Source organism: Rhodospirillales bacterium (assembly GCA_016710335.1).
Lineage (GTDB): Bacteria > Pseudomonadota > Alphaproteobacteria > Rhodospirillales > Defluviicoccaceae > JADJXQ01.
Map to the genome: position 1 here is coordinate 115,343 of JADJXQ010000007.1, position 113,682 is coordinate 229,024.

A 113,682-nucleotide genomic window follows, 5' to 3' on the forward strand; every position below is an offset into this window, starting at 1 on the left:
CACTTTTGCCGAGTCGAACCGGTCCCAGGGAACGTCGCTGAGCGTCCAGTGCTTCATGCAATCCTCAGTCTAAAAGCAGTTCGGGAAGGTTTGGACAAGCTAACGCGAGCCGGCGCGCGAGGTTCCGACAGTCACCGCCGATCCTGCCGAACTCGCCTGCAAATTTCAATAAGCTGCGCGACGTGGTAACCTGGGATGCCTCCGACCGAAACAGCGGCAACATGACGGAACACGACGAACGAGCAGATCCCGACGGCGAGGCTTACGAGACCGTCCAACTCCAGATCGCGGCGCGGGGCGCAGATTTGTGGCTGGTGCTGGAGGCGGCACAGTATGCGCGAATGCTGATTCGCGAGGAGCCGGCGTCGAGCCAGCAAGCCGATGTCGTGGACGCTTTCGCGCAGGCTTTTTCCGGCTACACGGAGAATTGGGAAGACAACACCGCACAGAACAGCTCAGCGGTACTCGAAGCGCTCGGCGCCCACCTGGACGCGCTTCGGGGCCAGGGCCTGCAGGTCCACTGGGCGATCGTCCAGCATAGCTACGAAACAGAGGACGCCGACACCACGACCATTCCGCTCGCCATCATCAGCGTGACACCGGATCTCTCGCCCACCATTCATCTGGCGATGCCCGACAATTTGGACATCGGCGACGAAGACTGAGCAGCAGTATTAGCACGGCTTGGCGTCAGCGTAGCTCGCCATGGAGCCGCGATGTGGTCGGAATACGCTTACGGCTATTCCGACCCACACCTCGTCCTTCCCTCACAATAAATTATAGAGAAACACGATCAGAATGCAGATCGGGCTGACGTAGCGGACGACGGCGTGCCAGATCTTGTGGCTGTTGCCGAGCTTCAACTCTTCCTCCGTCGACCGTGCCGCCATCGCCCAGCCGACGAATAGCGCGATCAACAGCGCCGTCAGCGGCAGCATGATGTTGGCGGTCAGGAAATCGAGCGCGTCGAATATGTTCTTGCCGAAGATCGTGATTTCCGACCACAGGTTGAAGGCGAGCGCCGAGCCGACGCCGAGCAGCCAGACCACAAACCCGGCGGCGATGGCGGCGGTCCTGCGGCTGATGCCGCCGAAGCGTCCCTCGGCGTACTCCACGGTCGGTTCGAGCAGGGAGATGGATGACGTCAGCGCGGCAAACACGACAAAAATGAAGAACAGCGTGCCGACGATCGCACCGCCGGCGGGCATCGCGCCGAACGCGATCGGCAGGGTGACGAAGATCAGCCCAGGACCGGCGCCCGGCTCCAGGTTGAACGCGAAGACGATCGGAAAGATTGCCATCCCCGCCAGCAGCGCCACCGTTGTATCGAGGATGCACACGATGACCGACGCCGACGGGATGGAGATGGACTTGGGCAGATAGGAGCCGTAGGCCACCATGATCCCCATGCCGAGGCTCAACGAAAAGAACGCGTGCCCGAGCGCGACCAGAACCGCCTCCCAGGTCAGCTTCGAGAAGTCCGCCGAGAACAGGGAAAGCAAGCCCGCGGGCAAATCCATCAGTGGCGAAGGCCGCGTAGCCGACGAGGATGAGAAGAATGATGAACAACCCCGGCATCAAGATCGTCACGCCCTTCTCAAGCCCGCTTTTTACCCCTTGCGCGACGATGGCGATGGTCAGGACCATGAACACCGTGTGCCAAGCGATGAGGCTGACCGGGCTCGCCAGCAAGCCGTTGAAGATACCCTCAATGGAGGCCGCAGCGGCTTGTGGATCCGCAGCCGCGGCGCTGAACTGGCCGCTGATCGCATACCAGATGTAGACCAGCGCCCAGCCGGCGATGACGCTGTAGAACGACAGGATCAGAAAGGAACCGATGACGCCGCTCCACCCGGCGATCTGCCAGATGCTCGACTTGTTCTCCTGTCGCGACAGCACCCGCATGCTGCCGATCGGGCTCTGCCCGCCGCGCCGGCCCACCAGGATTTCGGCCATCATCACCGGTAGGCCGATCAGCGCGATGCAGAAGAGGTACACCAGGACGAACGCACCGCCGCCGTACTCGCCGGTAATGTACGGAAATTTCCAGATGTTTCCGAGCCCGACCGCGGAACCGGTGGCGGCCAGTACGAACACCCAACGCGACGACCAGTACTCGCGCTTCCAGTACGAACTGGCAGCGGCATCCAAACGTCCGGCTATGCCTTTTCGCATGACGTCCCTCCGTTTCGCGCTCATTCAGCGTTCTACGTGATTTGACGCGCCGTCGCGCCCCGGGGCTTCATGCGGGCGCCGTGGCGCTCGTGGATGTCTCCGCCGGAACCCGTGACGCAGACTTATGGAACCTTTCCTCGGCGACCTGGTCGGCGACCAGGTTGGTTGGAAGGCCGTCCTGGCTCGCCCGCTCGAAGATCTCCATCAGCGTATCGAAGATGCCCTCGATGTGCTTGACGGCGGCGTCCCTGTCGAAGGTGCCGCTGTGCTCGTAGGAGACGTCGATGATGCCGCCGGCGTTGATCACGTAATCGGGCGCATAGAGCACGCCCCGCTCCATCAATTCAGTCCCGTGGCGATCCTCCGACAACTGGTTGTTGGAGGCGCCGGCGATGATGCGCGCATGCAGTTGCGGGATGGTGAGGTCGTTGATCACCGCGCCGAGCGCGCACGGTGCGAACACGTCGACGTCGAGCCCGTAGATATCGTCCGGCGCAACCGCGATGGCCCCCAGTTCGTCGACCGCGCGCTTGACGTTCTCCTCGTAGATGTCGGTGACCCAGAGCTTGGCGCCCGCCTCATGCAGCTGCCTGGCAAGCCGGAAGCCGACGTTGCCGACCCCCTGAATGGCGACGCGGATGCCATCGAAGTCCTCGCGGCCGAGCTTGTGCTTGATGGCCGCACGCATGCCGACGAATGTTCCGTAGGCGGTCGCCGGCGACGGATCGCCGCTCCGCATGCCGCCGCTTCCCGTACGTTTCTCCAAGACACCGGCAACGTGCGGCGTCTCACGGCCGATGACCTTTATGTCCTCCACCGACGTTCCCGAATCCTCGGCGGCGATGTAGCGCCCGCCCATGCGGTCAACGGCGCGGCCCATGGCGAGCAGCAGCGCCTCGCTCTTTTCGGTGCGCGGGTTGCCGATGATGACCGACTTGCCGCCCCCAAGATCGAGGTTGGAGACCGCGCACTTGTACGTCATGCCGCGCGACAGGCGGAGCACGTCGCGGAGCGCCTCCTCGGTCGAATTGTAGGGCCACATGCGGCAGCCGCCGAGAGATGGGCCGCGATTGGTGTTGTGGATGGCGATGATCGCCTTCAGGCCCGCCTCCGCATCGCGAAAGAACGCCACCTGTTCGTGACCGTCGAAATCGCGCGCATCGAACACGGTCATCAGCTTGTCCCTCCCTTGAAGTACCGCCGCCTACTCTGCCGCCGCCGCTTGCGGCGGGTTGTGGAAGGCCGCCAGGAGCCGTTCCTCCCGGGCCCGCGCTTTCTCCAGATGCGCCTCCTTGATGTGCTCGAAGCCGCGGATGTGATCCGGGATGGAAGCGATCTGCACCGCGAATTCGTGATTCTCCTGGTTGAGGCCGGCAAGCAGCTCGTCGATCCGGTTTTCGTACTCCCAGATCAGGCGTCGCTCCAGGCGGCGGTGCGGCTGGTAGCCGAAAACGTCGAGCGGCGTGCCGCGCAGCCGCCTGAACTTCGCCAGGAACCTGAAGGCGCGCAGCATCCACGGGCCGAACGGGCGTTTCTTGAGGTGTCCGGTGGCTGGATCGCGCTTCGCGATCATCGGGGGCGCCAGATGGAACTTTATGGTGTAGTCGCCCTCGAACCGATCTTCGATCTTCTGCAGGAAGTCTGTGTCCGTATACAGGCGCGCCACCTCGTACTCGTCCTTGTAGGCCAGCAACTTGGCGTAGCAGCGGGCGACGGCTTCGGCAAGGCCGGAGCGGCCGGGCGTCTGTTCGGACTCTGCCGCCTGTACCCGCCGCACCAGCGCCTCATACCGCTTCGCGTAACCCCGGCTCTGGTAGCCGGTCAAATGCTCGAAGCGTCGGGCCACGATGTCGTCCAGCGTCGTCGACAACGCCGGCCGCGCGGTCCGCGACCGAGTGAGTTCCTGAACCCGCGCGCCGTCGTGCGCAGCGCGCCGCCCCCACAGAAACGCCTTCTTATTGAACTCGGCGGCGACGCCGTTGATCTCGATCGCCCGCAGGATCGCTTCCTCCGACAGGGGCACCAGACCCTTCTGGTAGGCGAAGCCGACGAGGAACAGATTGCTGCCGATGGAATCGCCGAGCAGCGCCGTAGCGAGGCGGGTCGAGTCGATGAAGTGGGCGCCGCCCGGCACCGTCGAATCGTCGATGTCGCGCTGCATTGAGCCTGCCGGGAAGACGAAATCTGGGTTGCGCGTGAACCCGGAGGGGAATGATTCGTATGTGTTGACCACTGACCGGGTCAGCTCCGGATCGAGCTTGCCCAGGCCGTCGTAGCTGGCCGCCACCACCAGATCGCAGCCGAGCAGCAAGTTGGCGCGCCCGGCAGAAATGCGAACGGCATGAATATCCTCAGGCTTCGCGCTGATGCGCACATGGCTGGTGACCGCCCCGAACTTCTGGGCGAGGCCGGCCTGGTCGAGGATCGAGCAGCCCTTGCCCTCCAGGTGCGCCGCCATGCCGAGCAGCGCCCCGATTGTGACGACACCGGTGCCGCCGACGCCGGTGATCAGGATATTGTACGGCCGCTCCAACCCCGGCGCCGTCGGTTGCGGCAGATCCGGGAAGTCGTCGTCGGACATCGCAAGCGCGCTCTTGCGCACCTTGGCGCCTTCCAAGGTGACGAAGCTCGGACAGAAGCCGTCGACGCACGTGTAGTCCTTGTTGCAGGATGACTGGTCGATCTCCCGCTTGCGGCCGAACTCGGTCTCCAGCGGGATGACGGAGAGGCAGTTGGAGGTGGTCGAGCAGTCGCCGCACCCTTCGCATACCCACTCGTTGATGAACACCAGAGTATCCGGGTCAGGTGCGAGTCCCTTCTTACGGCGGCGGCGCTGCTCGGCGGCGCACACTTCTTCGTAGATGATGACCGAGGTGCCCTCGACCTCCCGCATCTCCCGCTGCACCTGCTCGAGGGAATGGCGTTCGTGGAACGTGACGCCCTCTGCATAGGCTTTGCGGACCTTGTGCTTGTCGAGGTCGTCGCTCACGACGGCAATGCGGCGGATGCCCTCGCCGGAGAGTTGGTGGGTCATGCTCGCCACGCTCAGGGGGCCGTCGAACGGTTGGCCGCCGGTCATCGCCACGGCGTCGTTGAAAAGGATCTTGTAGGTAATGTTGGCGCGGGAGGCGATCGCGGCGCGGATGGCCAAGAGCCCGGAATGGAAGTATGTGCCGTCGCCGAGGTTGGCGAAGATGTGCGGCTCGTCGGTGAACGGCGCCTGGCCGATCCACGGCACGCCCTCGCCGCCCATCTGCGTGAAGGTGTCGGTGCTGCGGTCCATCCAGGTCGCCATGTAATGGCAGCCGATGCCGCCCAGCGCCCGGCTCCCCTCCGGCACCTTGGTGGACTTGTTGTGGGGACAGCCGGAACAGTAGTGCGCGAGGCGCTCGATCACCGGCCGCGGCCGCGCCAGCGCTTCCTCCTTGCGGCGGAGGAACTCGAGCCGGTTCAGAATTCGCTCACTCGTATAGAACTGGGCGATGCGGGCGGCGATGATGCGGGCGATGCGGGCCGGGGTGAGCTCGCCGCCCGACGGCAGGATCCACTCGCCGGCCTCATCGAACTTGCCAACCACCCGCGGCCGCACCGCTTCGTCCCAGTTGTAGAGTTGCTCCTTCAACTGGTTCTCGATGACGCCGCGCTTCTCCTCGACCACCAGGATTTCTTCGAGGCCGCGGGCGAAATCGCGCATGCCGTGCCGCTCCAGCGGCCACACCATGCTGACCTTGTAGACGCGGAGCCCGATCTTGGACGCCAGCCCTTGATCGATGCCGAGGTCTTCGAGCGCCTGCATCACGTCCAGATACGACTTGCCGGTGCAGACGATGCCGAAGCGGGGGTTGGGGCTGTCGAGCACGGTGCGGTCGAGCTTGTTGGCGCGGGCGAAGGCGAGCGCGGCGTAGAGCTTGTAGCGCTGGAGGCGCATTTCCTGCTCGAGCGGCTTGTCGGGCCAGCGGATGTTGAGGGCGCCCTCCGGCATCACGAAGTCTTCGGGAATGACGATGTTCGGTCCGCCTGTATCCACCGACACGGACGCGGACGTATCGACATTCTCGGCGATGGTCTTGAAGCCGATCCAGCATCCGGAGAAGCGCGACAGTTCCCAGCCGTAGATGCCGAGATCGAGGATCTCCTGAACGTTCGCCGGGTGGAGGACCGGCATCATCGCGTCCATGAAGCTGTATTCGCACTGGGACGGCAGGGTCGACGACTTGCAGGCATGGTCGTCGCCGGCGATGGCGAGGACGCCGCCGAAGCGGGACGTGCCTGCGTTGTTGGCGTGCTTGAAGACGTCGCCGGTTCGGTCCACCCCAGGTCCCTTGCCGTACCACATGGCGAAGACGCCGTCGTACCTGGCGCGCGGGAACAGGTTGAGTTGTTGCGAGCCCCAGACTGCGGTGGCCGCCAGATCCTCGTTGACGCCCGGCTGAAAGCGGATGTGGTGCGGCTCCAGAAAGCGCTTCGCTGACCAGATCGCCTGATCCAGCCCGCCCAAAGGCGAGCCGCGGTAGCCCGAGATGAAGCCGGCGGTGTTGAGCCCTGCGGCCTCGTCTCTCTTGCGTTGCAGGATCGGCAGGCGCACCAGCGCCTGGATTCCGGTCAGGAAAATTTGCCCGGACTCGAGCGTGTATTTGTCGTCCAGCGTGGCGTAGGGATTGTGGAGAAGCGTTTGCTCGATATCGGGATTGGGCAGGTCCGCTTCTGGTTCTGCCCGTGCTTCCGCCGGCTGATCCATCCTCGTACTCCTCCCATGAGGGAACCGTCGCAGCTACGCCTTGTTGCCGACGCCTTGCCGTCCTGAGCGGTGATCGTCAGCACACCACCCCGAACCGTACGGAACCCATCAAGAGGATGCGCTCGTGGCAGCGCTGCTTGCAAGTCGGAATCGCGATGCACTCGATCAATCTTTTCCGCAAGACGATGAGGCTCTTCGGCGTGCGACCGGGCACACGCTGCTGTTGGCGAAGCGAGGCGCTTCCTCAACATGCGATGGTGCGAATGCGCTCGTTGCAACCCCAAACGCGCCGGTTGGCGCGCCCGTTCGAACGAAGTTCGACCTCTTGTTCAAATAAGGGGGCGACCATTCCTGAAGGAATGGCGCGCCCGACAGGATTCGAACCTGTGACCTTCGGCTCCGGAGGCCGACGCTCTATCCACTGAGCTACGGGCGCGCATCCGCGGCGGCTGGCGGCGCCGGATGTTCGTGGACCTTACCGCATTGGCGCCACGAGCGGCAAGCATCGGCGAATGTGGCGCGGGTATCGGCGCCGGAGGGCAGCGGCGCCGAGGGGTCGGTGATCCAGGCGGCGATGTCGGTCCACACCGTTTCCGCCTGCAGGTCGCGGAGCAGCATGTGGTAGCCGTCCTGGTAGAGGGCGACCCGGAGACAACCGCCGGGCTCCGCCGGCAGCCGCTCGAACATGGTCTGCACCGCCTCCCGGGGAATGAGTTCGTCGCGCTCGCCGTAGAGGATCAGCGCCGGTTCACCGATACGCGCCGCCGCGGCGAGGGCGGCGTCCATCAGACCGACGAGGCCGTAGATCGCGTCGACGCGCGTATCCTTGATCACCTTGGGATCGCGTCCCAGCGCCCGCAGCATCGCAACGTTGTCCGAGGGCCGAATGCCCAGGCCGCGGCCGGTCAACGTCAGTCCGGGGACGGTGTGGGCGGCGACCCACAGGACCGCCGCCTGGCCCCACCACATGGTGTCGCGGCCCCATACCGCCGGCGCCGCCAGAATGACGCCGTCCACCTCGGGCGGCGGTTGCTCGGCCATAGCCGCGATGACCACCGCCCCACCCATGCTCTCGCCGAGGAGGTAGAGCGGGAGGCCGGGGTGACGGCTTCGGATGCTCGCGACCGCGGTGCGGAGATCCCGTGTCAAGCTCTCCATGCCGGGCCAATAGCCGCGGCCGGGTGCTGCGCCGAATCCCCTTTGATCGTAGGCGTATGAGGCAATGCCGCGCGCCGCCAGCCAGGCGCCGGCAGCGGCGAAAAAGTTGCCGTAGTCGTTGAAGCCGTGGAGGGCGAGGATCACCGCCCGCGGCTTTCGCGGGTTGGGAAGCCAGGCGTGCACGGGGAGCAGAACGCCATCGTCGGCGCGGATCGCTTCGGCAAGGAGTTGCGGTTCGGACGCGGGCGGTCCTGCGGGCCGCACCACCGGGGTGCACGCGGTCGCCAACACAACAATGGCGAACACGAGGTTGCGGCAAAGCCTCAAGACGCGGCCGTGCTCCGTAGGTCGTCGCCGGTGCCCTCGTCGTCCGGTAGGCTGGTAAGGCGCAGGAACACGTCCTCCAGGTCGGCCTCGCGGGTCTGCAGGTCGACGATGGTGAGGCCGGCCCTTTGCACCGCCGTAAGCAACTCACCGCCCTGGATGCGGCTCGGCGGATAGTGGAACAATAACCGGTCGGGCCGCGGCAGTTCGACATTGTAGGGCGCGAGCGACTCCGGAATCGCCTTCATGGTTTCCGCCACCGTCACCGTCATTTCCTTCGAGTCGAGCCGGCGCAGCAGCGCCTCCGTCGTCTCGTTGGCGATCAGGCGGCCGTGGTTGATGATCGCGATGCGATCACACAGTGCTTCCGCTTCTTCCAGGTAGTGGGTGGTGAGCAGCACCGTCGTGCCCTGCTCCTGCAGGCGGCGCACAGCCACCCACAACTGACGGCGGAGGTCGACATCCACCCCCGCGGTCGGCTCGTCCAGCACCAGCACCGGCGGCGAATGGACCATCGCCTTGGCCACCAGCAACCGGCGCCGCATGCCTCCGGAAAGGGTGCGCGCATACGCCTCGGCTTGACGGGTGAGGCCGACGATTTCCAGAATTTCCGAGGTCCGTCGCTCTTTCTTCGGCACGCCATACAGCCCGGCCTGAACCTCGAGCAACTCCCGCGGCGTGAAGAACGGATCGAAGTTCAGCTCCTGCGGAACAATGCCGATGGCGCGGCGCGCCGCACGCATGTTGCGGTCGATGTCGTAGCCCCAGATGCGCGCCTCTCCGGACGTGCGGATGACGAGGCCGGCGAGGATGTTGATCAAGGTCGACTTGCCGGCGCCGTTCGGCCCGAGCAGGCCAAAGAACGACCCCTTGGGGATACAGAGGCTGACATCGCGCAATGCCCGCACCTCCGCCGAATTCTTGCGGGCGCGGTAAGTCTTGCTGAGCCCGACCGTCTCCACGGCAAACGCCGGCCCGGTGTCTGCGGACTGCGCGCTGGTCATGACGGTTCGGAGCCGTGGTGATTGATCATTTCGCGGCAATCGCTATCATCCGCGCGTTCGGTGCGTCAACGACATCCCGGAGACCGCGGTCTCCCGTCCTTGCTTGCAGATCATGAAAGTCTCGGCCGCCATGGACCCGGATCAAACCATCATCGTCGAGAGCCGTGTCGTCAGTTGCGACGGCGGCGGCGGGACGCTCGGACACCCCAACGTGTATCTGCGTATGGGCGACGAGGACGAAATCGTCTGTCCGTACTGCTCACGCCACTTCGTGCTGGCCAAAGGGGCCGACGCGGCGGCCGCGCACTGACCTCCGCACGTGGCGCCGACACCTCAGCCTCGGCACGTCTTCCTCGTCGACGGCTCCGCCTTCATCTTTCGCGCCTACCACGCGCTGCCGCCGTTGACCCGGCCGGACGGTACGCCGGTCGGCGCCGTGTACGGCTTCGTCAATATGCTGCTGAAGCTGATCCAGGACATGGATGCCGACCATGTCGCCGTCATCTTCGACACTGCCCGCCGCTCGTTCCGTAACGACATCTTCGCAGCCTACAAGGCACAGCGGCCGCCGCCGCCGGACGACTTGGTCCCCCAGTTCGCCCTGGTGCGCGAAGCGACGCGGGCCCTAAACGTCGCTCTGGTGGAGAGCGGCAACTACGAGGCCGATGACATCATCGCCACTTACGCCCGCCTCGCCCGCGAGGCCGGCGCGGCGGTCACCATTGTCTCCTCCGACAAGGACTTGATGCAGTTGCTCGGCAACGGCGTGGTGATGTTCGACGCCATGAAGAACCGGCGCATCGGCCCGGACGAGGTGCAGGAGAAATTTGGGGTCGGCCCCGAGAAAATGGTCGAGTTGCAGGCGTTGATCGGCGACCCGATCGACAACGTGCCCGGCGTCCCCGGCGTCGGCCCCAAGACGGCGGCGCAGCTTCTGTCAGAGTTTGGCAGCCTCGACGCGCTGCTGGATCGGGCGGCGGAGATCAGGCAGCCGAAACGCCGTCAGGCGCTGTTGGAACACGCGGAGGACGTGCGCGTGTCTCGCGAGTTGGTGCGTCTCCACGACGATGTCGCCGTGCCGCAGCCGCTTGAGTCGTTTGCCCTCGCCGAACCCGACCGGGAGACGCTGTGCGACTTCCTGGAAGCGCAAGGATTCAAGACGCTGCTTGCCCGCGTCCAGTCGGGTGTCGCCATCGGCAAGAGCCGCGCCGCCGTCTCAGTACCCCCACCACCAGCGTCCGCCGCGGTATATGAACTGGTGCAGGACGTGGCGGCGCTGCAGCGCTGGATCGAAGCGGCGACGAGCCTGGGCGCCGTCGCGGTCGACACCGAGACAACTTCGCTGGCGCCGTTCCGCGCCGACATCGTCGGCGTATCGCTCGCCCTCGCTCCCGACCACGCCTGCTACATCCCGCTCGCCCATACGACGCCCGGCGGCGCCGGCAAGCTGGCGCTCGATGCCGCCGAGGCCGTGCCGTCGCAGATCCCGTTGGGAACCGCACTCGCCCTACTGCGGCCGCTCTTGGAAGATCCTTCCGTCCTAAAGATCGGCCAGAACGTCAAGTACGACATGGAGGTTCTCGGGCGCTACGGCATCGCGATGGCGCCCATCGACGACACCATGATTCTGTCGTACGTGCTGGAGGGCGGCCTGCACGGCCACGGCATGGACGAACTGGCGAAGCTGCACCTCAACCGCGACACCATCACCTACAAGGACGTGACCGGCTCCGGCGCGGCGCAGATCCCCTTCGCGCACGTGCCGCTGGACCGTGCGATGGCCTACGCCGCTGAGGACGCCGACGTGACACTGGCGCTTCACCGCCACCTCAAGCCGCGGCTGCTGCCGGAACGCATGGTGAGCGTCTACGAGACCATCGAGCGGCCGCTGATACCGGTGCTGGCGGCGATGGAACAGGCCGGGATCAAGGTAGATGCCGCGTCGCTGCGCACGCTCAGCGCCGATTTCACCGACCGCATGGCCGATCTCGAGATCGAGGTGTACGCTCTCGTCGGACACCCGTTCAACCTCGGCTCGCCAAAGCAGTTGGGCCAGGTGCTGTTCGACGAAATGGGCCTGCCGGGCGGCAAGCGCAGCGGCAAGACCGGCGCCTACCAGACGGGCGCCGACGTTCTCGAGGAGTTGGCCGCGACCGGTCTCGAGTTGCCGTCGCGCATCCTCGACTGGCGCCAGCTGGCCAAGCTCAAGAGCACCTACGCCGACGCCCTGATCGAGCAGATCCACCCGGACACCGGCCGCGTCCACACCTGCTACGCCCAGGCGGTGGCGTCGACCGGGCGGCTTTCGTCCTCCGACCCCAACCTCCAGAACATCCCGATCCGTACGGAGGAAGGGCGCAAGATCCGTCGCGCCTTCGTCGCCCCCGACGGCTGCTTGCTGCTGAGCGCTGATTACTCGCAGATCGAGCTCCGGCTGCTCGCCCACGTCGCCGACATCGCCAGCCTCAAGGAGGCGTTCCGCGACGGCATCGACATTCACGCGCTGACTGCATCGCAGGTGTTCGGCGTCCCCGTCGCGGGCATGGACCCCATGATCCGCCGCAAGGCCAAGGCCATCAATTTCGGCATTATCTATGGCATCTCCGCGTTCGGTCTTGCGCGGCAACTGGGGATCCCGCGCGCCGAGGCCGGCCTCTACATCGACGCCTACTTCGAGCGGTACCCCGGCATCCGCGACTACATGACCCGCACGCGCGCCCAAGCACACGAGCAGGGCTGCGTGACGACGCTGTTCGGGCGGAAATGCCACATTCGCGGCTTGAAGGACCGCAACACCTCAGTCCGCAACTTCGCGGAGCGGGCCGCCATCAACGCCCCGATCCAGGGGGGAGCGGCGGACATCATCAAGCGCGCCATGGTCCGCATCCCGCGGGCGCTCGATCGGGTCGGGCTGGCGGCGCGGATGCTGCTGCAGGTTCACGACGAACTGGTGTTCGAGGTGCCCGCAACCGAGATCGACGCAACCCGCGCCGTCGTCACCGAGGTCATGGAAGCGGCGGCGCATCTGGACGTACCGCTCACCGTCGACACCGGTGTCGGTCCGAACTGGGACGATGCCCATTAGCGACGGAATGCCGTTCGACACCCTTGAGTCTCGGTGGTTCTTCGAAGCGTCTTCTATGCGAAGCGCGCCGGAGGTAGAGGCCTGGTTCCTCTCGCGAAAATCAACGGATCCGGCGACAAGCGCCCGAGAGACGGATCCGCCGCAGTGGCGAACGGACCGGTACCTCGTCGTCCCCGGAACCGCGGACATCGCGATCAAGCTCCGGGAAGGGCGGTTCGAGGTCAAAGGCAAGGTCGCCGACTTGGGCATGCAGACGTTCGAACCCGGCGCCAGCGGACGGATCGAGCGGTGGATGAAGTGGTCTTGCGACATGGAGGCGGACGGCGAGCAGACGAGGCCCCGCGGCGGTTGGCTTGGTTGCGCCGATGTCGACGATGCTGCTCTGCCGGTGGCGAAGCAGCGTCTCATGAGAACGTTCCACATCGGCGAGTCCCCCGCGGCCATGGCCGCCGCAGCTACCGAACCGGAAAAGGACCGGCTCATGGATTTCGAACTCACCCGCATCCGCCTCGGCGATGCGGCAGCCGATACGCACTGGTCGCTGGCATTCGAAGCTTCACCGTACGGCCCCGGCCTAGCCGAGGTCTTCCGTCGCATAGCGGCGGAGTTGCTGCGCGACTGGCCGGGGCCACCGCTCGGCGCCGAAGCGTCCATGTCCTATGCAAGCTGGCTATCAGGCATCGCCGAGCGACAAGCTGGGCAGTGACCTGACAACGATCAAGCACTATTTACATTTAGGACAAGTCACGACGCGGCATGGGGCCGCAAATCGACCAGTGGAGCAGACCGCAGCATGCCGAAATCAATCACCACCTGGATCCTCGTCGCTGATGGCGCGCGGGCCCGGTTGTTCGTAAACGACGGGGTCGGGAAAGGCATCAAGCCGGCGCTGGAGCAGGAGTTCATCGGCACCAATCTGCCAAGCCGGGAGATTGCCAGCGATCGGCCGGGACGTTCGTTCGACAGCGGCGGCGAAGGCCGCCACGCCATGGAGCCGCCGACCGATCCGCAACGCTATGGAAAACAGTTGTTTGCGCGCACGATCGCTGGTGTTCTCGAAGATGCGCGCAAGAAGAACGCGTTCGAGCGCCTTGTCATCGTCGCGCCGCCGCGGGCGCTCGGTGATCTCCGCTCCGAGTTCGGGACGGAGCTGACGGGTATGGTGACCGCGGAGCTGAACAAGGACCTGACCAAGGTCCCGACCCGCGACCTGCCGGACCACCTCGGCCAAGTCATGGCAGTCTGACACAACTGCCGCCCCGCTTGGCGGGAGGATACATGGTACCGTCAGGCTCTCAGCTAACGAGTGGAGGAGCAGGCGTGCAGATCAAGACCAAGGATGCCTATCGGGACGCTCTCGATCGTATCAACCAATTGCGGGGCGCCGGCCGCAGTCCGGAACGCACCACTGAGATCGCCGAGCTGGAAGCCGCGGTTGCCGCTTATGAGGCGGCGCCCGATCAGCCCGACACGACTCCCGGCAAACCGACCCCCAGTCCCTACGAGAAACCATCCTGACAGCACAAGGTTGGGTCATGCCGTCACAGCAACCCGTTGCGCAAGCCGATACCCGCATCGAACGCGACAGCCTGGGTGAACTGGCGGTTCCCGCCGATCGCTACTGGGGCGCGCAGACCCAGCGGTGCCTCAAGTTCTTCGACATCGGCGACGAGCGTATGCCGATCGAGGTGGTGCGGGCGCTGGCGGTGATCAAGAAAGGGGCGGCGCAGGCGAACTGCGAACTGGGCAAACTTCCTGACGATATCGCGCAATTGATCATCGCGGCGGCCGATGACGTGATCGCCGGCAAGCTCGACGACCACTTCCCGCTGAACGTGTGGATGACCGGCAGCGGCACCCAGTCGAACATGAACGTCAATGAGGTGGTCTCCAACCGTGCCATCGAGATGGCCGGCGGCGCGATGGGCAGTCGCGCCCCCGTCCACCCAAACGACCACGTCAACATGTCGCAATCGTCGAACGACGTGTTTCCGACTGCGATGTACGTGGCCACGGGGGTCATGCTCCACGACCGGCTGATCCCCAACGTGCGCGCTCTCCGCGACGGCCTCGACATGCATGCCAGGGCGTGGGCGGACATCGTCAAGATCGGCCGCACCCACTTGCAGGACGCGGTGCCGCTGACGGTAGGGCAGGAGTTCTCGGGCTATGTGGGGATGCTGGACGACAACGTGGCGCGCATCGAAGGCGCCCTGCCCAACCTCTACCAGCTGGCGATCGGCGGAACAGCGGTCGGCACCGGGCTTAACGCGCCGCCAGGCTTCGGCGACCGCGTCGCGCGCCACATCGCCGGGCACACCGGTCTGCCCTTCGTATCGGCGGCCAACAAATTCAATGTGCAGGGCGCCCACGACGCCCTCGTGATGGCGAGCGGCGTGCTCAAGACCCTGGCCGGCTCCCTCTACAAGATCGCCAACGACATTCGCCTGCTCGGCGCGGGGCCACGGTGCGGGCTCGGCGAGATGTTGCTGCCGGCCAACGAGCCGGGCTCCTCGATCATGCCGGGTAAGGTCAACCCTACCCAGTGCGAGGCACTGGCCATGGTCGCGGTCCAGGTCATGGGCAACGATGTCGCCGTAGCATTATCCGGCGCCGGCGGGTTCCTGGAAATGAACGTATACAAGCCGGTGATGATCTACAACGTCCTGCAGTCCGCCAGGATCGTCGCCGACGGTTGCCGGAGCTTCAACAATCACCTCGTCGCTGGGCTCCAACTCAACAGGGCCCAGATCGACGCCTACGTCGAGCGGTCGCTGATGCTGGTCACCGCCCTGGCGCCGCTCATCGGCTACGACAAGGCGTCGGAGGTTGCGCACAAGGCGCACCATGACGGCACGACCTTGAAGGAGGCTTGTCTGGCGCTTGGCTTCCTCACGGCGGAAGACTTCGACGCCGCGGTGGTCCCGGCACGCATGGTGGGATGAGCGTAGGCTAAGCGAGGCTCCCGGGCGGCCGCGGGAAATAAACGCTACACCGTCATAATCAGGGCGACCGCACCGAGCGCGAATGCCGCGATCAGGGCGCCGAAGAAGACCACTCGCTGCCAAGTATGGCCGAGTACAACCTGACCCTGCCGCGCCTTATCCGCATCCGGTGCATCTCCCGTCCGCGCTGCTGGTCGGTTGTCCCCCGCTGCTCGCTGCTTCGATGCCGACACCGTCACCTCCCTGAACCGTTCCACGATGTGCTGCAAGCCGCATTGACGTTCGCCACTGCCGTTGGCCGCCGCGCCCGCCGCTCAACAGCCCGGCCGGGGGGCGCCCCCCCGGCCCGGACACGCAGTGTTTTTGATCTTCGGAAAAGGCTACTGCTTGTTCCGCCCCGATCCGTCTTCGACCTTGAACTGAGGGTTCTGGCCGTGGCCCTCGACGTCGACGTTGCCGGGCAGCGGATCCATTTTTTTGGACGCCTCGGAGCCCGATGTCGTTGACGGGGTGCCCTCAGTCTTGAACTGAGGGTTCTGCCCGTGGCCCTCGACATCGACATTACCGGGCAGCGGAGCCGTGCGCGTCTCGACGCCCGACTGACCCTGGTTCATCATCGACTCTGGCGTGGCCTTCTTATCATCCTGCAAATTGAACTGGGGGTTCTGCCCGTGGCCCTCGACGTCCACGTTGCCGGGCAGCGGATCCATCTTCTTCTCCACGTCGCTCGCCGCGTTGGCTACCGCCCCAAACCCGCCGAGCGCGAATGCCACGGCAATGGCCGATGCTGTAAGCTGCTTCATTTCACTCTCTCCTGATCCGATTCAAGCCTGTCCTCGCAGTTCGTATGCGAAGATTGTGCGGCGCTCGCCGCTTTCACTATGCGGCCCAGCTTCGGCTGCACTCGGTTGGATTGCCGCACGTCTACGGGATAAGGCCAAACCCGGCGACAAAGTTCCCTTACCCATATCGAAGCGGTTCATACGAGCGCTCTCCGAATGCGACGGGGCCTGCTATTGCAGTCGGACCCGCAGCATTCGAGCAATTGCATGCTGTTCTGCGCCAACCCTCACGCAGAATTGAAGTCCAGCGAACATACTGCCTCGGGATCGTCGAGGCGAAGCGCGATGCTTTCAGACAGATAGAACTCGTAGTGAATGCCGTCCTGGCCGACATACCCGGCCATCAGGTCCTGGCCGATGATCAGGACGCCGGCGCGCGGATCGATGACGGCGCCACCGGTGATCGGGGCCTTGTGGATGCCATCCGTGCACAGCCGGCGCAGATGTTCCAACTGCATGAGGTCGGTTCCCGGATAGCGGCGGAACAGACCGTTGTACAGCGCAGGCTCCAGGATCATCGCGTAGGGGCCGCGGAAGCCGGCGTCGTCCAGCTTGGTCACGGCAGAAAGAACATCGTCGAGGGCCCGGTCGACATCAGACCAGTTCCCAGCAGCCTGCCGGGCGCGGCCTGGCGCTGTCAACAATCCACTGAGGCCGAATTCCGCCTGACCCTGGAAGATCAGTTCGTCTTCACGAGCCGAAACCGCCTCGGCGGCATCCTCCGCCGGCGCCATGTCGAGCGGCAGGCCGTTCTCCAGGTAGGCCGCGACCCGGCGCAGGCTCAACAGGAACCGCTTGCGCAACATCGGCAGCGCGATGGCGCGGCTGACCACGGCACCGGCTTCGCCGCTGTCCGGTTGCCGACAGTAGGCGTCATTGCCCACCTCGATCGAGGTGAGGCCAGGGCCATAGGGCCCCTCCACATCCAGAACCCGCCGCGCCGTCAGGCGCTCGCGGGCTGCGCCGATGGCCGCATCGTCGATCTCGTCCCACACGCGCGCAGCGAACGGCGCCGCGGAGCGGTTAAGATAATCCATGTCTACGCTCCGTTTTTCTTGAGAGATCCGACGGTAAATCGGTATGCCGGTCGCGCCGCCCGGTCCTCGTCAGGCACGCCCGACGTGGCGTTGACCGGCGCCGCCTCGGAACTGCCGCTCTCCGCCTCTTCTATTTCCGTGATCGGCGCGTCGGTGTAGAGATATGTGTCCATCTCCTCCGCCCACTCCGGCATATTCCGTCGCAACCACTCCAGCACCATGCATGCATGTTCGATCTCTTCCTGCATGTTGTGGAGGAGTATGTCGCGGAGCGCCGGGTCGCTGCAGTCGTCGGCGCGCTGGCGATACCAATCGACCGCTTCGATTTCTTCTCCCAGCGAAACGATCGCCTGGTGCTGGTTGAGCGTCTGTTTCGTCAGATTTTCTCGCGGTGCATGCAGGTTTTCGCTCGACATCTTCGTTCGCGCTCCCCGGTATATTGAAAACAGAAGAAATCGATTGGCCGCACCCACTTCTGAGCACGCCGCAGCGATCATTTCGATTCAGGCTTTTAGTCACTCAGTCTCGTCTTTCTGCTCTACGCTTTTTTCCGCCTTCCGGACGATGTCCTTCACCTTGGCCGTCACCTTTTCCAATGGCCCGGCGCCGCGAAGTTCGGTGCCGCAGTGACCACACACGAGGTGGTCCTCAGCAAGTCCGGCTGCCGGGGCAACTGCAACGACCGCGCCGCAGTTCGGGCAGATGATTTTCAATCCCTCCGCCATCACCCCGATCCTCGCCGCTGTCGCCTGTCCGATCGGGACACAATGGGGTCGGCGGCGCCGGAGGTCAATTCATTGAGATGCCGCCCAGCCGTCGGTCGGGCGGCGAAGCGGGAACACCGTAGGAATCAGCGATGAAGGAGAGAGCATCGAAGTCATGAATGGTCGCCCGCCCAAACCCGAGGGTGACCAACCCATCTTCACGAAGCACCTTCAACGTGCGGTTGACGTGGACAACACTGAGACCGAGAGCGTCCCCGATCATCTCCTGCGTCAGCGGCAGTTCGAAGGTGTCGTCGCCAGCCAGCCCGACCCTATTCAGCCGTTCGAACACTTCGATCAAGAAGTGCGCGACGCGCTCCTTTGCGTTGCGCCGGCCCAGGCTCACTGTACGCTCGGCGAGCATCTCGTACTCGGCGGCGATCAGCGTTTCGACAGCGGCGGTGAAACCGACACACGTCCGACTTTCGTCGCCGAGGTTGCGGCGCGCGACCGAGTAGATGGACGTCTCGGTCAGCGCGGCAACGAACTGCTTCGCCGTCGGCGTGAAGGGACCGACAATATCCCCCGGCACCAGAACGTTGACGACATGGCGGCGGCCATTCCCGAGCAGCCGGTAGCGGTAGGCCCAGCCCCTTGCAAGGAACAAGAGTTCGCCAATGAAATCGCCTTCCGCAAAGATATCCATGCCTTGCGGGATATTGCGGACGCTGCAGCCGCCGAGGACGCCGCCGACACCGTTATCGAGGCATCCCGCGGCGGCGAGCTTGCGAAAGAGGGGGCCGCGTTCATGAAGGGCGGCGAGGATGCTCGTTGCGCGTGCGTCTTGCCTCGCGTCCAATTTCATGCTGGTCCCGCCCTTCCGCCTCTGCCGGGTTCCTCTAAAACGTTCGATGCAAGGGAATTGTTCCACACGGCGGGCGTGGAGACGGCCTCGGCAGGCTCCGCCCGCGAGGCCGCTGTTGTCTCAGGCTTATGCCGCCTCGGTCACGCCTGGCGGGCGTCGATGACGCCGCGGCGGATGTCGCGGGTGCGGCTGAACGTCTCGAACAACTTGTCGCCCTCTCCCCAGCGCATCGCCCGCTGCAACGCCGTCAGATCTTCCGAAAAACGCTGCAGCATCTCGAGGACCGCATCCCGGTTGTTCAGGAACACGTCGCGCCACATGGTTGGATCCGAGGCGGCAATTCGCGTGAAGTCGCGGAAGCCGCCGGCCGAATAGCGGATCACCTCCGTCTTCAAGTGGTCCTCGAGGTCGGTCGCGGTGTTGACAATGGTGTAGGCGATCAGGTGCGGCAGGTGCGACGTGATGGCGAGCACTTGATCGTGATGGCCGGCATCGAGCACCTCGACCAGCATGCCGGCGCGCCGCCACAATTCCGCGACCCGCTGCACTGCGCCCTCGTCCGCGCCGGGCGGCGGCGTCAGCACGCAGAACCGGCCAGCGAACAGTTCCGCAAAGCCTGCCGCCGGTCCGGAATGCTCGGTCCCCGCGATCGGATGGCCCGGCACCAGATGAACGCCCTCCGGCAGGTGCGGGCCGACGTCGCGGATGACGCTCTGCTTCACAGATCCCACGTCGGAAACGATGCAGCCGGGACGCAAGCCGGGCGCCATCGCCTCGGCGATCCCGGCATAGGCGCCGAGCGGCGTGCTCAACATCACCAGGTCGGCGTTCTCGACTGCGCGGCGCGGGTCCGTGGTGGTGCTGTCGGCAAGGCCCAGGTTCCGCGCCGCATCCAGAGTGGTTTGGGTTCGCGAGCACACGGCGATGTGCCCGGCCAAGCCATCGCGGCGGACGAGGCGCGCCAAAGACGAGCCGATCAGGCCGATGCCGATCAGGGCGATGCGTTCAAACAAGGGCTCTGCGGCAGGCTCGGTCATCATCTAACCCATGAAGGCTGCAAGAGCCGCAGCGACCGCCCGCATTTCGTCTTCCAGGCCGATGGTGATGCGGAGACAGTCCGGCAGTTTGTAAGCCTCCATTCGCCGGGTGATGATTCCATGCTCCTTGAGGAAAGCATCGGCCGCTCGTGCATCGCGGTTGGAGACGGCGGGGAAGCGGACCAGAACGAAATTGCAGACGCTATCGTCGACACCCAAGCCGAGGCTTCGAAGTTCCCGGGTCAGCCACACCCGCCAGCGGTCGTTGTGCGCCTTGGCCTGCCCGAAAAACGCGACGTCGTCGATGGCGGCATATCCGGCGACCTGGGCAAGGGACGAAACGTTGAACGGGTTCCGCACCCGGTTGAGGATGTCGGCGATCGCCGGTGGGCAATAGGCCCAGCCGAGGCGGAGGCCGCCCAGCCCGAAGATCTTGGAGAAGGTCCGCGTCATGACGACGTTGCCGCCGCCGTCCTCCACAAGCCGCTCGCCGGCGGCATAGTCATCGGCATCCATGTACTCGGCATAGGCCGCGTCGATGACCAACAACACTTGATCCGGCAGACCCGCGCGGAGCCGCCGCATCTCCCGGTCCGGAATGTAGGTGCCGGTGGGATTGTTGGGATTGGCGATGAACACGATGCGGGTGCGCTCCGACACGGTCGCCAGCAGCGCATCCACGTCCGTCGTCAGCCGGGTTTCGGGTGCGGCGACCGGTGTCGCACCGGCCGCTCGCGCGGCGATCGGATACATGAGAAAGCCGTGCTCGGAATAGAGAACCTCGTCGCCGGCGCCGGCATACGCGCGACACAGCAGGCCGATTAGTTCGTCCGATCCCGCGCCGCACACCACCCGGTCGGCGTCCACGTAAAAGCGCTGCGCAATGGCTGCCCGCAAGGCATGGCAGCCGCCATCGGGATAGCGGTAAGCATGCGCGGCGGAGTCCTGCAATGCGGCGATGGCTTGAGGACTGGCTCCAAGCGCACTTTCATTGGAGGCGAGCTTGATCACGCGCCGTGCGCCCGCAATGAGCGACTCGCCGCCGACGTAGGGCGCGATGCCGCTGATTCCAGGACGTGGAACCGGCGCGTTCACGGAGCCTCCGGCGTTGGGGACCCGAAATGGTGCTCCGCGACCGCGCCGCTGCGAGCAACCTCCGGCCGAGGCGCCGGCGGCGCCGATAGCGCGGCCGGGCGGGGCTGCGGGCCGAGTTCCGCCAACGTCAGCGGGGTCGCGTAGCCCCCGATCACCGTCATGTGCGACATGCGATTGCTGAACGCCTCCTTGGCCGCAGCCAGTCGTGGGTCCTCCGGTGCAAGGCAGCCCTCCACCTCCACCAGATACAGCCACGATTGCGGCCGGTGGTCCTGTTCCCAGATTGCCGCGGACCTCGGCTCCAGCCCGGACGCCGCCAGTTCACGCCCGCACTGGTCCAGACTGAGCCGGTCGGTGAGGTCGAAGGCGAGATACGTGCGGTCGCGCCCCGTCGGCGTAATCGAGATCGGGCAGATCGTCAGCGCCTCGAGCCCACCGCCGATTCCATTGGCGGGTCCCGCGAACGGCAGTCGCCCAATGATGCGCGGCACTTCCGGCTGGTCGCTGGCCAGCAACCGCCACCACGGGTCGGGGTCATCGGAGCGGGGCAACGGCAGCACCCCGACCACGGCATCCTGCCGTTGCACGGCCTCGATGACCGAGCGCAGCGACCCATGCCGGCTCATCGGCGTGAACATGCCGAAATGATCGCGCGCCAGATCCCAGTATCCGGCCTCCGACGGGGGCATGAACACGGCAACCGAAAACGGCCCCTCGAAGCTGAGAGTGGCCATGATCAGATGCCGCCAGATCGCCGTTAGCTCGCGCCGGGGAAACGCTCCCTTGTGCCGCGCCAACAATCGGTAGACGATCTCGGCCTCGCGGGACGGGCGGATCTTGATGGGCATGTCCCGCTTGAGATCGGAGACCGTGTCGATCAATTCGGTCCGCTGCATGATCAGGTCATGAATGGCGTCGTCGATGGCGTCGATCTTCCGCCGTACGGCATCGAGGGATTGCGCGGCATCCATGTTCCGGTTCCGAAAATTCCCAATGAAGGAACGGACGCAGGGCGGCCCGCTTTTGATGATGGCGACCGCAAGGGAAGACAGTGATAGAGAGACGGCCGTTGAAAAGCAAAGAAAACGTTGGCACATTCCGACGCCAATGCTCGCGGTCGCCGACCGCCGTTAGAGGCTTGCACTCGCCCATGGTCAGATCGGAAACAACCGCACGCGCCTTCGGCGGCAGCGACAACTTTCCTTTGCCGGGGCATCGCGTGCTGATCGGCACCGAAGCGCCGCTCAGGCTGGACTGCGGGATCGAGCTCGGCGACTTCCCAGTTGCCTACCAGACCTACGGCCGCATGAACCGGGATCGCTCCAACGTGATCCTGGTGTGTCACGCCCTCACCGGCGACCAGTTCGCTGCGGAGGTGCATCCCGTCACCGGCAAAGCCGGCTGGTGGCAGACGATGATCGGTCCCGGCAAGCCGCTCGACACGCGCCGCTACTGCATTCTCTGCGCCAACGTGCTGGGCGGCTGCATGGGGTCAACCGGCCCGAGCGAGATCAACCCCGAGACGGGCGAACCTTGGGGGCTTTCGTTCCCGGTCATCACCATTGCCGACATGGTCCGCGCCCAGGCGATGCTGCTCGACCATCTCGGCATCACCCGGTTGTTCGCGGTCATCGGCGGGTCGATGGGCGGCATGCAGGTGCTCGAATGGGCCTCCCTTTATCCGGAGCGCGTGTTCGCCGCCGTTCCCATCGCCACCGCCGCACACCACAGCGCCCAGAACATCGCGTTTCACGAGGTCGGACGACAGGCGATCCTCGCCGACCCCGACTGGTGCGGCGGGGACTACTTGCGCCACGGCAAGACCCCGCACCGCGGCTTGGCGGTGGCGCGCATGGCGGCGCACATCACGTATCTGTCGGAGCACAAGCTCACCGAGAAGTTCGGGCGGCAGCTGCAGGACCGGGAGGCGGTGACGTACGGCTTCGACGCGGATTTCCAAATCGAAAGCTACCTGCGCCACCAGGGGATCAGCTTCGTCGAGCGTTTTGACGCCAACTCCTATCTGTACATCACCCGGGCGATGGATTATTTTGACATCGCCGCGAAGCATGGCGGCATCCTCGCCAATGCGTTCCGGGAGACCCCGGTCCGCTTCTGCGTCATCTCCTTCACCAGCGACTGGCTCTATCCTACATCCGAGAACCGGACCATCGTGCGCGCCTTGAACGCCGTCGCCGCCAACGTGAGTTTTGCGGAAATCGTCTCCAACAGCGGCCACGATGCCTTCCTGCTCGACGAACCGGAATTCATTCGCGTGCTCGGAGGCTTCCTGAACGGGGCCGCCGCGCACTGCGGCCTGGCGGGCGCGCCCGGCTCGGGGCGGTGATGGAAGCGCCGGCGCGAAGCATTCGTCCCGACCTCAGGTTGATCGCGGATATGATCGAGCCACGCTCCCGCGTGCTCGATGTCGGCTGCGGCGCCGGCGAGCTACTCCATTATCTGGTGTACGATAAGAACGTGGACGGCCGCGGCATCGAGTTGTCGAGCGAAGGCGTCAACGCCTGCGTCAGCGCCGGCCTTTCAGTGATCCAGGGCGATGCGGAAACGGACCTGTTCGATTATCCCGAAGCGGCGTTCGATTACGTGGTGCTCGGCCAGACCCTGCAGGCGATGCTGGCGCCGAAGACGATCCTGGAACAGATGCTGAGGATCGGCCGGCGCGCCGTCGTGTCGCTGCCCAATTTCGCGCACTGGCGTCACCGCCTCTATCTGCTGTCCGCCGGCCGCATGCCGGTCAGCGCGACCTTGCCCTACGAATGGTACGAGACTCCCAACCTGCACCTGTGCACGATCAAGGATTTCGTCGTCATGTGCGAAACCATGAACATCGCAATCGAGCGCCGCATCTGTCTCGATCCGCGCGGCGTCCCGCACCGCTTCGGCCGCGGTCTCCTGTTCGCGAACCTGCTCGGCGCAGAGGCAGTTTTTCTCCTGCGGCGCTAAAACGCGGCCCGCGGCGGAGAGACGAGGAGAACATGGGGCAAAATTCGGCGTCCCCGCCGGCCGATGGGTTGTGGGAGAGGGTCGTTCGGCGAGCCGAACGCGCGCTCATCTCAGGAGCGCTGTCGCCGATCCGGACCGAAGAGCATGTGGTGGATGCGGACCGGGTCCGGTTTGTGGTCCGCGTCGTTTCCAGCATCCGGGCCAAAGCGCGGGAGGGTTTGAAGGATCCAAAAGGAGGGGATCCTCAAGAGGAAACGACAGACCCGAGGGACGATCCGTTTCTCCCGTATGACCCGGAGCTGTTCGTCGCCGACCTCAGCGACACCCATGTTCTGCTGTTGAACAAGTTCAACGTTCTTGATCACCACGTGCTGGCCGTCACTCGCCTATACGAGGACCAGGAAGCACCGCTGACCAAAGCGGATTTCGCTGCGTTGGCCCGCTGTCTACAGGCGGTCGACGGGCTCGGCTTCTACAATTGCGGGGCCGCAGCGGGAGCAAGCCAGCGTCATAAACATCTGCAAGCGGTAGCCCTGCCGTTGACGAGGGTCGGTCCGGCCATCCCCGTCGAGTCCCTGCTCGCCGAGGCCCGATTCGACGGGCGGATCGGCGCCGTCCGGGAGTTTGGCTTCCGCCACGCCATCATCCGGCTCGAAGCGCCAGCGTCCTCTGCATCGGCGCTGGCGCTGGAATTTCACGGCGCTTACAGGCAGCTCCTGTCAGCGACCGGAATCGGCGTCGAAGCCCTGGACCGGGCGGACCGGCGGCTCCCGCCTTACAATCTTCTGGCGACCAGCTCGTGGATGCTTCTGGTTCCCCGCTCCCGAGAGCACTTCGGTTCCGTCTCCATCAACGCACTCGCTTTCGCCGGCTCGATGTTCGTAAGCGACGCGGCGCAACTGCAGGAAATCGCTGCGGCCGGACCGATGGCGGTGCTCGGCCATGTCGCGGTACGCGAGGACTGAGCACGGCTCGACGGAACTCCGGAACGAGAAAGGGCGCCCGAAGGCGCCCTCATCGGCTGCGATTGCAGCGACCTCTTGTTACGCCGCCTTCTTCTTGGCGGAGATGTCGAGCTGGAACTTGACCGGTCCGCGGCTCTGTTTGCCGAGGGCGTCGGTGAACTCGCCGTTTACCGGCGATTTCTTCGCGTACGGGCTGGTCAGAATGGCGACATGGCCCCCGAAGTAAGCAACGGATTCGACGATGTCGGTGCCTTCCAGGAACTTGTTCGCGGCCGTCGCGCAGGGCGGCGTAACCAGATCGTCCTTTATGGCGTAGTTCTGGTACCACGGCACGTTCAGTTTCGCCAAATCCTTGACGTTGAGCGGCTTGCCGTAAAGCTGCACCGGCAAAGTGCCGTCCTCCCCGATCGGCCGCTGGAAGGTGGCGGAGCTCATGTTGGCGATGGCGAGCGGCAAGTGCACCCGCTCCTTCAGCAGCCAACGGAAAAGCGCCGCCGGGGTCTTGCCCGGGTTCTTGTCGGTGGCACGATGCATCGATGCCTGGTCCAGCACTTTGACCAGCGGCTGCTCGCGGTCGATGGCGACGAACCGCATCCCGAGCGACAGCAGATAGCCGTTCGCCACCTTGTTGCCGCTCGGCAACGTGGTGGTGACGAAATCGTTATGCATGCGCGGCATGCCGGAGATGGCGTTGGAGTAAGTGCCGTCGATGGGCGCGACATTGGTGATGAGCGCGTCGACGACGTCGGTGAGGGTTCCCGACAGAATGTTCATCAGGCAGATGTAGCCGCCCTGGCACGTGCCGTTCAGGGTCACCTTCTGCCCGTGCTTGTCCTTCAGCTTCTGGCAGATCTCGCGGGTCTGGTCGCAGTCGGTGTCGGGCGTCGTCGTCTGCACCTTCTCGTGCTTCATGATGTCCTTGACGACGCGCACGTAGGTCGGGATGCCCTCGTTGGCGAAGGCGTGGCTGATGCTCTTGTCCTCGAACGGCAGGAACGCGAGGATGTGCACGCCGAGCATGTAGGGCGGCACCATCAGAACCGGCTTCAACGAATCGTCGACCTTGACACCCTTTTTGATCGGCAGGACCTGATACACCATGTAGGTGTCCGTCTCGCAGAACAACTTGTAGTCGGACGTTTTGAAGTGGAAGCCGAACTCGTCCGCGATCTTCTCGATCTGCTCGCTGAAGTTCGCGACCGATTCCATGACTTCCGCTTCACGCTTCATGAATTCGGCAAGCGTCTCTCCACCGTTTGTCTTGCCGAAGAGCGTGTTCATGTAGGCGCTTGACGCCTGTTCGACCTGATCGAAAATGAAGCTGGTCAGTTTTTCCTGGGCGCTCATGATGCCGACCGACAGGAGCGATTGGTTGTGTTGCAGGACTTCGATGGACTCTTTCATCCCGAGAGGGTTGTCCCGCGACGCCTGGGCGGCAATCTGAGCGGCGATCAGGCAGCTATCGGAGAACTCTACGAATTCGCGGTTGCTTGCCCTGAGGAACGCGGTCCAGTAGCGAAACCAGTCCGCCTTGACATCGGGCATTTCTTTCATGAGATCGGTCATATCAAGTCCCTCAATGGTTGGTTGCGCAGCTCCCATGCTGCTCTCGATCCCCCAGAAATCACTCCTTGCAGTAGTCCCAGGTAGTTTCCGGGAACCTTACAAAGTCTGCGGACAATGCCATGCTCTGGAGAACACGCCGGCGCGGATTGGCCCTGTGGAACTGGCACAACATTACGCTGTCTCGATGAACCGATACTGTATATTGAATTTTGCTGCATTGCAATAAGGCGCGCTGCCGCGCAATAGCGCAAACCACCTATGCGCCCGCTGCATAGGAAATTTTATTTCAGCCTCCGCGCCGCGGCGCATGGATCCTCCTGACACACGATCTGCGGGCGCGCGAACCAAGCCCGGGAGTCGCAGCGGCCGGACGTTGCAAGAGTCGCGGGAAGCGCCACATTTGTATCGCGCTACCGCAATCTATAATTGCAGTTGCCGGTTCCGTGCTACTGTGGTAGACATGTACAAGCATGATGGGGTTGTCGTCATGCGGTGGCTTATTGCGATGCAGCGCGCGCATCTTCTTGTGTCGAAGCATCGCTTCATGTGTTGCCGTACATGCAACCGGCGACGGCCTCGTGGGACAAGAGGAAAACCAGGGGACACGCGAACACCTTCGTAGTGCTGTCACTCGAGTCCGGCGGGCACGGACAACGCGAGCAGTTGGCTGTGAGCGGTGATGCGAGCCGGGGCCGCGTTGTTGCGCGGTTGCACGATGATGTAGGTGGCAAGTTCGGCGAGAAAAACAGTGTAGTCAAAATGAGAAAAAGCCTCAGAATGTATCGCTTATCTCCGGCTCATGTACTGCTTGTCATGGAAGCAGTATTTCTCTATTTGTTGGTGAGCTATATCTCGGCGGATAACCTCTCTGGTTCGTTTTACCCCGATGGCTTTCTGTCGACCCAGCTTCCGGTGTCTATCGCATTCGTCGGGATAATAATCGCGATGAATTTCGCGCTCGGGCTTTATGACTATCGGCACTTCTCTCATTTCCGAGATTTACTTCTGCGGGCGAGCGTCGTTCTGGTTGTTGCGGCCCTTGCGGCCACGGTAATGCTCAGTTTGTCCCCCGATATCGAGACTTGGCGCGCAGAGATTCTCATCGGATTTCCTGCCGTGTTCGTGGCGATGATCACGACCCGGTGGGCGTTCCTGCAAATTTCCAGGGCGAGCTACCTAAAGCGTCGCATTCTGGTTGTCGGGGTCGGTGACCGGGCAAAACGGATCGAGAGCTTGGAGCGGGCAGCCCGAGGCAACCGCTTCGTATGTTCCGGCTTTATCGACGTTGGCGACCAGGACGCGAAGGTCTCCCAGGAGCTTATCGTCGGGCACCTGAACTCCATGGTCGATTGGGTGCGCTCGAACGAAATCGATGAAATTGTCGTCGCTCCCGATGATCGTCGGGGCCGGCTGCCGTTGCCGTCATTGATCGACTGCCGGCTCAGCGGCACGCCGGTCATCGACCATCAGCGGTTCTGGGAACGTGAGACCAAACGCGTCGATCTCGCGGCGCTCAAGCCGGACTGGTTCGTCTACTCGGAAGGGTTCGCCAACGGGAACCTGCAGCGATGGGCCAAACGAGCCTTCGACCTGGCGCTCAGTGCGTTCATGCTGGTGCTCCTCAGCCCCGTGCTGATCGTGACGGCTGCCGCCATCTATCTGGAGGACGGGGGAGCGGCGCTGTATCGGCAGGAGCGGGTCGGCTTTCGCGGGCGCCGCTTCACGCTTCTGAAGATGCGCAGCATGCGCATCGACGCGGAGCGCGACGGCGTGCCGAAATGGGCGGACCAGAACGACAATCGCGTCACCCTGGTGGGCGCATTGATCCGCAAGACCCGCATCGACGAACTGCCGCAGCTCTTCAATGTGCTCAGGGGCGACATGAGCCTGGTCGGACCGCGCCCCGAACGGCCGTATTTCGTCGATTCGCTCAAGCAGCTCATTCCGTATTACGAGCTTAGGCATTGCGTGAAGCCGGGCGTGGCAGGATGGGCTCAACTCAACTATCCCTATGGTGCGTCGATCGAGGACGCGTGGCAAAAGCTTGAGTACGATCTGTATTACATTAAAAACAACAACGTGTTCTGGGACTTCCTCATTCTCCTGCAAACCGTGCGGGTGGTCGTCTGGCCCAAGGGCGTGCGGTAGCGCATCCAGCGTCAGCCTGGCCCCAACGGGAGGTCGCAGTTCCTCGTCTGGAGCGGCTAAGTCTTCATGCAAAAAAAAGAAAGCGCCCGGTCAGGGGGGTGAACCGGGCGCTAGCTTCCCTCGCGGAAGCGCGGATGGCAGGGGAACCATCCGGGAGCGGACTGCACCTGAAGCGCGAACCACTCTCACCCTCAGATGAGAGGCGCTGGGACGGGCCACCAATGTCCATCGCGCAACGCTGCTCTGCGCAAACTGCATACATTCGGCTATGGCCTCGCGAAGCTGAGCCACACTGCCGCCGTAGATGTTGACGATCGCGACGTTTCGACTATTGTCGAAGCATGGTTAGCCGACACGCAATCGACGCCGAGGCTGCAATGGCGCAGGAGCATCGGCGGGCAGTGTTCCCCTTGCTGGTGCAGCAAGGCCCTGAGGGCTTTACTGCCGGTGAAATCGCCGAGCGGGTGGAAGGTCCGGCATCGGGCCTGTCCCTCCATCTCGCCCATCTCGAACGGGTCCACATGCTGCGGTCATGGCGCGTCCGGCGCAACGGCCTGTTCGCCGTGAGTGCCGAGGGTTGGCGGCGGCTGCTCGGCTTTCTGATCGACGAGTACTGCCAAGAACATCGGGAGATCTGCTGAATGGAAGCGGAGAACTCGCCGTGACGGTCACGATCTATCACAACCCCGACTGCGGGACCTCCCGCAACGTGCTGGCAATGATCCGCAACTCCGGGGAGGAGCCGGAGGTAATCGAGTACCTGAAGACGCCGCCGAGCCGGAATGCGCTCGTCGCGTTGCTCCGCCGGATGGGGATCCCGCCGCGCGACCTGTTGCGCCGCAAGGGCACGCCCTACGACGCATTGGGCCTGGATGACGCCAAGTGGAGCAACGAGCAGTTGATCGATTTCATGGTTAAGCATCCGATCCTGATCAATCGCCCGATCGTCGTGACGCCGCTCGGAGTCAAGCTGTGCCGGCCGTCGGAGGCGTCCTCGACATCCTGCCGAGCCCGCAGCAGAAACTATTCACCAAGGAAGACGGCACACCCGTTGCAGTTTAGAGCATGGTGAGATTCTCATGACCGCCGAAGACATCGCCGTTTCCGCCGAAGCCGCCATTGGCAACAGGGCCGATCGCGCCGCCCTCGGAGTTTTCGAACGCTATCTGACTCTCTGGGTGGCGCTCTGCATTGTCGCGGGAATCGCGCTCGGGCACTGGTTTCCCGCTCTTTTCCAGACCATCGGCCGGATCGAGACTGCGCAAGTCAACCTGCCGGTGGCCGTACTGATCTGGCTGATGATCATTCCGATGCTGCTGAAGATCGACGTCGGGGCGCTGCACCGGGTCAAGGAGCATTGGCGCGGCATGGGCGTCACCCTGTTCATCAACTGGGCGGTCAAGCCCTTCTCGATGGCGTTGCTCGGCTGGCTCTTTGTCGGCTGGCTGTTCCGGCCATGGCTGCCGGCGGACCAGATCGAGAGCTACATTGCCGGGCTGATCATCCTCGCCGCCGCGCCTTGCACGGCGATGGTGTTCGTCTGGTCCAACCTCTGCGACGGCGAACCGCACTTCACCTTGAGCCAGGTTGCCCTCAACGACACCATCATGGTGTTCGCCTTCGCCCCCATCGTCGGCCTGCTGCTCGGCCTCTCCGCCATCGTCGTCCCGTGGGATACGCTGGTGATCTCGGTGGTGCTGTTCATCGTAATCCCGGTGATCGTCGCGCAGCTCTGGCGGAGGGCGTTGCTCGCGCGCAGCGAGGCGGCGCTGCAGACGACGATGGCGCGGTTGCACCCGGTCTCGCTGGTCGCATTACTCGCGACCCTTGTGCTGCTGTTCGGCTTCCAGGGCGAGCAGATCCTGGCGCAGCCGCTCATCATTGTGCTGTTGGCGATCCCGATCCTGATCCAGGTCTATTTCAACTCAGGCCTCGCCTATGTGCTCAACCGGAGCCTGGGCGTCGCCCACTGTGTCGCCGCGCCATCGGCGCTGATCGGCGCGTCGAATTTCTTCGAGCTTGCCGTCGCCACCGCCATCGTCCTGTTCGGCTTCAACTCCGGCGCGGCGCTGGCGACCGTCGTCGGGGTCCTGGTGGAGGTGCCGGTGATGCTCTCCGTGGTCCGCATCACCATGGCGACGAAGGCGTGGTATGAACGCCGGCCGCAATCCGCCTAATCCCGCTCCACGGCCTCCAGGATCCCGTCGGGGCCGTCGGCCGGATGGACGGTGTCGCGGCTGGATACCACCCGGTAGAGCTTCTCGTCCTTGAACCCGCTGCCGAGGTGCGGGTGCTCATGGCCCTGCTCGAGAGCCCGCTCCGGCGTGTCGAGCGTCCCGGCTAAAACCCGGGCGAAGGCTGCGGAAGGTGCCCGCACGACGACCCGCTGCCATTGTCTGCGGGCTTGCCAACGCGGATCGTCCGGGTCCGCGACCGGTTCAATAATCCATGACGGCATGACACACCTCGCACGCGGCCGGCACGGTCACTTCGCCTTCTTGCCGCTCTGGTAGCCTTGGTTGTAGGCGTCCTTCTCGGCGTCCTTGTGCTTACCGTAAAGGTAGCCGCCGCCGGCCCCGACCGCGCCCCCGATCGCCGCGCCCATCGCCGCATTCCCGGCGATGGCGCCGATCAATGCACCGCCGGCAGCCCCGCCAGCGCCGCCCGAGACGGTTCGCTGCTGCGTCTCGCTCATCCCGGCGCACCCTCCGGCCAACACGGCCGCGCCCATAACACCGGCCAACAACAACGTCCGCATCGTCGCAATTCCTCCACGTTCAGAGCCGCCGCCGGTGGCCCACGCGCCTCGCCCGGACCACTCTGCTTCTTCACTCAGCATACACCATTCGGCCGCCATTGCGAACGGTCGCGCAGCAGGCGCGCGGCAACCGAGCCTGTCGCGGGCGCTTACTTCGTCGGCGCCGCCTCCTGGCAATGATGGGGTGGGTGGCGCGGCTAATACCGATAGAGTTCCGACTTGAACGGTCCCTCGGGGGGAACGCCGATGTACTCGGCCTGCTTGGGAGTGAGGCGGGAGAGGGTCATGCCGAGCTTGTCGAGATGCAGGCGGGCGACCTTCTCATCCAGGTGCTTCGGCAGGATATACACGTCGTTCTTGTAAGCGTCGCCCTTGCTCCACAGCTCGATCTGCGCCAGCACCTGGTTGGTGAAGCTGGCGGACATCACGAAGCTCGGATGGCCGGTGGCGTTGCCGAGGTTGACGAGCCGCCCCTCGGAGAGCAGGATCATGCGCTTGCCGTCGGGGAACTCGATCAGATCCACCTGCGGCTTGACGTTGGTCCAGCGGAAGTTGCGGAGCGACGCGATCTGGATCTCATTGTCGAAGTGGCCGATGTTGCCGACGATCGCCATGTCCTTGAACATGCGCATGTGCTCGAGGGTCACCACGTCGCAGTTGCCGGTGGCGGTGATGACGATGTCGGCCCGCGGCGCTGCGTCTTCCAGGGTCACCACCTCGAAGCCGTCCATCGCCGCCTGCAGGGCACAGATCGGGTCGACCTCGGTCACCTGCACCATGGCGCCGGCGCCCCGCAGCGACTGGGCCGAGCCCTTGCCGACGTCACCGTAGCCGCAGACGATTGCGCGCTTGCCGGCCAGCATCACGTCGGTCGCCCGGCGGATGCCGTCGACCAGGCTCTCGCGGCAGCCGTACTTGTTGTCGAACTTGGACTTGGTGACCGAGTCGTTGACGTTGATTGCCGGGAACGGCAGCTCGCCCCGGTCCCGCAACTGATAAAGGCGATGAACGCCGGTGGTGGTTTCCTCGGTGACGCCGCGGATCGAGTCCCGCATCTTCGTGAACCAGCCTGGCGAAGCCGCCATGCGCCGGCGGATCTGCGCGTAGAGCGCCTCCTCTTCCTCGGACGCCGGAGACGCCAGCACCGATCCGTCCGCTTCGGCGCGGGCGCCGAGCAGGATGTAGAGGGTCGCGTCGCCACCGTCGTCGAGGATCATGTTGGCGGTGTTGCTGTCGGGCCAGTGGAAAATGCGGTCGGCGTAGTCCCAGTACTCCTCCAGGGTTTCGCCCTTGACTGCAAACACCGGCGTGCCTCTTGCGGCAATGGCAGCAGCGGCGTGGTCCTGTGTCGAAAAAATGTTGCAGGACGCCCACCGGACCTCGGCGCCGAGGGCCTGCAGGGTCTCGATCAACACCGCAGTCTGAATGGTCATGTGCAAGGAGCCGGCAATGCGGGCGCCGACGAGCGGTTTCCCCCCGCCGAACTCCTCGCGGCAGGCCATCAGGCCGGGCATCTCGGTTTCGGCTATGTCGATCTCCTTCCGCCCCCAATCGGCGAGGGAGAGGTCCTTGACCACGAAGTCGGTGAAGGGCGCGCCGTTGGGTTCCGCGTGTCGGTTCATTCTGTCCATCCTCGGTTGACTCGCAGCACGCCTTAACGGCGGACGGTGCGCGGATCAAGGGCGTCGCGCAAACCGTCGCCGAGAAAGTTGAGCGCGATGACGGTGACGAAGATCATCAGCCCCGGATAGACCGCGAGCGCAGGCTCGGACCAGATCAATTCCTGGGCGTTGGTGAGCAGGTTGCCCCAGCTCGGAACCGGCGGCTGGATGCCGAGGCCGAGGAAGCTCAAGACCGACTCGAGGAGGATCATGTTGCCGGCCGCCAGGGTAGCGGCGACGATGACGGTGGAGATCAGGTTGGGAAGGATGTGCACCATCATGATCCGCAGCTTGCCGGCGCCCAGCGCGCGAGCCGACAGGACGAACAGGCGTTCCCGCAGAGCGAGGGCGGAACCACGCACCAGGCGGGCGACGGTGGTCCAGCCGACCAGCGACACGATGGCGACGATGCGGTAGAGGCTTATGTCCTCGGATGCCGCGGCGCCGGGCGGCAACCCCACTTTCTCCAGGTCCACCGCCGCCAGGACGATGAGCAGCGGCAGCACCGGCAGGGCGATCACGCCATCGGTGATGCGCATCAGGATGCTGTCGAGACGCCCGCCGTAGAAGCCGGCGACGAGGCCGATGGCGGTCCCTACCGCCGCCGACAACAGCGCCGCCGCGACGCCGACGATGAGCGACACGCGCCCGCCGTAGAGCAGCCGCACCAGCACGTCGCGGCCGAGTTCGTCGGTTCCGAGCGGGTGGTGAAGCGACGGCAGGGCGAAGCGGTTGAACAGGTCGACGCTCTTGGCATCGACCGCCAGCGCCGCCTCCACCAACGGCGCGGACGCGGCTCCGACCGCCAGCAACGCCAGAACGACTGCACTGGCGACGCCCAGCCGGTGCCGGGTGAAGCGGCGCAGCCCCAAGGCGACCGGCCCGGCCGCGCTCACGCCTCGACCTCGCGGAGCGAGAGACGCGGGTCGAGCCAGACGTAGGCGAAATCGGCGAGCAGGTTGCCGAAGAGGGTGACTACGGTCGCGAACAGCAGGGCGACCAACGCCAGGTTGAAGTCGTTGCCCATGATCGCGTCGAAGATCAGCTTGCCCATGCCCGGATAGGCGAAGATGGTCTCTGTCACCAGCGCCCCCGAGAACAGCGTGCCAAAGTCCAGCGCGAGAATGGTCGCCACCGGGATCATGGCATTGCGGAGCGCGTGGGCGACGACGACCCGCCCCTCCGCTAGGCCCTTGGCGCGGGCCGTCCGGATGTGGTCTTGGCGCAAGGTGTCGATCATTGCCGCGCGGGCGTACCGGATGTGCGACCCGACGCTGGCCAGGGTCAGGCTCAACACCGGCAAGGCGAGAAACCGGAGTTGGTCGGCGAGGCCGCCGGCGCCGACCGTGCCCATGCCGCCGGCCGGCAGCCATCCGAGGATGACGGCGAACACCATGATGAGCAGCAACGCCAGCCAGAACGATGGCACCGAAATGCCGGCGAAGGCGACGATGTTGACCACATAGTCGAAGCGCGAATAGGGGCGAGCGGCGGCGGCGAAGCCAGCCGGCAGCGCCAGCGCCACCGACAGCGCCAGGCTCGCCCCCATCAGCACGGCGGTGTTGCCGATCGCCGGCATGAGCACATCCAAGACCGGCGCGGCGTGGAGGCGCGAATAGCCGAAATCGCCGCCCACGGCATCGGCAAGCCAGTGGGCATACCTCTCGAAGATCGGCCGATCGAGCCCGTAGAGGGCGCGCAGGCTCGCCGCATCCTCCGAGGTCACGCGCGGATCGGCGCTGATCATCAGGTCGACCGGATCGCCCGGCATCAGCCCGATGAGGGCGTAGACCGCGAACGACATGACGATCAGGATCAATCCGGACTGCAGCAGGCGCAGGACGAGGTAGCGGACCATGCAGGAAGAGGTTTAGCAGGCACGGATGGTTCGCGACAACGGCCTACAGGCTCTCCACGTACTGGACCATGCGCCGGCGGGCGGCGGCGTCGGGGAGGCGGCCGTAGGCGGCGCCCATGTTCTCCAGCATGTGGTCCACGCGCGACGTGGCGGGGATGGCGCAGGTGACGGCAGGGTGCGAGACGATGAATTTGAGAAAGAACTGCGCCCAGTTCCGGCAATCGAAGTCCGCCGCCCACGGCGGCAGCGGATGGCGCTCGAACCGCTCGAATAGGGCGCCGCGGCGGAACGGCCGGTTGATGATCACGCCCAGCCCACGCTCGGCCGCAAACGGCAGGAGCCGCTCCTCCGCCTCGCGGTCGAGGATGTTGTAAGTGAACTGCACGCAATCGACGGGCTGGGTGGCCATGATCGACAGCATCTCGTCGTGGCGGCGGCCGTGGGAGGTGGTGATCCCGATATGTCGGATGCGACCCTCGGCCTTCCAGCGCACGAGCGTCTCCAGATGGGCCTCCCAGTCGAGGAGGTTGTGGATCTGCATGAGATCGAAACGCGGCACGCCCCACAGGTCCTGGGACGCTTCCATCTGGCGGACGCCCAACCATTGGGAGACCGTCCACACCTTGGTCGCGGCGAACAGCGATTCGGTGTTCTCAATGCGCTTCAGGCAGTAGCCGATCACCGCCTCGGAGGTGCCGTACATGGGCGACGAGTCGATCACCCCGCCTCCGCGGTCGAAGAATGCCTGCAATACCGCGATGCGGTCGTCTCGAAGCCGCGGATCGTAACCGACGTTGAAGGTGATCCAGGAGCCCATGCCGATCACCGGCACCCGCACGCCGCTCACGGGGATGACGCGCGTCAGGGCCGTCGGCCCGGTCGCGACTGCGCCCGCCGGCCGCAGCCCCCCGGCCGCCGCAGCAGCCGCCGCCGAGGCCAGGAAAGTGCGGCGGCTGAGGCCAACTTCGTATGCGACCATCGCCCGATCTCCCGGTGCGCGAATACCCTATGGTCGGAGTGCGTCGCCGACAAGATAAGTGATGTAGGCGGCGTATGAGGCGACCAGAACCACTCCTTCAAGGCGAGCGAGACTGCGACCGCTCAGTGAAAAGATCAGCAGCAGTACCGTCGCTGCGACCATCACCCAGATGTCCACCCCGGCAAGCTCGGGCGGCACTGCAATCGGCTGCACGATGGCGGTGACCCCGAGAATGGCGAAGACGTTGTAGATATTGCTGCCAACCACGTTGCCGAAGGCGACGTCCGGCTGCCGGCGAATGGCAGCCATCACCGACGTCACCAGTTCGGGCAGAGAGGTGCCGACAGCGACGATGGTCAACCCGACGAGGGTCTCCGAAACGCCGGCGGCGGACGCGAGCGCGATGCCGGCATCGACCAGAAAATCGGCGCCGATCAGGATGCCGAACAAACCGCCGACCAGCAACGCGAAAGCCACCCAAAGACGCTTCGGCGACGGTTCCGCCGCACTCGCTTCGGCCTCATGCATGGCTGCCGATGCATCGTGCGACGTCCGCTCCCTGAGATACGTAAACAACACGTAGGCGGACAAGAGCACCACCAGGGCGGCGCCGGTCATCCGGTCGAGAGCGCCGATGAGAACGATGACGACGCACACCCCGGCCGCCAGCAGCATGACGGTTCCGTCGCGAAACAGCGCCTCCCGCGATGCTCGCATCGGGTGGATCAGCGCAGCGGTCCCGAGAATGAGCAGGATGTTGGCGATGTTGCTGCCGACCACGTTGCCGAGCGCGATGCCGGGCGATCCGGCAAGCGCCGCCTGCACGCTGGTCAGCATCTCCGGCGTTGACGTGCCAAAGCCGACGAGCGTCAGCCCGATGAGCAGCGGTGATACCCCCATCCGGCGGGCGACGGCGACGGCTCCGCGCACCAGCGAGTCGCCGCCAACGACGAGCAGGATCAGACCGGCAAGAAGCTCAACGTAGATCATGGACGCTGCCCCGCGTGTAGGTGACGAAGGCTCTTCATGCGACGTGCGCCCACAGGAACCATAGGCCGGGCCGGACCGTTACGGGGGCGTCGTTTAAGGCGGAACGGTAGGCGCCGTCGCAGTAGCATCTACACGGCCGGCTGCATAGAAGGCCCTGGAACCGGCGGGAGAGATGCACGTCATTCCGGAAGATCATCGGTCCCCGTGTTAGAACGCCATCACCGTCGTTCGGCGGCGACCAAAGCATTCACGGCCTCCATGTAGCGATCCATGTCGAACTTGCGTTTGAGGCCGCCCGCGTTCATGTAGCGGACCTTGCCGAACACGGGCCGCTCCGTCCAGGCCCGGTCATGCAGACCGAAACACCATGCGATGTTGGCGTAGGAGTTCGCGTCGCGGCCGTCGAGGAAGTATTTGTTGTTGAGCGCCAAAGCGGTCGAGAACGCAGCTTCGGGAGTAGGCGACCACTCCAGGATCTTCTTTGCCCAGTACATGCGCATGTAGTTGTGCATAAATCCGGTGTGGACCATTTCCCGCATCGCCGCGTTCCAGTAGGGATCGTGGGTGGCGGCCGCTTCCAGGTCCGGAGTTGCGTAAACATGGTCGCGGCGGTCGGCTGCGTGCCGTCGCAGCGTTTCGCGCGCCCAGGGCGGCAGCGACTCATATCGGTCGTAGTGAGGCTGGAAGCGCACATAATTGCAGGACAATTCGCGGCGTACGATCAACTCCTCCAGATACGCCGCCCTGTCCTCCATCCGCCCTGCCGCCTCGCGGCCCGCGAGCGCCACCTCCGCCGGCGCGACGTGTCCGAAGTGCAGGTACGGGCTCATGAATGAGCACTGCCAATCGGCGGGCTCGTTGCGGCCTTCCGCATAACCGGCGAGCCGGTCGTTCAGGAATGACCTGAGGCGCGCTCGGGCTTCGCCGGTGCCGCCGGTGAACCGTCGGACAGGCCGCACGCTGTCATCGACCCCGAGAGACGCCACCGCACGCGGGACGTCTGCAAGGTCGATGTCGCTGGCGAGGCCGATGTCGACGGACGGCCGATCCGGCGCCCGATCTGCGTGCTCTGGCGCTGCAATGAAATGGTCCCGGTGCCTCAGGATCTTCGGGCGGATGGTGCGGGCGGCGTGCTCGCTCTTGCTCGACACCAGTTCAACCGGCACCACCACGTCGTGCTCCACCTGGACCACCGCGCAGCGCGCCTGTTCGGCAACCCGCTGCCGCCACGCCCGCTGGTGACGCAGGTAGCCGCAGTCACAGACCACGAGCGCTGCGTCTCCGGCCAGAGCCAGCGCCACCGCGTCGGGGCTGCCTGTCCTGACCACGAAGCCGATGCCGCGCTCCCGCAACCGTGCCGTCACGTCCTGGAGGCCCTGCAGCATGAAGGTGTAGTGGCGGGCGTTGGCGTCCGGGTAGTCGGCGGTGAGGCCGAACCCGACGACGATCGGAAGCCGCCGCTCGTTCGCTTCGCGGACGGCGAGATCGAGGGCGAGGTTGCCGGAGGCGCGCTGCGATTGCTGCATCCAGTAGAGAACGTATGCGCCGTCCCGCACGCCGCGTTCGTTGAGGCGCATCACGCGTTGCGGATCAATCATGAACAGCCCCGAAGTTTGAACCGATCACGAGTACGAGGACCCCGGTGCCTCGGATCGATCCAGGCTCAGGCGGCTTTGCGGCGCCTTCGCAATTACGGTCAGTCAAGCGAAGATCCGGTGCCGGCGTCGGGCCGTATCCCCCTCACTACCAACCAACACCCTGGAGACAAAACATGCGCTTTACCCGTACCCCCAAGATCGTGCTGATGGCGGCCGTCGTAGCCGTCGGCAGTTGGTTCGCGACCGAGGCGCCGAGGGCGATGAGCCACGGCAAGGACATCGTCGAGACGGCCGCCGGAGCCGAACAGTTCAGCACGCTGGTGACGGCCGTCAAGGAAGCCGGGTTGGTGGACACGCTGAAGGGCGAAGGCCCGTTCACGGTGTTCGCACCGACTAACGAAGCATTCGCGGCGCTGCCGGCCGGCACCGTCGACCAACTCCTCAAGCCGGAAAACAGGGACAAGCTGGTTTCGCTCCTGACGTATCACGTCGTGCCCGGGAAGATTACGTCCAGCGACATCAAGGGCAAGACCGCAATGGTGGAGTCCGTCGAAGGCTCGACGCTGAGCGTCGATGCGACGGATGGCGTGCACGTCGACGACGCCAAGGTGGTCAAGGCCGACATCGAAGCCTCGAACGGCGTCATCCATGCCATCGACACGGTCTTGATGCCGAAAAACTAAAGCCCCCCGAAGTCAGCATCCGGGCCCGGCGCTCGAAGGCGCCGGGCCTTCTGCATCCGGACTCATGGAAGCTGGCGCGGCGAAGCGACGCTTCCGTCGCAAATGTGAAACCACGGCCCGGCTCCGGCACGAAACCTGCCGAGCGCCCACGACACGCTGGGGAACGCCAGCTTATCCCATGGCACGTCTTCCCACGCGAACAGGCGCGCATCGAGGCTTTCTTCGCCGGCGGCATGGTCGGGTGCGGTCATCGGCGCCCGGTAGAACATATGCACCTGGCTGATGTGTGGAATCTCGTAGACGCCGAGAAGGTCCTCCACCACGACGCGCGCCCGAGCCTCTTCCCACACCTCGCGCGCCGCACCCTCGGCGGTGCTCTCGCCTAGCTCCATGAATCCGGCCGGTATGGTCCACGTGCCGTAGCGCGGTTCGATCGCTCGCCGGCAGAGAAGCACCGCATCGCGCCACATACAGATCGCGCCCACCACGATCTTGGGGTTCGCGTACTCGATGTAGCCGCAGTCGGGACAGATCAGACGGGTCCGGTTGTCGCCTTCCGGTACAGCCTTGACGGAGGGGCCTACGCTCTGCAAGGCGTTCTTGGGGTTCTCGGTCATCCGGCGAGTGTGCCGCCCCTCCGGACATCAGGCAACCCCAAGCTTCGGCTCAGCCACGATCGGCTTACGCCACAAGATGCCGGTTTCGCAGAGACATTGCCAACAACCCGCCCGACCCGGCGGGCGCTCCTTCGGAACTTTCCTGCTATAATCGAATTGACCCCGACGTCAGCTTCGAGGCTCCCGACCCGGAACAGCACGGTGTTGCCATGGGAGAGTTCTTAAACATCCATCAGCGCGTCCCCAGCCCCAGCGAGCGCGTATGCACCGAGGTTTGCGCCGCGGCGCGCGCCCTCGATCTCAAGGAATTCGACTACTTCCGCCTGGCCTACCGTCGCTGGTTCGGTCAACAACCCCATGAACACGCGTTGGAAGCGACGTTCGTCGACTACATGCTGCGCCAGGTGGTGCCGCCGTGGGTGCGTCACTTGAACCGCATCGTGCTGGAACAGCATGGGGACGGCTCGCTCGATCCGGAAGCCCTCGGCGCCGGACGATATCGCGACCGCATGCGGTGCCACCCCCGCGGCCGACTCTACGTGTCGCTGATGATGGCGGCATGGCTGGTGCTGTTTTCAACGCTGCTGCTGGACGTGTCCCGCCCGTCGGCGCCCGTAGCGATGCAGCCCGGTTGCTCCGAGACCAGCGGCTCGCCGTTCTTCGACTCTTGGGTTCGAATGATCGCCGGCAAGGACGCCGCTCCCTGCACCCGGCCGCCCATCGATCGTCGCCGCCCGATGTAAGGGAGCGGCGTCATCGACCGCGGCGGGCCAATCCAATGTGCCGGTCAGGAGCGCTTCCGCATGGTAATGGTGAACACGCCATTCTCCTCGCGGCTGTCGACAAGGACATGGCCGGCGCTGTCGCAGAAGCTCGCAAAATCCTTCGGCGCCGCTGTGTCGGTGGCCAGCACCGCCAGGGTCTCGCCGACCTCCAGCGACCGCATCGCCTTCTTGGCGCGCAGCACCGGCAGCGGGCACTGCAGCCCCCGAACATCAAGAACGGTGTGATCCGCCACGTCTGTCTCTCCTTTCCGCACTCTTCCGCCGACTCCACCTTTGGCACGGCGCTGAAGCCGATGTTCGTTCGCGTTATCCGGCCTAGCCGCACCCTCCGCAAACGCTGCGCAAGCCCCCCTCGACGACTGACCGGCACAACGGGAGGGTGAGGTTTTGCGCGGCTGCCGGCGATAGTCCATCCGTCGGACGTAATAGCGGTTGATTATACGCACCCATCTGAAGAAAGTAGGCTGGCTTGCTTCGCTTGATTAGCCTATCCTAAACTTAAGCGATGGGCGGGGAACGGGAAACCGGCAATGAAATCTGCAGATCTCCACGCCAGCGCGCTGCGCGCGAGCGCGCTTCTAAAGGCCATGGGCAACGCTCACCGGCTGATGATCCTGTGCCAGCTTGCCGAGGGTGAGCGCTCTGTCGGCGAACTGGAGCGGATCGTCGGCCTCAGCCAGTCGGCTTTGTCCCAGCACCTCGCCCGCCTGCGGCGGGACGCCCTCGTGACGACCCGTCGCTCGGCGCAAACCATCTATTACTCGTTGGCCGGCCCCGAGGCGCGCGTCATCATCGAGAGCCTCTATGATCTGTACTGCCGCGCAGCGGTCAATCCGCCGATGCCGGAGCACCGGCTTGAAGACGTTGATCGCGAAGAAAGCGTGGCCGCTGGTTCGTGAGCCGCATCGCCATGGCGCCATCGCTCCAGTCCCAGGATGCCGCCACGTCGGCAGCAGCGCGGGACACCGCCTACAGCATCCATCCCTACACCCACCTGCGCCGCCATCAGGAAGCCGGGCCGCTGGTCATCGTCCGCGGCGAGGGCGTGCGGGTCTTCGACGAGGCCGGCAACGCGTACATCGAGGGCTTGGCCGGCCTCTGGTGCACCGCGCTCGGGTGGTCCGAACAGCGGCTGGTGGAGGCGGCGGCGGCGGCGATGGGCAACCTTGCATTCTACCACGGCTTCGGCGGCAAGGCGGCGGCGCCGACCATCGCTTTGGCCGAAAAGCTGATCGGCATGGCGCCGGTGCCGATGTCCAAGGTGTTCTTCGCCAACTCGGGTTCGGAAGCCAATGATACCGCCCTCAAGCTCATCTGGTATTACAACAACGCTCTCGGCCGCCCGCACAAGAAGCGCGTCATCTCGCGCCGTCGCGCCTACCACGGCGTAACCGTGGCGTCGGCGAGCCTGACCGGGCTGCCGGCCAACCACCGTGACTTCGACCTGCCGCTGCCGATGGTGTTGCACACCGACTGCCCCCATGCCTACCGGGAGTCGCCGCCGGGGGAGAGCGAGGAGGAGTTCGCCGAGCGGCTGGCGGAAGGCCTCGAGGACCTGATTCTGGCGGAGGAACCCGACACCATTGCGGCGATGTTCGTCGAGCCGGTGATGGGCGCCGGCGGGGTGATCGTGCCGCCCGCGACGTACTTCGAGCGTATTCAGCCGATCCTCCAGCGCTACGACATTCTACTGGTGGCCGACGAGGTGATCTGCGGGTTCGGACGCACCGGCAACATGTGGGGATGCCAGACCTACGACATCCGCCCGGACATCATCACCTGCGCAAAGGGATTGTCGTCCGGTTATATCCCGATCTCGGCGGTGATGGTGAGCGAGCCGATCTGGCAGGCGATGGTCGCGGAGAGCGACAAGATCGGCTTGTTCGGCCACGGGTTCACCTATTCCGGCCATCCGGTGGCGGCGGCGGTGGCCCTGGAGGCGCTCACCATTTACGAGGAGCGCGACATCGTCGCCCACGTCCGGGCGATGGCGCCGATCCTCCAGGATGGGCTCCGGCGCTTCGCCGATCATCCGCTGGTCGGCGAAGTGCGCGGCATCGGTCTCGTCGCAGGCGTCGAGTTGGTCGAGGACAAGGCCAGCCGGGAGCCGTTCGAGCCGGCGCGCGACGTCGCCGCCCACGTCGCAAGGCGCTCCGAGGCGCATGGGCTGATCGTCCGGGCGCTGCCGGGCGACGTCATCGCCTTTTCGCCGCCACTGATCATCGAGGCGGAGGATATCGAGCGGATGCTGGCCAGCTTCGGAGAAGCTCTCGACGACACGTGGACCTGGGTGCGGGACTCCGGCACCGCCTCTTCGTGACGACGGCCGCCGTCTTTGCCTTTGGCGGCACGGGTTGATAGGCTGGCGCCGGGGCGCTTACGAGACGGGATTGCGTGCAGCGACCGCGCAGTCTCAAAGGCGCTGCTGCACTGGCTGCTACACTGGGAGAGACCATGAACTATCAAAGCTTCTTTGAAGGCAGGATCTCGGCGCTAAAGAACGAAGGTCGCTATCGGGTGTTCGCCGATCTGGAGCGGCGGGCCGGGGCGTTTCCGCGCGCCACTTGCCATACGCCCGACGGCGAGCGCGAGATCACCGTGTGGTGCTCCAACGACTATCTCGGCATGGGCCAGCATCCGGACGTGCTGGCGGCGATGACCGAGGCGCTGCAGCGTTGCGGCGCGGGCGCCGGCGGCACCCGCAACATCTCCGGCACCAACCATTATCATGTGCTGTTGGAGCGGGAGTTGGCGGGCTGGCACGGGCGCGAAGCGGCGCTGCTGTTCGGCTCCGGCTGGGTCGCCAACATGACGGCGCTGTCGACCCTCTGCCGCCTGTTGCCGGACTGCGTGGTGCTGTCGGACGCCAAGAACCACAACTCCATGATCGCCGGCATCGTCCACTCAAAGGCCGAGAGGCGGGTGTTCCGGCACAACGACGTGGCGCACCTGGAGGCGCTGCTGAAAGAGTTGGATCCGGCGCGACCCAAGCTGGTGGCGTTCGAGTCGGTCTACTCGATGGATGGAGACATCTCACCGATCGCCGACATCTGCGACCTCGCCGACCGCTACGGCGCGATGACGTTCCTGGACGAGGTGCATGCGGTCGGGCTCTACGGCCGGCACGGCGCCGGCGTCGCCGAGCGGGATCGGGTGATGGACCGCCTGACGGTGATCCAGGGGACGCTGGCCAAGGCGGTCGGCGTGGTCGGCGGATACATCGCCGGCTCGGCGGCGCTGATAGACGTGGTGCGCTCCTACGGCGCCGGGTTCATTTTTTCGACCGCCATGCCGCCGGCGGTCGCCGCCGGCGCGCTGGCCAGCGTGCGCTACCTGATTGACCATGACGAGTTGCGCCAACGCCATCAGGAGCGGGCGGCTACGTTGAAGCGCCGGCTCTACGGCGCCGGGTTGCCGGTGATGCCGTCCGCGACCCACATCGTGCCGGTGCTGGTCGGCGATCCGGTGCTTTGCAAGCGCGCCACGGACGAGTTGCTGACCCGGCACGGGATCTACGTGCAGCCGATCAATTACCCCACCGTCGAACGCGGCACCGAGCGCCTGCGCCTGACCCCGTCGCCGCTGCACGCAGACCGCGACATGGACCACCTGATCGCGTCGCTTGTCGACGTCTGGGCGCGCCTCGGGCTCAGGGCCGCCGCTTAGAGCCGAAGAGGTAACACCGCAGGGGGCCCACAGCCGTGTACGCCGACCACACTTTGACACCTAAGGAGGCGATCCGCCTCGCCGCGCTCGGCACCCTGGCGCTCGAGCCGATGGCATACAGCGCGCTCGCCGTCGCCATCCGCCACTTCGTCAGCCGCGTCATCGGCCCGTCGTCGGATATCATGGGCCATTCGATCGAACTGCTGAAGTACGAAGGGCTGGTGGAGGAAGGCAATCCTGCCGAGGAGGACGAGGCGCCGTTGCGGCTGACCGCAGCCGGCCGGCGGGAGCTGCAGACCCTGCTCACCGCCAATCTGCGCGCCGCCGATACGGCCCTCAACAAGCTGGTGATCGCCCTCAAGTTCCGGTTCCTGCACCTGCTCGAACGTGCACAGCAACAGGCACAGGCGGAGTTGTTCATCGACTGCTGCGAGCAGGAGCTGGCCCGCCTCGAAGACCTGCGCGCCTACCATGCCGCCGACCCGGGTTTTCTCGCGGCGTGGCTCGACCAGGACATCGCCGACCTGCAGTCCCGCCTCGCTTGGCTCCGGCACTTCAGCACAGGGTTGTCGGACAGCAATTAATTCCGTAACGGTCCCGCTGCGATGGATGTGGTCGGCCTGTTTGCCGCCGTGGTGTTTGCGTTGTCGTGGCTGGCGTTCAGCCGGACGCCGGAGCACGAGCGCGTCGTCCGCCTGTTCCTCGGCGCCATGATGGGGATGGCGGCGCTGATCGGCCTGTTCGGGCTGTTGCTGCGCCTGACGTCTTGAGCAGCGACCGGCCCTACACCGGCCGGCGGCGGCCGAACGGGGTGCGGCCCAGCCACCGGAACGGCGACGGGATCATGGACCGGAGACGCGCCTGGCGCTGCGGGAGGCGCATGATGTCGTCGATGCGGCGCTCGACGAACGCCCAGGTGCCGGCGAAATCCTCCGATTCGTCATCGAGCCAGTACAGAACCGCCGCGCCGTAGACGGGGACCAGCGTCGCGCGTTTGGTGTAGAAGCTGAAATCGGCGGAGGCGTCGCCGGCGGCGTACCAGATGGCGTCGACCGTCCTCCAAGTCATGCGAGCCGCGCGGACCGTGTTGGGCGGCATCGCCAGAAAAGCCAGGGAGCGGCGCGCCGCCTCGCGGTAGGGCGAATTGCAGTCGATGCGGGCGCGAATGGCGCCGGATATGCGCTCCCTGAGACGCACCGCGGTCGTGTTGCCGGCGTCCATGGTCTCCAGCATGCGGCGGTCGCTCACGTCGGACCAATGCTCGATCATCTCCAGCGCGCCGCCGGGGAACACACGGAACCGAGCCTCCGGCGGGAAGCCGGCATCCTCGGCGCCTCGTTTCAAGGTCCTGTCGACCCAGCCGTCGAACGCCACGTGCGGCAAGGTCGCGAACAGGATGGCATCGCGCGGGTCGGTGGAGTCCATGGCTCGATTGTCCTTCTTCAGCGGGCCGCGGCGGCGGCGACAGCGGGCAGACTGCGCGTGATCTCGCGGGCGAAACCGAACAGGGCGAGGTCGGTTATCAGTTGCGGATACAGAACGCCGTCGAGGTGATCGCACTCATGCTGCACCACGCGGGCGTGGAAGCCGGTGGCGGTGCGCTCGATGACCCCGCCGTCCAGGGTCCGTCCGCGGTAGCGGATGCTCCGGTAGCGCGGGACCATGCCCATCAGGTCGGGGACCGAAAGACAGGCCTCCCATCCGGACGTCTTTTCGTCGCCGAGCGGTTCGATCTCCGGATTGATCAGCACCGTCAGCGGCACCGCCCCGGCAGGCGACCCGTCCGGCGCATCTCCGTCGTCGGCGCGCCGCTTGGGAATGTGGAAGATGACGACGCGCTTGCCGACATGGACCTGCGGCGCTGCGAGGCCGGCGCCCTCTGCGTCGGCGAGCGTATCCACCATGTCGGCCACCAGCCGGGCGATCTCTGGCGCCGTGGGGTCGGAGACCGCCTCGGCCGGTCGGCGGAGGATCGGATCTCCCATGCGTGCGATCTTCAAAATGGCCATGCCGCAGTCCATGTCAATTGCCACGGGTTCGAAGGCGCGGCGTGATGCTTTTGCACGCCGCGCTGCCTATTTGCATATGGGCCGCTTTGAAGGCAGCCGCCATCTTCACAGGCCGATACACTTCGTGCTACAAGGCCCGACTTCGTCAAGAGTGGTGCATCGTTCGTGCTGCCCTGCGTAGATTCATTTAAATCACCAGACACAAGGAGAGCAACGCCTCGTGCAAGTCATCGTTCGCGACAACAATGTCGACCAGGCCCTCAAGGCGCTTAAGAAGAAAATGCAGCGCGAGGGCATCTTCCGGGAAATGAAGCGCCGCCGCGCTTACGAAAAGCCCTCCGAGAAACGCGCCCGCGAGAAGGCGGAGGCCGTCCGCCGTTTCCGCAAGCTGGAGCGAAAGCGTATCGACCGCGAGGGGTTCTAAGGCGCGCCGACCCCACTCTCGAATCAAATTTGTTCCGATCGGGATTGCTGCTTCGCATGCCCTGCGGAGCAGGAACGCGGCGCGGCGTACCGCCGGGCAGCTTAGCCCGTCTTATTCATGACGCCCCTTTTCAGGGGCTGGCGGATGTAGCGTAAGCGGTTGATGTGGCGTAGGATTTGGTTGCTGACACCAGTCCTTCGACGACATTTGGGCCGGCCACATCCGCCATGACCGACGATACGACCCTGCCGTTCGCGTTTCCAGCCGCCCAGAGCAAGAAAGTCATCGCCGCGTTCGACGGCGGGCGGATCACGTCTGACGGCGGGGTGATGCTGCTGGCCGAAGCCGAGCGACGGCTTGGCATTGCCGCGAAGCTCGCCGCCGCGATCCCGGACGGCCGCGACGCCAGCCGGGTCATTCATCCGCTCGCCGACATCCTGCGGGCGCGCATCTTCGCCATCGCCTGCGGCTACGAGGACGCCGACGACCTGGACAGCCTGCGCTCCGATCCGGCATTCAAGCTCGCCTGCGGCCGGCTGCCGGACAGCGGCCGGGACCTGTGCTCGCAGCCGACGATGTCCCGCTGGGAGAACGCGCCCGACCTGCGCAGCGTCATCCGGCTCGGTCGGGTCTTGCTCGATCTGTGGCTCGCCAGCTACCCGGCGCCGCCCGCCGCGGTGACGCTCGACATCGACGACACCTGCGACGTCGTCCACGGCCATCAGCAGCTGTCGCTGTTCAACGCCCACTACGACGAGCGCTGCTTTCTGCCGATCCACGTTTACGATACGGCGACCGGCCGTCCGGTGGCGATGATCCTCCGCCCCGGCAGGACGCCATCCGGCAAGGAGATCCGCGGCCATCTGCGCCGGCTCGTCCGCCACATCCGCCGCCGCTGGCCCATCACCCGCATCACCATCCGCGGCGACAGCCACTATGGCCGGTCCGAGGTGATGGACTGGTGCGAGGCGAACGGTGTCGACTACCTCTTCGGCCTGCCGGGCAACAGGGTGCTCGACCGTCTTGTCGACGAAGCCGCCGACGACATCCGCACCCGACGCGCGCTGGAGAAAAAACCCTGTCTGCGCGGCTTCGCCGAAACCCGTTACCGGGCCAGGTCGTGGAAACGCGAACGCCGGGCCTGCGCCCGCATCGAAGCCACCAAGCTCGGCCTCGATGTCCGCTTCGTCGTCACCAGCCTCGCCGCAGGCACGGCCGAGCACGTCTACGAGGTCCTCTACTGCGCCCGCGGCCAAGCCGAAACCTGATCAAGCTGCACCAGACCCAACTCGCGTCCGACCGTACCAGCTGCCGCGCGCCGCTGGCCAACCAGGTCCGCCTCGTTCTCCATACCGCCGCCTACTGGCTGATGCTCAGGCTGCGCGACGCCATCCCGAAGGCGCATGCGCTGGCCGTCGCCGAGTTCGCCACCCTGCGCCTGAAGCTCCTCAAAACCGGCGCCCGCGTCATCGAGACCACGTCGCGCGTCCGCCTCGCCTTCGCCGCAGCCTGTCCCGAGGCGCCGCTGTTCCGACACCTCGCTACCTCGCTCGCCGGACCCTGAGCATCGGGGCCGCAACCGCCCCGCCAAAACCCCTCCCGGAAACCGCCAGACCAACATCAAATCCAGTCGAACGACAACGGGAAAAAAACCCGAAGGCCCAAGCTCGTTCCATCAGCCAACTCGGCTCAAAAACCCCGCGCCCGGCCGGCGTCATGAATAAGACGGGCTAATAACGTTTCCCCATGTTGCTGGAACCACCTCAGCGTCATGAAACGGCACATAGAGCCATATGAATAAAGTCTCATCCGGTTCAAATGAGTTTTGTGGGTCCCATGTAAACCCGGAAGCTTTAATCGCATCTTCGATCGACATATCCCATACGTCCTGTAGACTGACACAAAACACTCTGAACGATTCTGGCCGACCCATCGTGCCTTGGTACTTGCTAGAAGAGAATTGCTGGAAACGTATTACTGGTGGCTGCGACACAATATCGATTCTCTTAGCTTCCAGCTGAACTAGGAAATTTCCGAGAGAATGACTGTCTGATTCTTCCTCAGGAGGCCGGTGGGTAATAAACTGCCTCACTGTTTGGTGCTTGAGATCCTCCTCTTCACGTCGCAGCGTCCAAGTCCAGACGAATTTATGTGTTTCTGGCAAATTTGGAGCTAGGTACTCCCTGGCGTCCGCGTTCTTGTACTGAGGGGTGTGGGTCCACGGGACTGTTGATCCCGAACCGATAAAAGTATTCGAATTGATCCCAAAGTATTTATTGAAAACCCGCTCCACTTCCGGAATATTGATCAACGTTGATCCGGTTCTTATATCGTGGTAGAACTCGTTAGCGATGGTTTTGTGGAAGGCTATTGGAGGAATATTATTTTTGTGTTTTTTAATTGCTTCTTTTACACATTGCGCCTCTTTATTTTCCTGCCCCATCGTACAATTATCTATTTGGACTTTAATATTTTCGGACCAGACTGACCACGCGTCCTTAGGCTCCCAATAGGAGTTGAAAATGAATACGCCTACGGCAAGGGCTGTAATTACTACCAGGGAAATGCAAACTCTGATAACGAAGTTGGCTTTAGCGCTGCCCCCAGTTGCAACAAAAGGCGTGGCCACCGTAAAAATGCCGCTGATCACAGCGGCCAGTAGGGGCCCATAAGTGATAATGAGCTTTTCCATCGTTTACCTTTGCAGAAGCCTAGCGCACGATTCCAACATAATCCCTCCGCATGTAAATCCAATACGGATCCGGCTGCGTTTGGCCTAGTCGTTTCCGAGCGATGCCGCCAACGCAGCAACCGAACGCCGCATGTGCGATTTTCAGCCAGCGTAGCCCGCGTAGCAACCATTAAACTTTAGCACATTTATCGCTCCAAGGCGTTCCGCGCTGGAAGGCGGTGTTGGCGTAGATGAGGAGTTTTCTAGCGCTGGAGTTGCCCGCGTTTTCGGGGACGGTTACCGACTTTCGCGAGCGGGGCACGCTCCTTTCGTAGTCGACGGGCGACAGGTAGCCGATGGCCGAGTGTCGCCGGCGGGGATTTACCATCCTTCGATGAATTGGAAGACGGCCATTCGTGCCTCGGCGTGAGATCGGAACCGATGGCTGAAGTGGACCCCGAAAATCGGGTAGTTGGTTAAGGTGGTGATGGACATCGCTGGCGCGATGACCACATACCCACAGGCCCAACAACAACAAGAGGTGAAATTCTCAGTTTGATGAATGGGGAGCGTCCACCCTAGCGCGGCGTCCAAACTGTCCAGCCGATGGGGTCCACTTCAGGGGTCCACTTCAGTGCGCCGGCCGCAAGCCGCACACGCACCCAAATGGAGTCTCTACACCCCCGGCAATAGTAAAAAAATACGCTTCACGTCCACATCAGAAATTGGAACCCTCCTGAATATCCGGACGATGCGGCCGACGCGACCGCTCCTCAACACCCGACGGACCCTCCACGCGGTACCGGCCAAGCAACTTGTAACCCGTCTTCCGGCTGATCCCATACCGCTCGCACAACGACGTCATCGTGTCCTCACCACACAAACACGCCGCAACAAACTCCATCCGCTCGTCCATGGCACAGGTCTCTCTCCAAGGCATCGGCAGGCCCTCCCCGCCAATACAAAACCTGTCACCCATGTCTCCGGTCTAGACCGTTACCTATGTCTCCGGTTCATACCATGGAGACCCTACAATGCAGCCAGACGTGCCGCGTCCGCCCTGAGGCGGTTCGCGGCGAAGTCGACAAAGGTCCGGATCTTGGCGGCTGCGCGATTGCCTTCGGCGTGCAGGAGATGAATCGGCATCTGCCGGTCCTCGTAATCGCGCAGCACTTCGACGAGTGCGCCAGACGTAATTTCGTCGGCGACCTGGTACGACAGGACGCGCGTTACGCCCCAGCCCGAGAGCGCCGCATCGATCGCTGCGGCCATCGTGTTGACGAACAATCTGGGCTGGAGCTTGACCTGCTGTCGCCGGCGCGCCGAAACAAACTCCCAAACCGGCAAGTCGGACATGGCGGTCGCAAGGATGATCCGGTGGTTGTGAAGAGCCTCGGGCGTCTCCAGTTCCGGCATTCGCGCAAGATAATCCGGCGCCGCCACCGTCACGCGACGGATGGTGCCCACCGTCGTTGCAAACAGGGACGAGTCCGGGAGCTCGCCGATCCGGAGCGCGACATCGAGCCCCTCCTCGATCATGTTGACGATGCGATCGACGAAAAGCGTGTGCGCCGTCACCGCCGGATACCGGTCCAGATAGTGCCGCAGGATTGGCGCGATCACCCGTTGACCGAACATCAGCGGGGCGGTGATCCGGAGCGCACCGACCGGAACCTGATGAGATCCCGCTGCCGACGCCTCCGCCCCCGAGAGGTCGCTGAGGATGCGAACAGCGTCGCTGTACAGCCGCGCCCCGGCGTCGGTCAAAGCCACGTGACGGGTGGTGCGGGTGACAAGCTGCACGTTGAGCCGCGCCTCGAGGGCCGAAACGAACCGGGTCACTGCCGGGGGAGACATATGAAGCCGCCGCGCGGCGGCGTTGAACGCGCCCTCCTCGGCCACAGCGACAAACGTGGAGAGCTCCCGGAAGCGGTCCATTGATTCCGTTTTGTGGAACAAACTGTTCCTGTAATCGCACATTCTCGGATCTGGAGAAAGCGCCCATTGTCTCTGTGACAGGGGAAACCCACCGATCTCGCAAACAGAGGACACCATGGCCCGTGCATTCGCCGAAATAACCTTTACCCCGGAGGTCCGCGCGATCCAGGAACAACACGGATCGGCCAAAAGCTATGGGAAGTTCCTGGAGCCCGCGAGCGAGCGGGGAGATTGTCTGAGCGAAACCGAGGCGACGTTCATCGCCGATCGGGACGGCTTCTATCAGGCCACGGTTTCGGCGACTGGCTGGCCCTATGTTCAGTTCCGGGGCGGGCCGAAGGGCGTTCTCAAGGTTCTTGACGCCCGGACCCTTGCCTACGCGGATTTCAAGGGAAACCGGCAATATCTGAGCGTGGGCAATCTTGCGACGGATAATCGCATTTCGCTCATCCTAATGGACTACCCGAACCGGCGCCGATTGAAGCTATGGGGGCACGCCTGGATCGCGGAGCTTGCCGACGATCCGGCCCTTGTCTCGCGCCTCCATGATATTGCGTATGCCGCCCGGCCGGAGCGAGCCGTCGTGATCACCGTGGCCGCCTTCGACTGGAACTGTCCCCAGCACATCCCGCAGCGACTGACCTTGGAGGAATTCCAGGAGCACTTGGCTCCACTGCTCAGCGAACTCTCCCAGCTGCGGGAGGAAAACGCCGCGCTCCGTTCCGCGCTCCAAACGCGTCGCTAATCCCAAGACGCCGCTAGAACCCATTGAAGGAGGATTCCATGTTGCCAAAACTGACAACCCACGTCGCCGCCAGCGTCCTTGCTCTCAGCCTCGCGACGTCCATCACCAGCCCTGCCCCCGCCGTCGCGGAGACGGCGGCAATCAAGGCGGAAACGGCAAAAGTCCGCTACCGCACCGAGCAGATCGAGGGCCTTGACATCGCCTACCGGGAGGCCGGCGATCCGTCACGCCCGACGGTGCTCCTGCTCCACGGCTTTCCCACCTCGTCGCATATGTTCCGCAGCCTGATCCCGGCGCTCGCCGAGCGCTTCCATGTGCTCGCCCCCGACTGTCCAGGCTTCGGCGCGTCGTCGATGCCCTCTGCCGCGGAGTTCGACTACTCGTTCGCCAACCTGGCGCGGTTGATGACCGTGTTTCTCGACCGCAAGGGCGTCGATCGCTACGCCGTCTACCTCATGGACTACGGCGCGCCTGTCGGCTACCGGATGTTCGCGGCCGATCCCGACCGCATCACCGCCTTCATCATTCAGAACGGCAACGCCTACGAAGAAGCGTTGCGGGAATTCTGGGACCCGATCAAGGCCTACTGGGCCGAGCCGACAGCCGAGAATGGCGACACGCTGCGGGGCTTTCTGAGCCTGGAGGCCACGAAGTGGCAGTTCACGCACGGCACCAATGATCCCGAGTTGATCAGCCCCGACAATTTCTGGCACGTCCAGTACCTGCTCGATCGTCCGGGCAATCAGGCGGTGCAGCTCGAGCTGTTTCTCGACTACGGCACCAACGTGCCTGAGTATCCCAAATGGCAGGCGCTGTTCCGCGAACATCAGCCGCCGACGCTGCTGGTGTGGGGCAAGAACGACCACATCTTTCCGGAGGAAGGAGCGCACCCCTACAAGCGCGACCTGAAGAACCTGGAGTTCCACCTGCTCGATACCGGCCATTTCGCCCTCGAAGAGTACGGATCGGAAATCGCTTCCCGCATGCTCGTTTTTCTCGATGGTGCCGGATCGTAACAAACACCGCCCACATCGAGCGTCCAAAAGCCGCGCCGCCGCACAGGCGGCGCGGTCATGACAACAGCGCCTTCGTTGAGGACTCGATGAATTGCGGTCGCCGCCTTTGCCGTCCAGTCGAGCGATAAGAAGCGCGGAGCTTTTATCTCTTCCGACGACGTCGGCGGCCTGCAGCGCAGTGGAGAAGGCGACCAAGGAGGGGAAGCCGATTCCGGAGGTGGCGGAGATCGACTTCGTCGCCGCAGCCCGGCGCTCCCTGGGGCAGATCAGCTGGGAGCCGATCCCGCAGGACGGGTACGCACATGCCGGAGATGTTCGAGGCGCCTCCGGAGCAGGTCCTGAGTATCACAAGGACATCTCGGGGGCGTTCCTGGACCCGGACGGGAGCGACATCGTCGCGAAGCGCCTGGGCCTGCCGCGCCCGGGGGACTTCGAGGCGCCGGGCTACTTCGAAGGCAAGGTCTCACCCGGCACGCAGACCGAGGTGGCCGCGCCACCGATGTTCAGGCGGAGGGCGAGAAGAAGTTCGACGAGAGCGGCGCGGTCCTGATCGAGGCGTACGCAGCGGTGCGCGGCATCCTCATGAAGCAGGACGGCGTGGGGTGGCACAGGCCGTTCTTCCAGACGTCGAAGAAGGCCGCGAACGGGGTGGAGATCCGGATCGAACGGGCGTTTTCCCCTGGCGAGACGAAGCGCAGGCATTGCTGTTCACGTGGAGCGAGCAGCTATGGTTCTGGCGGTCACGCCGATCAGTCGAGATAGCTCTGACCATGGTCGATCCCTCCTTTACTCCGCAAGAAGACGCACCTTGCCGTACCAGGCTTCGGCAGTGGCATTGCGGTTGTCGCAGTCGGTCATGATCGCCACGGCGTCGATTCGCTCGACCTCAAGCCCGTGATAGCGGCGAAAGTCCTCAACGATGTTGCGCCGTTCGGTGACCCATTGCTCCGGAGCGGGCGGCGCGCCGGAGCGCAGCGCGACCATGTGGGCCTGCGAGGCGAACGGATTGGGCCAGTTCGATCCCTGCGGCATCGCGCTCGCCCAGACATAGTTGATCGCCCGCGTTCGCCAGACCAGGACGGCGCTCTCCCGCACCACGTAGAGGCGCGCGGGAAAGTCATCGCCGGCCTTGCTCGTCTCGTCGGCAGCGCCGTCGAAGACGGCGTCCACCCGCCACGACCACTCGATGACGGGAGTGACGCGAAGGTCGATCGTCTGTCTCAGGAACAACCCCGAGGCGCTGTCTCGACAGCGGGCCCGCAGCGCCTCCCCGTCGAGCGCGTAAGTGGTCTCGCCCTGGAAACTCTCGCGGTGCCACGTCGCCAGGATCTCTCTCGGGGTGAACACGAGCGGCTCCGCGCCGGCCGGCATCGCCAGCGCCAGTGCCAGCATCGTTGCAATCATCCCCGCGCGCACCGTCCAGCCCGTTGTCATCTCCTTCAGTCTCCCTGTTGTCCGCTGTGAGGACTGCAGGACGCGCCGCCAAGGACGCAGAAGCGCGCGCAGTGGCGGTGGTTGAGCGCGACCGGGCGGGCTGCATCGGCGAGACTGGCGCCCATCGTGAAGCCCTCGTCGTAGGGCAAAAGGGTACACGAGACGACCGCCGGCCGCGCCGCACCTTTGCGTTTCACCACCATCCGCGAGGTGGCGCACATGACCGACTGCGGCGTTTTGCCGAGAATCCCCCAGCAGCGCTCGGTGATCTCGGGCACGTCCGCATCCGCCTCCATCTCCGGGAACAGGACCAGGCGGGCGGGATCGTCGGCGTCAATGGGAATACCCAGCTTGGCGAACAGTGACCCGAAACCGGCGCGCAACTTGCCGTCGCTCTCGCCCCAGAGGGTTCGGCCGGCGACTGAAACGTCGAAGCCGCCCGCGATGAGCCACTTGAGGCCGTCGATGGTCGGCTGCCAGGTTCCCGCGCCGCGCAGGTCCTCGTGGCCCTCCGGGGTATAATGGTCGACCGAGACCCGCAGCGTTAGGCGTGCCCCGTAACGCCGGTCGAGATCAAGCAGCGGCGCTTTCAGCCGTTGCATCGGCTTCATCGCGTTGGTCAGCACCAGGACCCGGAAGCCGCCCGCCAGTGCATCCTCGATCATGGCGAGAATGTCCGGGTTCATGAACGGCTCGCCGCCGGTGAAGCCGATTTCATTCGGCGGCGGGTGCAGGCCGGCGGCCTCGTCGAGGAAGCCCCGCACCTCGGCGCGGCTGAGGTAGACCAGCCGGTCGTTACGCGGGCTCGACTCGATGTAGCAGTTGTGGCAAGCGAGATTGCACAACGTGCCGGTGTTGAACCATAGCGTCTCCAGGTGAACAAGCGGTACGCTGGCGCGTCGCTCGCCTCTGGCGGTGACGTCGGGATCGCTGAACTTCGCCCGGACAGGCGGCGGCGCGCTGTCGCAGCCTTGCGCCTCGGCGCGAGGCGGCTGTGCGGCCCGCAGTAGAGGCCAAAGCGTGTTCTTGCTCGCAATCGGCGTGCCGCGGCGCGCGAGCTCGGCCGCTGGCAGGACATCGCAGCTTGGCCACAGTCCGGTTTCCAGCGCCGCGGCGTAGCCCTCGGGAAGGCCGGCCGCGCGCATCTTGCGGGCCGCCGGGGCGGCCTCGTATTCCAGCGGCAGGCGGTGGATCCGCACGCCGGTGCCGCAGGGCTCGATCAGGCTGAACCAAGTCCGCGGCGTGCCGTCGTTGGCTGGCATCCCGATCGCTCCCGGGTTGTGCCACAGCCGGTCGTCCACGATCCGGGTGAAGGGCAGGCCACAATGGCCGGCGATGACGCCGTCGCACGCCGCCAGCGAGATCTGCCGGCGGATCTCCGCATCCGGGGCAGAGGCAAAGATGAAGGTGTTGATGCGGGCGATGGCGCCGTGAATGACGGCAAGGCGCTGGCCGCCGACGAGAACATCGATCCGGCGGGGCAGGTCCCGCATCCACTGACGATCGAGGGCGTCGAGCTGGCTGTCGGCGTGGCGATACCACGCGGCCGCCGCGCGATCGCAGGCGCTCCCGTCGGCAAAACCGCAGCCGCAGTCTTGAAGGCGCCAGCCGAGAGATTCCTCGCAGTTTCCCATCACCACATGCACGCCCGCGTTGCGGATCAGCGTGACGGTGTCGTGCGCGTCGGCGCAATACGCGACGACATCGCCGGTGCAGACGATCCGCTCCGCCGGCACGCCCAGCCGGGCTGCCGCCGCGAGAAGCGCCTCCGTTGCTTCGAGATTGCTGTAGCATCCGCCGAAAACTACGATCGGCCCGTCGGCCACCACCACGGCGGCGGTTTCTCCGGCGCCGTTAAGAAGCTGATCGCATATCGCATCCATTTCGACCCCACTGTCGCTGCGTCCCAACCTGTTCGTTCGTCGAGCGAAAAAGGTTTCCTGCCGGTCGGCATCTTGCGGAAGTAACCAAATCGGCTGCCGCGGCGAACCTGTAAATGGCACAGCTCAGAACGGGGCATTTTCCGACATGACCGCCATCCTCGTCGTCGCGACCGGTGCGCTTGCGGTGCTGAGCATTCTCGTCTCGCCCCGGGTTCGCAGCAGCGAGAGCTTCTTTCTCGGCATGTCGGAGACGGGGCAAGCGCCGGGCCTGTGGCCGCTGGTGTTCTCGCAGGTGACCACCTGGATCTTTGCCCGCTCGCTTCTCAACGCGGCGATCCTCGGCTACCTGTTCGGCATTGCCGGCACGATCGCCTATGCCGTCTACTACGGCTCGTTCCTGGTCGGCGCGTTCATCGTCGATGCGATCCGCTTCCGCCACGGCCATGCCAGCGTGCAATCCTATTTGCGGGCGCATTTCGGCACGCTTGGGGAATGGACATTCAATGTACTGGTAACCGTGCGGCTGGTTAGCGAAGTTTTCGCCAATCTGCTCGTCGTTGGCATCATCTTCGGGGTGGCGGGAACCGTGCCCTATGCGGCAGCGATCCTCGCGGTCACGCTGTTCACCCTCGCCTATTCGATGATGGGCGGCCTGCGCGCATCGCTGCGCACCGATGTTCTTCGGATGACGATTCTGCTGGTCCTTCTTGCCGTGCTGATTGTGATCATCGTCCGCCAGCCAGGCTTCGATCCTTTGGCGATCCTGGCCAGCAGCCCGGATCTGACGGCGCCCGGCTGGGTGCTGCTGGCGGTGGCGCTGGTCCAGGTGTGGAGCTACCCGCTGCACGATCCGGTGATGATGGACCGCGGCTTCCTCGCCGACCGCGCAACGACGCGCCGGAGCTTCCATTACGCCTTTTGGCTCAGCACCGCCTGCATCCTCGCCTTCGGCCTGATCGGCGTTTTCGCCGGCTTGCACCGCGGCGAGGGCGAGGCGCTGATGGAAACACTGGGGCGGATGCTGGCGGGACCGGCGCTGTTGATGGTTAATCTGGCGCTCGTCGTCTCGGCCGTCTCGACGCTGGACTCCGCCCTCTCGAGCGCCTCGAAGCTGGCGGTGGTGGACATGCGCATAGCTGCGCCCACCCCCGGCAATGGCCGGATCGCCATGGCCGCGTTCATGGGCGGCGGGCTCGCCCTGTTGTTCTTTGGACCGAGCGATCTGTTCACCGCCGTGGCGATCAGCGGCACCGCGGCACTGTTCCTCGCCCCGGTCATCTTCTTTTGCATCTGGGGCGGCATGCGCGTGCCGTTGTGGAGCTATGGCGCCGCCTTCGCTCTCGCCATGACCGGCTCGGGCGTCTATTTTCTCGACAGCTCCGGGCATTTGCCGGTGATGGCGCATCTGTTCGGGCCGCTGCATGACTATACCCGGCTTCTAATCGTCAAGGTCGCGGTGCTGGCCGGAGGATGCGCCGCCTTCGCCCTCGGCATCTTGAGCTCCGGGCCGCAGCCGCGGCGCTCAGCGGCTTAAAGCCGGCATGGCCGCCGGTTGCACCGCCTCAGGGGATGGGGCATGGTCGCCGCCACGGCACAACATTGCCAGGCGAAACATGACCGATACAGAGGTCCGGGACGACCATCCGGAGTGGAGCCGGCTGATGGCGGCGGCTCAGGATGGTGACGCGGACGCCTACCGGAAGCTGCTTCACGACATCGCGCCGCTGCTGCGCCGGGTGGCCGCTCGCCGTCTCGACCGCGCGCCCGCCGCCGATGTCGAGGACGTCGTCCAGGATGTCCTGCTGTCGGTGCACGCCGTCCGCCAAACCTATGATCCCGCACGCCCGTTCCTGCCGTGGCTGATGGCGATCCAGCGCCATCGCATCGGCGATGCGATGCGAAGGCGGGTGCGGCGGGGGAGGAACGAGGTGGCGGTCGAGTCTCTGGAGGAAACCTTTGCCGACCGTGCGGCGAATACAGAGGATCAGTTTGATGGCAAGGAGATCCACGCCGCGGTCGCCGGACTGCCCCCGGCGCAGCGGCGGGCGATCGAACTCCTCAAGCTGAAGGAGATGTCGCTGAAGGAAGCGGCGAAGGAAACCGGAATGAGCGAAACGGCTCTCAAGGTCGCCACCCATCGCGGGATCAAGGCTCTCCGCGCCCTCTTGGGAAAGGACCGCGCGCCATGACGGCCGATAGCACCGACGCCCTGATCCGGGCTCTCGCCCGGGATGCGCGGCCGGTACGCCGGCTGCCGCCGCCGGGCCGGCGCGTGGTGCGGTGGCTGGCGGTGGCGCTGCCGGTGGTGGCGCTGTTCGGCGCCCTGATGGGGCCACGCCCGGACCTTGCGGAGATGCTCACCGAGCGGGCGTTCCTGGTGCCTTTGCTCGCCGCATTGGTGACGGCGGTGTGCGCCGCCCATGCCGCCTTCGCCTCCTCGGTTCCCGGATCGCCGAAATGGAACCTGTGGCTGCCGGCGGCGCCGCTGACGATATGGATTGCGAGCCTCGGCCGCCAGTGCTGGCAGGCGTGGCTGGCGTTCGGGCCCGAAGGAGTGACGTTCCGCTTCGATCCGGTCTGCCTGCCGGTCATCGCCATGGTCGGCGCCGTGCCCGCCATCGCGATCGTCGCGATGGTTCGCCGCGGCGCGCCCTTGACGCCGCGCCTGACCGCCTTTCTAGGCGCCCTGGCGGCGGCGGCGCTGGCCTACGTCGGCCTGCGTCTGGTCCATCCCCAGGATGCGGCGTTCATGGTGCTGGTCTGGCAGTTCGGATCGGTGGCGGTGTTCGCCGCCGTCGCCGGCGCGCTCGGCCGCTGGCTGTTGCCCTGGCGCGGCATGGGCGCCTGAAACGGAGTCCGCAGTCAACCTCAACAACGGAGGCTACCAATGCTGAAACCAACGCAGCCCGTGCCGCCACTCGCCGTGCCGCTGGTCGGCGGCGGCCGATTCGACATCGCCGAGGCCCGCCCGGAAACGTTCACGCTGATCGCCGTCTATCGCGGCTATCACTGCCCGATCTGCCGCCCCTGGCTCAAATCTCTGGTCGGCCAGTCGGACTCGTTCGCCGCATTGGGCGTGGCGCCGATCGCCATCAGCACGGATCCCGAGGATCGGGCAACCAGAACCAGGGATGAATGGAAGCTTGACGGCCTGCCCGTCGGCTATGGGCTTCCGATCGACACGGCGCGGGCCTGGGGACTCTCGATTTCCTCGGCGATCACCGAGAAAGAAACGCCTCTGTTTGCCGAGCCGGGGGTATTCCTGGTTCGCCCCTATGGAACGCTCTTCGGGGCGTCTGTGCAGACAATGCCCTTCACCCGGCCAAGCTTCGCCGACATCGAGACGGCGGTGCGGTTCGTGATCGACAACAACTATCCGCCGCGCGGCGCGGCCTGATGCATCCGAGGAGGCCTTTCCAATGATCCGCTTCGTCCGCTCGACACTTTCAGCGCTGTTCGTTTCCCTGCCAATCCTGTTCGCCGCGCCGACGATATCCGCTGCCGCAGAGGATCCACTCATTACCAAGCCCAGTCCGCATGACGTGCCCACGACCGTTCAACGCCTCGAAGCGGCGGTGAACAGCCGGGGCGCCGCTGTGGTGGCGAAGATCGATCACGCCGCCGCTGCGGAGGCGAGCGGACTCTCGTTACGGCCTACGGTGCTGGTCCTGTTCGGTAATCCGAAGCTGGGAACGCCGTTGATGCAGAGCGAGCAGACGGCGGGTCTCGATCTGCCGCTTCGCGTGCTGGTCTGGCAGGATGCCGACGGCACGACCCACGTGGGCTACACGCCCCCGAACCTCATTGCCACCCGCCACGGCATCACTGATCGCCCGGAGGTCGTCGAGAAGATCGCCGGCGCGCTCGCGGCTATTGCCGACGAAACCACTGCGCCCTGAAGAACGAACTCCCGCCGCTTAACCTGAGCGGCCCTCACCGTGCACCGCCCCGTTCGGCGTATGCAGCACGCCCTCAGGGTGGAACGCGAAGAACGCGAAGGCGAAGGTGATCATGTGGGCGGCATCTTCGAGGCCGCTCGCAGTATGACGCTGAACGAGGATGTTGCCGACGTCGCGCCCGTCCGCAACCTGCCGCGTATCGAGCGCCGAGGCCTGTCCCGCGTCCCACGAGATGATCAGATCGTCGGTCTCGATCCGCCGGCGCTGGCGGAGCAGTTCCAGCGACCAGGCTTCGTTGCCGATGGCAACCACCCGCGCCATCGGCGGGCTGCCCCCCGGGACGTCGCCGCGGTAGAGGAAGGGGTGGCCCGCCGAGTCGTAGCCGGCGTAAGGATTGACGCCGTAAGGGCGTGCCGTGGGATCGGCGGGGACGAGAACCCGGCCCGTTGGCGCGCGCTCGCGGAACCGGGCGAAAGATTCGAGCCGGCTCGGGATCTCCTTCAGCCTCTCGCCGGCAAGGGTGCCGATGATCGCCGTCCCGGTGGCCTGCTGCCACCAGCTCTCCGTCGCGCGATCGTACATGACCAGATCGGAATGGCGGAGCTTGCCGGTGGTGCCGAAGTCGAGGACGCACCCTTCCAGACGACGGTCCCAGACCAACGGCAGGTTGCACAAGGGGCAGTAGATGACCGCCACCGGCCGGCCGCCGACGACGTCGTTGACGATCTCGTGCCAGTGGAGGATGCGCAGCGGATAGGCGCGGGCATCGCCGTCGATGATCAGGCCGATCACCGGCTCCTGGGGCGACAGGTCCGTCGACGCGGCCACCGGTACGAACCTTGGATCGTCGATGGACGGAATGCCGTCCTTCGGCGGCCCGCCGGAGATGATGTCCTCGAGCGGCACCGTATGGCGTGCGAAGTCGGTCCTCGGCCACTCCGCGCGCCACGGATCCGCCGGCGATGCCAATCCCGCGACCGGTAGACCAAACGCGGCGAGAACAACGACCGCGACGAATCGATGTGCTTGCATGGAAACCTGTCCTCCATTCATCGTCTCGGGCCTCCGGCCATGGCGTCATCGAGAACGGACCGCCGCGAGGGAAAGATTCTTCCCGCTGTAGCCGAGCACCCCCAGGGCATAGAGGGTGAACGCCGAGTCGCGCAACCAGCAATAGCGGTAATCCCAGTTGCGGGCGCCGCCGAGCGCCTCGGGAAGCGAGGTCGTCGGCGCCGCGACGATGGCGCCCGTCGGCGCGTAGGTGAGCAGCTTCAGGGCAAGCGCGCTGCGAGTGACCGCCTCCGCATAGGGCCCCTGGTAGCGGCAATAGGCAATCCACTCGCGCCAGAAGGCCTCGGTCACGGCGCGCATTCTCTCGGCCTGGCCCAGGGGGCTGAAGTTCGTCGGTCTGGGAGTCAGAACCAGCACCCGGTGTTCGCCAGCCTGGACCTGCAGACTCGCGCGTGCCGCGTCGCCTGATTGCCGCAGCTCGGGGACATCGTGGTAAAGGCACGGCCCTTCGTGTGTCTGCGCGGCCTCGGTCCTTCCGTTATCGAGCCTGACAACGCCCGGCGCATCGATGAGCCGCGGCGGCCGGCGAGCGAAATCGACGGACGGGCGGTAGCCGACATTACACGCGACCGAGCCCTTTCTGCCCTCAATGACCCGGATCAGCCAGCCGGGGGCGTTGAGGCTGACGTAATCATGGGTGCCCGCTTCCGGGCGCCGCCCCACCGGCATGAAGTCGGTCAGCGTCACCACTCCACTTGCGGTGGTGAACGTCGTTTGCAGGATATTGGTCCCGTGGACATACGCGCGGCTGGCGGTGAACGCCCCGACCGGCCGGACCGCAAGGAACCCTCCCTTCTCGGCATCAAGGATGCGGCAGCAGACCGGGTCGGCGTCGAATCGCTCAAGGCAGCACCAGTCGACACTTCCGTCGCGCGAGACGAGCGCCGATCCGTGACAGTCGCCGATGACGGCATAGTCGGCAATTGGTTTATAGGAATGCGCCATGGCGCTTTCTTTTCACACATGGGCTCATCTGGGGCCGCCGATCCGGCGCCCGATCAGGTGGTCGAGGGACCACGTTCCCGGGCCACGGGCGGCGATCACCAGAAGCACGGCGACCCACAGGGCGTGCAGCGACCAGGCTTCCGGATAGACGAACACCTGGATCACCAGGGTCATCCCCAACAACCCGAGCGCCGCGAATCGCGTCGCGAGACCGATCACGAGAAGGACCGGCAAGAAATGTTCGGCGGCCGTCGCCATGTAGGCGGCGAGGTCCGGCGGCAGCACCGGCACTTGGTATTCATAGCGGAACAGATAGAACGTGGTGTCCTTGATGCTCCAGCCGTCGACTTTGGTCTGCCCGGAGAGCCAGAATACCGGCGCGATGGAAAGGCGCGCGAACAGCTGGACCAGAGCGTCGGGAATGCGGGTGAGCAAGCTCGTGATCCAGCTGAAAAGTGGGGCGATTCCGGTGACGGCGCCAGTTTCGTGCGACGGCCTGTTCGTTCCGGTCGTGGCCGGTGTCGTCGTGTTCATGGCAAGGATCTCCTTCTTCACAATCGGGTTTCGATGGCGGTGAACAGGCCGGCGGCAATCATCGCCTGCAGCTCGGCAAGATACCCGGCCCCATCCAGGTGCAGGGTGGCCTCTGCGAACGCGGCGCCGTCGCGGAAGGCGGCAAGAGCTGCGAAAACCGGCGGCGAAACCGCAAAGACCAGCACCATGGCCTCTGGCCGGAGGACCACGAGGCAGCGCGCCCCCTCTGCTTCCTTAACCCCGCCATCGCCGGCAACGGTCAGGTCGGGATCGCCGCGCCAGAGCCGGTCCACCGCCCAACGGGACCGCAGCAGGCGCGCCGAGGGATGGAGGGTCAAGCGCGCCGCCACCACTTGCTCCGGGGTCAGCGCCGCCACTTGCGCGGCCGCCAGCGGCTCCGCCTCCGCCGCGTGATAGGCTTCGAGCCAGGCCCATTCGAGGCGCGCGAGGTCGGCCAGGTGAGGAGCAATCATGCCCTCAAGGCTCTCCAGGAAAGCGGGGAAAGACGCGCCGTACCAGAGCAGCAGCGCGTTCCGCGCCGGCGGGTGCCTTCGGGCAAACCCGATCGCCACCGAAGCGAACGCCTTCTCGCCGAGACTCCGCTGCACCGCCGGGAAGGTGGCGCCGAGCGCCGAGACGAGGGCGTGCATCCGGTTGTTGGCGTAAACCCTGAACCCCCGCTGTCGGCGCAGCGACGATCCCTGAAAAAGGCGCAGCGCGCGGCTCGCATCGCCGGCGGCGATGGCGGCGGCAAAAGCGCTCTGATAGTCACGCAGCGCTGTCATGGCGGACATCCCGCTCCACGGTAGTGGGGCGAACAGGCGAGGACGGGGCGAGCCGCGCAGGCGCGGCGAGCAACGCATTCGCCCGCGCCGCTTCGCCGGCGAGCGTGGCGAAGTCCGGCACCCGGGTATCCCATTCGATCAGCGTCGGCCGCGGGCCGGCGGCGGCAAGGAACGTCGCGAACAGGTCCCAGACCGGCTCCGGCACCTGCGAGCCGTGATCGTCGATCAGGAAATCGCCGTCGGCATGCGCCTCCCGCGCATGGCCGGCGAGATGGATTTCCTGGACCAGACGGGGATCGACGGCCTGCAGATAATCCGCCGGATCGAAGCCGAGGTTGGTGGCCGACACCAAGATGTTGTTGATGTCGAGCAGCCAGCCGCAGCCGGTGCGCCGGCACAGCGCGGCGATGAACTCGGGCTCCGGGATCTCGGCGCCAACCGGCAGCAGGTAAAGGGATGGGTTCTCGATCAGGATCGTCCGGCCGAGCGCCTCCTGCAGGCGATCGATGTTCCGGGTGAACCGCCGCAGGCTCTCGGAGGTGAGCGGGATCGGCAGCAGATCGTGAACGAAGCCGTCGCCGATGCCGCTCCAGGACAGATGATCGGAGACGAGCGCCGGCTGGTAGCGATCGACGAGTTCTTTCAGGCGCTCCAGGTGCGGTGCGCGCAGCCCGTCGGCCGAGCCGGGCGAGCCGCCGACGCTGTGGAGCGACAGCGCGTGGTCGCGGCGGATCGCCTCGAGGTAGCGGTGCGGCGGACCGCCGCTTCCCATGTAGTTCTCGGGATGGACCTCGAACCACAGTCCGTGGCCAGCCCCTTCGAGCACGTCGCGATAGTGCTGGGGCTTGAGCCCCACCCCGGCGGACGCCGGGATGGGGTCTTCCAAGCAGACCCGGTGAGGAGGCGTGCGGGTCATCGCCTTGGCTTCAGGAGTTCCGCGGGACGGGGGCCTCGTTGCCCTCGCGCGGGGTCAGGCTGCCGCCGATCTCAAGGCAGTTGCCGGCGTCGACCAGCTTCCAGGCGTTGCCCTGGTAATCGACGGTAGAGGTGCCGGCGCAGCTGGTGCCGGGGCCGGCGGCGCAGTCATTCTGGCCGGCCAGCGCGACGCCGTAACATTTCTCCTTGCCGGCCTCGTCGGCATGCGCCGCTCCTGCGGAGAGCGCGGTGGCGGCAATCAAGGCGCCGGCGAACGCCAGCGCGGTGGTGCGGGTGGTGACGGTCATAAGGTTCGGTTCCCTCTCGTTTCAAGACGTTCGATCCTTCGAAGACCGGGCTACTTGGCGCCAGCCTCACCAGCCCAGTTCGCCTGCGCCGGCGTGAAAAGTTACGTCGGATCCTGAACCTCGGCCCCTTCTCGCGCTTTCGTGAACGAACGCGAGCGGCGTAACCTGATGCCCGCGCCCGGCGAAGTTAAGGGTAAGGAAATGAATGCCGCACTTTAGCTGTAGAGGAATAATGGCGGATGTTCGCCCGGCCCGGAGACTGGCTCGAAAGGCTCTGGCGGCTCAACCGGGGCGAGGCGCAGATCGCTGCGCCGGCGTCATCGACGTTGTTTCACGGGCTCGATGGAGCCGAAATCGATCTCATCTGTCGCCGTATGCGGCGGCGGAAGTATGACGCCGAGCATGTTCTCTGCCGGCAGGGAGACGCTGGTGACCGCCTCTTCGTTGTTGAAAAGGGGCTCATCGAGGCATCAATCGACTCGACTATGCGGACGGCCCGCGCGTCATAAGCCGCATCCGTCAGGGCGATATCGCTGGCGAAATGGCGCTGCTGACAGGAGAGCCTCGGGCGGCCAATCTGGTCACCGTTGTTCCGAGCGTGATCCTCGAGGCCGACCTGAACGAGTTTTCGCAGGTCATCGCCCGTCATCCCCTGCTACTTCTCAACATCACGCGCATGCTGATCACCCGTCGCAAGCAGGACGCCGCTCGCCACATTGCCCCGCGCGATGCCGCGGACGTCGCAGCGCTGATCATCTCGCGGCAGAGCGAACGGCTGGCCGAGCGGGTTGTTGCTGCTGCGCGCGCGGCAACCCCTCGCAATGTCAAAGTGATCAATCTTGTCGATGCTTGTTTCGGCGCTGATGTCATCACAGTCGAGACGGTGAGCTCCGTGCTTACTGCCATCGATGATCTTGCCGCTTCAGGCGTCACCGTCGTAACCGTCGTCTATCCAGACCAAGCCGATCTTCGAGCAGTCGTCCGCTACGTGGACCGGATCGTTTTTCTTGGCGACGACTGTGACGGCCACGCACTGCTGGAGGGCTTCAAGGCGACTCGCTGTCCCGTTGACCTGTTCCCAATCAACGACCACGGCGACGGTCGCCCGGCGGCGTCCTCCAATATTCGCATATTCCGCGCCGCCATGCCCGGCGACACGGGCGGCGACATCGAGTGGATCGGCAGGCACTTGGCGCGGACCAAGATCGGCTTGGCGCTCGGCGCTGGCGGTGCCAAGGGTTTCGCTCATGTTGGCGCTCTTGAGGTCCTGCAGGAAGCCGGTTACAGCGTCGATTACGTGGCCGGGAGCAGTATCGGTGCGATCGTCGGAACCCTCCTGGCGTCCGGGCTCGCGGCTGACGAAATCGACCGCGAGCTGAGGCAGATCTGGTCGCTTGAGCATGTGGAGAAATTGGCTGCGCTCTCGCCGGAAGGCTTTTCTGCAGGGCTGCAGGGCGTGCTCCACACCCTGGAACAGCGTGTCGATAACCGCTCGATCTCCAAGCTTTCCGTTCCCCTGACCATTATGGCCGCTGATCTTGAGAGCCGGCAGGCGGTCCCGCTTCGCGACTGGCCAGTCCATGAGGCATTGCGCGCGGCGCTGTCGGTGCCCGGATTGGCGCCGCCCTACCGCTGCGGGTCGCAGCGCCTGGTCGATGGAATCTGCCTCGTGCCGGTGCCCACTCTCGCCGTTCGCGAAATGGGCGCCGACATTGTTGTCTCGGTTGATCTCTTGGCCAAGGAGACCCTCGCGACATGGCCCGCCTCAATCACCGAACGCGCGGTGCCGTTCAGAAAAAATGGCGGCAATGTGAGCCCGGTCGTCGAAACATTGATGATGCTGCAAGGCGACACAAGTGCGCGCAACGCCGCTCTCGGCGACATCATGCTCGCACCCCGGTTCGCCCCCTCCAGCTGGCGCGATTTTCACCTCGCGGACTTGTTCCGCGATGCCGGCCGCGAAGCGATGAAAGCTGGTCTTCCTGCGCTCGGCAGGCTCGCGAAGCCGAACGAGGTAACCATTCCCGTGGGTGCCACGAAAGATTGAGGAGGCGGGTTCGTACGGTTGTCATCGCACTTCGCGCAAGGCCCGCCCCTTGATGCGGCGATGAACGAAGCAGAAAGAGGGACGAAGTATGGACGTCAAGACAGTGCCCCCGCTCCGCACAACTTGGTGAAAGACTAGCCAATTGGCTCCGATCGTCATCTAAACGCCATCAGCAACGCGCGGGAGAAGATCCGATGAATGACAAGCCTTTGGAGCCGCATCCACCCGTCGTCATGCCGTCACTTGAGCAGCAGGTTGTTCTGAAAGGCCAGAAGGCCCTCGTCACGGGGGCCAGCTCGGGGATCGGCGAACAGGTGGCGGTCGCGTTGGGTCACGCGGGCGCCGATATCATCGTGAACTATGTCACCAATCGGGAAAAGGCCGAAGAGGCGGTCCAGGAGATCAAGCGCCGCTGTGGCACCGAAGCGATGGCGATTCAAGCCGATGTCTCCAAAGAGGAGCAGGTTCAGGCCATGTTCCGGACCATGTGCCGGGAATTCGGCACCATAGACATCCTGGTCAACAACGCCGGCCTGCAGAAAGACGCGCCCTTCGACGAGATGACTCTGGCGCAGTGGAACGCAGTCATGTCCGTGAACCTGACCGGTCAGTTCTTGTGTGCGCGCGAAGCGGTCCGTGAGTTCAAGCGCCGGGGCGTGGTTAAAGAGGTTTCGTGCGCCGCCGGAAAGATCATCTGCATGAGCTCGGTCCACGACGTCATTCCATGGGCGGGACATGTGAACTACGCGGCGTCGAAGGGCGGAGTCATGCTGATGATGAAGTCCGTCGCCCAGGAAGTGGCGGCGTGGCGAATCCGGGTCAACGCCATATCGCCGGGCGCCATCCGCACGCCGATCAACACCGAGGCATGGAGCACGCCGGAGGCGTACGCCGAGTTGATGAAGCTGGTGCCGTACAAGCGCATCGGCGGGCCCGAAGACATCGGTCGGGCGGCGGTATGGCTGGCCTCCGACTACTCCGACTACGTCAACGGCCACGCCCTGTACGTGGACGGCGGCATGACCCTCTATCCGGGGTTCGAAACCGGGGGCTGAGCTGACAACTCCGGCACGACCGGTGGCGAGACGATCGACAGAGAAGAGCGAAGCAATGACACGAAAGTCGGTACAGCGGGGACAAACGGGGGCGCAGGTCAATGACAACCAGGCCGCGACGCATCTCCCTGTCACCTAACGCAGATTTAAGTGCCGGCCTCGCCGGAGGATGTTGCGAAATACATTTGGGACAACGGCGACGCTGACCTTAAGCCCTCTGGCGGGCTTCTAAACAGTTGGCAGTACGAAGTCCGGTGGGCTGCTTCAACGCCTTACCGTACGGGGTATGCGTCGTAGGCGATCTACCATGGGAGTTAGCAACAGTTTTTGGTGGTTACGCTTTCCTGCAAAGGACTGATGCTCCCGCCCACCATAGGCGTGCGCCAGTGAGTAGCTGCAGCGCCTCGCAGCGTTCTGGCGAAAGAACCGGATAAGGCGCGCTCCTGGCTAACCTCCGCCATGGGCAGCCACTCAGGCTCCATCGGATGGTGCCCCCGGGGCGGACATCGGGTCGTCGCCTCCCTCAATGACCGCGCGCCTTAGTCGACGAGCGTCGTGACGCGCTGGTAGGCCGGGAGGGTCAGGAAGTCGATGAACTCGGGCGCGGTGGCCACTTCCAGGAACACCTCGGTGGCCGCGTCGAACTGCCCGCCGTCGAAGCGTGATGGCCCGAGCGTGTCGCGGAGAGCGGCCATTTCCTCGTCGACGATGGCGTGCACCAGTGCCTCGTCGACGGGGCGGCCGTCGGCGAGCCTGGCGCCGTGCTTCAGCCACTGCCAGATCTGCGCGCGGCAGATCTCCGCCGTGGCGGCGTCCTCCATCATGTTGTAGAGCGGCACGCAGCCGTTGCCGCCGAGCCACGCCTCGATGTACTGGATGCCGACGCGGACGTTGACGCGGAGCCCGTCTTCCGTCACGGCGCCCGTCGCCGGCTCGATCAGGTCGCGGGCGGTAACCGAAACATCGTCCCGCATCCGGCCGAGCTGGTTGGCCTCCGGCATGTGCTCGTCGAAGATCGACTTGGCGAGGTCCACCAGGCCGGGGTGGGCAACCCAGGTGCCGTCGTGGCCGTCCGTCGCTTCGCGCACCTTGTCGGCCCGCACCTTTTCCATCGCCGCGGCGTTGGCCTCCGGGTCGGACTTGATGGGGATGAACGCCGCCATGCCGCCCATGGCGTGGGCGCCGCGTTTGTGGCAGGCCTTGATCAGCGCGAGCGAGTAGGCGCGCAGGAACGGCGCGGTCATGGTCACCGCATTGCGGTCGGGCAGCACGAAGTCCCCCCGGTTGCGGAACTTTTTGATGTAGCTGAAGATATAGTCCCAGCGGCCGCAGTTGAGACCGGCGGCGTAGTCCTGCAGCTCGTAGAGGATCTCCTCCATCTCGAACGCGGCGAGGATGGTCTCGATCAGCACCGTCGCCTTGATGGTGCCGTGCTCGATGCCGAGCGCCTCCTCGGCGGCCGCGAACACCTCCGCCCACAGCCGCGCTTCCAGATGGCTTTCCAGCTTCGGCAGGTAGAAGTACGGGCCGGTGCCGCGGGCGAGTAAAGCCTTGGCGTTGTGGAAAAAGTACAGGCCGAAGTCGAACAGCGAACCCGAGACCGGCTCGCCGTCCACCAGCACATGCTCCTCCACGAGGTGCCAGCCGCGCGGGCGCACCACCAGGGTCGCCGTGGTCTCCGCCAGCCGATAGTCCTTGCCGCTGTCGGGGTCGGTGAAGGCGATGGTGCCGCACGCCGCCTCCATCATGTTGACCTGCCCGGAGACGACGTTGGCCCAGGTCGGCGCCAGCGAGTCCTCGAAGTCGGCCATGAACACGTTGGCGCCGCTGTTCAATGCGTTGATCACCATCTTGCGGTCGACGGGGCCGGTAATTTCGACCCGTCGGTCCTGCAGGTCCGCCGGCACCGGCGCCACCTTCCAGTTGCCGCGGCGGATGTTCTCCGTCTCCGGCAGGAAGTCCGGCAGCTCGCCCGCATCCAGGCGCGCCTGACGCCCGACGCGCGCCTGCAGCAGTCGCGCCCGCGTCGGGCCGAACCGGCGCTGCAGCGCCGCCACGAACGCGAGTGCGTCCGGGGTCAGAACCTGCTCGTAGCCTTCCGCCATCGGACCGCGTATCGTCACCCCCTGCGCCGGTTGCGTGCTCTCGATCGTCGAAGACTGGGTCACGGTTTTCCTCCCGAGCTTTATCGTTGCGCGTCCTCGATATCCCGTTCCCCCGCCCTTGTCACGCGCCGTGCGGACGGGCGCCGGGGGCCGCCTCTAAATGACGGTGGAGACGCTCGAGGCGAAGCAGGCCGAAACCATCCATCCTTATGCGGCGATCCTTAAGTGGCGATGCGGGCGATGGTGGCGGTGGTGCTGTAGCCCGGCTCGATGGTGGCCAGCGCGACGCGGCCGCCGTAGCCCTGCACCAGATCGGCCCCGACCACCTGCTCCAGGCGGTAGTCGGCGCCCTTCACCAGGACGTCGGGGCGGAGCGCCTCGAGAAGCCGCAACGGCGTGTCCTCGTCGAAAATCACCACGAGGTCGACGCTGGCGAGGGACGCGAGGACAGCGGCGCGCGCCGCCTCGGACTGGATCGGGCGCTCCGGGCCTTTCAGGCGGGCGACGGAGGCGTCCGAGTTGAGACCGACGACCAGGCGGTCGCACGCCCGGCGCGCCTGGGCCAGCAACGACACGTGGCCGGGGTGCAGAAGATCGAAGCAGCCGTTGGTGAAGCCGATGCGAGCGCCCTGCCGCCGCCAGACCGCGATCCGGTCGACCGCCGGCCCCAGCCCCGCCACCTTTGCCTCGGCGCGCGACAGGTCCCTCTGACGCAGCGCGTCCTCGATCTCGGAGGCGTAGGCGACTGCCGTGCCCACCTTGCCGACGACGATGCCGGCCGCCACGTTAGCCAGTTCGGCCGCGGCATCGAGGCTGGCGCCCGTCGCCAGCGCCGCAGCGATGGTGGCGACCACGGTGTCGCCGGCGCCGGACACGTCGAACACCTCGCGCCGTTCGGCCTTAAAGTGCCGGGCGGCGCCGCCGGCGCCAGGCCCGCCGGATTCAACCACGTCTGATCCAACGATGACCATGCCGTCCTGGCCGAGAGTGGCGACAACGGCTCCGAAGCCATGCCTGGCCCGGAGGTCGCGGGCCGCCGTCTCCACCTCTGCAAGGGTCGCGACCGGCCGCCCGCTTGCCTCGGCCAGCTCGGCCCGGTTCGGCGTGATCACCGCCGCGCCGCGGTACTTGCGGTAGTCCTTGCCCTTGGGATCGACAACGGCCGGGATCCCGGCGCGCTCGGCGAGGGAGAGAACGGCAGGGACGATGTCGTCGCCGGCGACGCCCTTGCCGTAGTCCGAGAGGATGAGGGCGTTGCTGTCCTTGATCAGCGTCTCGGCGGCTTCCAGAAGGCTGGACCGCATGCCATCCGCCAAGGGCGCCGTGGTTTCCTCGTCGGCTCGCATCAGTTGTTGATTGGCGGCCAGGTAGCGGGTCTTGATCGAGGTCCGGCGCAGCCGGTCGAGAACGAGCCCATGGCAGAGACCTTCCTGCCCATCCAGCAGCGCGCGCACCTGATGCGCCGCATCGTCGTCGCCGACTACCGCGGCCAGCCGCGCCCTCGCTCCCAGCGCGACCAGGTTGCGGACGACGTTGCCGGCGCCGCCGAGCATGGACGTCTCCCGGTCGACGCGTAGGACCGGGATCGGCGCCTCCGGCGAGATGCGCTCCACGGCGCCGTAGACGAAGCGGTCGAGCATGATGTCGCCCAGGCACATCACACGAACGCCGCCGAGCGCGGCGACCAGCGGCAACAGCCCCGACCGCCCGGCGCCGCCGGTCATACCAGCGGTCATACCAGGCCCAGCTCGACCTCGAGCGCCGCGCACAGCATCTGCCCGAGCGTAATGTGCATCTCCTGGATGCGCGACGTCGTCGCCGACGGCACGATCAACAGCGGATCGGCGAGGTCGACCATGCGCCCGCCGCCCCGGCCGCTGAACCCGGCCGCGACGCAGCCCATCTCCCGCGCCGCCTTGAGGCCTTGGATGACGTTCTCGCTTTCGCCGGAGGTGGAGATGCCAAGACAGACATCGCCCTTCCGGCACAGCGCCCGCACCTGCCGGGCGAACAGGTCGTCGAAACCGAAATCGTTGCCGATGGCGGTCAACGCCGAGGTGTCGGTAGTCAGCGCCAGCGCCGCGATCGGCGGGCGCTTCCTGGAGTACTGCACCGTCAGTTCGGTCGCCAGATGCTGGGCGTCGGCGGCGCTGCCGCCGTTGCCGAACAGCGCGAGCTTGCCGCCCGCCCGCAGCGAGCCGACGCAAACGCCGACCAGACGCTCGAAACCCCCGAAGAGGTCCGCCCGCGTCGCCGCGAGAACGGCGGCGTGCTCATCCAACTCGCGCGCGAAGAACGCCTGCAGATCCATCGATGGACGGCTCTTCGTCACGTCCCGAGGCTGCGCTGCGCCAGATAACCGCCTTCCGCGTTCGGCGCGTAGGCCCGCGCCTGCTTCAGGAACGGCGCGAACGAGGCGTGGATCTTGCGGGTCAGCGCGTCCGTCTTGCCAAGCTCTTCGAGCACCTCGCCCGCGTGACCGGCCATCGACGTGATGATCTCGTCGCTGAAGCGGCGCAGTTCGACGCCATGCTCTGTCAACAGGGGCTCCAGCGACTGGATGTTGTGATAAGTGAAGTCCGCAAGCGTCTCGTTCGCGGTCGCCGCCGCCGCCACGCGGATGGCGGCCTTCATGTCGGCGCCGAGTCCGTCATAGACCGACTTGTTGACGATGACCTCGAGCCCCGGCCCCGGCTCGAGCGGGCCCGGCATGTAGTAGTACTTGGCGGCGCGGTAGAGACCGAACGCCAGGTCGTTCCACGGACCGATCCAGTCGGCGCCGTCGACGGCGCCGCTCATCAGCGCCGGCGCGATTTCGCCTGGCGGCACCATCACCGGCGTCGCCCCCATGCGGCGCAGAACTTCGCCGCCGAGACCCGCGATACGGAACTTGAGGCCGGCGAAATCCTCCGGCGAGTTGATTTCCTTGCGAAACCAGCCGCCCGCCTGCGTTCCGCTGGAGCCGGCGTAGAAGGGCTGAACATTAAACGCCGCGTAGGTCTCCTCGAATAGTTCCTGGCCGCCGCCGAATGCCATCCAGGCGGCCATCTCCTGTCCCGTCAAGCCGAAAGGAACGCCGGTGAAATAGTTGAACGCCTTGCTCTTGCCGACCCAATAGTACGGCGTAGAATGGCAGAGGTCGGCTGTGCCGGAGGACACCGCATCGAGGATTCGAAGGGTGGCACGAGATCGCCTGCGCCGTAGAGCTTGATGGAGAGCCGGCCGTCGGTGAGCGCCATGACGTTGTCGGCGAACCGCGCCGCGTTGACGCCGACGCCGGGGGTGTTCTTCGGCCACGTCATGACCATTGTCAGTTCCCGCCGGCCTTGCGCAATGGCCGGCGCCGCCACGACGGCCGAAGCCGCACAGCCGGCCGCGGCAATGCCCGCGCCGGTCACGAATGCTCTGCGTTGCATGGAAGCCGTCTCTCCTCCCGGATGTCACTCTATTGTCGCGCTTACCGCTGCCCATAATGCCGCGAGATGAAGCGCGACGCCATCATGTATGCAGGAACCGCGTCGTGCTGCCTTCCAGCACCAGGCAGGTCAAGCGCCCGGAGCAGAACGCGCCCGTGTCGATGCCGATGCGGTTGTGGCGAACTTCCGGCTCCGTGGTGATGGTGTGGCCGTGCACCACGCGTTTGCCGAAGTCGGCCTTCGACCGCAGGAACAGATCGCGGATCCACACCATTTCCCGCGGGCTCTGCTTGTCGATGGGCACCCCTGGCCGCAGCCCGGCATGCACGAACGCGTAGTCCCCCTCTTCGTGGTAGAGGCGCAGATCTTCCAGAAACGCCACGTGCTCCGGCGGGACAGCGTCGTTCAGGCGAACACGCAGGCGTTCCAATTCCGGCGGCTGGAAATCCTTCCAGCACACCGCCACGCCGTAGCTGGCGACCGTTGCGTCGCCACCGTTGAACAGCCAGTTAGGATCGGCGGGCCCGTCCAGGAAACGAAGCATCATCTCTTCGTGGTTGCCGCGGAGAAACACCGACGCGAAGCCACGCAACGGCTTGCGGAGCAGCATCTCCAGAACCTGGAACGAGCCGGGACCCCGGTCCACGTAGTCGCCGAGATAAACCACGACCCGGTCGCGCGCGGGGTGGGCGTTTGCGTCCTCGACGATCATCCCATGGAGCGCGCGGAGCAGATCGTCGCGCCCGTGAATGTCGCCGACGACATACACCCGCCGACCCTCGGGGACCGCCGCCTCGACCGGCGCCGCCCCGGCGTCGGTGCTTTTGTTGAACAGCCGCCAAAGCATCCGTTCGGAGATGAACCTCCCAGCATCCTGAGGGCGCGGGAACCGCCCCCTTCATCGGGATTTAAGCGAGATTTAATGCTTTGCAGTCAAACATGCGACCCATTGCTTACGCCGGCTATACCGTCGGCATCGAGCCACGGGTTAAGCTTCAGGGACCGCACGTGTCGCAGCAACCTCACGTCTTCGCTTCACAGCGCTGCGCTGCACACGACGCGACCGGCGCAGCGTCCGTTCCCTGCGGCGGAACCGACGCAGGTCGACGGATCCTGGATCTGTTGCGGCGGGTCGCCGCCAACCGCGCCGGGCTGTTCGCGGTGCACCTACACATTTCGGGCCTCGGCGCGGCACTCGCGCAGCCCCGCCGCCGGGTCGCCCGGCCGCTCGAAGCGTTGACAGAGCGCCACGAGGCGAGCCTGTTTCCCTTGAGCGACCACGACGTCGTCTTGATCTGTCGCGACGTGCCCGTGGACGAGGTCGACGCCGCGATCTACGAGATCGGCGCTTATGCGTCAAGGGCATCGGCGCAGGGGCGGTCCGCTCCCCTCATCGGCGACGACGCCCGGACTCGCTGGTATGACCTGTCGCCGAGCGCCGAGTTCCAACGATTCTGCGCCCATGTCCAGGCGCTCGCCGCCAGCGTCGCGACGCCTTCGTCAACGGCGGCGGCGCGCTCAGGCGCGGAGGCGGACCAGCCGCTCGATTCGGCGACTCTCGCCACCCTCGGCCGCAAACTGCGGGACATCCGCATCTCCGACCTCATACGCCAACAGACGGCGCTCGAAATCCACGGTTCCGGATCCGCGACGCCATTGTTTCGCGAGACCTACGTGGCGATCGGTGCACTGCTCGCCCGGTTGGCGCCGCACATCGGCCCGTTACCGAACTCGTGTCTGTTCCGTCATCTGACCGAGAGCCTCGACAGGCGGATGATGGAAAGCGTCGCGGCGGGCGGTCTCGCCGCCGGCGCCGTTCCGCTCAGTATCAACCTCAACGTCAGCACCATCGCATCGGAGGCGTTCCAGCGGTTCCACCACAGCCACGCTCGAAGCGACTGCAACATGCTCGTCGAAATCCAGCTGGTCGACGTGCTGGCCGACACCGAAGCCTACCGCGACGCTCGGGACCGGCTGCGCGCCCAGGGCTACAAGGTGCTGATCGACGGGCTCAACCCGTTGACGCCCCGATTCTTGAACATCCGCGCCATCGATGCCGACTACTTCAAGATCTGGTGGAGCCCCGACAGTCTCGGCCAGCTCGAACGGGAGCGGACGCGGGCGGTTGCCCGCTTGGTCGAAGCGGCAGGCCGCGATAAGGTTCTGCTCGCGCGGACCGACTCCGAGCAGGCGGTGCGGTGGGCGCTCGGCCTCGGCATTCATCGCTTTCAAGGCTACCTCATCGATCGCATCGCCAAAGCGATGCGCCTTGAACCGGCCGCGCGCGCCCGATGCGCATGACGAACTCGGCTCTTCATAGACTGGAGCACGGCCCGTCGCGGAGCCGCGAGGCTCTGCTGCCCGACTACCTCATCCATCTGGAGAGCCGCCGGCGGGGCCGCCGGGCGATGCATCTTCGCCTTTCCGCCCTCATGCCCCGGCACCGTCGTCCCCATCACGTTCGGACCGCCGTGGCCGGTTTCGACCAGCACCTGCCGCCCGCCGACGCCCAGGTGTTCGTGCTCACCAACTGCGACGTTTTCGTCATCTATATGCGGCCTTGCGAGGAAGCGGTGCGGCGCGAGATCGCCCGCATCCGCTACCTGTTCAGCGACGACCCGCTGCTCGCCGACAGCGCCGAACACGGCGGCCTCGCCGTCGCCTATGACCTCGAAACCGAGTTCGCCGCCTTCGTGGCTGCCGTCCGCACCGCCTTGCAGAGCGGCCGCGAAATGCTCCCCGCGGCCGAGGAGGGAACCTACGCCCGCTCGCGCATTCGCGACCGCCAGCAGCGCGCACAGACGCTGACTCCGGACGCCCTCGCCCGCATCGAGGCGGCGCTGGCGCAGACGGACCTCTCCGGCTTGGCGCGCCGGCAAACGGTATGCGCCATCAAGGGGCGCAACAGACCCGAGCCCCGCTTCCGCGAGCTGTACATCTCGATCGCCGACCTCCGCGATACGGTGCTACCGGGCGCGGACTTTGCCGCCGAACCCTGGTTGTTCCGCCATCTGACCAAGACCCTCGATCGCCGGGTGTTGACGCTTCTGGCCGCCCCCGAAGAAGCCGAGAGCCGTTGCGACATCAGCATCAACATGAATATTTCGACGCTGGTTTCGGAGACCTTCACCGCGTTCGAAAACAACCTCAGCGCCGCGCGCCGGACTGCCTTCATCTTCGAAGTCCAGCCGGCAGATGTGTTCTCGGATATCGAAGCGTTCCTTTTGGCGCGCGATTCCATACAGGAGAAAGGCTGCCGGATCTGCCTGGACGGCCTCACCCATGCGGACATGGATCTTTATGATCTGAACGAACTCGGTGTCGATCTGATCAAGCTCATCTGGGACGAGCGCATGTTGGCGATGGGCGACGCGTTCCGCACCCGTACCCGCAGCTTCGTGGAGCAAGCCGGGCCGGCGCGGTTGGTCCTGTGCCGGGTCGACAGTCGCCGCGCCATCGAATTCGGTCAGGCGGCGGGCATGTCGCTGTTCCAAGGCCGCTATGTCGAGCAGCTCGTGTCGATGGACCCGCCGCCGCCAGTTGCTGTCCAGCGCCGGCGGACGCGCGGCGATCGCCGCGTGACCCGCCAGGTGCCGGTCGAGCACACGATGCTTACGCAACCGTTGGTGCAAAAGTTCTGAAGTCGTTACGCCTCGGCGCGGCGTAAACGATAGCACTCGCGCTCCGTTCGCCGCGGCGCGTCGTGCATTAAGAGTAATTCTCAAGCGTAGCCCATACGGAAAGCATTCTTCGTTTACCCTGTGGCGCACTGTTGCATCCTGTGTTCGCCGATGTTATGAGAACGTCAAGAAACAGCTTTGAAACACAGAGCATGTTGAGAATAAGAATTAACGAAAAACCCTACGTTGGGAGGGAAGAGGATGGTTCCGGGTACGACATGCGCTCCCGCGCGTGATCTCGGCGATCTCGATGGCTATCGTGGTGCGCTCGGCGGCGTGAACCGCCGCGACTTTCTGAAATTCTGCACCGGCGTCGCGGCGGCGCTCGGATTGTCTCCGGGGCTCGGGGTGCGCATCGCCAACGCGGCGACGGCGGCGGCGCGGCCGCCGGTTTTCTGGCTTTCCGGCCAAGCCTGCACCGGGTGCACCGAGACGCTTTTGCGGGCGTATCATCCCACGCTCGAAACCCTCATCCTCGACATGATCTCGCTCGACTACCACGAGACGCTGTGCGCCGGCGCCGGGCATCAGGCCGAAGAGTTCAAAGATCAGTCCATGAAGAAGAACTGGGGCAAGTATGTCCTGATCGTCGACGGCGCCATCCCCACCAAGGACGACGGCATCTACTGCAAGGTCGCCGGGCAGACCTTTCTCGACAGCGTCAAGTACGCCGCCGACGGCGCAGCGTGGATCATCTCCATGGGATCGTGCTCGTCGTGGGGCGGCATTCCGGCGAGCGACCCCAACCCGACCATGGCCAAGGCCGCGCATGAGGTGCTGCCCGACAAGACCGTTGTCAGCATACCGGGCTGCCCTCCCAACCCCTACAACCTGCTTTCCACGATCCTTTATATCCTCACCTTCGGCAAGGCGCCCGAACTCGACGCCAAGAACCGCCCGACCTTCGCCTACGGCCGTCTGATCCACGACAACTGCGAGCGTCGCGGGCACTTCGACGCCGGCCGCTTCGCGCTGGAATTCGGCGACGCGGGCCACCGTCAGGGCTGGTGCCTCTACAAGCTTGGCTGCAAGGGTCCGGAGACCTGGGCCAACTGCCCGCAGATCGGCTTCAACGACACCGGAGAGTCGTCGTGGCCGGTCGGCTGCGGCCATCCGTGCTTCGGCTGTACCGAGCAGGGCGTCGGCTTCACGAAGCCGATCCATGCGTTGGCCAACGTGGTGTCGCTGACGCCGCCGACGCTGTTTCCGCGGGTTGCCGAAGAGAAGGGGCAAGGCATTTCGGCGGGGGCCGCGGCCGTGACCGCCGGCGTCGTCGGTGCGGCGGTCGGCGCCGGCGCGGTTCTGGCGACGCGCCTCGGCAAGCGCGCCCCGGGCGAGGACTTCGTGCCAGCGACCTACGAGGACAAGCGGGACAACCCCAACTAGGAGACCGCCATGTCTTTGAACCGTCGCGAGTTCCTGAGGCACGCAGCGGTTGGCAGCGCCACGGCCAGTCGCCGCCGCGGGCGTTTCCGGTTCCGCCGAAGCTTTGACCCTGATGCGGGAGCCGAAAGATCGGCCGGAAGGCGCCCTCGGCCTTCTCTACGACTCGACCGTCTGTATCGGATGCAAGGCCTGCGTCAGCCGCTGCAAGGAGGTCAACGGCATGCCGCCGGAGATCCTCCCCGACCAGCGGGAGTGGAACCCGGGCACCTGGGACAGCCCGAAGGATCTGTCGGGGCGGACCCTCAACATCATCAAAGCCTACATGCACGGCACCATCGAGGAGAAGGACCGGGAGGAAAACGGCTACGCCTTCATCAAGCGTCAGTGCCTGCACTGCGTCGATCCCTCGTGCGTTTCCGCCTGCCCCGTCTCGGCGATGATCAAGGATCCGGAAACGGGCATCGTCCGGCATGATCCGGACCGCTGTATCGGCTGCCGGTACTGCGTGTACGCGTGTCCGTTCGGGGTCCCGAAATACCAGTTCGAGGGCGCGTTCGGCAAAATCGCGAAATGCCAGTTGTGCAACCACCGCCTGCCGGAAGGCGACATTCCCGGCTGCGTCGAGGCGTGCCCGACCGGCGCCACCCTGTTCGGCCGTGTCAAGGACCTCCACGAAGAGGCGCAGCGCCGCCTCGCCCTCAAGCCCGGCGACACGTACCACTATCCCCGCGGCGACATCTCTGACGTCATCCAGAAGCCGGGATCGACCCATGAGAAGGTGGTCGCCGCCGTCTACCGGCCGGAGGTCTATGGCTATGACGGACCTCTCGGCGGCACCCAGGCGCTCTATCTGTCGGCGGTCGGCTTCGACAAGCTCGGACTGCCGTTCGGCAAGGACCACTACGGGCGCGACATCCCCAACCACGCCTACGCGCGCGAGACGGAAGGCGTGCAGCACTTCCTCTATACCGGCATGATCGCTCCGGCGGCGGTGCTTTCCGCCCTCGTCCTTTTGGCCTTCTTCAACACCGAGAAGCACACCAGTGAAGTGGATGCCGAAGCCGAAAGCGCTGAAGTGGACCAAGAAGAGACCAAGCCATGAGCACCGCGAACCAACGCACGGGCACCGCACACGAACATGCGCCCCTCGGCGGCCGACTGGTGACGCCGGCGTTCATCATTCTCCTCATCGTGTTCTTCGTGGCCGCGATCGTGCTCTCGCAGCGCTTCCTGTTCGGCCTCGGCGAAACCACCAACCTCAACGACGGCTATCCGTGGGGCATCTGGATCGCCATCGACCTGATCATCGGAACCGCCCTCGGGTGCGGCGGCTTCGTCATGGCGCTGCTGGTCTACATCCTCAACCGGGGCGAATACCACCCGTTGGCCCGCGCCGGCCTGATGACCAGCCTGTTCGGCTACTCGCTCGGCGCGTTCGCGGTCATGATCGACCTCGGGCGCTGGTGGCAGGGCTACAACATCCTGCTCCCGTGGCTGTGGAACGTGAACTCGGTGCTGCTGGAGACGGCGCTCTGCATCTTCGCTTACATCATCGTTTTGTCGATCGAGTTCCTGCCGGCGGTGTTCGAGCGCTTCGGCATGAAGGAAGCGCGTCGACGCATCCATCGCGTCATGTTCGTGTTCACCGGGCTAGGGGTCTTGTTGCCGATGATGCACCAGTCCTCGATGGGGACGGTGGTGATCATCCTCGGCTATCAGCTGTCGCCGCTGTGGCAGTCGCAACTCCTCACCCTGCACTTCCTTCTGACCGCGCTGACCATGGGCTACGCGGTGGTCGCGTTCGAGTCGGTGCTGGCGTCGGTGGCGTTCAGGCGCCCTTACGAGATGTCGCTGCTCGGCAAGCTGTCGGTCATCATGGGCTGGGTGATGCTGGTTTTCTTCATCGTCCGCTACCTGGACGTGATCCGCGTCGGCGGCCTGCCGTGGGCGTTCACCGGCAACGTGCAGGCGCTGTCGTTCTGGGTCGAGTTCCTGTTCGCCGCCGCCGCGATCCTGTTGCTGCTGCCCAAGGGACTGCGGGGGCACCCACGGTATGTGTTTCTCGGCTCCACGTTCATGCTGCTCAACGGCTTTCTGTACCGGCTCAACTGCTACCTGATCGGCTATGACCCCGGCACCGGCTACCAGTACTTCCCGTCGGTGGGCGAGATCCTGGTGACCTTGGGCATCTTTGCGCTGCACATCATTCTCTACCTCGTCTTCGTCAAGCAACTGCCGGTCCTGCACGCCACCAGACCGTCGAAGCCGGCGCCGGCCTGAAGGTAGCGACTTCGGAGACACACGATCCGCCGCGCCGCGGCAAGACCAACAAGAGAGACTCTGGGAGTACATGCATGCGCATCACCGTCGACCCCATCACCCGCATCGAGGGCCATCTCCGCATCGACTGCGAGGTCGACGGCGGCCAGGTCGCCGATGCCTGGTCGTCCGGCCAGATGTGGCGCGGCATCGAGTTGATCCTCAAGGACCGCGACCCGCGCGACGCCTGGATCTACACCCAGCGCATCTGCGGGGTGTGCACCACCGTGCATGCCATCGTCTCGGTGCGGGCCGTGGAGAACGCCCTCGGGATGGAGGTGCCGCTCAACGCGCAGTACATCCGCAACATGATCATTACGGCGCACGGCGTGCACGACCATCTCGTGCACTTCTACCACCTGTCGGCGCTCGACTGGGTCGATCTGGTGTCCGCGCTGCAGGCCGATCCCAAGAAAGCGGCGGAGTTGGCGCAAAGCCTCTCCGAGTGGCCAGGCAACAGCGTCGAGAATTTCATCAAGGTCCAGAACAAACTCAAGGCGTTCGTGGAGTCGGGGCAACTGGGCGTGTTCGGCAGCGGCTACTGGGGCCATCCGGCGATGAAGCTGCCGCCGGAGGTCAACCTCCTCGCCGCCGTGCACTACATGCAGGCGCTCGACTACCAGCGCCGCGCCAACACCATCGTCGGCATCCTGGGCTCGAAGACGCCGCACATCCAGAATCTGGCGGTCGGCGGCGTCGCCAACCCGATCAACTTCGAAAGCCAGTCGACGCTGACCCTGGAGCGGCTCTACGCCATCAAGAGGGTCATCGACGACATCGCCGGGTTCGTGCACAACGCCTACCTGGTCGACGTCGCTGCGATCGGCGCGCTCTACGCCGACTGGACCCAGTACGGCGCCGGCGTCACCAACTACCTCTCCGTCCCCGACCTGCCGCTCGACACCCGCGGCACCCAATTCGCCATGCCGGGCGGCTACATCAAGAACGGCGACATCGCCGGCTACAAGCCCATCAACGACTACCAGGACAAGTACTTCGAGGACGGCGTCAAGGAGAGCGTCAAGCACGCCTGGTACAAGGGCGACAAGGGCGCCCTGCATCCCTATGACGGCGAAACGGAGCCCCAGTACGGCGACTTCCAGGACGACGGCAAGTATTCATGGGTGAAGGCGCCGACCTTCTACGACGACCGCGCCCAGGTCGGTCCCCTCGCCCACGTGCTGGCGATGGTCGCCGCCGGGCACGAGCCGACCAAGCAGCATCTCACCCGATTCCTCGACATCGCCGGCAAGGTCGCCGGCAGCCCGATTCCGCTGGCGGCGCTCCACTCCACGATCGGCCGTCATGCGGCGCGCGCGGTGCGCTGCGCGGTGCTGATGGACGCCCTCGACGAGCAGTGGAACCTGCTCATGGCGAACTGCGCCAAGGGCGATTTCGCCACCTACAACAAGCCCCTGTTCCCCAAGGGGGAGATCCGCGGCTTCGGCTACCACGAAGCGCCGCGCGGCGTGCTGTCGCACTGGTGCGTCATCGACAACGGCAAGATCAAGAACTACCAGGCGGTGGTGCCGAGCACCTGGAACGCCGGCCCGCGGGACGAGAACGACGTCATGGGGCCCTACGAGGCGTCGCTGGTTGGCAACCCGATCGCCGATCCGGAGAAGCCGCTGGAGGTGATCCGCACCATCCACTCCTTCGACCCCTGCTTGGCCTGCGCCGTCCATGTGCTGGATCCCGCCGGCGGCGAACTGGTTCGCGTCAAGGCTCTGTGAGCGCGGAGGGGGAGAGGCGGGTGGCGCCGGCGAGATGATCGCTCGTGCTGCCGCCCGCCGGGCCTCCGGCCGTCGCTGACCGACAACCGGCAGGCGCACCATGTCGATCCTGATCCTCGGCGTCGGCAATATCCTGCTGTCGGATGAAGGAATCGGCGTGCGGGTGGTGGAGGCGTTCGAGAAGCGCTACGCCGTGCCGGAGGACGTCGAAATCGTCGATGGCGGCACCGCCGGGATGGACCTGCTCGACGTCATCGAGTACCGCGACCACGTCATCGTCGTCGACGCGGTCAAGACCGGCAGGCCGCCCGGGACCGTCGTGCGGCTGACAGGCGACGACGTGCAGGGGTTCTTCCGCACCAAGATATCGCCGCACCAGCTAGGCCTCTCGGAGGTGCTGGCGGCGCTGTCGCTCCTCGACGCCAGTCCCGGCGGCGTCACCATCATCGGCGTCGAGCCGCTCGACTTTTCCACCAGCCTCGACCTGTCTCCGACGATCGCCGCCAAGCTGGACGCGATGGTGGAGATGGTGGCCGAAGACCTGACGGCATTGGGACGGCCGGCGGAGCGCCGCTCCCGGGCATTGTCGTCTACAACAACCCGTTGGCCTTGAACGAGCACGCCTCGCGCCGACCGACGACGATATGGTCGAACAGCGCGATATCGAGCTTGTCCGCGGCTTCACGGATCTCGCGGGTCATGTCGATGTCGCCGCGGGATGGGGTCGGATCGCCCGACGGATGGTTGTGCACCAGGATCAAGCCTGAAGCGCCCAGCTCGAGCGCCCGTTTCAACACCTCGCGCGGATAGACCGGGGTATGGTCGACGGTGCCCTTCTGCTGCACCTCGTCGGCGATGATGCGGTTCTTGCGGTCGAGAAACAGGATGCGGAAGCGCTCCACCGGCTCATCGGCCATGGCGGCGCGGCAATAGTCGAGGAGCTGCGGCCATGAGCTCACCAGCGGCCGCTCGCTGACCTCGCCGTAGAGCATCCGACGCGCCGACTCCCGCACCGCCTTGAAGTGGGCGATGGTGCGCTCGCTGATGCGCGGATAGCCGGCCAAGCGCTCCGGCGGCGCCGCCAGCACCGCGCCATAGCTCTTGAAGTCGGCGAGTAGCTGCTTGGCCAGCGGCTTCACGTCGACGCGATCGACGGAATAGAACAACAAGAGCTCCAGAAGCTCGTAGTCCTGGAACCGCTCCGGATCGCCGTCGAGGAAGCGCCGCCGCACGCGATCGCGATGGTTACGGTAATGGGCGTCCGGCTGTTCGACCGGACCGCGTTTCTCGCCCTCCGGATCAGGGGACTGCTGCCGCTTCATGCGTCCGCGAAGTTCGGCCGATCCAGGCCGGCGGGGCTCAGCGTAAACACCTCGTAGCCGTCGGCCGTCACCCCGATGGAGTGCTCGAACTGGGCCGACAGGGAGCGGTCCTTGGTCACCGCCGTCCATCCGTCACCGAGCACCTTCACCTCCCAGGTGCCGGCATTGATCATCGGCTCGATGGTGAAGAACATGCCTTGCTCGATGATCGGCGACTCCGACCTGACGCTGCTATCGTGGAAATGCAGAATATTCGGCGCATCGTGAAAAACCCGCCCGAGCCCATGGCCGCAGAAGTCGCGAACGACCGAGTAGCCGTAGCCATCGACATGTTCCTGGATCGCACGGCCGATCTCCGAAATCGGCGCGCCCGGTGAGACCCTCTCGATGCCCCGCCACATCGCCTCGAAGGTCGCGTCGATCAGCCGCCGCGCCTTTACAGAGGGTCGGCCGACCGCGAACATCCGACTGGTGTCGCCGTGCCAGCCGTCCAGAATGACGGTGACGTCGATGTTCAGCACGTCGCCCCGTTCCAGCTTCTTTCGCTCCGACGGGATGCCGTGGCAGACGACATGGTTGACCGAGGTGCATATGGACTTGGGGAAGCCGCGGTAGTTCAGCGGCGCCGGGATGGCGCCGTGGTCGCGGATGAACGTGTCGCACAGCCGGTCGAGCTCTCCCGTCGTCACGCCGGGCTGAACATGGGGCGTTATGAAGTCGAGGGTCTCAGCCGCAAGCCGTCCAGCGCGGCGCATGCCCTCGAAATCGTCAGGCCCGTGGATCTTCACCGTCCGGCGATCGACCAGTGCTGAACCTTCTCGCATGTTGTTCATCAATCCTCTACGCCCCCCGGTTCGCCACGCCGCAAGCCCCGGTTGCGGCTTCCGTCACACATGTCGATGACGCGGTCCAAATAGATGCCCTCGATGGACACCGAACAACCATAGCACAACATCTCCACGCCGTGCTCCCTGGCAGTCAGAAAAGCACGGCCGTAGGCGGGATCGATGTCCCGAGCCAACTCGAATCGATCGGCGTCCGGCCGCTGGATCAGATACAGCATGACGGCGCGGCCGCCGGCGGCGGCCACTGCCGTCAGTTCCGCGAGATGCTTGGCGCCACGCGCCGTCACCGCATCTGGAAACTCGGCCGGGCTCGCGCCGCCGCCGCGGCGCAAGGTCACGTTCTTGATCTCCACATAACACGGCGGGCGGTCGTCGGATTCCAGCAGCAGATCGATGCGCGAGTTGCGGCCGTATCGCACCTCCCGGCGGAGGCTGGCGTACCCCGACAATTCCGGAATGCTCCCAGCCGCGATCCCCTCCGCGACCAGGCTGTTGGGGCGGCCGGTGTTGATGCCGACCAGTGCCCCGCCGACCCGCACCAGTTCCCACGTCAACGGCAGTTTCCGTTTTGCATTCGGCGACCGCGACAGCCATACCTCGGAGCCGGGTCGGTCAACGCTCAGCATCGAGCCGGAATTGGGGCAGTGGGCGATGACCGCTTCCCCGCTATCGAGGATGACGTCGGCGAGGAAGCGCTTGTAACGGCGGACCAGCGTCCCCGGGATCAGCGGCGTTTCGAACCGCACCGCTCAGGAACCCGCGGCCGGGTTGGCGCCGCAGCTATCGCTAAGCGGATGCTCGCGCACATCCAGGGCATCGGCGAGACGCGCCGTGGCGCTTCCGGGGCGAAGCGGCTTTTGCTGCGCTTCGTGCGGCGCCCACCCGGTCAGGTAGACGATCTGAAAAGTCGCCGGCACGCGTCCGTCGCCGTCGCGGCAGGAGTCCCGATAACGCGTCATGGCCTCCATCAGGGTTGACCGCCGGAAGAGCGTCCGCCGGCGCTCGATCACGGCGTTGCTCTCGCCCATGCCGCGCAGGTCTGACATCAGCCGCAACGGCTCCGCGTAGGACACCACGATCATGTCGGTATCGGCCACCGGCAACGCGAAGCCGGCCCGCTGCAGGAGCGCGCCGGCGTCCCGCACATCGGCAAACGGCGACACCCGCGGGCTGATCCCGCCTTCCACGGCCAGTTCCGCCGCCGCCAGCGCGGCGCGCAATTCCTTCAACGTCTCGCCGCCCAGCATGGCGGCCAGGAACAGCCCATCGGGCTTCAGCGCCCTACGGATCTGCGCGAGCGTTCCCGGCAGATCGTTCACCCAGTGCAGGCTGAGGACGCTGATGATCAGATCGAACGTCGCGTCCGGGAACGGCAAGGCCTCCTCGTCCGCGACCAGCCCCGGCATGGGCGCGCGCGCGACCATGTTCAGCGCCAGGTCGCTCTGCACCAGCGTCGCGATCCCGCCGCGCGCGCCGATCACGGCGGCGACCTGGCCCGTATGGCAGCCGAGGTCGAGGGCGAGCGGAAAGGCGCGGCGGATGTCGCTGAGACGGTCGGCCACCCGGTCCGCAACCTCCCGCATCAGGAAATCGAATTCATGGAGCCGGGCCGCCGCCCGCTCCCGATGGCGGCGCACAGCCTGACGGTCGAACACGAGCATCCCGTCAGTCATGGACGCCGATCTGCAATCTTTTGTTGTTCCGCCTCACCATGTTTCGCTATATGGCATCAAAGGCCGCGACGATCAAAGGATCAGGTCTTGAACCCATTGCCGTTTCCGGCGGCCGAGGCAGGCTCGGCAGACGCGCTCGCGGTTCTGCGCGCATGGTGCACGCAGGTCATCGACGTGATCGTGCCGCCGCAGTGCCTGATGTGCGGCGAACTGGTGGACGTTCCGGGAACCTTGTGCGGAGACTGCTGGCCGCAGCTGCGGTTCATCGCCGGGCCATTGTGCGAAGCCTGCGGCACGCCGTTCGGAATCGATCCGGGCGAAGGGGCGCTGTGCGGCGACTGCGCGCGCCGGCGGCCGGACTACGGGCAGGCGCGCGCCGCCTTCATCTACGACGAGGCCAGCCGCGGGCTGATCCTCGGCTTCAAGCACGGCGACCGCACCGACGCAGCGCCGGCGTTCGGCCGCTGGATGGCGCGGGCCGGCGCAGCGTTGCTCGCCGGCGCCGATGTCCTGGTCCCCGTGCCGATCCACTGGACCCGCCTGTTCGCGCGCCGCTACAATCAGGCGGCCCTTCTGGCGCACGCGGTGGGAACGGCGGCCGGCGTGCCGACCCTTCCCGATGCGCTGGTGCGCCGCAAGCGTACGCCGAAGCTGGGCGCCCTCGGCCCCGGCGCCCGGCGGCGCGTCGTGCAGGGCGCCATCGCCTTCAGCCGCGGGCGCCGCGGCAATCGCCGGCCGGCGGGTGGTGCTGATCGACGATGTCCACACCACCGGCGCCACCCTGGCCGTCTGCACCCGCGCGCTGCTCCAGGCCGGCGCCGCCCGCGTCGACGTCGTGACTTTGGCGCGCACCGTGCGCGCCGATGCCGGCTGAGCAGCGTTGCAGGGGAGCACCCGCCGGCGGTATCACACGCCACGAGCCCATCGCGGGAGATGACGTTTGGCCACAGTCGAGATCTACACCACGCCGTTCTGTCCCTACTGCTACCGCGCCAAGTCGGTCCTGAAGCACAAGGGCGTCGCCTTTGACGAGATCGACGTGATGATGGCGCCACGCAAACGCGCCGAGATGCGCGAGCGCGCCGGCGGCCGCAACACCGTCCCGCAGATCTTCATCGACGGCCGCCACGTCGGCGGCTCCGACGAGTTGGCGGAACTCGACCGGGACGGCCGCCTCGACGCGATGCTGCAGTCCGGAACGTGAGATGTCCGATGCCCGCTGAACCCTTCGTCGCCGCCTGCGTACAAACCAGTTCAGCCCGCGACATCGAGTCCAACATCCCGGCTGTCGCGGTGCTGGTCCGCGAGGCTCGCGACGCGGGCGCCCGGCTCATTCTGCTGCCGGAAAACGTCAGCATGATCGAGCCGGAGCCCCAGCGCCTGCGCGCCAAGGCGCGGCCGGAAGCGGAGCATCCGGCCCTGGCCGCCTTCCAGGATCTGGCGCGAGAGACGGAGGCGTGGCTGCTGATCGGCTCGCTGGCGATCACGGCGGACGACGGCAAGGTCGCCAACCGGTCGCTGCTGCTGGATGCGGCGGGACACGTCGTCGCCCGCTACGACAAGATCCACCTGTTCGACGTGGATCTCGGCGATGGCGAGCAGTACCGGGAATCCGCGACCATCGCGCCGGGCGATCGCGCCGTGACGGCGGCGCTGCCGTGGGGACGGTTGGGGATGAGCGTCTGCTACGACCTTCGCTTTCCGCACCTGTACCGGACTTTGGCCAAGGCCGGCGCCGACTTTCTCGCCGTGCCCGCCGCCTTCACCCGCACCACCGGCCGCGCCCACTGGCACGTTCTGCTGCGGGCGCGCGCCATCGAGACCGGCTGCTACGTGTTCGCGCCGGCCCAGTGCGGCGTCCACGCGGAGGGGCGCGAGACTTTCGGCCACTCGCTGATCATCGACCCGTGGGGCGGGATCCTCGCCGACGGCGGCGATGTCGTCGGGGCGATCACGGCGACGATAGACCCGCAGCAGGTGCAGGACGCCCGCCGCAGAATCCCGTCCCTGACCCACGACCGCTCGTACGCGGGCCCGGACTGAAGCAGCGGCGCGCCGTCAGCGGGAGTAATACTCGATCACCAAGTGCGGCTCCATTTGCACCGGGTAGGGAATGTCGGCGAGCTTGGGGGCGCGGAGGAAAGTCCCGCTCATCTTGTTGTAGTCGACGCTGAGGTAATCCGGCACGTCGCGCTCCGAAGACTCGATCGCGTCCAGGACCATCAGCGTTTCGCGCGAGCCTTCCTTCACCTCGACGACGTCGCCGTCCTGGACGAGGTATGACGGTATGTTGACCCGGCGGCCGTTGACCTTGATGTGCTTGTGGTTCACGAACTGGCGGGCCGCGAACACCGTCGGCACGAACTTCATGCGGTAGACCACCGCATCGAGGCGGCGCTCGAGGAGGCCGAGCAGGTTCTCCGAGGTGTCGCCCTTGCGGCGAACCGCCTCCGCGTAGTAGCGCCGGAACTGGCGCTCGCTGATGTTGCCGTAATAGCCCTTGAGCTTCTGCTTGGCCATCAACTGCTCGCCGTAGGCGGTCGGCTTGCGGCGGCGTTGCCCGTGCTGGCCCGGCGGATAGTCCCGCTTGTTGATCGGGCTCTTCGGCCGGCCCCACAGGTTGACACCGAGGCGGCGATTGATCTTGTACTTCGACTCGACGCGTTTGGTCATGTTCTGCCCTGTTTCGGGTTGTTGTCCCGGTAGGCCCGTCATCGAAGCGCGACGAAGGGCGTGGCACCGCAACCCGTGCCAGCGTTCCCGGAAATGGAAAGGGCGGAGTATACCCGCCGCGCCGCCGATGTCAAAAGCCGCGCGCGGCGGGACGCTCAGGAGGCCTCGAGCTCGGTATCCCAGTAGAGGAAATCGCGCCAGCTCTCGTGGAGGAAGTTGGGCGGGAACGAGCGGCCGTTCTCCTGCAACTCGAAGGCCGAGGGCTCGTAGGCGGGGCGCAGCGGATGCAGGCCGCTTTCCTTCGGCACCCGATGGCCCTTGCGGAGATTGCACGGCCCGCACGCGGTGACCACGTTGGTCCACCGGGTGCGGCCGCCGCGCGACCGCGGGATGACGTGGTCGAAGGTGAGGTTCTCCGCCGGCAGGGAGTCGCCGCAGTACTGGCAGCTGAAGCGGTCGCGCAGGAACACGTTGAACCGGGTGAAGGCCGGGCGGCGCGTCATCGGCACGTAGGTCTTCAGCGAGACGACGCTCGGCAGGCGCATACGGCGGGTCGGCGAGTGAACGGCGCGCTCGTATTCGGAGACGACGTTGACGCGCTCCAGGAACACCGCCTTGATCGTGTCCTGCCACGGCCACACGGACAGCGGAAAGTAGCTCAGCGGCCGAAAGTCGGCGTTCAAAACAAGAGCTGGCAAGTGTTCCATGCCGCGCACATCCCGCACACTCTTTGCCGGCTAACCTAACCCATGCGATGCGCCCCTGCCAAACCCTGCGTTTGTTAAGTTTCGGAGATCATCGGCCGCCAGGCTCGCGGCGGCGGGCGGCGGGCGGCGGAGAGGCGGCGGCGGGGCGGCGACGGCGGCGGCGGCGGGCGGCGGGGCTCCAGCAGCGCCGGCGGCGCGGCGCATTGCGCGGCGGGGCGGCGGCGGGCCGCGGCGGGCGGCGGGATGCGGCGCATTGCGCGGCGCCCATGGTGTCCGTTTCCGGTCGATTTCGCGCGATTTGTCTCAAATTTGCACAGGCAGATCGCGCTTAAGCTATTGATACTGCTTATTTTGTGTCCGTTTGGCGCCTAGGAATGTATTCATTTGTATGCAAATGTACTCCTAACGACCTTAACTCCTTGATTTTGCTAGACCCGGCCGCAGGCGTTTTCGCAGCGCGTCATGACGATCCCCGCTTCACCCGGCTGCGGCGTCTCGGGGTGTGGAAAGGCGCCACGTCGGCCCCGCACACTACGCCACCCCTTGGCCCGATGCCGAGTATCAACGACGAAAAAGAACATGACAAGAACTTAGCCTCCGCCGACATCAACGTCAAGGTGCGTCTCGCACCCGGCCGCCCGACCCGTTAGACCGGGAGCAGAACGCAGCGATCGTTCTCCGGTGTCAAAATGGTCGTGTACCGCTTTCCTCGCGTCACGCTCACACGAAGATTCTGTCGCGCTTGGTCATCGATCTCGTCTCGGGAATTGAAGCGCACGATACGGTCGGCGTTGTAGGCTGGCTGGCCTTTTCGCTTAACCGGCCAACCCTCGAAGATGATCACTTCGTCGAACTGTTTACCCTTGGCCTTGTGCATATTCATCACAACGACACCGGTCTCGGGTTTGGCGTTAGTCGAAAAGTGCTCCTGGACAAACGCCTGCCGAATAATCGCCAGCGCGTTGCGATAGGCACCGTTATCCCGCCAGTCTTGAGAGAGCGCCTGACGGAGTTGGGTGCCCCGCTCCAGCACGCGGATGTTCCGCACCTCCTGTGCGATCTCTATCAGTCGTGGGCAGGCGCCATCCTCCAGAAGACGCCGCATGGCTCGCCAGTCCTTTTCCGGATCACCGGTGAGCGCGAGTTCTCGCGCCTGACCATAGTCGGCGAGCATGGCGACCAGGATGCTGTTCTTTCGGAGCGCTTTGCCGGTGGCGAGGCAGGCAATGTGTTCGCCGTAGGCTTTCTGGATATTGGCAGCCTTGTTCAGAGCGCCTTTGGTCGGTTTGTCGCCGCCCCTGCCATGGAAATAGTTGCGTATCAGGGCGATGAACCGCTCGAAGTGAGTGCCGTCGGTATCCGGCTGCATGAGCAAAGCGATAACCTCGGCGCCGAGGATCGCGGCTTCCAATTCGATAACCGCCGAATGCGGAATCTCGGTCATCCCGCCCGGCGGCGACCGTAAGGCGTCTGATACCAAGCGGGTCATCTTCTTCGTCGGTACGAGGATGGCCAGCGACCATTCCTTCATCCCGGCATCAACAAGCCGCTTCCGCGCCTTGTACGTCGTGGTTACAAGCCCGCAGAACGCCTGATCGGTATTGGGCGGATAAACGTAGATCTGCACGCCCACATACGGCTCCTGGCGGAACTGGCCCTTGAGGATGTCATTGCCGAAGACCCCGATGTCAGTGCCCGCGCTGCGATGGTTGTCGGTGCTCAGGTCCACTTCGGCTGGCGTAAACGCGGCCCTGAAGTGATCGAGGCGCTCCGGATCGGCGCCAATCCAGTCGTAGATGCGCTGCTCAGGGTCGGCGAGCGCAATAAGCGTGGTGAACTCTCCGAGCGCCTGGACGACACGCCATTGCTCCGCGTTGGTATCCTGAAACTCGTCGAGGATGATGACGGGGTACCTGGTGGCCAGCAGCCTGCGGATGCGCTCACTGCCATGAAGGATGTCCCCGACATACGGCGCAAAAAGGTCGAAGCAGATACCGCCATCCTCGCAGGCCAGTCGTAAGCGTTCTGCCGCCTCCGCCGCCGCTTTCTCGGCCTTCTCTGCGTCGCTCAGCTTCGATACGGCGGCATATACGCTGCGGATGGCCGATAGGGCAACCGCCTCGCTCGGCGGCGTCAGAATATCGATCCGCCGTGGCAGGCCAACCAGATAGCCGTGCGTCCGCAGGATGCGCCAGAAAAAGGAGTGGTAGGTCTCGACGTCGATACGCCGCTTCTGCTCGCGGGGGATTTGCTGCTCGTACTCGATGGTCTCGACAACACGGGAGATGGTCGCCCGGGCGAAGCTGAGAAACAACACCTTCTGCCCCGGCCGCAAATGCTGCTCGGCAATCTGCGCGGCCTTGAGAATGGAGACCGTGGTCTTGCCGGAGCCCGGTCCTCCCGTGACGAGGAGGTGGCCTTCGGCCGCCATGATCTCAAGCTGCTTCTCAGTTAGCTGCATCCGCACCGGCTCCCGGCTCAACCGGCGCTCCGCCGACCGCGGCGGCGGGAGCGGGCGCACAATTGTCCTTGACGGCGATACATGCCTCACGAAGCCAGGCAGGTATCTCGGCCTCGCTACATTGGGCGAGGAAGTCGGCGATGCCCCAGTTGGCCTTCCTCCAGCCGAAGTAGTCCCTGAGTGCGTCAGAGGCCGACGCCTCCACGTCGGGGTACTTTGCCGCGAGGTGCGGCGGCCAGTCGACGAGCTTGGCGAACCGCTTGAGGGCTTCCTCGGTCGTGTTCTTCAGGACGAGGTCCTCGAAGCCCTTCTCGTCATGCATCAACAGCAGTTCGACCTGGGCCTCGATGAGCGCCTTGTTCGCCGCGTCCTGCTTGTCGCATATGGCGAAGACGCGCTTCCCCAGCTCACCGTAGAGCTTGGCCATATCCGGAATGCTGTTCTGGCTGCCGGCATCGATCGTGCAGATGCCGAGTGCCTCCAGCGAGGAATAGGTGTCGGGCTTCAGTTCCGACAACCGACGGCACACTACCGGAAATGCCGCCGCCTCGGTTGCCCCTTGGGCGACCAGGATGCGACGCGCGAGTAATCCTTCGCAGAAGCGGGTGCGGAACTCCTGACGATAGCGTTTCGGCTTGACGCTATCGGGCAAGGCAATGGCGCGCTTGGCGAGCACGCCCTTGTCGTCCCGCCCCAACACGACGGTCTCGTCGAGCGCGAACTCCTCCAGGACATAGGGCGAATGCGAGGTAAAAATGGTTTGGGACGCCAGCTTGCGGATCTCATGGACGATCCGCTTCTGGGCGTAGGGCGGGATGGCGGTCTCCGGCTCTTCCATCGCGAAGATGACGTTCTGCTTGTCCTCAGCGATCTGGGACAGCATGGCCAGCACGAGCATGTTGATGGTGCCGGTGCCCTGCCGATAGAACGGCGCCGCGTGGCTGCCTTCGCCCGTGGCAATAAACGCGGTGATGACCTTCCGCAGGTGTTCTCGGGTGAGATTGGATACCTTGAGGTGAGGCTCGATCCCCCACTCTTTCGGGACGTACTTCTTCAATGCCGTGTTGATGCTCTCCAGCACGCCTGAGATGCCAAGGTCAGGGTCGCTGGCAACCGAGTAATCGGCAAGCGTGGTGATGGTGTCCTCCCACATCTGCGGCCTGACCACTTTCAGGCGCAGGATGATGTCCAGCAAGCTGCCCCTTTCCAGGCTCAGGGCGCGGGAGCCGGTACGCAGAGAGCGCAGGTACAGGAATCCGCAGACCTGCTTGTCCTTCTTGGAGAACGGAACCGGGGTGTCGCTCTCGGTGAGGCTTCGGGTGAAGCAGGTCCTGCCCTCGAAGTCGTCCTCCTCCGAGTTGTACCAGCCCTGAAAGGTGACGCGGAGCGCCTCGGTGATTTGCGCCGCATCGACGCCTGCCGGGTTGGCCTCTTCGTAGAAGGTGTCCGTCGCAGCATTCCAAAACTCGATGTAGTCCCCGAACTTGGCCTTCTGCTCCTCGGTCAGGTCGGCGATGGCCACTTCGATCTCAATTCGCGGCGCGTGTACGCCAGCCGCGGCCGCCGCCGCCTCGCCCGCGCCACCTTCACCGGCTGCCTCCGGCTGGGCAGCGTCCGGCTGCGCGTCAGCGCCCTCGTCCTCTGCCGCTTCACCACCTGCATCAGCGGCCAAGGCAAGGTACTGCCCTGGAAGAAGTCGTGCTCATCAATAGGGGGTTGGCGGTTCAGACGGTCAGGCCCCAGCACGAGGTCGAGAGCTTCAAAAAGTGCCGTCTTTCCAGTATTATTGTCGCCAATGAGCACTGCGTGCTTTGGGAGCAGTATGATCGCAGACTTCACCCCGCGAAAATTTGCGATACGCAAGCGGCACACTTTCATATTGCTTCCCCCCTTCTTGCATTTTCACTTCGACTCCAATGGTATCGCCATTCGGGCGCTGATGAAACGAAGATTACGAGAACCGTGCGGTCGGCAGCATCGCGCCGGTACGACGCCGGTCCAGTCAGGCGCGCGCCGGCCGTGATGGTCGCTCGTTGTGAAGGCCAGGCCGTAACCGGGCGGATTCATGCGTCGGAATACGCCTTTGGCTATTCCGACCTACGACTACGACCGCACGACGCGGGTGATGAAGGTGCGGGCCAGGGTGAGGGTGGCTTCGTCGATGCCGTGGCCTAGGCCGGGTATCACGTGGCTTTCGACGGGGACGCCGGCGGCTTTCAGCGCGGCTTCGGCGGCGGGGAGGGCCTGGACCGGAAGGACGTCGTCGAGGGCGCCGTGGGTGAGAAGGACGGGCGGCTTCGAGCGGAGTTCCGCCGCCAGCAATGCCTCGCCCACAAGGATGCCGGAGTGGGAGATGATGCCGGCGCAGGCGGCCGGGCGGCGGAGGCCCACGTGCAGCGCCATCATGGCGCCCTGGGAGAAGCCGACCAGAAGCAGGCGGTCGTCGCCGAGGCCGTAGGCGGCGAGGCGCTCGTCGATGAAGGCGTCGAGGATGGGCGCCGCCGCCTGCGCGCCGCGGAGGCGGGTCTCCGGCTGCATGTCGGCGATGCTGAACCACTGGTAGCCGAAGGGGGCCATGTCGTACGGCTCCGGGGCGTTCGGCGCTATGAACTGGGCGTCGGGCAGCAGGTCCCGGAGATAGGGCGCAAGGCCGATCAGGTCGTTGCCGTCGGCGCCGACGCCGTGCAGCAGAATCACCAGGCGCTGCGGCCGCGCGCCGTTCGCGGTGGCCAGCATGGGGCCGGAGAGCGTCGGAAGCTGTGACAATTCAGGGTGTCCCTTAGGTGCCGACCGAGCGGAGGCCGGTGCAGAGGCTGAGGTAGTCCGGGTGGTCGGGTCCGATGTATCCGTGGCGGATGAGAAAGTCGATGACCACCAGCGAGCAGTTGAACTTGAAGTCGTCGGTGTCGCGCACGCGGGCGGCGACCGCCTCCAGCGGCCACAGCTCGAAGCCGACCAGTTCGCCGTCGCCGTTCACCGGCACGAACGAGGCCGGCAGTTCCAGATCGTAGAGGTAGAGGACGTCGTTGCGGAGGCCCTCGGCGCGCTCGGTGCGGTAGGTGATGATGCCGACCGGGATCGCCGCTGCCGCCAGTGCCGCCGGCATCGAGGCCTCCTCCTCCGCTTCCTTCAGGAGGTTCTCGCGGACGCCGAGGCCCGCCGGCTGGCCGCCCGCGACGATCTGGTCGAGCTTGCCGGGCGCAATGCGTTTGTCGAGGCTGCGCCGGCCGATCCACATGTGGATCTCGCCGCCCTTCCGCACGAAGCCGTTGAGGTGGACGCCGCACGCGCGGATCCCCAGGAGCGGCGCCGCCGAGCGGTCGATGGTGAGCAGGATCGGCGCGCCGCACGCCGGCGTCACGGAATACGCCTCCTCCTTCCAACCCTCGATCACGCCCTGCCCTGCCAGACGGCGCAGCACGGTGTCGACTGCATGGGTTCGCGCGTCCGCGGAGGCGAGGGCCGGCCGCAGATTCACCTGCCCACCGCCGACCTCGAAGACATCGGGAAACCCGGCGAGGCGTTCGGCGAACGCCGGGCGCACATGGCCGACTGAGTGGCCTGCCACGATGAACGGCAGATGCGCCGCGGAATCGAACACCTGGCAAGCGCGGATGCGGTCGAGGAAGCTCACGATGGGCCAGCGCTCAGATGCCGCCCATGCAGAGGTATTTGACTTCGAGGAATTCGTCGATGCCGTATTTGGAGCCTTCGCGGCCGATGCCGGATTCCTTCATGCCGCCGAAGGGGGCGACTTCCGTCGAGATCAGGCCGGTGTTGATGCCGACGATGCCGTATTCGAGCCCCTCGGCCACCCGCCAGACGCGGCCGATGTCGCGGCCGTAGAAATAGGCGGCGAGGCCGAACTCGGTGTCGTTGGCGAGGCGGATCGCCTCCTCTTCGGTGCGGAAGCGGTAGAGGGGCGCCATCGGGCCGAAGGTCTCCTCGCGGCTCACCTGCATCTCCGGCGTCACATCGGCGAGCACCGTCGGCTCGAAGAAGGTGCCGCCGAGGGCGTGGCGGTGGCCGCCGACGACCACGCGGGCGCCCTTCTCCAGCGCGTCGGCGATGTGCGCCTCGACCTTCTCGACCGCGTCCATGTTGATCAGCGGCCCCTGCTCGGCGCCGTCTTCGAACCCGCCGGCGACCTTCAGGCCGGACGCCGCTGCGGCAAGCCTGTCCGCAAACGCGTCATAGACGCTGTCCTGCACCAGGAAGCGGTTGGCGCAGACGCAGGTCTGGCCGGTGTTGCGGTACTTGGAGGCGATGGCGCCGGCGACCGCGGCGTCGAGGTCGGCGTCGTCGAATACGATGAACGGCGCGTTTCCGCCGAGTTCGAACGAGACCTTCTTCATGGTTCCGGCGCACTGCTGCATCAGCGCCTTGCCGATCTCGGTCGAGCCGGTGAAGGTCAGCTTGCGGACGAGAGGGTTCGACGTCAGCTCGCCGCCGATCTTTGAGGCCGAGCCGGTGACGACGTTGAGGACGCCGGCGGGGATGCCGGCGCGTTCCGCCAGCACCGCCAGGGCCAGCGCCGAGAACGGCGTCATGGTGGCCGGCTTGGCGACGACGGTGCAGCCGACCGCCAAAGCCGGCGCGCACTTGCGGGTGATCATCGCGATGGGGAAGTTCCAGGGGGTGATGGAGGCGACGACGCCGATCGGCTCCTTGACGACGACGATGCGCTTGTCGGCCTGGTGCTGCGGAATGGTGTCGCCGTAGACCCGCTTCGCCTCCTCCGCGAACCACTCCACGAACGCCGCACCATAGGCGACCTCGCCGCGGGCCTCGGCGAGCGGCTTGCCCTGTTCGGCGGTCATCAGCCGCGCCAGATCCTCCTGATTCTCCATGATCAGCTCGTACCAGCGGCGGAGCGCGGCGCTTCGCTCCTTGGCGGTCCTCGCCCGCCAGCCGGGGTACGCGCGGTGGGCGGCGACGATGGCGCGGCGGGTCTCCGCGGCGCCCATGTCGGGGACCGACCCGATGACCTGGCCGTCAGCCGGGTTGTCGACGTCGATGGCGCCGCCGCTGTCGGCGTCTATCCACGCCCCGTCCACGTAGCATTGTTGGCGCATCAAGTCGGTGTCACTGACGACCATCGCGATCTCCCTCGTCCGTTCGGCGTTCGACTACCTCTAACGTAAGGCATCCGCAGCCTGGAACAACGGCCGCGGATGCCGGTCTGATGCAGCGGCGCAAACCCGCACTCGCTCAGAAGGCAAGACGTCGCTATAGTGCGGCGCCCGCCCCCCATTCGAGTCCCCGCTTCATGCCCAAACGCACCGACATCAAGTCCATCATGATCATTGGCGCCGGCCCGATCATCATCGGCCAGGCCTGCGAGTTCGATTATTCCGGCGCCCAGGCGTGCAAGGCGCTGAAGGAGGAAGGGTATCGCGTCATCCTCGTCAACTCCAACCCGGCGACGATCATGACCGATCCGGGGCTGGCCGACGCCACCTACATCGAGCCGATCCTGCCGGACCATGTGGAGCAGATCATCGCCCGCGAGCGGCCGGACGCGCTGCTGCCGACCATGGGCGGGCAGACCGGACTGAACACGGCCATGGAGTTGAGCCGCACCGGCGTGCTGGAGCGCTACGGCGTCGAGATGATCGGCGCCGACGAACACGTCATCGCCAAGGCCGAGGACCGGCTCCTGTTCCGGGACGCCATGGCCAACATCGGGCTGGAATGCCCCGTCAGCCGGGTCGTCGAAACCCTGGAAGATGCGCGAGCGGCGCTCGATGAGATGGGGCTGCCGCTGATCATCCGCCCGTCCTTCACCCTCGGCGGCACCGGCGGCGGCATCGCCTACAACAGCGACGAGTACGAGCGCATCGTGCTCGGCGGCTTGGCCGCTTCGCCAGTCCGCCAGGTGCTGATCGAGGAATCGGTGCTGGGCTGGAAGGAGTTCGAGATGGAGGTCGTGCGCGACAGCGCCGACAACTGCATCATCGTCTGCTCCATCGAGAACGTCGATCCGATGGGCATCCACACCGGAGATTCGATCACCGTCGCGCCGGCGCTGACGCTGACCGACAAGGAATACCAGATCATGCGCAACGCCTCGATCGCGGTTCTGCGCGAAATCGGGGTGGAAACCGGCGGCTCCAACGTCCAGTTCGCGGTGTCGCCGGAGACCGGGCGGCTGGTGGTGATCGAGATGAACCCGCGCGTCTCGCGCTCGTCGGCGCTGGCCTCCAAAGCGACCGGCTTCCCCATCGCCAAGATCGCGGCGAAGCTCGCCGTCGGCTATCACCTGGACGAACTGGACAACGACATCACCGGCGTCACCCCGGCGTCGTTCGAGCCGACCATCGACTACGTGGTGACCAAGATCCCGCGGTTCACTTTCGAGAAGTTTCCCGGTACCGAGCCGCTGCTGACAACGTCGATGAAGTCGGTCGGCGAGGCGATGGCGATGGGGCGTTGCTTTGCCGAAAGCCTGCAAAAGGGCCTGCGGTCCATGGAAACCGGGCTTACCGGCCTCAACGAGGTGCTTATCAACGGCGCCGCCGAGCAGGTCCTTGCGGAGGTGGCGTTGCCGCGACCCGATCGGGTGCTGGTGATCGCCGAGGCGTTCCGCCGCGGCATTCCGTACGAACAGATCCGCCGCGCCTGCCACTACGACCGCTGGTTCCTCGACCAGATCAAGGCGCTGGTCGATACCGAGGACGAAGTGCGGGTGCGCGGCCTGCCGACCGACGCGCCCGGCCTGCTGCGCCTCAAGTCGCTCGGCTTCTCGGACGATCGGCTGGCGGAGCTGTCGGGGAAGAGCGTGGCGGAGGTGGCGCTCCGTCGCCGGGTCCTCGGCATCGCGCCGGTCTTCAAGCGGGTCGACACCTGCGCCGCCGAGTTCCGATCGCAGACCTCCTACATGTACTCCACCTACGAGGGGGACGGGGTGATCCCGCCGGAGTGCGAGGCCGAGCCGTCCGACCGCACCAAGGTGGTCATCCTCGGCGGCGGCCCCAACCGCATCGGCCAGGGCATCGAGTTCGACTACTGCTGCGTGCACGCGGCGTATGCCCTCAAGGAGGCCGGCTTCGAGGCGATCATGGTCAACTGCAATCCGGAGACGGTATCGACCGACTACGACACCTCGGACCGCCTCTACTTCGAGCCGCTGACCGATGAGGACGTGATCGAGCTGATCCGCGTCGAGCAATCCCGCGGCCGCCTCGCCGGGGTTATCGTCCAGTTCGGCGGACAGACGCCGCTGAAGCTGGCGCAAGCGCTGTCGGACGCCGGCATCCCCATCCTCGGCACGTCCCCCGACGCTATCGACCTTGCCGAGGACCGCGAGCGCTTCCAGGACCTGCTCCGGCGGCTCGGCCTCCGCCAGCCGGCCAACGGCATCGCGCGGTCGCCGGAAGCAGCGGCGCGTGTGGCGGAATCGATCGGGTACCCTCTGGTGATCCGCCCGTCCTACGTTCTCGGCGGCCGCGCCATGGAGATTATCCACGACCGTCAGAGCCTCGAGCGCTACATCGCCGAGGCGGTGGTATTGTCCGGAAAGAGCCCGGTGCTGCTGGATTCCTACCTGCAGGACGCCATTGAAATCGACGTGGACGCGGTCGCCGACGGTGACGACGTCTTCGTGGCCGGGATCATGCAGCACATCGAGGAGGCCGGCGTTCATTCGGGCGATTCGGCCTGTTCGCTGCCGCCGCACAGCCTGACGGAAGCGACGCTGGTGGAGCTTGAGAAGCAGACCGCGGCGCTCGCCCACGGCCTCGGCGTGGTCGGGCTGATGAACGTGCAGTTCGCGATCAAGGATCAGGAAATCTACATCCTGGAGGTGAATCCGCGCGCCAGCCGCACCGTGCCGTTCGTCGCCAAGTCGATCGGCGTGCCGATCGCCAAGATCGCCGCCCGCGTCATGGCCGGCGAAAAGCTGGCGACCTTCAATCTCGGCAAGCGCGTCCGCCTCGACCATGTTTCGGTCAAGGAAGCAGTGTTCCCGTTTCGGCGGTTTCCCGGGGTCGACATCATTCTGGGGCCGGAGATGAAATCGACCGGCGAGGTGATGGGCATCGACGCCGATTTCGGCCGCGCCTTCGCCAAATCGCAGTTGGCGGCAGGCATCCGCTTGCCGACGGAAGGAGCGGTGCTGATTTCGGTCAAGGATCGCGACAAGGCGGCGGTGGCCGGTTTGGCGACGCGGCTGCGGGATCTCGGCTTCCGGTTGCTCGCCACCGATGGCACCGCGGACTACCTGGAGACGCAGGGCCTTCAAGCGCGGCGCATCAAGAAGGTGCTGGAGGGCCGGCCACACTGCGAGGACGCCATCATTTCCGGCGAGGTGCAGCTTATCATCAACACCACCGAAGGCGCCCAGGCCATCAAGGACAGTTTCTCGATCCGCCGTTCGGCGCTGATCAAGGACGTGCCGCACTGTACCACCATCGCCGGCGCCGCAGCGACGGTGGAGGCGATCGCCGTGCTGTGTGAGGGCGGCAGCCTTGATGTAGCGCCGCTGCAATCGTATTTTACCAGTTCTTTCTGATCACATGCGGCTGCGGGCAGGTCCGATGCGGGCTCGTAGGCGCCCGGAGTGACCTCGCGGAAATCAAAGGATCGTTGCCATGGAACGCATCCCCATGACCCCCGACGGCTTTCGTCATCTGGAAAGCGAATTGAAGCGCCTCCGGACCGAAGAACGGCCCGCCATCATCCAGGCGATCGCCGACGCCAGGGAGCATGGAGACCTGTCTGAAAACGCCGAATATCACGCGGCCCGTGACCGCCAGAGCTTCATCGAGGGGCGGTTGGCGGAACTGGAAGACATCATCAGCCGCGCCGACGTGATCGAGTCGGTGATCCAGAACCCGGATGTCGTGCGCTTCGGCGCCACCGTTGCATTGGCCGACGAGGACACCGAAGAGGAATCGACGTACACGCTGGTCGGCACCTACGAGGCGGACGCGTCGGCAGGACGGCTCTCGGTCACCTCGCCGCTTGGACGGGCGCTGATCGGCAAGGCGCTCGGCGATGTGGTTGAAGTTTCGACGCCGCGTGGCGAAAAGACCTACGAGATCATCAAGATCGCCTACGCGTGAGCCTGCCGGCATCGCGGCTTCAACCGGGAGCACACCCCGCATCATGCCTTCCGCCGACATTCACGACCTGATCGCGGCGCAGATCGACAACGTCCTCGTCGATGCGACGTTCCCTGAACTTCCGGGCCACAGCCGCGGCAAGGTGCGCGACAACTATGACCTGCCGGACGGGCGGCGGATTCTCATCGCCACGGATCGCCAGAGCGCATTCGACAAGGTGCTGGCCGCGGCGCCGTTCAAGGGCCAGGTGCTGACCCAGACGGCGCGCTTCTGGTTCGACGCGACCGAGGACATCGTCGCCAACCACGTGGTCGAGCATCCGGACCCCAACGTCATGGTGGTGCGGGGCCTCCGCATGCTGCCGGTGGAGATGGTCGTCCGCGACTACCTCACCGGCTCCACTTCCACGTCGATCTGGCCGATGTACGAGGCGGGGCGGCGCGAGATGTACGGCGTAACGCTGCCAGACGGCCTCAGAAAGAACCAGAAACTGCCTGCGACGATCCTGACCCCGACCACCAAGGCATCCCACGGCGACCACGACGCGCCGATCACGCCGGCGGAAATCGTCGATCAGGGCCTGTTGACGAAAGAACAATGGGACACGGTGGCCGAAGCGTCGCTCGCCCTGTTCGCCCGCGGCCGCGACATTGCCCGGCAGAACGGCCTGATCCTGGTCGACACCAAGTACGAGTTCGGGCTCGACGCCGACGGCCGCATCGTGCTGGCCGACGAAATCCACACGCCGGACTCCAGCCGCTACTGGCGCCTCGACAGCTACCGGCAGCGGTTCGAGACCGGCGACAACCCGGAGAGCCTGGACAAGGATTTCCTGCGGCTGTGGATTGGCGCCCGCTGCGACCCGTACCGCGACCCGATCCCGGAGATCCCAAGGCAGACGCTGATCGACTTCAGCGCCCGCTATGTCGCCCTCTACGAGACGGTCACCGGCGAGGCATTCATTCCGCCCGATGTCCTCCTGCCCGTCCGCGACCGCATTCGCGACGCTCTGCGCCCGTACGTCCCCTACGCGTGACCTCCTGCTCCGGCACCTGTTCGAGCCATCACCCCTCCCTTATCGCGAGAAGCGTCAAGCGACGTGTCGATTGGGAAACCGGCGCCAACCGGTCGTCCGTCAGGAGCCGGTCTCCGGGGTGCGTCGTGCGCTGATCTTCGCGTTGACGGCGGAGGGGACGGCGCGGCCTCACGCGTCGCCGTCGGCGTGTGGCTCGAGCTCGGGAACGCCATCGGCGTCAAACGGCACTCCCGGGGCGTGTTTGGAGACACGGATGGAGAGCGCCGACTTGACGTGGTTGACATTGGGGGCGGCGGTCAGAGAGTCGGTGACAAAGCGCTGGTAGGCCTCCCAGTTCTCAGCCACCACCTTCAGCAGGAAGTCGGTTTCGCCGGCGAGCATGTGGCACTCCCGCACCTCGGGCCAGCCAACGACCAGGTCCTCAAACGCCTCGAGGTCCTTCTCCGCTTGGCTCGCCAGCCCGATGTGCGCGAACACGGTGACCTGGAAGCCGAGGGCGCGGGCATTCAGATCAGCATGATAGCCGTGGATATAGCCCGCCTCCTCCAGGGCGCGGACCCGGCGCAGGCACGGCGGCGCCGAGATGCCGGCGCGCCGCGCCAACTCTACATTGGTGATGCGCCCATCCTCCTGAAGGTCGCGAAGGATCTGCAGATCGATTCTGTCCAGTTTGACCCGTGGCACGTCCTGTTCCCGCGACATCTTTTGTCGTGCGGAAATTATATTACACGAACACGGGCCCTGCCAAGCAGGCGTTGCCGCTAGCGGCGAACTTGGCGATCGGCCGTCGGTCTTGCCTGAACACGGTCATATATCTATGGTCCGGACGGGACTTGACGAGGCCTCGGAGAGCTTCGAGCGGTGACGGCGATAAGACACAGCAAAGTCGCGATCCTCGGTTCCGGCCCCGCCGGATGCACGGCGGCGATCTATGCCGCGCGCGCCAACCTCGAGCCGATGCTGATCCGCGGCCTGCAACCGGGCGGCCAACTCACCATCACCACCGACGTGGAAAACTACCCGGGGTTCGTGGACCCGGTGCAGGGCCCGTGGCTGATGGAGCAGATGGAGGGTCAGGCGGCGCGGGTCGGCACGGAGATGATCGACGACACCATCACCAGTGTTGATCTCGCCTCGCGACCGTTCCGGCTGGTTGGCGATTCCGGTCAAACATATGGGTGTGACAGCCTGATCATCTGCACCGGAGCTTCGGCACGCTGGCTGGGACTGCCGAGCGAACAGCGGTTCCAGGGGTTCGGCGTCTCGGCGTGCGCGACGTGCGACGGCTTTTTCTATCGCGGCCGGGAAGTCGCGGTGGTTGGCGGCGGCAACACCGCGGTGGAGGAAGCCTTGTTCCTCACCAACTTCGCGACCAGGGTGTGGGTGATCCACCGCCGCGACCAGTTCCGCGCCGAAAAGATTCTCCAGGATCGGCTGTTCCGCAACCCGAAGATCGAAGTGGTCTGGGACTCGGTTGTCCTCGACATCCTCGGCGACGAAGATCCTCCGGGCGTCACTGCGGTGCGCGTTCGGAACACCCGTTCGGATGCGGTGCGCGACGTTCCGGTGCATGGAGTGTTCGTCGCCATCGGTCATGATCCGAACACCCAGATGTTCCGCGGGCGCATCAACATGGACGACGAAGGCTACATCGTCACCGCCGCCGACAGCACCAGGACCAGCGTCGCCGGCGTCTTCGCGGCGGGCGACGTGCAGGACAAGGTGTTCCGACAGGCGGTGACAGCCGCCGGCACCGGATGCATGGCGGCCCTCGAAAGCGAGAAGTTTCTGATGGTCCAGTCCCCCGACATGATCGCCGCAGAATGATTCTCATCGCGCACGGAACGGTTCCGTCATGGACCTAGACAAGCTGCGCGTCTTCCATGCGGTGGCCGACGCCGGCAGCTTCACGCGCGCCGGCGAGGCCCTCAATCTGAGCCAGTCGGCGGTCAGCCGTCAGGTCGGCGCGCTCGAGGAGACGCTGGAAGTGCCGCTGTTTCACCGGCACGCGCGCGGTCTGATGCTGACCGAGCAGGGCGAGATCCTCTACAAGACGGCGCGCGAGGTGCTCGCCAAGCTGACCATGACCCGGGCGCGCATCACCGAGAGCCGCGAGCGGCCGCTCGGCCCTCTCAGGATCACCACCACCATCGCCTTTGGTTCCGTTTGGCTGACGCCGCGGCTCAAGGAATTCCTCGATGAGTTCCCGCACATCGAGCTGTCGCTGGTGCTGACCGACGAGGAGCTGGATCTGTCCATGCGCGAGGCCGACGTCGGCATCCGCATGATGCCGCCGACGCAGGGCGACTTGATCCGGCGGCGGCTGATGTCGATGCAGTATCACGTGTTCGCCGCCCCCTCCTACCTGGCCAAGCACGGCACGCCGCGCTCGGCGTCCGACCTCATCGCCCATCGCCTCGTGGTGTTCGGGGACGATGCGCGCATCCCGGTGCCCAACGTCAACTGGCTGCTCAACGTCGGGCCCGAAGGCGCGCCGCCGTTGAAGCCGTTCCTCAAGGTCAACAGCACGTACGCCATCTTTCGCGGGGTGCAGAGCGGCATCGGCATCGGCGCCCTTCCCCATTACCTCAACCAGGAAACCGCCAACCTCGTCGAGATCCTGCCGGAAATGGTCGGGCCCACCGTCGACGTCTATTTCGTCTATCCGGAGGAGCTGCGGCATTCGAACCGTATCGCCGTGTTCCGCGACTTCCTGTTGCGCAAGGTCGAAGAGCTGACGGCGTCGACGGCGTAGGGCGGCCGCCGCCCACCGGCGTCGCGGGCTATCCCGACGCCGCGAGAAGGCGTCGATAAAGGGACACGTGGCGCTCCGCCCATTGGGCAATCCCATACCGGGAGAGGACCCGCTGCCGGGCGCAGTCGCTCAGGCGCCGGCGCAAGGCGGGCGCCGCGATCAGCGCCAGCAACTGGTCGCTGCATCGCGCGACGTCGCCGGCCGGGAACAACAGGCCGGTCGTTCCGTCCTCGACCATGTCCGGAACGCCGCCGACCGCCGAAGCGACCACCGGCACGCCATAAGCCATGGCCTCCAGCACCGCCATCGGCGTGCCTTCGCTCACAGACGTGAGGGCGAGGATGTCGAGCGCCGCGTACACGTCCGCGATGGCGTCCACATGGCCGGCGAAGATCACGGTGTCGCGCAAGCCCAGGTCAGCGACGTGCCGCACGAGGCCATCCCGCTCCGGGCCTTCGCCGACGATCAGCAGTTGCACCCGTCGCTCGGCAACGCGGCTGCGCAGATCGGCGATGGCGCGCAACAGCGAAGGCAAGTCCTTCTCCCGGGCCAACCGGCCGACGGCGCCGATCCAGATCGCATCCGGGTCCAGATCGTACCGCTGCGCCAGTACCGAGCGCGCGCCGGCCGGCGGCAGCAGGGCGGCGTCGACATCGATGCCGTTCGGGATGGTCTCCATCCTCCCGGCGAGCGTCGGGATCCTGGAATAGGCCGTCGTGATGGGCCGGGCGCAGCCGATGACGGCGTCCGACAGCAGCGCGCCGGCGCCAACGAGAGACTTGACGTGAACGGTTTTCAACCGCGACCGACGTCCCATGCCGTGCAGGGTAAAGACGCTTCGACGGACCGCCCCCGCCGCCTTCAAGATGGGAGAGATGAAGCACGCAGCCTTGTAGGAATGGCTGTGGACGATGTCGATGCTGTCGCGACGGCACGCCGCGACAATGGTGCGCATGAGCGCCAGCGACATCGGCTGATGGATTGGATGGACGTCATAATCCAGGCCGAATGCGTCGATTCTCGCGGTCAGGCTGCGGCAGGCGGCTTCGCCGCTCCGCGCCTCAAGGATCAGGTAGAGTTTCGACAGTTCGACCACCGGCGCCAGGGCGCGGGTCAGTTCGCAGGCGACCCGCTCGGCGCCGGCATAATGTCCACTGCAGAGGATCTGGGCGACACGCACATCAGGCCTCTTTGCTGCCATGACTCGCAGCTATCATATCGCGATTGCATTAATGAGCGATATCCAACCGCCGGACGCGCCGCCCGGCCACCCGGAGACGCGTCGATTGCGCTGGCTCATCATGTCGCATACACTACTTTGAGTTGACGAACTGCATTCCGGAAGGGCCCTGCTGTTGATGAGCCGAGAATTTTGCCGACTGCTCCTGCGCTTGAGTGTGATCGCCGTCGCGGTTTCGGCACCGATCGCGGCATCGCAGGCGCTTGGCAGTGCAGGCGTCGATCCGGGCGCCAAACCAAGGTGCGCCGAAGGTTATGTGCGGGCTTATGGGTCGCGCGCGCCCTGGAACATTCCGGTCAAGGGGTTGCCGCTGGAGGACCCGGAGACGGAAGCGGACCTTGTGCGGGCGTTGCTCGCAGCGAGCGGCAATGGCGCATTGGCGATCGGCACCATCCAGAGCAACCTGGCCGTGTACCGGGCGACCGCCGACACTCCGCGCGTAGAGATCATCGCCGACAATCATCCCGAATGGGGCAACCTGCGGAGCGGACAGCGGGTGCCGTGGGATCCGCGTTGGCCGGTTTGGCTGGGGCCGGCCAGGACGGACCGCGGCGCCGTGGTGCTGGAGATGGATACCGGCCGGGAATGGAACCTGAACGGCGTGCGCGGACTGCAGGCGGACGGGCGACTGCTGGTGAGACGCGGCAACCTGGTGGTCACCTCCGGGCGCGCGCACCACCCGATCACTGCGCCGCCCGCTGACTGGCGCACCTACGAGGGGTCGATGCGAGGCCTGCGGGCGTGCGGAATCCAGACGTTCGCGATGCTGACGACCGCGGAAGAATGGCGGCAGGGCTACATCCCGCACGCCGTGCCCCTGCTCGTGCATGGCGGCCACCCGCGCGCGTACCGGGCCCCCGCGACGTCGCCCCACGGGAACAACCGCTGGAGCAACGCCGCCTTTCCGCCTCTCGGCACGCGCTACTTTCTCGACATCAGCGACGCCGAAATCGAGGCGGCCGTGCACAGCAGCCGCAAGAATGAACAAGAGTACCTGGTCGGGCTACGGGCATTCCTGGTTGCCCTTCGCGATTACGGCGGCTTTGTCTGCGACGGCAACGCGTCGAAGCACATCGGCACGTGGATAGAGACGGTCACGACTGCCGGATGGTCGTTCTCCAACCCCGGCTACGACATCTCGCCGTGGTTCAAACGCCACAATGACAGATGGCGCGCGATCGTTGCGAGCGACCGCTACCCGGCGAAGGCGCGGTCTTCTGAAGTTTGCGGTCGCTAGCGCACCGGCGCATTCAAAGACGAATGCGCGGTCGCTGCACGTAACCGTCTGATCCCGTGGCGCGGCGCCGGACGCAAGGCAGCGGATCAGGCAGTGCGCGCCTTGAGTCGGAATGACTTCTCGACGGTGGCGAGGATCTTGTCGACGCGCGCCTCCCAACTCATGTTCATCACCGCCTCCCTGCGCTGCTTGCTGCGGGCGGGCGTATCTTCCGTCAAGGCAATCTCGATCTTGGCAACGAAGTCGTCCGCACCGTGCGCGACGCCGATGCAGTGGGCGAACCGATCGATCTCGGGGTTCGAGACCGACACGATTGGCTTGCCGGTCGCCAGGTACTCCCGCAGCTTGAGGGGATTGGCGTTCATCACCTGTTGATTGCGGAGGTACGGAATGATGGCGACGTCGAACGCCTTCGCCCAGCGCGGAAGCTCGGCGTATGGCTGAGGCCCGGCAAACACGACATTGGGCAGCGCCTTGAGGGAGGACACATCGGTCGCCACCGGACCGACGATCAGGAGCGTCCACTCCGGATGACTGCGCGCGATCCGCTCCATCAGGGCCACGTCGATCCAGGCGCCGAGCATGCCGAAGAATCCGATCACCGGATGCTTGAGGCCAGCGGCGGCATCGGGCACCGGCGTTGCCGGGTCGGACGCTCGAGCGAACAGATCGACGTCGACGCCGTGGGGCGCATACACCGCAGTGGCGTTCAGCCGCTGCTTTTCCCGTAGCAGGCTCGGCGGCGCCACGAACACCTGATCGGCGACTTCGGTCAACGACGCATCCATGCGGGTCAGCGCCTCGCGATCGGCGTCGGGGAACGCAGCATAGTCGTCGATGCAGTGGTAGACGGTGAACCGTTCGCCGAGGTGGCCCGCAAGAAACCCTGGATGCGGCTGGTCGAACCAGAGGATGAAATCCTTGAACCCGACATCCCGGATCGCCTTCCGCACGGCGGCCGTGCCGAAGCATCGATTAAGCCATGGCACCACCGGCAGGGAGCGGAATGGAAGCTGGGGCACCGTAGACAGCCACATTTCGTGGCGCTTGTTGCTTTGCAGTCGTCGCGGCGGCTGCAACGACTGGCAAACCGTCCGCCCGATCTTCGCGAAGTCCTTGCCGTTGACGGATGGCCGGCGCCGTCCCGGCACTTCTACATAGAGGAGGGGAAAGCGGTCGACGAGGCGGTCCACGATGTGGTGGCCGGACGTGGAGTTACCGACAAACCAGCCGCCGCCGAAGTAGACGATGCCGCAGTCGCTGAGCTTTGACGCGCGCCGATTGCAGTGTTCCACAAGAGTCCGACGGTTGCTCCGGCTTGCGTTCAATGCATCAACACTGCCCATGATCATCGCCATAGCCTTTCATTGTTCGGTCCAGCAGTTAGAGGGCGACATCCCGGCACGGCGCCCATTCATGCATGACGGTTCCGACCGCGCTTGCCGCGCCGGTCGATGCACCTTGACGCTGCTCGAACTCTCGCGTCCGCTCGAAAACCGCCGAATGGCTCCAAACCCAACATCGCCTCCCCTGCTCCGATCTCGAATAAGTTTATCACTCAAGAATACAACTTGTATACGGTACAAAAAAACAGATCCGGGTGGTCGGAGCGGGCGCCTTGGTATTGCTCATCCGCGGTACCCATCGGCATCTAGGGTAGAACCCTTATGGGGTGGATGATTTTGGGCCTCCAGGATGCGAAAATGCCACATGTGCGAGCGTTCTCCGCCAAAATCGGGGTCACTGTACCAAAACAACTTCAGGTTGTCTATAATTAGTACATCTAATGGGCGGCGCCAACGGCCCTGATTCGCGCGCTCGCAGCAGCAACATCGTCGCCCGCCGGCAGGCCGCGAGCACGGCCGCCCGGTCTTTCCCCTTGATTCCCCGCCGTGGGTCGGTAGGTTTCTCGATCCGTGCTCCGACCCGGAGCCACGGGTTACGTCAGGCGTTGCGGCGCGCATCGCGTTCCATAACAGTTTCAATCCGGGAGGACGTTTGTGACCCAGAAACAGCCTGCCGCCCCCCGTTGCGCCGCCCTCGTCGGCCCGTACGTCAGCGGCAAGACGACCCTGTTGGAGAGCATTTTGTTCCGCACCGGCGCCATCACGCGCAAGGGCAGCGTGAAGGAAGGCAACATGGTCGGCGATGCGTCGCAGGAAGCCCGCGACCGCCAGATGAGTACGGAAGTCAACGTCGCCACCACCACGTATCTGGACGAGACCTGGACCTTCCTCGATTGCCCCGGTTCGATCGAATTGATGCAGGAGGCTTTCAGTGCGTTGATGGTGGTTGATTCGGCGGTCATCGTCTGCGAGCCGGAGCCCGAAAAAGCCCTGACCCTGGCGCCGCTGTTCCGCTTCCTCGACCAGCACGCCATCCCGCACATGGTGTTCATCAACAAGGCGGACAGCCCGTCGATCGAAATCCGCGCGTCGCTGGAAGCATTGCAGGCCGTTTCCAATCGACCGTTGGTGCTTCGTGAGATTCCCATTCGGGAGGGCGAGCAGATCACCGGCTTCGTCGATCTTGTCTCCGAGCGGGCCTTCCGGTGGCGACCCGGCGACGCATCGGAGCTGATCCAGCTTCCCGAAGCCGTCGCAGAGCGCGAGCAGGAGGCACGAGTAGGGATGCTCGAGGCGCTCGCCGACTTCGACGACATGCTCCTCGAGCAGCTCCTGGAAGACGTCATCCCGTCCAGCAACGAGATCTATGCCAGCCTCACCCGCGACCTGCAGCAGGACCAGATCGTGCCGGTGTTCTTCGGCTCGGCCGAGGGCATGCACGGCATCACGCGGCTGTTGAAGGCGCTCCGCCATGAGGCCCCCGAACCGGCGATCACCGCAGCCCGCCTGCAGATCGACGCCGGCGGCGAGCCGTGTGCGCGGGTGTTCAAGACCTTGCACGCCGCCCACACCGGCAAGCTGTCCCTGGCCCGGGTGTTCCATGGCGAGATCACGGACGGCATGACGCTCGGCGGCGAGCGGTTGAGCGGCATCAGTCGCATGGTCGGCCAGAAGACGGAAAAGGTCCCGAGCGCCGGTTCCGGCGAGGTCGTCGCTTTCGGCCGCATGGACAGCGTCGCCACCGGCGCCCTCCTCTCTCCCTCCGGCAAGGCCACCGGGGGGGCGTGGCCGGAGCCGCTGAAGCCGTTGTTCTCCGTGGCCATCCGCGCCAGGCAACGCTCGGACGAGGTCAAGCTGACCGGGGCGCTGGCGCGCCTTACCGACGAGGATTTGTCGTTGAGCTTCGGCCACGACCCGGACACCGGCGAGTTCCTGCTCTGGGGCCAAGGCGAGATGCACCTGCTCATCGCCGTCGACCGGCTGCGCAACCGGTACAACATGGAAGTGGAATCGAGCCGCCCGCAGGTGCCGTACAAGGAAACCATCCGCGGCTCGGTCAGCGAGCACGCCCGGCACAAGAAGCAGTCGGGCGGCCACGGCGAGTTCGGCGACGTCCATATCGACATTCGCCCGCTGCCGCGCGGCAGCGGCTTCGCGTTCTCGGAAACCGTCACCGGCGGCGCCGTGCCCAAGAACTATTTCGGCGCGGTCGAGACCGGCATCCGAGATACGCTCAACCGCGGGCCGCTGGGTTTCCCCGTCGTCGATGTGGCGGCGACGCTGACCGACGGCCAGTATCACTCGGTCGACAGCTCCGACATGGCGTTCCGCAAGGCCGGCGCGATGGCCATGCGCGAGGGTATGCGCAAATGCAGCCCGGTGTTGCTGGAGCCCATCTTCAACGTGCGCATTGCGGTGCCGACGGAGTTCACGTCGCGGGTGCAGCGCATCGTCTCCAGCCGCCGCGGTCAGATCCTCGGCTTCGAGCCCAAGGATGGCTGGGCCGGCTGGGACGAAGTGTCTGTCCAGCTACCGCAGGCGGAGATGCACGGACTGATCGTCGAACTGCGCTCCTCGACCCTCGGCGTCGGCACTTTCGAATGGGAATTCGACCACCTGCAAGAGCTGGTCGGCAAGCTCGCCGACGACATCGTCGCCCAGCGCGCCCAGGACCAGAGCTGACCGTCGCGGCGCGGCGCGCCTAGGCGCGGCGAGGCGAGGCGGCGCGGCGCGGCGCGCGAGGCGTCAGCCGACGTGGCCGCTCGATAAAAAGGGAATTGCCGGGGAAAAAGAAAATGCCGGGCTAAAAAGCCCGGCAAGTCTAGCAGGGAGGCTTCACGTCTAGGGAGACGTAGGACCCGTTGGGAACGAGCCCTGTATTCGAGCCTTGCGCTCGAAACCGGAAAACTCGTGATGCTGCGATGCAACATCTAACTTTGATGTATAGCAGCCATTTCGCAGAAGCAACATAGATTTTGATGCATCGCACCCATGCGCGCCGCGCATAAAGGTAGAAAGCCCAGACGCCTTTCCCGCGGCAGGCGCTCAAAATGCCAACCGCCGCGCCTGCACCCCCAAACGCGCACGATAAGTGCCGGTTTTGGGTGACGTATATGCTTTCACCGTTACTGCCGCGCGGAACATGTGATAAAAATGGCATAATCGTTCCGCTCGGAGGTTACTGAAATCTTGTCGGCCGAGCCGCAACTACCGCTCGTTCGCACGCGATTGATTTTCCGGTGCAAAGAACAACTCCGTCTGCCGGCTCATGCCGGCTTCGCTTGGCGCGGCGCCTTTGGCTCTGCCCTCAAGCGCACCGTTTGCGCAATGCGCATGAGGCCGTGCCAGGGCTGCATGCTCAGCGCCAGTTGCATTTATCCATACGTTTTTGAAACCCCTCCGCCGGCGACGGCAGAGAGGATGACCCGCTACGAACGCGTCCCCAATCCATTCTCTCTCTACGCCGGACCTATCGCGACGCGAGTTTGCGAGGAGGGGGACGCTCTTCCGCTTGAACTCACCATCTTCGGCCATGCCTCGCGCCACCTCGGCTATTTCGTGCGAGCGTTCGAGATCGCTGGTGAGCACGGCCTGACCGCGCGCCGGGTGCCGGTCGCGCTCATGCGGGCCGAACGGCTTCCGCTCAACGAGGATGGAGAGCCGGAAACGATATACGAAGCAAACAGCTTCATCAGGTTGCCGCAGCCCGCGGAAGTGTTCCCGCCGCAGTGTCCGGGGCGGGTCGTGGTAAGGGTTGTCACTCCGCTTCGGCTCAAGGAGGCGGGCAACCTCGTCGCCCCTGAACGTTTTGCCGCGCGGCACTTGTTGTCGAGCCTCGTCCGCCGCGTCTCGATGCTCATGTACTTCCATGGCGAAAGCGCGCTGGCGGCCGATTTCCAGCAACTCAAGCGTCTCGCGCAGGGCGTCGATATCTTCGCTCAGAGCCTGCGCTGGGCCGATCTTGTTCGCAGCTCCTCGCGTCAACGCACGCTGATGCAGATGGGCGGAATTGTCGGCAGCGTTGGCCTGGACCTCTGCCGCGCAGAGGCGCTTTGGCCCTACCTGTGGCTCGGTCAGTACATCCAGGCGGGCAAGGGCACGACCATGGGCCTCGGTCACTACCGGCTCGCCACTACCGGCGAGCCCGACCTGTGATCCTGTCCCGATCCTCCGCCAGAGGCACTGCAAGGACAAGGTATCGGCCGATTGTATCGACCAACCAGCCGGAAGGTAACGTCTGCGATGGCAAGATCAGAAGTTGCAAGCATCGACGAGGTGGCGCTTGGCGCTTTCTTCGAGGATATCGGCAAGTTCATGCAACCCGCCTTTGGCAGCAGCCGGACCATGGCCGCCGCAGTGAAATCCCGGGAAAGCGACGTGCTGCCCCCCGACGGACACGGCGGCTACAGCCACAAGCACGCCCTTTTGACCGATGCGTTCTTCGAATGGATGGAACGGCGGAACCTTGCATTTCCGCACGGCATCGACAGCAACCACGTTCGCGAGTGCGCCGTCTACCATCACAGTCCCCGCACGCCGCTCCACTGGCTGTCTGCAATCGCCGACCGGCTTTCGGCCGGCATGGATCGCGAGGCGGGGGACGAAGTCGAAGAACGCAAACAGGACGACAAGGGCTGGGACGCGTTCCGGCGCGTTCCGCTTGAAAGCGTTTTCAGAAACGTCAATCTTGCCCTGGGAACACCGAAGGATTCCTTTTACGGCGTTGAGGCATTGACGCCGACGGCGATGTTCCCCGG

The 113,682-nt window shown here is 65.3% G+C and carries 105 protein-coding genes, 1 tRNA gene and 7 pseudogenes (2 of these 113 only partly in view); 52 read left to right on the top strand and 61 right to left on the bottom strand.

All coding sequences use genetic code 11. The features are described 5' to 3' along the window. Positions 1-57 carry the beginning of a ferritin-like domain-containing protein gene (locus IPM60_11970; GenBank protein MBK8908585.1) on the bottom strand. The gene continues 753 nt to the left of window position 1, outside the view, so only the first 57 of its 810 coding nucleotides appear in the window; the start codon lies at positions 55-57; its stop codon lies off the left edge, out of view. 164 nt (positions 58-221) lie between these two features. Here IPM60_11970 and IPM60_11975 point away from each other — a divergent pair, with 164 nt between their 5' ends. Continuing rightward, positions 222-665: a hypothetical protein gene (locus tag IPM60_11975; protein MBK8908586.1), complete on the top strand. Its 444-nt coding sequence runs from the start codon at positions 222-224 to the stop codon at positions 663-665. A 102-nt stretch (positions 666-767) separates the two neighbouring features. On the opposite strand, the pseudogene IPM60_11980 reads toward IPM60_11975, so the two are convergent. The 6 genes and pseudogenes from IPM60_11980 to IPM60_12005 all read right to left on the bottom strand — a co-directional run bounded on the left by IPM60_11980 (position 768) and on the right by IPM60_12005 (position 9,399). After that, positions 768-2,175: pseudogene (locus IPM60_11980) on the bottom strand (sodium-dependent transporter). Between the two features lie 67 nt (positions 2,176-2,242). Continuing rightward, positions 2,243-3,349, bottom strand: coding sequence for a Glu/Leu/Phe/Val dehydrogenase (locus IPM60_11985; protein MBK8908587.1), 1,107 nt, complete (start codon positions 3,347-3,349; stop codon positions 2,243-2,245). Between the two features lie 30 nt (positions 3,350-3,379). Then, positions 3,380-6,913: an indolepyruvate ferredoxin oxidoreductase family protein gene (locus IPM60_11990; GenBank protein ID MBK8908588.1), complete on the bottom strand. Its 3,534-nt coding sequence runs from the start codon at positions 6,911-6,913 to the stop codon at positions 3,380-3,382. Positions 6,914-7,273: 360 nt separating this feature from the next. Then, positions 7,274-7,349, bottom strand: a tRNA-Arg gene (locus IPM60_11995). Next, positions 7,340-8,398: an alpha/beta hydrolase gene (locus IPM60_12000; protein MBK8908589.1), complete on the bottom strand. Its 1,059-nt coding sequence runs from the start codon at positions 8,396-8,398 to the stop codon at positions 7,340-7,342. Before IPM60_12000 ends, IPM60_11995 begins: the two co-directional genes overlap by 10 nt. After that, positions 8,395-9,399: an ABC transporter ATP-binding protein gene (locus IPM60_12005; GenBank protein MBK8908590.1), complete on the bottom strand. Its 1,005-nt coding sequence runs from the start codon at positions 9,397-9,399 to the stop codon at positions 8,395-8,397. Before IPM60_12005 ends, IPM60_12000 begins: the two co-directional genes overlap by 4 nt. Positions 9,400-9,529: 130 nt before the next feature. Here IPM60_12005 and IPM60_12010 point away from each other — a divergent pair, with 130 nt between their 5' ends. From IPM60_12010 to fumC, 6 genes are all read left to right on the top strand, one after another. Further along, positions 9,530-9,709, top strand: a complete 180-nt coding sequence (locus IPM60_12010; GenBank protein ID MBK8908591.1) for a zinc-finger domain-containing protein — start codon at positions 9,530-9,532, stop codon at positions 9,707-9,709. A 9-nt stretch (positions 9,710-9,718) separates the two neighbouring features. After that, positions 9,719-12,484, top strand: a complete 2,766-nt coding sequence (polA, locus tag IPM60_12015) for a DNA polymerase I (GenBank protein MBK8908592.1) — start codon at positions 9,719-9,721, stop codon at positions 12,482-12,484. Next, positions 12,474-13,190, top strand: a complete 717-nt coding sequence (locus tag IPM60_12020) for a hypothetical protein (GenBank protein ID MBK8908593.1) — start codon at positions 12,474-12,476, stop codon at positions 13,188-13,190. The genes polA and IPM60_12020 overlap by 11 nt, the downstream gene beginning before the upstream one ends. 87 nt (positions 13,191-13,277) lie before the next feature. Further along, complete coding sequence (locus tag IPM60_12025) at positions 13,278-13,730, top strand: host attachment protein (protein MBK8908594.1); 453 nt, start codon at positions 13,278-13,280, stop codon at positions 13,728-13,730. 74 nt (positions 13,731-13,804) lie between these two features. Continuing rightward, on the top strand, positions 13,805-14,002 hold the full coding sequence (locus tag IPM60_12030; protein MBK8908595.1) for a hypothetical protein: 198 nt from the start codon (positions 13,805-13,807) through the stop codon (positions 14,000-14,002). 17 nt (positions 14,003-14,019) lie between these two features. Continuing rightward, the gene (fumC, locus tag IPM60_12035; protein MBK8908596.1) at positions 14,020-15,429 is read left to right on the top strand and encodes a class II fumarate hydratase; all 1,410 of its coding nucleotides are present in this window, start codon (positions 14,020-14,022) and stop codon (positions 15,427-15,429) included. Between the two features lie 44 nt (positions 15,430-15,473). Here the strand turns inward: fumC and IPM60_12040 are convergent, their stop codons facing one another. The 9 genes from IPM60_12040 to IPM60_12080 form a co-directional block, all read right to left on the bottom strand. Continuing rightward, a complete protein-coding gene (locus tag IPM60_12040) occupies positions 15,474-15,686 on the bottom strand; it encodes a hypothetical protein (GenBank protein ID MBK8908597.1) in 213 nt (70 codons plus the stop codon). Between the two features lie 123 nt (positions 15,687-15,809). Then, positions 15,810-16,232 carry a hypothetical protein gene (locus tag IPM60_12045; protein ID MBK8908598.1) on the bottom strand — a complete coding sequence of 141 codons (423 nt, stop codon included), beginning with the start codon at positions 16,230-16,232 and terminating at the stop codon, positions 15,810-15,812. Between the two features lie 266 nt (positions 16,233-16,498). Continuing rightward, positions 16,499-17,308 carry a bacteriocin family protein gene (locus IPM60_12050; GenBank protein ID MBK8908599.1) on the bottom strand — a complete coding sequence of 270 codons (810 nt, stop codon included), beginning with the start codon at positions 17,306-17,308 and terminating at the stop codon, positions 16,499-16,501. Between the two features lie 2 nt (positions 17,309-17,310). Beyond that, positions 17,311-17,724 (bottom strand): ferritin, encoded by a 414-nt coding sequence (locus IPM60_12055; GenBank protein ID MBK8908600.1) that lies wholly within the window; start codon positions 17,722-17,724, stop codon positions 17,311-17,313. 99 nt (positions 17,725-17,823) lie between these two features. Continuing rightward, positions 17,824-18,033, bottom strand: coding sequence for a hypothetical protein (locus IPM60_12060; protein ID MBK8908601.1), 210 nt, complete (start codon positions 18,031-18,033; stop codon positions 17,824-17,826). Between the two features lie 64 nt (positions 18,034-18,097). Further along, a complete protein-coding gene (locus IPM60_12065) occupies positions 18,098-18,877 on the bottom strand; it encodes a Crp/Fnr family transcriptional regulator (GenBank protein ID MBK8908602.1) in 780 nt (259 codons plus the stop codon). Between the two features lie 140 nt (positions 18,878-19,017). Further along, positions 19,018-19,914, bottom strand: coding sequence for a prephenate/arogenate dehydrogenase family protein (locus tag IPM60_12070; GenBank protein MBK8908603.1), 897 nt, complete (start codon positions 19,912-19,914; stop codon positions 19,018-19,020). A gap of 3 nt (positions 19,915-19,917) precedes the next feature. After that, positions 19,918-21,009, bottom strand: a complete 1,092-nt coding sequence (locus IPM60_12075; protein ID MBK8908604.1) for a histidinol-phosphate transaminase — start codon at positions 21,007-21,009, stop codon at positions 19,918-19,920. Beyond that, the gene (locus tag IPM60_12080; protein MBK8908605.1) at positions 21,006-21,980 is read right to left on the bottom strand and encodes a chorismate mutase; all 975 of its coding nucleotides are present in this window, start codon (positions 21,978-21,980) and stop codon (positions 21,006-21,008) included. The genes IPM60_12075 and IPM60_12080 overlap by 4 nt, the downstream gene beginning before the upstream one ends. A 179-nt stretch (positions 21,981-22,159) precedes the next feature. Here IPM60_12080 and IPM60_12085 point away from each other — a divergent pair, with 179 nt between their 5' ends. The 3 genes from IPM60_12085 to IPM60_12095 are packed head-to-tail and all read left to right on the top strand — an operon-like array spanning position 22,160 to position 24,938. Beyond that, a complete protein-coding gene (locus tag IPM60_12085) occupies positions 22,160-23,356 on the top strand; it encodes a homoserine O-acetyltransferase (protein ID MBK8908606.1) in 1,197 nt (398 codons plus the stop codon). Then, the gene (gene metW, locus IPM60_12090; GenBank protein MBK8908607.1) at positions 23,356-23,973 is read left to right on the top strand and encodes a methionine biosynthesis protein MetW; all 618 of its coding nucleotides are present in this window, start codon (positions 23,356-23,358) and stop codon (positions 23,971-23,973) included. Before IPM60_12085 ends, metW begins: the two co-directional genes overlap by 1 nt. 32 nt (positions 23,974-24,005) lie before the next feature. After that, the gene (locus tag IPM60_12095) at positions 24,006-24,938 is read left to right on the top strand and encodes a phosphorylase (GenBank protein MBK8908608.1); all 933 of its coding nucleotides are present in this window, start codon (positions 24,006-24,008) and stop codon (positions 24,936-24,938) included. Positions 24,939-25,016: 78 nt separating this feature from the next. Here the strand turns inward: IPM60_12095 and IPM60_12100 are convergent, their stop codons facing one another. Then, positions 25,017-26,504, bottom strand: coding sequence for a hypothetical protein (locus tag IPM60_12100; GenBank protein MBK8908609.1), 1,488 nt, complete (start codon positions 26,502-26,504; stop codon positions 25,017-25,019). Positions 26,505-27,125: 621 nt separating this feature from the next. Between IPM60_12100 and IPM60_12105 the strand changes: the two genes are divergently transcribed. The 4 genes and pseudogenes from IPM60_12105 to arsB all read left to right on the top strand — a co-directional run bounded on the left by IPM60_12105 (position 27,126) and on the right by arsB (position 30,829). Next, on the top strand, positions 27,126-28,652 hold the full coding sequence (locus IPM60_12105) for a TIGR03013 family PEP-CTERM/XrtA system glycosyltransferase (GenBank protein ID MBK8908610.1): 1,527 nt from the start codon (positions 27,126-27,128) through the stop codon (positions 28,650-28,652). Between the two features lie 341 nt (positions 28,653-28,993). Next, positions 28,994-29,293: a helix-turn-helix transcriptional regulator gene (locus IPM60_12110; GenBank protein ID MBK8908611.1), complete on the top strand. Its 300-nt coding sequence runs from the start codon at positions 28,994-28,996 to the stop codon at positions 29,291-29,293. Further along, a pseudogene (arsC, locus tag IPM60_12115) lies at positions 29,185-29,714 on the top strand (arsenate reductase (glutaredoxin)). Before IPM60_12110 ends, arsC begins: the two are co-directional and overlap by 109 nt. Positions 29,715-29,731: 17 nt before the next feature. Then, complete coding sequence (gene arsB, locus IPM60_12120; protein ID MBK8908612.1) at positions 29,732-30,829, top strand: ACR3 family arsenite efflux transporter; 1,098 nt, start codon at positions 29,732-29,734, stop codon at positions 30,827-30,829. Here arsB and IPM60_12125 read toward each other — a convergent pair. From IPM60_12125 to IPM60_12160, 8 genes are all read right to left on the bottom strand, one after another. Further along, positions 30,826-31,110, bottom strand: a complete 285-nt coding sequence (locus tag IPM60_12125) for a hypothetical protein (GenBank protein MBK8908613.1) — start codon at positions 31,108-31,110, stop codon at positions 30,826-30,828. The genes arsB and IPM60_12125 overlap by 4 nt on opposite strands. Before the next feature lie 27 nt (positions 31,111-31,137). After that, on the bottom strand, positions 31,138-31,410 hold the full coding sequence (locus IPM60_12130) for a hypothetical protein (GenBank protein MBK8908614.1): 273 nt from the start codon (positions 31,408-31,410) through the stop codon (positions 31,138-31,140). A 197-nt stretch (positions 31,411-31,607) separates the two neighbouring features. Further along, positions 31,608-33,032 (bottom strand): adenosylhomocysteinase, encoded by a 1,425-nt coding sequence (locus IPM60_12135; protein MBK8908615.1) that lies wholly within the window; start codon positions 33,030-33,032, stop codon positions 31,608-31,610. A gap of 32 nt (positions 33,033-33,064) precedes the next feature. Next, positions 33,065-33,967 carry an ABC transporter permease gene (locus IPM60_12140; protein ID MBK8908616.1) on the bottom strand — a complete coding sequence of 301 codons (903 nt, stop codon included), beginning with the start codon at positions 33,965-33,967 and terminating at the stop codon, positions 33,065-33,067. Then, a complete protein-coding gene (locus IPM60_12145) occupies positions 33,964-34,929 on the bottom strand; it encodes an ABC transporter permease (GenBank protein MBK8908617.1) in 966 nt (321 codons plus the stop codon). The genes IPM60_12140 and IPM60_12145 overlap by 4 nt, the downstream gene beginning before the upstream one ends. A 43-nt stretch (positions 34,930-34,972) precedes the next feature. Next, positions 34,973-35,908 carry an aldo/keto reductase gene (locus IPM60_12150; protein ID MBK8908618.1) on the bottom strand — a complete coding sequence of 312 codons (936 nt, stop codon included), beginning with the start codon at positions 35,906-35,908 and terminating at the stop codon, positions 34,973-34,975. Positions 35,909-35,935: 27 nt separating this feature from the next. Further along, on the bottom strand, positions 35,936-36,898 hold the full coding sequence (locus tag IPM60_12155) for a calcium/sodium antiporter (GenBank protein ID MBK8908619.1): 963 nt from the start codon (positions 36,896-36,898) through the stop codon (positions 35,936-35,938). Between the two features lie 218 nt (positions 36,899-37,116). Next, on the bottom strand, positions 37,117-38,496 hold the full coding sequence (locus tag IPM60_12160) for a deoxyribodipyrimidine photo-lyase (GenBank protein ID MBK8908620.1): 1,380 nt from the start codon (positions 38,494-38,496) through the stop codon (positions 37,117-37,119). A 206-nt stretch (positions 38,497-38,702) separates the two neighbouring features. Here IPM60_12160 and IPM60_12165 point away from each other — a divergent pair, with 206 nt between their 5' ends. After that, on the top strand, positions 38,703-39,179 hold the full coding sequence (locus tag IPM60_12165; protein MBK8908621.1) for a fasciclin domain-containing protein: 477 nt from the start codon (positions 38,703-38,705) through the stop codon (positions 39,177-39,179). Positions 39,180-39,241: 62 nt separating this feature from the next. Here the strand turns inward: IPM60_12165 and IPM60_12170 are convergent, their stop codons facing one another. Then, positions 39,242-39,796, bottom strand: coding sequence for an NUDIX hydrolase (locus IPM60_12170; protein MBK8908622.1), 555 nt, complete (start codon positions 39,794-39,796; stop codon positions 39,242-39,244). Between the two features lie 209 nt (positions 39,797-40,005). Between IPM60_12170 and IPM60_12175 the strand changes: the two genes are divergently transcribed. Continuing rightward, positions 40,006-40,539: a hypothetical protein gene (locus tag IPM60_12175; protein MBK8908623.1), complete on the top strand. Its 534-nt coding sequence runs from the start codon at positions 40,006-40,008 to the stop codon at positions 40,537-40,539. A 44-nt stretch (positions 40,540-40,583) separates the two neighbouring features. On the opposite strand, the gene IPM60_12180 is transcribed toward IPM60_12175, so the two are convergent. Further along, on the bottom strand, positions 40,584-40,994 hold the full coding sequence (locus IPM60_12180; GenBank protein MBK8908624.1) for a sulfurtransferase TusA family protein: 411 nt from the start codon (positions 40,992-40,994) through the stop codon (positions 40,584-40,586). Positions 40,995-41,111: 117 nt separating this feature from the next. Between IPM60_12180 and IPM60_12185 the strand changes: the two genes are divergently transcribed. From IPM60_12185 to IPM60_12205, 5 genes are all read left to right on the top strand, one after another. Further along, positions 41,112-41,480 carry a helix-turn-helix transcriptional regulator gene (locus IPM60_12185; protein MBK8908625.1) on the top strand — a complete coding sequence of 123 codons (369 nt, stop codon included), beginning with the start codon at positions 41,112-41,114 and terminating at the stop codon, positions 41,478-41,480. An 11-nt stretch (positions 41,481-41,491) separates the two neighbouring features. Continuing rightward, complete coding sequence (locus tag IPM60_12190; GenBank protein ID MBK8908626.1) at positions 41,492-42,901, top strand: aspartate aminotransferase family protein; 1,410 nt, start codon at positions 41,492-41,494, stop codon at positions 42,899-42,901. A gap of 134 nt (positions 42,902-43,035) precedes the next feature. Further along, on the top strand, positions 43,036-44,247 hold the full coding sequence (gene hemA, locus IPM60_12195; GenBank protein MBK8908627.1) for a 5-aminolevulinate synthase: 1,212 nt from the start codon (positions 43,036-43,038) through the stop codon (positions 44,245-44,247). Between the two features lie 35 nt (positions 44,248-44,282). Further along, entirely contained in the window at positions 44,283-44,831 is a 549-nt protein-coding gene (locus IPM60_12200) for a hypothetical protein (protein MBK8908628.1), read from the top strand. Between the two features lie 21 nt (positions 44,832-44,852). Then, positions 44,853-45,017, top strand: coding sequence for a hypothetical protein (locus tag IPM60_12205; protein MBK8908629.1), 165 nt, complete (start codon positions 44,853-44,855; stop codon positions 45,015-45,017). Between the two features lie 13 nt (positions 45,018-45,030). Here the strand turns inward: IPM60_12205 and IPM60_12210 are convergent, their stop codons facing one another. Further along, positions 45,031-45,672, bottom strand: a complete 642-nt coding sequence (locus IPM60_12210; GenBank protein ID MBK8908630.1) for a COQ9 family protein — start codon at positions 45,670-45,672, stop codon at positions 45,031-45,033. Between the two features lie 17 nt (positions 45,673-45,689). Beyond that, positions 45,690-46,256, bottom strand: coding sequence for a peptide deformylase (def, locus tag IPM60_12215; protein MBK8908631.1), 567 nt, complete (start codon positions 46,254-46,256; stop codon positions 45,690-45,692). 220 nt (positions 46,257-46,476) lie between these two features. Here def and IPM60_12220 point away from each other — a divergent pair, with 220 nt between their 5' ends. Continuing rightward, a complete protein-coding gene (locus tag IPM60_12220) occupies positions 46,477-46,680 on the top strand; it encodes a 30S ribosomal protein S21 (GenBank protein MBK8908632.1) in 204 nt (67 codons plus the stop codon). Between the two features lie 227 nt (positions 46,681-46,907). Then, positions 46,908-48,244, top strand: a pseudogene (locus IPM60_12225) (IS1380 family transposase). 150 nt (positions 48,245-48,394) lie between these two features. Here the strand turns inward: IPM60_12225 and IPM60_12230 are convergent. The 4 genes and pseudogenes from IPM60_12230 to IPM60_12245 form a co-directional block, all read right to left on the bottom strand. Continuing rightward, positions 48,395-49,372: a hypothetical protein gene (locus tag IPM60_12230; protein MBK8908633.1), complete on the bottom strand. Its 978-nt coding sequence runs from the start codon at positions 49,370-49,372 to the stop codon at positions 48,395-48,397. A gap of 304 nt (positions 49,373-49,676) precedes the next feature. Continuing rightward, a pseudogene (locus IPM60_12235) lies at positions 49,677-49,792 on the bottom strand (IS3 family transposase). 277 nt (positions 49,793-50,069) lie between these two features. Continuing rightward, the gene (locus IPM60_12240; GenBank protein MBK8908634.1) at positions 50,070-50,267 is read right to left on the bottom strand and encodes a helix-turn-helix domain-containing protein; all 198 of its coding nucleotides are present in this window, start codon (positions 50,265-50,267) and stop codon (positions 50,070-50,072) included. A gap of 113 nt (positions 50,268-50,380) precedes the next feature. After that, positions 50,381-51,289 carry a LysR family transcriptional regulator gene (locus IPM60_12245; protein MBK8908635.1) on the bottom strand — a complete coding sequence of 303 codons (909 nt, stop codon included), beginning with the start codon at positions 51,287-51,289 and terminating at the stop codon, positions 50,381-50,383. Between the two features lie 115 nt (positions 51,290-51,404). On the opposite strand from IPM60_12245, the gene IPM60_12250 reads away from it, so the two are divergent. The 3 genes from IPM60_12250 to IPM60_12260 all read left to right on the top strand — a co-directional run bounded on the left by IPM60_12250 (position 51,405) and on the right by IPM60_12260 (position 53,600). Then, the gene (locus IPM60_12250) at positions 51,405-52,034 is read left to right on the top strand and encodes a pyridoxamine 5'-phosphate oxidase family protein (GenBank protein ID MBK8908636.1); all 630 of its coding nucleotides are present in this window, start codon (positions 51,405-51,407) and stop codon (positions 52,032-52,034) included. Between the two features lie 38 nt (positions 52,035-52,072). After that, a complete protein-coding gene (locus IPM60_12255; GenBank protein MBK8908637.1) occupies positions 52,073-53,050 on the top strand; it encodes an alpha/beta fold hydrolase in 978 nt (325 codons plus the stop codon). A gap of 178 nt (positions 53,051-53,228) precedes the next feature. Beyond that, positions 53,229-53,600, top strand: coding sequence for a hypothetical protein (locus tag IPM60_12260; protein ID MBK8908638.1), 372 nt, complete (start codon positions 53,229-53,231; stop codon positions 53,598-53,600). 236 nt (positions 53,601-53,836) lie between these two features. On the opposite strand, the gene IPM60_12265 is transcribed toward IPM60_12260, so the two are convergent. Together IPM60_12265 and IPM60_12270 are read right to left on the bottom strand one after the other, a co-directional pair. Then, on the bottom strand, positions 53,837-54,484 hold the full coding sequence (locus IPM60_12265; GenBank protein ID MBK8908639.1) for a DUF3047 domain-containing protein: 648 nt from the start codon (positions 54,482-54,484) through the stop codon (positions 53,837-53,839). Positions 54,485-54,489: 5 nt separating this feature from the next. Further along, positions 54,490-56,367: a radical SAM protein gene (locus IPM60_12270; GenBank protein MBK8908640.1), complete on the bottom strand. Its 1,878-nt coding sequence runs from the start codon at positions 56,365-56,367 to the stop codon at positions 54,490-54,492. Positions 56,368-56,512: 145 nt separating this feature from the next. On the opposite strand from IPM60_12270, the gene IPM60_12275 reads away from it, so the two are divergent. The 5 genes from IPM60_12275 to IPM60_12295 all read left to right on the top strand — a co-directional run bounded on the left by IPM60_12275 (position 56,513) and on the right by IPM60_12295 (position 60,266). Next, on the top strand, positions 56,513-57,901 hold the full coding sequence (locus IPM60_12275) for a sodium:proline symporter (GenBank protein ID MBK8908641.1): 1,389 nt from the start codon (positions 56,513-56,515) through the stop codon (positions 57,899-57,901). Positions 57,902-58,028: 127 nt separating this feature from the next. Continuing rightward, the gene (locus tag IPM60_12280) at positions 58,029-58,556 is read left to right on the top strand and encodes a sigma-70 family RNA polymerase sigma factor (GenBank protein MBK8908642.1); all 528 of its coding nucleotides are present in this window, start codon (positions 58,029-58,031) and stop codon (positions 58,554-58,556) included. After that, a complete protein-coding gene (locus tag IPM60_12285) occupies positions 58,553-59,215 on the top strand; it encodes a DUF1109 family protein (protein MBK8908643.1) in 663 nt (220 codons plus the stop codon). Before IPM60_12280 ends, IPM60_12285 begins: the two co-directional genes overlap by 4 nt. Positions 59,216-59,254: 39 nt before the next feature. After that, on the top strand, positions 59,255-59,764 hold the full coding sequence (locus IPM60_12290) for an AhpC/TSA family protein (protein MBK8908644.1): 510 nt from the start codon (positions 59,255-59,257) through the stop codon (positions 59,762-59,764). Positions 59,765-59,786: 22 nt separating this feature from the next. After that, positions 59,787-60,266, top strand: a complete 480-nt coding sequence (locus tag IPM60_12295; protein MBK8908645.1) for a DUF302 domain-containing protein — start codon at positions 59,787-59,789, stop codon at positions 60,264-60,266. 18 nt (positions 60,267-60,284) lie between these two features. Here IPM60_12295 and IPM60_12300 read toward each other — a convergent pair whose 3' ends face one another. The 6 genes from IPM60_12300 to IPM60_12325 are packed head-to-tail and all read right to left on the bottom strand — an operon-like array spanning position 60,285 to position 64,824. Further along, the gene (locus tag IPM60_12300) at positions 60,285-61,298 is read right to left on the bottom strand and encodes a DUF3179 domain-containing protein (protein MBK8908646.1); all 1,014 of its coding nucleotides are present in this window, start codon (positions 61,296-61,298) and stop codon (positions 60,285-60,287) included. Positions 61,299-61,343: 45 nt separating this feature from the next. Next, the gene (locus tag IPM60_12305; GenBank protein MBK8908647.1) at positions 61,344-62,282 is read right to left on the bottom strand and encodes a glycoside hydrolase family 15 protein; all 939 of its coding nucleotides are present in this window, start codon (positions 62,280-62,282) and stop codon (positions 61,344-61,346) included. A gap of 24 nt (positions 62,283-62,306) precedes the next feature. Then, entirely contained in the window at positions 62,307-62,816 is a 510-nt protein-coding gene (locus IPM60_12310; GenBank protein ID MBK8908648.1) for a DoxX family protein, read from the bottom strand. A 17-nt stretch (positions 62,817-62,833) separates the two neighbouring features. Next, complete coding sequence (locus tag IPM60_12315) at positions 62,834-63,601, bottom strand: putative DNA-binding domain-containing protein (GenBank protein MBK8908649.1); 768 nt, start codon at positions 63,599-63,601, stop codon at positions 62,834-62,836. Beyond that, positions 63,585-64,517, bottom strand: a complete 933-nt coding sequence (locus IPM60_12320; GenBank protein ID MBK8908650.1) for a DUF692 domain-containing protein — start codon at positions 64,515-64,517, stop codon at positions 63,585-63,587. The genes IPM60_12315 and IPM60_12320 overlap by 17 nt, the downstream gene beginning before the upstream one ends. Before the next feature lie 10 nt (positions 64,518-64,527). Next, on the bottom strand, positions 64,528-64,824 hold the full coding sequence (locus IPM60_12325) for a DUF2282 domain-containing protein (GenBank protein ID MBK8908651.1): 297 nt from the start codon (positions 64,822-64,824) through the stop codon (positions 64,528-64,530). 541 nt (positions 64,825-65,365) lie between these two features. Between IPM60_12325 and IPM60_12330 the strand changes: the two genes are divergently transcribed. Both IPM60_12330 and IPM60_12335 read left to right on the top strand, forming a co-directional pair. Continuing rightward, positions 65,366-66,871 carry a patatin-like phospholipase family protein gene (locus IPM60_12330; protein ID MBK8908652.1) on the top strand — a complete coding sequence of 502 codons (1,506 nt, stop codon included), beginning with the start codon at positions 65,366-65,368 and terminating at the stop codon, positions 66,869-66,871. 194 nt (positions 66,872-67,065) lie between these two features. Then, on the top strand, positions 67,066-67,926 hold the full coding sequence (locus IPM60_12335; GenBank protein MBK8908653.1) for an SDR family oxidoreductase: 861 nt from the start codon (positions 67,066-67,068) through the stop codon (positions 67,924-67,926). Positions 67,927-68,465: 539 nt separating this feature from the next. On the opposite strand, the gene aceB is transcribed toward IPM60_12335, so the two are convergent. The 5 genes and pseudogenes from aceB to IPM60_12360 all read right to left on the bottom strand — a co-directional run bounded on the left by aceB (position 68,466) and on the right by IPM60_12360 (position 74,294). Then, entirely contained in the window at positions 68,466-70,076 is a 1,611-nt protein-coding gene (gene aceB / locus IPM60_12340; protein MBK8908654.1) for a malate synthase A, read from the bottom strand. A gap of 176 nt (positions 70,077-70,252) precedes the next feature. Further along, positions 70,253-71,755, bottom strand: a complete 1,503-nt coding sequence (gene rfaE2, locus IPM60_12345) for a D-glycero-beta-D-manno-heptose 1-phosphate adenylyltransferase (protein MBK8908655.1) — start codon at positions 71,753-71,755, stop codon at positions 70,253-70,255. 8 nt (positions 71,756-71,763) lie between these two features. Beyond that, positions 71,764-72,342 (bottom strand): D-sedoheptulose 7-phosphate isomerase, encoded by a 579-nt coding sequence (locus tag IPM60_12350; GenBank protein ID MBK8908656.1) that lies wholly within the window; start codon positions 72,340-72,342, stop codon positions 71,764-71,766. A gap of 17 nt (positions 72,343-72,359) precedes the next feature. Continuing rightward, a pseudogene (locus tag IPM60_12355) lies at positions 72,360-73,447 on the bottom strand (TRAP transporter substrate-binding protein). 82 nt (positions 73,448-73,529) lie between these two features. Then, positions 73,530-74,294, bottom strand: a complete 765-nt coding sequence (locus tag IPM60_12360; protein MBK8908657.1) for a serine/threonine protein phosphatase — start codon at positions 74,292-74,294, stop codon at positions 73,530-73,532. Between the two features lie 92 nt (positions 74,295-74,386). On the opposite strand from IPM60_12360, the gene IPM60_12365 reads away from it, so the two are divergent. The 7 genes and pseudogenes from IPM60_12365 to IPM60_12395 all read left to right on the top strand — a co-directional run bounded on the left by IPM60_12365 (position 74,387) and on the right by IPM60_12395 (position 83,178). Continuing rightward, the gene (locus IPM60_12365; protein ID MBK8908658.1) at positions 74,387-75,748 is read left to right on the top strand and encodes an EAL domain-containing protein; all 1,362 of its coding nucleotides are present in this window, start codon (positions 74,387-74,389) and stop codon (positions 75,746-75,748) included. Beyond that, on the top strand, positions 75,739-77,088 hold the full coding sequence (locus IPM60_12370; protein MBK8908659.1) for an EAL domain-containing protein: 1,350 nt from the start codon (positions 75,739-75,741) through the stop codon (positions 77,086-77,088). The genes IPM60_12365 and IPM60_12370 overlap by 10 nt, the downstream gene beginning before the upstream one ends. A gap of 240 nt (positions 77,089-77,328) precedes the next feature. Further along, the gene (locus tag IPM60_12375) at positions 77,329-78,513 is read left to right on the top strand and encodes a hydrogenase small subunit (protein ID MBK8908660.1); all 1,185 of its coding nucleotides are present in this window, start codon (positions 77,329-77,331) and stop codon (positions 78,511-78,513) included. 9 nt (positions 78,514-78,522) lie between these two features. Beyond that, positions 78,523-79,615, top strand: a pseudogene (gene hybA / locus IPM60_12380) (hydrogenase 2 operon protein HybA). Then, a complete protein-coding gene (gene hybB, locus IPM60_12385) occupies positions 79,612-80,793 on the top strand; it encodes a Ni/Fe-hydrogenase cytochrome b subunit (protein MBK8908661.1) in 1,182 nt (393 codons plus the stop codon). Before hybA ends, hybB begins: the two are co-directional and overlap by 4 nt. Positions 80,794-80,867: 74 nt before the next feature. Next, positions 80,868-82,565 carry a nickel-dependent hydrogenase large subunit gene (locus IPM60_12390; GenBank protein ID MBK8908662.1) on the top strand — a complete coding sequence of 566 codons (1,698 nt, stop codon included), beginning with the start codon at positions 80,868-80,870 and terminating at the stop codon, positions 82,563-82,565. Between the two features lie 100 nt (positions 82,566-82,665). Then, positions 82,666-83,178: a HyaD/HybD family hydrogenase maturation endopeptidase gene (locus IPM60_12395; protein MBK8908663.1), complete on the top strand. Its 513-nt coding sequence runs from the start codon at positions 82,666-82,668 to the stop codon at positions 83,176-83,178. Here the strand turns inward: IPM60_12395 and radC are convergent. The 4 genes from radC to IPM60_12415 are packed head-to-tail and all read right to left on the bottom strand — an operon-like array spanning position 83,156 to position 86,405. Further along, entirely contained in the window at positions 83,156-83,887 is a 732-nt protein-coding gene (radC, locus tag IPM60_12400) for a DNA repair protein RadC (protein ID MBK8908664.1), read from the bottom strand. The two genes, IPM60_12395 and radC, sit on opposite strands and share 23 nt — an antisense overlap. Further along, a complete protein-coding gene (map, locus tag IPM60_12405) occupies positions 83,884-84,711 on the bottom strand; it encodes a type I methionyl aminopeptidase (protein MBK8908665.1) in 828 nt (275 codons plus the stop codon). The genes radC and map overlap by 4 nt, the downstream gene beginning before the upstream one ends. An 8-nt stretch (positions 84,712-84,719) precedes the next feature. Then, positions 84,720-85,478 carry a DNA/RNA nuclease SfsA gene (gene sfsA / locus IPM60_12410; protein ID MBK8908666.1) on the bottom strand — a complete coding sequence of 253 codons (759 nt, stop codon included), beginning with the start codon at positions 85,476-85,478 and terminating at the stop codon, positions 84,720-84,722. 3 nt (positions 85,479-85,481) lie between these two features. Then, positions 85,482-86,405 carry a methyltransferase domain-containing protein gene (locus IPM60_12415; protein MBK8908667.1) on the bottom strand — a complete coding sequence of 308 codons (924 nt, stop codon included), beginning with the start codon at positions 86,403-86,405 and terminating at the stop codon, positions 85,482-85,484. A 198-nt stretch (positions 86,406-86,603) separates the two neighbouring features. Here IPM60_12415 and IPM60_12420 point away from each other — a divergent pair. The 3 genes and pseudogenes from IPM60_12420 (at position 86,604) to IPM60_12430 (ending at position 88,448) form a co-directional block, all read left to right on the top strand. Further along, a pseudogene (locus tag IPM60_12420) lies at positions 86,604-87,279 on the top strand (ComF family protein). Between the two features lie 66 nt (positions 87,280-87,345). Next, positions 87,346-87,609, top strand: coding sequence for a glutaredoxin 3 (gene grxC / locus IPM60_12425; GenBank protein ID MBK8908668.1), 264 nt, complete (start codon positions 87,346-87,348; stop codon positions 87,607-87,609). A gap of 8 nt (positions 87,610-87,617) precedes the next feature. Continuing rightward, positions 87,618-88,448 (top strand): carbon-nitrogen hydrolase family protein, encoded by an 831-nt coding sequence (locus tag IPM60_12430; GenBank protein ID MBK8908669.1) that lies wholly within the window; start codon positions 87,618-87,620, stop codon positions 88,446-88,448. Positions 88,449-88,463: 15 nt separating this feature from the next. Here the strand turns inward: IPM60_12430 and rpsD are convergent, their stop codons facing one another. The 8 genes from rpsD to gabD all read right to left on the bottom strand — a co-directional run bounded on the left by rpsD (position 88,464) and on the right by gabD (position 97,345). Next, on the bottom strand, positions 88,464-89,078 hold the full coding sequence (gene rpsD / locus IPM60_12435) for a 30S ribosomal protein S4 (GenBank protein MBK8908670.1): 615 nt from the start codon (positions 89,076-89,078) through the stop codon (positions 88,464-88,466). 155 nt (positions 89,079-89,233) lie between these two features. Next, positions 89,234-89,785: an HNH endonuclease gene (locus IPM60_12440; GenBank protein MBK8908671.1), complete on the bottom strand. Its 552-nt coding sequence runs from the start codon at positions 89,783-89,785 to the stop codon at positions 89,234-89,236. A gap of 646 nt (positions 89,786-90,431) precedes the next feature. After that, positions 90,432-92,246: an ATP-dependent helicase gene (locus IPM60_12445; protein ID MBK8908672.1), complete on the bottom strand. Its 1,815-nt coding sequence runs from the start codon at positions 92,244-92,246 to the stop codon at positions 90,432-90,434. After that, a complete protein-coding gene (locus IPM60_12450; GenBank protein ID MBK8908673.1) occupies positions 92,233-93,780 on the bottom strand; it encodes an AAA family ATPase in 1,548 nt (515 codons plus the stop codon). The genes IPM60_12445 and IPM60_12450 overlap by 14 nt, the downstream gene beginning before the upstream one ends. Further along, positions 93,750-94,124, bottom strand: coding sequence for an AAA family ATPase (locus IPM60_12455; protein MBK8908674.1), 375 nt, complete (start codon positions 94,122-94,124; stop codon positions 93,750-93,752). The genes IPM60_12450 and IPM60_12455 overlap by 31 nt, the downstream gene beginning before the upstream one ends. A 225-nt stretch (positions 94,125-94,349) precedes the next feature. Further along, positions 94,350-94,982 (bottom strand): prolyl oligopeptidase family serine peptidase, encoded by a 633-nt coding sequence (locus tag IPM60_12460; protein ID MBK8908675.1) that lies wholly within the window; start codon positions 94,980-94,982, stop codon positions 94,350-94,352. A 43-nt stretch (positions 94,983-95,025) separates the two neighbouring features. Next, a complete protein-coding gene (locus IPM60_12465) occupies positions 95,026-95,880 on the bottom strand; it encodes a DUF4743 domain-containing protein (protein MBK8908676.1) in 855 nt (284 codons plus the stop codon). A gap of 13 nt (positions 95,881-95,893) precedes the next feature. Then, positions 95,894-97,345, bottom strand: coding sequence for an NADP-dependent succinate-semialdehyde dehydrogenase (gabD, locus tag IPM60_12470; protein MBK8908677.1), 1,452 nt, complete (start codon positions 97,343-97,345; stop codon positions 95,894-95,896). A gap of 170 nt (positions 97,346-97,515) precedes the next feature. Between gabD and carB the strand changes: the two genes are divergently transcribed. The 3 genes from carB (at position 97,516) to IPM60_12485 (ending at position 102,347) form a co-directional block, all read left to right on the top strand. Continuing rightward, positions 97,516-100,758: a carbamoyl-phosphate synthase large subunit gene (carB, locus tag IPM60_12475; GenBank protein ID MBK8908678.1), complete on the top strand. Its 3,243-nt coding sequence runs from the start codon at positions 97,516-97,518 to the stop codon at positions 100,756-100,758. A 79-nt stretch (positions 100,759-100,837) separates the two neighbouring features. Beyond that, positions 100,838-101,311: a transcription elongation factor GreA gene (gene greA, locus IPM60_12480; GenBank protein MBK8908679.1), complete on the top strand. Its 474-nt coding sequence runs from the start codon at positions 100,838-100,840 to the stop codon at positions 101,309-101,311. Between the two features lie 43 nt (positions 101,312-101,354). Then, on the top strand, positions 101,355-102,347 hold the full coding sequence (locus IPM60_12485) for a phosphoribosylaminoimidazolesuccinocarboxamide synthase (GenBank protein MBK8908680.1): 993 nt from the start codon (positions 101,355-101,357) through the stop codon (positions 102,345-102,347). Positions 102,348-102,515: 168 nt separating this feature from the next. Here the strand turns inward: IPM60_12485 and IPM60_12490 are convergent, their stop codons facing one another. Beyond that, a complete protein-coding gene (locus IPM60_12490) occupies positions 102,516-103,031 on the bottom strand; it encodes an Lrp/AsnC family transcriptional regulator (GenBank protein ID MBK8908681.1) in 516 nt (171 codons plus the stop codon). A 177-nt stretch (positions 103,032-103,208) separates the two neighbouring features. Here IPM60_12490 and trxB point away from each other — a divergent pair, with 177 nt between their 5' ends. Beyond that, on the top strand, positions 103,209-104,174 hold the full coding sequence (gene trxB, locus IPM60_12495) for a thioredoxin-disulfide reductase (GenBank protein MBK8908682.1): 966 nt from the start codon (positions 103,209-103,211) through the stop codon (positions 104,172-104,174). A 28-nt stretch (positions 104,175-104,202) separates the two neighbouring features. Beyond that, positions 104,203-105,102, top strand: coding sequence for a LysR family transcriptional regulator (locus IPM60_12500; GenBank protein MBK8908683.1), 900 nt, complete (start codon positions 104,203-104,205; stop codon positions 105,100-105,102). 28 nt (positions 105,103-105,130) lie between these two features. Here IPM60_12500 and IPM60_12505 read toward each other — a convergent pair whose 3' ends face one another. Beyond that, positions 105,131-106,303, bottom strand: coding sequence for a glycosyltransferase (locus tag IPM60_12505; protein ID MBK8908684.1), 1,173 nt, complete (start codon positions 106,301-106,303; stop codon positions 105,131-105,133). Between the two features lie 157 nt (positions 106,304-106,460). On the opposite strand from IPM60_12505, the gene IPM60_12510 reads away from it, so the two are divergent. After that, on the top strand, positions 106,461-107,579 hold the full coding sequence (locus IPM60_12510; GenBank protein MBK8908685.1) for a hypothetical protein: 1,119 nt from the start codon (positions 106,461-106,463) through the stop codon (positions 107,577-107,579). A gap of 86 nt (positions 107,580-107,665) precedes the next feature. On the opposite strand, the gene IPM60_12515 is transcribed toward IPM60_12510, so the two are convergent. Continuing rightward, on the bottom strand, positions 107,666-108,931 hold the full coding sequence (locus tag IPM60_12515; GenBank protein ID MBK8908686.1) for a glycosyltransferase: 1,266 nt from the start codon (positions 108,929-108,931) through the stop codon (positions 107,666-107,668). A gap of 648 nt (positions 108,932-109,579) precedes the next feature. Here IPM60_12515 and IPM60_12520 point away from each other — a divergent pair. The 3 genes from IPM60_12520 to cas10 form a co-directional block, all read left to right on the top strand. Further along, positions 109,580-111,607: an elongation factor G gene (locus IPM60_12520; protein MBK8908687.1), complete on the top strand. Its 2,028-nt coding sequence runs from the start codon at positions 109,580-109,582 to the stop codon at positions 111,605-111,607. Between the two features lie 738 nt (positions 111,608-112,345). Further along, positions 112,346-113,080: a CRISPR system precrRNA processing endoribonuclease RAMP protein Cas6 gene (gene cas6, locus IPM60_12525; GenBank protein ID MBK8908688.1), complete on the top strand. Its 735-nt coding sequence runs from the start codon at positions 112,346-112,348 to the stop codon at positions 113,078-113,080. Positions 113,081-113,167: 87 nt separating this feature from the next. Then, positions 113,168-113,682, top strand: the 5' end (the start) of a protein-coding gene (gene cas10, locus IPM60_12530) for a type III-A CRISPR-associated protein Cas10/Csm1 (GenBank protein ID MBK8908689.1). It continues 2,080 nt past the right edge of the window; only the first 515 of its 2,595 coding nucleotides appear in the window; the start codon lies at positions 113,168-113,170; its stop codon lies off the right edge, out of view.

Bases quoted from the DNA above. Each gene is read 5' to 3' on its own strand.
- IPM60_12365 (MBK8908658.1), top strand. From the start codon at position 74,387: ATGCGACCCATTGCTTACGCCGGCTATACCGTCGGCATCGAGCCACGG.
- IPM60_12440 (MBK8908671.1), bottom strand. From the start codon at position 89,785: ATGGAACACTTGCCAGCTCTTGTTTTGAACGCCGACTTTCGGCCGCTG.
- IPM60_12305 (MBK8908647.1), bottom strand. From the start codon at position 62,282: ATGGCGCATTCCTATAAACCAATTGCCGACTATGCCGTCATCGGCGAC.
- IPM60_12095 (MBK8908608.1), top strand. From the start codon at position 24,006: ATGGGGCAAAATTCGGCGTCCCCGCCGGCCGATGGGTTGTGGGAGAGG.
- IPM60_12100 (MBK8908609.1), bottom strand. From the start codon at position 26,504: ATGACCGATCTCATGAAAGAAATGCCCGATGTCAAGGCGGACTGGTTT.
- IPM60_12430 (MBK8908669.1), top strand. From the start codon at position 87,618: ATGCCCGCTGAACCCTTCGTCGCCGCCTGCGTACAAACCAGTTCAGCC.
- carB (MBK8908678.1), top strand. From the start codon at position 97,516: ATGCCCAAACGCACCGACATCAAGTCCATCATGATCATTGGCGCCGGC.
- IPM60_12020 (MBK8908593.1), top strand. From the start codon at position 12,474: ATGCCCATTAGCGACGGAATGCCGTTCGACACCCTTGAGTCTCGGTGG.
- IPM60_12185 (MBK8908625.1), top strand. From the start codon at position 41,112: ATGAAATCTGCAGATCTCCACGCCAGCGCGCTGCGCGCGAGCGCGCTT.
- IPM60_12210 (MBK8908630.1), bottom strand. From the start codon at position 45,672: ATGGACTCCACCGACCCGCGCGATGCCATCCTGTTCGCGACCTTGCCG.
- IPM60_11990 (MBK8908588.1), bottom strand. From the start codon at position 6,913: ATGGATCAGCCGGCGGAAGCACGGGCAGAACCAGAAGCGGACCTGCCC.
- arsB (MBK8908612.1), top strand. From the start codon at position 29,732: ATGACCGCCGAAGACATCGCCGTTTCCGCCGAAGCCGCCATTGGCAAC.
- IPM60_12325 (MBK8908651.1), bottom strand. From the start codon at position 64,824: ATGACCGTCACCACCCGCACCACCGCGCTGGCGTTCGCCGGCGCCTTG.
- IPM60_12240 (MBK8908634.1), bottom strand. From the start codon at position 50,267: ATGGACGAGCGGATGGAGTTTGTTGCGGCGTGTTTGTGTGGTGAGGAC.
- IPM60_12130 (MBK8908614.1), bottom strand. From the start codon at position 31,410: ATGCGGACGTTGTTGTTGGCCGGTGTTATGGGCGCGGCCGTGTTGGCC.
- IPM60_11975 (MBK8908586.1), top strand. From the start codon at position 222: ATGACGGAACACGACGAACGAGCAGATCCCGACGGCGAGGCTTACGAG.
- IPM60_12245 (MBK8908635.1), bottom strand. From the start codon at position 51,289: ATGGACCGCTTCCGGGAGCTCTCCACGTTTGTCGCTGTGGCCGAGGAG.
- hemA (MBK8908627.1), top strand. From the start codon at position 43,036: ATGAACTATCAAAGCTTCTTTGAAGGCAGGATCTCGGCGCTAAAGAAC.
- IPM60_12485 (MBK8908680.1), top strand. From the start codon at position 101,355: ATGCCTTCCGCCGACATTCACGACCTGATCGCGGCGCAGATCGACAAC.
- IPM60_12205 (MBK8908629.1), top strand. From the start codon at position 44,853: ATGGATGTGGTCGGCCTGTTTGCCGCCGTGGTGTTTGCGTTGTCGTGG.
- IPM60_12330 (MBK8908652.1), top strand. From the start codon at position 65,366: ATGGCGCTGCTGACAGGAGAGCCTCGGGCGGCCAATCTGGTCACCGTT.
- IPM60_12275 (MBK8908641.1), top strand. From the start codon at position 56,513: ATGACCGCCATCCTCGTCGTCGCGACCGGTGCGCTTGCGGTGCTGAGC.
- IPM60_12395 (MBK8908663.1), top strand. From the start codon at position 82,666: ATGTCGATCCTGATCCTCGGCGTCGGCAATATCCTGCTGTCGGATGAA.
- IPM60_12175 (MBK8908623.1), top strand. From the start codon at position 40,006: ATGGGAGAGTTCTTAAACATCCATCAGCGCGTCCCCAGCCCCAGCGAG.
- IPM60_12160 (MBK8908620.1), bottom strand. From the start codon at position 38,496: ATGATTGATCCGCAACGCGTGATGCGCCTCAACGAACGCGGCGTGCGG.
- IPM60_12500 (MBK8908683.1), top strand. From the start codon at position 104,203: ATGGACCTAGACAAGCTGCGCGTCTTCCATGCGGTGGCCGACGCCGGC.
- IPM60_12045 (MBK8908598.1), bottom strand. From the start codon at position 16,232: ATGAAGCAGCTTACAGCATCGGCCATTGCCGTGGCATTCGCGCTCGGC.
- rpsD (MBK8908670.1), bottom strand. From the start codon at position 89,078: ATGACCAAACGCGTCGAGTCGAAGTACAAGATCAATCGCCGCCTCGGT.
- IPM60_12290 (MBK8908644.1), top strand. From the start codon at position 59,255: ATGCTGAAACCAACGCAGCCCGTGCCGCCACTCGCCGTGCCGCTGGTC.
- rfaE2 (MBK8908655.1), bottom strand. From the start codon at position 71,755: ATGACCGGCGGCGCCGGGCGGTCGGGGCTGTTGCCGCTGGTCGCCGCG.
- IPM60_12415 (MBK8908667.1), bottom strand. From the start codon at position 86,405: ATGACTGACGGGATGCTCGTGTTCGACCGTCAGGCTGTGCGCCGCCAT.
- IPM60_12310 (MBK8908648.1), bottom strand. From the start codon at position 62,816: ATGAACACGACGACACCGGCCACGACCGGAACGAACAGGCCGTCGCAC.
- IPM60_12510 (MBK8908685.1), top strand. From the start codon at position 106,461: ATGAGCCGAGAATTTTGCCGACTGCTCCTGCGCTTGAGTGTGATCGCC.
- IPM60_12190 (MBK8908626.1), top strand. From the start codon at position 41,492: ATGGCGCCATCGCTCCAGTCCCAGGATGCCGCCACGTCGGCAGCAGCG.
- IPM60_12270 (MBK8908640.1), bottom strand. From the start codon at position 56,367: ATGGATGCGATATGCGATCAGCTTCTTAACGGCGCCGGAGAAACCGCC.
- IPM60_12080 (MBK8908605.1), bottom strand. From the start codon at position 21,980: ATGGATGCCGCGCAATCCCTCGATGCCGTACGGCGGAAGATCGACGCC.
- IPM60_12295 (MBK8908645.1), top strand. From the start codon at position 59,787: ATGATCCGCTTCGTCCGCTCGACACTTTCAGCGCTGTTCGTTTCCCTG.
- IPM60_12155 (MBK8908619.1), bottom strand. From the start codon at position 36,898: ATGATCTACGTTGAGCTTCTTGCCGGTCTGATCCTGCTCGTCGTTGGC.
- IPM60_12505 (MBK8908684.1), bottom strand. From the start codon at position 106,303: ATGGCAGCAAAGAGGCCTGATGTGCGTGTCGCCCAGATCCTCTGCAGT.
- IPM60_12265 (MBK8908639.1), bottom strand. From the start codon at position 54,484: ATGACAACGGGCTGGACGGTGCGCGCGGGGATGATTGCAACGATGCTG.
- gabD (MBK8908677.1), bottom strand. From the start codon at position 97,345: ATGGTCGTCAGTGACACCGACTTGATGCGCCAACAATGCTACGTGGAC.
- IPM60_12285 (MBK8908643.1), top strand. From the start codon at position 58,553: ATGACGGCCGATAGCACCGACGCCCTGATCCGGGCTCTCGCCCGGGAT.
- IPM60_12005 (MBK8908590.1), bottom strand. From the start codon at position 9,399: ATGACCAGCGCGCAGTCCGCAGACACCGGGCCGGCGTTTGCCGTGGAG.
- IPM60_12230 (MBK8908633.1), bottom strand. From the start codon at position 49,372: ATGGAAAAGCTCATTATCACTTATGGGCCCCTACTGGCCGCTGTGATC.
- IPM60_12135 (MBK8908615.1), bottom strand. From the start codon at position 33,032: ATGAACCGACACGCGGAACCCAACGGCGCGCCCTTCACCGACTTCGTG.
- IPM60_12315 (MBK8908649.1), bottom strand. From the start codon at position 63,601: ATGACAGCGCTGCGTGACTATCAGAGCGCTTTTGCCGCCGCCATCGCC.
- IPM60_12110 (MBK8908611.1), top strand. From the start codon at position 28,994: ATGGTTAGCCGACACGCAATCGACGCCGAGGCTGCAATGGCGCAGGAG.
- IPM60_12255 (MBK8908637.1), top strand. From the start codon at position 52,073: ATGTTGCCAAAACTGACAACCCACGTCGCCGCCAGCGTCCTTGCTCTC.
- greA (MBK8908679.1), top strand. From the start codon at position 100,838: ATGGAACGCATCCCCATGACCCCCGACGGCTTTCGTCATCTGGAAAGC.
- IPM60_12060 (MBK8908601.1), bottom strand. From the start codon at position 18,033: ATGGCGGAGGGATTGAAAATCATCTGCCCGAACTGCGGCGCGGTCGTT.
- IPM60_12455 (MBK8908674.1), bottom strand. From the start codon at position 94,124: ATGAAAGTGTGCCGCTTGCGTATCGCAAATTTTCGCGGGGTGAAGTCT.
- IPM60_12165 (MBK8908621.1), top strand. From the start codon at position 38,703: ATGGCGGCCGTCGTAGCCGTCGGCAGTTGGTTCGCGACCGAGGCGCCG.
- IPM60_12280 (MBK8908642.1), top strand. From the start codon at position 58,029: ATGGCGGCGGCTCAGGATGGTGACGCGGACGCCTACCGGAAGCTGCTT.
- IPM60_12375 (MBK8908660.1), top strand. From the start codon at position 77,329: ATGGTTCCGGGTACGACATGCGCTCCCGCGCGTGATCTCGGCGATCTC.
- IPM60_12150 (MBK8908618.1), bottom strand. From the start codon at position 35,908: ATGGTCGCATACGAAGTTGGCCTCAGCCGCCGCACTTTCCTGGCCTCG.
- IPM60_12025 (MBK8908594.1), top strand. From the start codon at position 13,278: ATGCCGAAATCAATCACCACCTGGATCCTCGTCGCTGATGGCGCGCGG.
- IPM60_12460 (MBK8908675.1), bottom strand. From the start codon at position 94,982: ATGCTGGCCACCGCGAACGGCGCGCGGCCGCAGCGCCTGGTGATTCTG.
- IPM60_12350 (MBK8908656.1), bottom strand. From the start codon at position 72,342: ATGGATCTGCAGGCGTTCTTCGCGCGCGAGTTGGATGAGCACGCCGCC.
- IPM60_12145 (MBK8908617.1), bottom strand. From the start codon at position 34,929: ATGGTCCGCTACCTCGTCCTGCGCCTGCTGCAGTCCGGATTGATCCTG.
- IPM60_11985 (MBK8908587.1), bottom strand. From the start codon at position 3,349: ATGACCGTGTTCGATGCGCGCGATTTCGACGGTCACGAACAGGTGGCG.
- fumC (MBK8908596.1), top strand. From the start codon at position 14,020: ATGCCGTCACAGCAACCCGTTGCGCAAGCCGATACCCGCATCGAACGC.
- radC (MBK8908664.1), bottom strand. From the start codon at position 83,887: ATGAAGCGGCAGCAGTCCCCTGATCCGGAGGGCGAGAAACGCGGTCCG.
- IPM60_12370 (MBK8908659.1), top strand. From the start codon at position 75,739: ATGCGCATGACGAACTCGGCTCTTCATAGACTGGAGCACGGCCCGTCG.
- IPM60_12320 (MBK8908650.1), bottom strand. From the start codon at position 64,517: ATGACCCGCACGCCTCCTCACCGGGTCTGCTTGGAAGACCCCATCCCG.
- IPM60_12515 (MBK8908686.1), bottom strand. From the start codon at position 108,931: ATGATCATGGGCAGTGTTGATGCATTGAACGCAAGCCGGAGCAACCGT.
- IPM60_12360 (MBK8908657.1), bottom strand. From the start codon at position 74,294: ATGCTTTGGCGGCTGTTCAACAAAAGCACCGACGCCGGGGCGGCGCCG.
- IPM60_12170 (MBK8908622.1), bottom strand. From the start codon at position 39,796: ATGACCGAGAACCCCAAGAACGCCTTGCAGAGCGTAGGCCCCTCCGTC.
- IPM60_12335 (MBK8908653.1), top strand. From the start codon at position 67,066: ATGAATGACAAGCCTTTGGAGCCGCATCCACCCGTCGTCATGCCGTCA.
- metW (MBK8908607.1), top strand. From the start codon at position 23,356: ATGGAAGCGCCGGCGCGAAGCATTCGTCCCGACCTCAGGTTGATCGCG.
- IPM60_12085 (MBK8908606.1), top strand. From the start codon at position 22,160: ATGGTCAGATCGGAAACAACCGCACGCGCCTTCGGCGGCAGCGACAAC.
- def (MBK8908631.1), bottom strand. From the start codon at position 46,256: ATGGCCATTTTGAAGATCGCACGCATGGGAGATCCGATCCTCCGCCGA.
- IPM60_12125 (MBK8908613.1), bottom strand. From the start codon at position 31,110: ATGCCGTCATGGATTATTGAACCGGTCGCGGACCCGGACGATCCGCGT.
- map (MBK8908665.1), bottom strand. From the start codon at position 84,711: ATGCGAGAAGGTTCAGCACTGGTCGATCGCCGGACGGTGAAGATCCAC.
- IPM60_12250 (MBK8908636.1), top strand. From the start codon at position 51,405: ATGGCCCGTGCATTCGCCGAAATAACCTTTACCCCGGAGGTCCGCGCG.
- IPM60_12070 (MBK8908603.1), bottom strand. From the start codon at position 19,914: ATGACCGAGCCTGCCGCAGAGCCCTTGTTTGAACGCATCGCCCTGATC.
- IPM60_12050 (MBK8908599.1), bottom strand. From the start codon at position 17,308: ATGGATTATCTTAACCGCTCCGCGGCGCCGTTCGCTGCGCGCGTGTGG.
- cas6 (MBK8908688.1), top strand. From the start codon at position 112,346: ATGACCCGCTACGAACGCGTCCCCAATCCATTCTCTCTCTACGCCGGA.
- IPM60_12300 (MBK8908646.1), bottom strand. From the start codon at position 61,298: ATGCAAGCACATCGATTCGTCGCGGTCGTTGTTCTCGCCGCGTTTGGT.
- IPM60_12445 (MBK8908672.1), bottom strand. From the start codon at position 92,246: ATGCAGCTAACTGAGAAGCAGCTTGAGATCATGGCGGCCGAAGGCCAC.
- IPM60_12390 (MBK8908662.1), top strand. From the start codon at position 80,868: ATGCGCATCACCGTCGACCCCATCACCCGCATCGAGGGCCATCTCCGC.
- IPM60_12180 (MBK8908624.1), bottom strand. From the start codon at position 40,994: ATGGACTATCGCCGGCAGCCGCGCAAAACCTCACCCTCCCGTTGTGCC.
- IPM60_12065 (MBK8908602.1), bottom strand. From the start codon at position 18,877: ATGAAATTGGACGCGAGGCAAGACGCACGCGCAACGAGCATCCTCGCC.
- IPM60_12010 (MBK8908591.1), top strand. From the start codon at position 9,530: ATGGACCCGGATCAAACCATCATCGTCGAGAGCCGTGTCGTCAGTTGC.
- IPM60_12055 (MBK8908600.1), bottom strand. From the start codon at position 17,724: ATGTCGAGCGAAAACCTGCATGCACCGCGAGAAAATCTGACGAAACAG.
- hybB (MBK8908661.1), top strand. From the start codon at position 79,612: ATGAGCACCGCGAACCAACGCACGGGCACCGCACACGAACATGCGCCC.